Here is a 115,343-nt window from a genome sequence, read left to right as displayed (position 1 = left end):
CAAGTTGATCGCCGGTTTTTGTAAGTTCTGTGTAGAACAGTCCGTCGGGCAGCGTTTTCACCAACTCGTCGAACACTCGGACTATAATAGGTCGCTTACCCTGCAGATCTTGAATCACCTTCATTCGGGCAATCAGCTCATCACGTTGGCGACGCAGGTTTTCGATCTCCTTAATCTGGGAATCCAGGGATGTCGTCGCTTTCTGGATGTAGGAATTACGAGATTCCTGGTAGGAAATCTGGTCGTCCACGTGCCCCTTCCACAGGAAACCCAGGCCAGCAGCGACGATGACCGCGCCCACAATCATGACGACGAACTGCTGCTGCTTCTCCGCCCGCAGTTCCTCGCGCCAGGGTCTGAGGTTAATCTTCGCCATCAGTCAAAACTCCTCATCGCCAGACCACAGGCAATCATCAGCGACGGCGCATCGTTGCTCAGTGCGGACGCATTGACCCGGGAGCCCACTGCCATATCGGCAAACGGGTTAGCCACCAGTGTGGCGGTGCCCGTTTTCTCCTCAACCATCTCGGTCAGCCCCTGAATGGACGCTGTACCGCCAGCGAGGACGACATAGTCAACCGCGTTATACTGGCTGGCACCGAAGAAGAACTGCAGTGCACGGGCCACCTGCTGGACGACCGCCTCCCGGAACGGGGACAGCACTTCCACCTCGTAGTCGTCCGGCAATCCGCCCTGCTTCTTGGCCAGTCCGGCCTCTTCGAGGGACAGGCCGTAGCGGCGCTGGATTTCCTCGGTCAGCTGCTTGCCGCCGAAGATCTGCTCACGCGTGTAGACAGTCTTGCCGTCCGCCAGAACGCTCAGCGTGGTCATGGTGGCGCCTACATCGACAATCGCGACCACCAATTCCTCACCCTGTGAGTCCAGTTGCGGCTCGACCAGCGTATAGGCCCGCTCAAGGGCATACGCCTCGACATCGACCACCTTGGCGGAAAGCCCCGCGATGGAAAGCGCATCTTCCCGGATATCGACGTTTTCCTTGCGGCAGGCTGCCAGCAGGACGTCGACCTGGTCGGGGTTGGTTTCCGAGGGGCCCTGGACCTCGAAGTCGATGGCGACTTCGTCCAGCGGATAGGGAATGTACTGATCGGCTTCCAGCGCGATCTGGTCTTCCATTTCAAATTCGTTGAGGCCGGCATTCATCTGAATCAGCTTGGTAATGACCGCCGACCCAGACACAGCCACCGCGGTTTGCTTTGCACTGGCGCGAGCCTTGCTCACCACCTTGCGCAACGCGTCACCGACGGCCTCTACATCCGTGATATTTTTCTCGACAACAGCGTTGGCAGGCAGCGGTTCTACCGCATAGCTCTCAACCCTGTACCGCTCGCCACTCTGCCTGGAGAGTTCCAGAAGCTTGACCGAGCTTGAACTGATGTCGATACCCAGCACAGCACTGGACTTTTTACCGAACAATCCGAACACGCGCTCACCCTATACCTGGTTTAATGCACCCGGTTACGACTTTTTTATTTAAGAGAATTTGTTTTGCTTTGCGTCTACAATGCGATTTCTTCTTGGAAGAAAGGCAAAGTGAACTTTGAGGATGCCTTATCCTTCTAAAGCAATTTCTCAGATGATAGACCTATATCTAACAGTTGTCAGAAAAAATGTCCCGAATGATCCGCTTTACTCGCATTAGTACATGGCTGTTTTTTTTCGGCCTTTCGATCGGCGCCATGCTGCTTTCAAGTTTCTATCTTTACCTGCGCCCGGGTTTGCCATCTGTCGATCAACTTGTCGACATCCGGCTCCAGACACCGCTTCGGGTCTATTCCAGCGACAAGAGATTAATAGCAGAATTCGGTGAAAAGAGAAGGGCTCCGATCACAATCGAACAGATCCCCAACCTTCAGTTACATGCCTTCCTGGCCGCCGAGGATTCGCGATTCTACGAGCACAATGGGGTCGACATCAAAGGCCTGGTGCGGGCTGCAGTGGAACTGGTCACCACCGGTTCGATCCGCTCCGGGGGCAGTACCATCACAATGCAGGTTGCAAAAAATTACTTTTTGACACGGGAACGTACCTTTATCCGGAAGTTCAACGAGATACTGCTTGCCTTTCAGATAGAGCGTGAACTTCCCAAGAACAAGATCCTGGAACTGTATTTAAACAAGATATATTTGGGCAATCGGGCCTACGGTATCCAGGCCGCGTCCCAGGTTTATTACGGCAAACCGGTGAATGAACTGGAGCTGGCTCAGATGGCCATGCTGGCCGGTCTGCCCAAGGCGCCGTCGGCTTACAACCCACTCGCCGACCCACAGCGCGCCCTGTCCCGCCGCAACTGGATCCTGCAGCGCATGCGCGAACTGGGCTATATCTCGGACACCGCCTACGACCTGGCGTCACGTGCACCGATTACCGCCAGCTTCCACGGCGCCGAGCATGAGCTCAAAGCCGACTACGTGGCCGAGATGGCCCGCTCGGAGATGGTCAGACGCTACGGTGACGACGCCTACACTGACGGCTACAAGGTGTACCTAACGGTCGACAGCGATAAACAAAAAGCGGCCAACGACGCCCTCCAGGCCGGCCTTGAAGCCTACGATCATCGCCATGGTTTCCGCGGTCCGCTGGGCCACCTGGACGACGATACGCTGGAATCCGGCGAGCTCGACAAGGCGCTGGGCAGCTATCCGGCCTATCCCGGGCTGACACCGGTTGTTGTCACCAAGTTGAACGACGAATCGGCCACCGTCTACAGCCAGCCGACCGGTGAAACCCAAATGCCGTTCGACACCATGAAATGGGCGCGCGAGTACCGCAACGAAAACCGGCGCGGATCCGAGCCGACGAAACCGGCGGACGTTCTCAAGGTCGGGGATGTGGTGTACGCCCGCCCGCAATCACCGCCCCCCAGCTCCTCTGCGTCGAATGACGAATTACCCGAAACGGTCGCCAAACCGTCCATGGCTCTCGAACAACTGCCCCAGGTCGAAGGCGCGCTGATCTCGCTGGATGCAAAAACCGGCGGCATTCAGGCCCTGACTGGCGGCTACAGCTTTGAGGAATCCAAGTACAACCGCGCCATTCAGGCAAAACGTCAGCCGGGGTCCAACTTTAAACCGTTCCTTTACCTGTCGGCCCTGGAGAAGGGAAAGACAGCGGCCACGGTCATTAACGACGCCCCGATCGTCCTGGACGATGCCGACCAGGAATCGGTCTGGCGTCCGGAAAACTCGGGCAGCCGCTTTGCCGGGCCGACCCGCCTGCGCAAGGCGCTGTACCAGTCCCGCAACCTGGTCTCTATCCGGCTGCTACGCTCGATCGGCATCGACTACACCCTCGATTACCTTCAACAGCTGAAAATCGACACGTCGGGCATGCCGCACAACCTGACGCTCGCTCTAGGCAGTGGCACCCTGTCCCCGATGGAAGTAGCCCGCGGCTTTGCGGTCATTGCCAATGGCGGCTATGACGTCACGCCCTATCTGATCGACCGCATCGAAGACAGCCGCGGTAATATCCTTTACGCGGCTCCCAGCGTCATTCAGTGCGACGACGACTGCGCCGACCTGGCGGCCCGATCGCCCACACCGGATGCCGGCTTCCCGGCCATCCGCACGGCACCCCGTCTGGCGGACAAGCGCGCGGTTTACATCATGCACTCGATATTGCGCGACGTGATCGAAAAAGGGACCGGCCGCCGCGCCCTCGCCCTGAACCGCAAGGACGTCGCCGGCAAAACCGGGACCACCAATGAGCAGCGGGATGCCTGGTTCTCCGGCTTCAATCACGACCTGGCCACGACGGCCTGGGTGGGCTTCGATACCCCTCGACCGATGGGGCGCGGCGAGTACGGCGCTGTTGCCGCACTGCCGGTATGGCTGGATTACATGAAAGTCGCCCTGAAGGATGCGCCGTCGTCGTATATGCCCCGCCCCAATGGCATCGTGACCGTGAAGATCGATCCGGAAACCGGCGAGCGCGCAGCGCCGGGCAACCCCGACGCCATCTTTGAACTGTTCCGGGAAGAAAACGTGCCGGCCCAGCAGTCAGCCGACACCATTCGCAACCAGGACAACGGCGACGCGGTCATGCCCCAGGAACTGTTCTAGCGTCCCAACGCTTACCTCAACCGGTATTCCGGGCACAAAAAAACCGCCGAAAGGCGGTTTTTTTGTATCCCCAGCGACTTACCGAATGTCGTCGATCGACTTCAACGGGTAGTGTGCCGGGTAGGCATGACGCGCGACGCCGGAATCGACCGCCGCACGGGCAACCGCCGCCGGCACGAACTCGAGCAAACGCACATCCATCGGCTTGGGAATGATGTACTCCTTGCCGAACTCAAAGCTCTCCACACCGTAGGCTTCGCAGATTTCCTTGGGCACCGGTTCTTTCGCCAGGTCACGAATGGCGTGAACCGCGGCCACTTTCATCTCTTCGTTAATGGCCGTTGCACGAACGTCCAGCGCACCACGGAAAATGAACGGGAAGCCCAGGACATTGTTGACCTGGTTCGGGTAGTCGGAGCGGCCGGTCGCCATGATCAGATCGTCGCGGGCGGCCAGCGCCACTTCGGGACTGATCTCGGGATCCGGGTTGGAGCAGGCAAAGACGATGGGGTTCGGCGCCATTTTCTTCAGCTGCTCAGCCGACAGCAGGTCCGGACCGGATACACCCACGAAGACATCCGCGCCGTCGATCGCGTCATCCAGGGTGCGGAACTCGGTTTCCGTCGCGAACATGGCCTTGTACTGGTTCAGGTCGTCACGACCCGCATGGATCACGCCCTTTCGGTCCAGCATGAAGATATTCTCGGACTTCATGCCGCAGCTGATCAGGAGTTTCATACAGGCAATCGCGGCGGCGCCGGCACCCAGACAAACCACCCGGGCCTCCTCCGGTTTCTTGCCTTGCAACTCCAGCGCGTTGAGCATGCCGGCCGCCGTCACGATGGCCGTGCCGTGCTGGTCGTCGTGGAATACCGGCACATTGCACTGTTCTTTCAGCGCACGCTCAACTTCAAAGCATTCGGGCGCCTTGATGTCCTCCAGATTGATACCGCCGAAGGTATCGGCAATCCGGGCCACGGTCTCGATAAACGCCTGGGGACTTTCGGAATTCACTTCAATGTCAAAGACATCAATACCGGCAAAGCGCTTGAACAGAACGCCCTTGCCTTCCATGACCGGCTTGCTCGCCAGAGGGCCCAGGTTGCCCAACCCGAGAATGGCAGTACCATCCGAAATGACAGCAACCAGGTTACCCTTGCCGGTATATTTGTACGCATTCTCGGGGTCTTTCGCGATCTCGCGGACCGGTTCAGCCACGCCCGGGCTGTAGGCCAGGGAAAGATCGCGGGATGTCCGCGTCGGCTTGGTGATTTCAACGCTCAGCTTACCCGGGCGGGGGTTGGCGTGATAATCGAGGGCCGCTGCTTTCAGATCTTGAGACATTGCCACTGTTCCGTTTGTCACGTTAATCGGGTGGAGCGTCATTATATGGGCCGAAGGTGAACGATCCGGTCAACGATCGACACGGACAATGCCCGAATGAACGGCATGGCCCCGGCCCCACTCTCACTTTATAGTTCTCCGCCAGCGCTGGCGCGAGCGCGACATTATGGCGTGACTACCCAGCTCAAACAAGGGCGGCTGCGCAAATACTGACCAGCCGTAACCATGAATTTTTTCATGCCCCACATAAGCAAAAAAGGCGCCATTTGGCGCCTTTTTTGCTCGTCCCACCGCTATCGGCGGAATGGGTCCGCGGATCAGCTGCCTTTCTTGATACGGCCGCCGAAACGCTTCTGGAACCGGTCGATACGACCCGCTGTGTCCATCACCTTCTGCTTACCCGTGTAGAACGGGTGGCACTGGGAACAAACGTCCAGCTGCATGTCACGGGCAATCGTGGAACGGGTCTTGATGACATTACCGCAACTGCAGGTTGCAGTAATTTCTTCGTACTTCGGGTGGATACCTTCTTTCATGGGAAAACCCTCTTTGCATATGCCGCCACCTGATCATCTGCCAGGCACCGCATGGGGTAAAATGGCCATGGCGGTTAAAATGCCGCCAAAATCAGACGGCGAATCATATCAGAATTCCCTTGATTCGCAATAGATGAGCCTGTAGCAGTGTTCCCTTATACTGCGCCTTTCCTTTTTCCAATGACGGAGACCCTGTGACCCAGACGGCACGCATTGCGCTGTCACGCCCCCTGCGACGACTGTTCGACTACAGGATCCCCGACGGCATGGTTGTGCAACCAGGCCAGCGAGTCCGTATTCCGTTCGGCCGCCAGTCGCTGGTTGGCCTTGTCGTGGACACCGGCGTTCAGCCGCCAGAAGGTATCAAGCTCAAACCCATCAGCGCCGTTCTCGAAGACTGGCCAGCCTTGCCCGATGAGACTCGTACCCTGTTGCAGTGGGCCGCCAGTTACTACCAGCATCCGCTCGGCGAGTGTCTTTTTATGGGGCTGCCTCCGGCACTTCGCCGGGGGCGACCCGCGTCGCAACCCGCCGAGCAAGCATGGACCATTGTCCCCGGCGCCAGTACCGCGCCATTGCCGGCCCATGCAAAGCGCCAGCAGGCCCTGCTCGACTGGCTGTCGGATCTCGGCGAGCCGATGGGGCAAAAGGACATCCTGGCGGCCGGTTTCTCCCGCGCCCAACTGAAAGCCCTGGCGGACCGCGAAATGATCCGTGAAGCCAACGCCAAAGAGCAGCTCAGCTCCCGCAAGCCCACGCCTGTCGACACCCTGCCGGAGCTAACCCCCGCCCAGAACGAGGCCTTCGGACAACTCCCCTGCCCGGATGAGGGATTTACCGCCTCGCTACTCTATGGCATCACGGGCAGCGGCAAGACCGAACTCTATCTTCATTATATAGAGCGGTATCTCTCCGACGATCAGCAGGCCCTGGTGCTGGTCCCGGAAATCAACCTCACCCCCCAGACTGTGCGACGCTTCACCCGCTACTTCGGCGACCGCATTGCCGTCTGGCATTCAGCCCTGAACGACGGCGAACGCCTGCACACGTGGCTGCGCATCCGACAGGGCGACCCGGTCATTGTCATCGGCACCCGCTCGGCGGTCACCCTGCCCTTTATGAGACTGGGGGCCCTGATCGTCGACGAGGAGCACGACACGTCCTTCAAACAGGGCGAAGGTTTTCGCTATTCCGGCCGCGATCTCGCTGTATACCGGGCCCACCTGAACCAGTGCCCGGTCATACTGGGATCAGCCACGCCGTCGATCGAATCCTGGCACAACGCCACGTCCGGAAAGTACCGCCTGATTCGACTGGAGGAAAGGGCCGGCGAGGCCCGGCCACCCACCATGCGGCTGCTCGACATCCGCAGCCGACCGCTGGAGGGCGGTCTATCGCCACGCGCCCTGCAGGCGGTCCGCGAACGGATCGAGCGCCAGGAGCAGGTACTGGTCTTCGTCAACCGCCGTGGTTTCGCCCCGGTGATGATGTGTTTTGACTGCGGGCACACCAGCGAATGCCCTCGCTGCGACTCCCGGCTCACCTTCCACCGCCGCGACCGGGCCCTGCGCTGCCACCACTGCGATTACCAAACCGCCGCGCCGCTCACCTGCCCGAGTTGCGACAGCGACGCCTACAAACCCATCGGTCAGGGCACCGAACGCACCGAAGACGTGCTCCAGTCGGCTTTTCCCGACACCCCGGTGATTCGGGTGGACCGGGACAGTACGCGCAATCGCGGCAGCATTGATCGCATCCTCGAACGCGTGAATACCGGTGAGCCTTGTATCCTGGTGGGCACCCAGATGCTGGCAAAGGGTCACGACTTTCCCAACGTCTCACTGGTGGTGGTGGTCAATGCCGACGGCGGCTTGTTCAGCGTGGACTTCCGGGCGCCGGAACAGCTGGTACAGACGCTGCTGCAAGTCAGCGGTCGCGCCGGCCGAGGTGTCATCCCCGGCACCGTCCTGATCCAGACCTGCCACAGTGAGCACCCACTTCTCAACCAGCTCTGCGACGGCCACTATCCCACGCTTGCCGAGCACATACTGGCAGAACGCGAGGCGCTCAGCCTGCCGCCCTTCCGGGCCATGGCCCTGCTTCGGGCAGAAGCCGCCTCCATGGAGGAAAGCCTGTCCCTGCTCGATGCCGCCAAGGCACAGATCCGGGACAATCGCATCGAAACCTGGGGGCCTTTGCCGGCGCTGATTGCCCGACGCGCGGACCGCCACCGGGCACAGCTGATCTTCCTCAGCGATCGTCGCGGGCCCATGCAGGCGACATTGGCGAACCTGTGTTATTTCCTTGAGAATGAAAAGAAGCCGGCCACACTGAAATGGCAGGTGGATATCGATCCCCTGGAAACCGGGTAGCTCGGGACACCCGATAGTGGTCCGCCACATTGAGAAAGGCCGGGCTTTCCGCGATAATACGCGATCCTCGAGAGGGCTCGTTCCGGGGCCTCTGATGAGTGACTGACCCGCCTCCGGCTGACACAGCATGCCGAGGCCGTTACGGGGTTCATCAGAGGCTCTTTCAGCCCATTCAATGCTCCGATCCGACAGAGTCATCTGCCAGCATGAAAGATACGGTAACCCAGCTACTTGAAGCCGCCATTGCGGCGCTCCAGGCCGACGGCGTTTTGCCGGCCGACCAGACGTTCACGCCGAATGTCGACAACACCCGCGACAAGGCCCACGGCGATTTCGCTACAAACATCGCCCTGGCCACCGCCAAGGCTGCTGGGAAACCACCGCGACAACTGGCCGAAGCCTTGATCGACAAGCTGCCGGAGAGCCCGGCCGTCCAGAAAGTCGACATTGCCGGCCCGGGCTTTATCAACTTTTTCATGAGTGACGCCAGCAGCTTCGACATTGTGCGCACGATCATTGAGTCCGGTGAAACCTACGGCCGCAACAACAGCGGCCAGGGCGAATCGGTACAGATCGAGTTCGTCTCAGCCAACCCGACCGGTCCGCTGCATGTCGGTCACGGTCGCGGTGCGGCGATTGGCGATTGCCTGGCGCGACTGCTGGAAGCCAACGGCTATCAGGTTTCCCGCGAGTTCTACTACAACGACGCCGGCGCCCAGATCGACAACCTGGCGCTGTCCGTTCAGGCCCGCGCCCAGGGCAAGACTCCTGAGGACGAGGGCTGGCCCGCTGACGGCTATCGCGGCGACTACATAGTCGATGTGGCCAAGGCCTACCTGGCCGGCGAGACAGTGACGGCCGACGATCGGGAAGTGACCGCCAAGGCGGATGCGAACGACCTGGACGCGATCAAAGCCTTTGCCGTGGCCTACCTGCGCCGCGAGCAGGATCTGGACCTCAAGGCTTTCGGCGTCGAGTTCGACGTCTATTTCCTGGAGTCGTCCCTGTACAGCGATGGCAAGGTGGAAGAAACCGTCCGCATGCTGACGGACAACGGCTACACCTATGAAAAGGAAGGCGCCACCTGGCTGCGCACCACCGAGTTCGGCGACGACAAGGACCGGGTCATGCGCAAGACCGACGGCGGCTACACCTACTTCCTGCCGGACGTCGCCTATCACCTGGACAAGTGGCGCCGTGGCTACACCACCGTGATCAACGAACAGGGGGCTGACCACCACTCTACAGTCACGCGGGTGCGCGCCGGCCTCCAGGCCCTGAAAACCGGCATTCCACAGGGGTGGCCGGATTACGTCCTGCACCAGATGGTGCTGGTGACCCGTTCCGGCGAAGAAGTGAAACTGTCCAAACGCGCCGGCAGCTACGTCACGCTGCGCGATCTGATCGACGAAGTCGGCCGTGATGCCACGCGATTCTTCCTGGCGGCGCGTCGGGTCGATTCCCAGTTGACCTTCGATATTGACCTGGCCCGCTCCCAGACCAATGAAAACCCGGTCTATTACATCCAGTATGCTCATGCCCGGATCTGCAGCGTGCTGCGCAAGCTGGCCGCAGAAGGTATCCAGGCCGACCGCCGGGCGCTGGTGGAGCGCCTGGACGGCCTGGGACTGGAAGAGGAACGGGATCTGGCCAATCGCCTGGCCCAGTATCCGGAACTGATCGCCAATGCGGCCGCCACGCGCGAACCGCACCACGTCACCCATTACCTGCGCGACCTGGCCGGGCAGTTCCACACGTATTACAACGCTCACAAGGTCTTGGTGGACGACGAAACCATCCGCGATGCACGAATCGCCCTTTGCCTGGCGGTCCAGCAGGTGCTGGTCAACGGCCTGTCGCTGATCGGCGTCGGCGCACCGGAAGAGATGTAACCCACAGGACAGCAGTCCAGCGCGAGGCCCATCACCGATGTCCCGTGATTACGCCAAGAAGTCCCGCCCCCAGGGCGCAGCAGCCACCAGCACCAGCCGGCCTGCGCCGCGACGGGCCAAAGGCACCCAAAAGCCGGAACGCAGCAAGAAGGCCAGCCCCCGGAAGCAGTCCGGCGGCCTGTCCCTGCGCTGGATACTGTCTCTCGCCCTGGTGGGCGGGTTCATTGGCTTCATTGCCTACCTGAACTCGCTGCCCGCGCCGGGCAACGGTCCGGCGGGGTCGTCCCGGGGCAGTCAGCCGGCACAGACGGCCAAAACCACCCCCAAGGCGGCACCGGCCCAGAAAGAGAAAAAGGAATCTTTCCAGTTCTACGACATGCTGCCGGAATCGGAAGTGGTACCACCCAAGGTGGAAGCCTACGACCCGGGACCAGCCCCGGCCGAACGCAAGTACCAGTACATGATCCAGACCGGCTCGTTCAAAGGCCGCAGCGATGCCGAGCGCCAACGCGCCCAGGTGGCCTTCCAGGGGCTGCACGCCTCCATCGAGCAGATCAAGCTGGACAGCGGCGTCATCTGGTACCGGGTCAACATCGGCCCGTTCGACTCCCGCAGCAAGATGAACAGCGTCGTCGACAAGCTGGTCAGCATCAATATCGAGCCTTTGGTCCGCAAGGTCCCCAAGGAAGGCTGATTCTCTGAGCCCGGTCGTGGCACGGCCGGGCAAACGTGACCCGGCTACCCACCGCCATCGTATGATTGCTGAATTGTCACGATGGGCCATCCCGTCTATCCCCTTGAAAATCACCCTGTCATAGCCATATCTAAGGAATCTCGAGGGGCCTCTGAATAAGCCCTGATCCTGCCCCCCTGTTCGGGACGTATTCAGAGGCACCTTCCCAACAGGCTCATTAGCACTTGGAGCTCACATGACAACGATTCTTTCTGTACGACGCGGCGACACGGTGGCCATGGGCGGTGACGGTCAGGTTTCCCTGGGCAACACCGTGATGAAAGGCAATGCCAGAAAAGTGCGCCGCCTGTACAACAACCAGGTCCTGGCCGGATTCGCCGGTGGCACGGCCGACGCCTTCACCCTGTTCGAGCGCTTCGAAGCGCAGCTGGAGAAGCATCAGGGCAACCTGACCCGGGCCGCCGTGGAACTGGCCAAGGATTGGCGAACGGACAGGGCCCTGCGACGACTCGAAGCCTTGCTGGCGGTGGCCGATCACACCGCCTCGTTGATCATCACCGGTAACGGGGACGTCATCGAACCCGAAGACAGCCTCATTGCCATTGGCAGCGGCGGGCCTTTTGCCCAGGCCGCCTCACGGGCACTGCTGGAAAACACAGAGCTCAAGGCGGACGAGATCGTCGAGAAGGGTCTCGACATCGCCGCTGACATCTGCATTTACACGAACCATAACCGCACGCTCGAAGTGCTGTCCGGCAAAGAGTGACGGAGCCATCATGTCTGCAATGACCCCTCGTGAAATCGTTCATGAACTCAACAAACACATCGTCGGCCAGGAGGAGGCCAAGCGGGCCGTCGCCGTTGCCCTGCGCAACCGCTGGCGTCGCATGCAGCTGGAACCGGCGCTGCGGGACGAAATCACGCCCAAGAACATCCTGATGATCGGCCCCACCGGTGTGGGCAAGACCGAGATCGCCCGTCGCCTGGCCAAACTGGCGGATGCACCCTTCCTGAAAGTGGAAGCCACCAAGTTTACCGAGGTGGGTTACGTGGGCCGCGATGTCGAGTCCATCGTGCGCGACCTGGCGGATATGGCCGTGAAGATGCTGCGTGAGAAAGAGATCAAGCGTAACGAGCATCGTGCCGAAGACGCCGCCGAGGATCGCATCCTGGACGCCCTGCTCCCACCGGCCCGCAGCTTCGAGGAAGACAGCCAGCGCTCCTCCGGCGACTCGTCCACCCGGCAGCTGTTCCGCAAGAAGCTGCGGGAAGGCGAGCTGGACGACAAGGAAATCGAAGTGGACCTGAGCAGCTCCGGCGCCGGCGTCGAAATCATGGCCCCGCCGGGCATGGAGGAGATGACCAGCCAGCTGCAGAACATGTTCTCCAGTATGTCCCGCGACAAAAAGAAGACCCGCAAGATGAAAGTCGCGGATGCCCTGGTCGCGGTACGCGAGGAAGAAGCCGCCAAGCTGGTCAATGAGGAAGAGATCAAGCAGAAGGCCATCCAGGTGGTGGAGCAGAACGGCATTGTCTTCATCGATGAAATCGACAAGGTGGCCAAGCGCTCCGAAAACGGCTCCGCGGACGTGTCCCGGGAAGGCGTGCAGCGCGACCTGTTGCCGCTGATCGAGGGCAGCACCGTGAGCACCAAGTTCGGCATGGTGCGCACCGATCACATCCTGTTTATCGCATCGGGCGCGTTTCACCTGTCCAAGCCATCGGACCTGATTCCCGAACTGCAGGGGCGCCTGCCGATTCGCGTCGAGCTGCAAGCGCTGACGCCGGAGGACTTCAAGCGAATCCTCACCGAGCCGGATGCGTCCCTGGTGCAGCAGTACGAAGCCCTGATGAACACCGAAGGTCTGCAGCTGAACTTCACCGCCGACGCCATAGAGCGGATCGCCCAGGTGTCCTGGAAGGTGAACGAGACCACCGAAAATATCGGTGCCCGTCGACTGCATACTGTGATGGAGCGCCTGCTGGAGACCATCTCGTTTGATGCGGGCGATTCATCCACCGGCGAATTCCAGGTTACGGCCGCCTACGTTGACGAAAAACTCGGCGATCTGTCCGAAGACGAAGACCTGAGCCGATATATCCTGTAAAACCTGTGGGAGGCGAGTCATTCGCCTCCCACTCCCCCAGTCACCGGTCGATGCCAACCCCATGTCCACCGAAGCCCAACGCCCCAGTGATATCCGCATCCGCAAACAGAGCCGCCTGCTCGTGCTCAGTTATGAGAATGGCGAAGTACTAGAACTGCCCTTCGAACTCCTGCGGGTCTATTCTCCGTCAGCTGAAGTTCGCGGTCATGGAGCCGGTCCCGGCACGTTGCAGACCGGCAAACGGGATGTACTGGTGACCGGTGCCGAAATGGTTGGCAACTACGCGATCAAATTGAGTTTCAGCGACGGCCACGATTCCGGTCTGTTCACCTGGGCCTATCTGCAGGAACTGGGAAGGGAGAAGTCCCGTTATTGGCAGGACTATCTGGACCGGTTGGACAAGGAAGGGGGTTCACGGGACGGTAGCGTCCGATACCACTGAGCCAGGGCCCACGAAAAACTACAGGGCCTTCTGCAGAATATCCGTCACATTGTCGATGCCTGAACTCAGGCGGTCACGCGCTGAGCGGCGACCTTTCGCCACATACAATGGCAGCATTTCCCCGTAAAGACTCGTACTGATGGTGCGCTGGTCGTCTTCCAGGCGATCGCGACGCAACCGGATGCCGTATGGCGCCAGCTTGGACTCCAATTGATCGGCCCGGGCCAGCAGATCACGGCGCGTCATCTGATAGGCATGCTCGCAAACCATCCGCCGCGACTGGAAGCTGAAGACGTTGGAGAAGAAGAGTTTGGCGTCGTCCCGGGTCGGTTCAAACAGCAGGATATCCTTGTCCGGATAATCCCGACCGTACTGGGCAATGCCCGACTGCATCCGCGAATAGACCATGGTGCGGTAGGTCTGGGCCAACACGTTGGGCATGCCCGCCTGGGTCAACGCGCCCGGCGTCATGGAACCGGCCCTTACGGCGGCGCTGGCGTCGATCGGCACTTGGGGATTGACCGCGAGCACCAGATCCGCGCCGTCCTCGAACGCCACCGAAGCGTGCAGCCCCTTGCGCAGGGTGCCATCCACGTAATAACGACCATCGATCTGCACCGGCACGTAGAGCCCCGGAGAGGCCGTACTGGCCTGGATCGCCCGTGAAATCGGAACGTGATCGAAACCGGGCGCCCCGAAACAGACCGCTTCCGTGCTCTCGACATCCGCCGCCACGATATAGAGACTGCGCCGTAATTGGCGGAAATCGTTGGTTCGGCCCAGCATGCTGAAGGTTCGGGCCAGATAATCGTTCAGCCCTTCGTTGTCGAACAACCCCGATGGTGCCGCCTGAGCCAGGATGGTCAACGCTTCCAGGAAGCTCTGGTCGTAGGGATTGTTGACGAAGCGGCCCATAGCGCTGGCCAGGAGCCCTGGCACCGCCATCAGGCGGCGCCCGATCTCGCGGAACGCCGGCCGGTAGAAGACTTCCGGGTGAAACGGATGCACTTCCGCCTCGTTCTTGACGAAGATCCGGCACAGCTGGGCGGTCGTCATCTGATTGGCCAAATTGGCGGCCACAAACGAGCCGGCGTTCACCCCGACATACACATCAAGGTCGTTGAAATCGATGCCGTCCAGCGCCTCGTCCAGCGCCCGCATGGCTCCGATCTCATAGATTCCCCCCAATGGGCCACCACCACCGAGGGCGAGGCCGATGCGGGGTTTGTCCTTAATGTCCGTCTTGTTTACAGCCATGTTTGCTCTTGCCTGACGCAGCGCCATTCAGGCGCCGCGATCGTCAATGTCCGCGCCAATTCCGCGGGGTGCGATGCCATCCAATAGATGCCTTGGACGTTAGCACCCGAATCTAGAATAAACACACTATAACGGCAGACCGCTCGCGATCGGCCGCCGCAAGTCAGCTACTGGCCGAGCGACCCGGGCGCAGATAGCGGCCGAACCCCGCGCTCCGGAGCGCCAGATCCACACAGCTGCGGATGACATGGGGCGAATCCAGATCCAGTACATCGTCCAGCAGCTTGCGGGCCCACATCGAATCGATACTGCGGATCACGGATTTGACCTTTGGCAGGTTGGCCGCATTCATGGACAACGCGTCGTAACCCATGGCCATCAGCAGCACCGCACCGCCGGGGTCTCCCGCCAGTTCGCCACAAATGCTGACGGGCGTACCGACGGCGTGGGCGTCGTCAACAATCTTGACCAACGCATGCAGGACCGCCGGATGGAACGAATGATACAGGGACGCCACCCGCGGGTTGTTGCGATCCACCGCCAGCAGGTACTGGGTCAGGTCGTTGGAACCCACCGACAGGAAATCGACCCGGTTGGACAGCTCGCGAATCTGGTAAACCGCCGCCGGAATCTCGATCATCACCCCCACCTTGGGCATGTGAATGTCGTAGCCTTCCTCACGGACCTCGTGGTAGACCCGATAAATCAGGTGCAGTGACTCCTCGACCTCGGACACGTTACTGATCATCGGCAGCATGATGCGCAGGTTGTTGAGCCCTTCGCTGGCCTTGAGCATCGCCCGCACCTGCACCAGGAAAATTTCCGGATGGTCCAGGGTGACGCGGATCCCCCGCCAGCCCAGGAACGGGTTTTCCTCGCTGATCGGGAAATAGGTCAGCGCCTTGTCGCCGCCGATGTCCAGCGTGCGCATGGTGACGTCGTTGGGGGCGAAGGCTTCCAGCTGCTCGCGGTAATACTCCCGCTGCTCCTGCTCCGACGGGAAGCGCTCGTTGATCATGAACGGCACTTCGGTGCGGTACAGGCCAATGCCTTCCGCGCCGTGGCTCAGTGAGCGCACCACGTCGGTCATCAGACCGGTATTGACCAGCAGCGAGACGCGCACACCATCGGTGGTTACACAGGGCTTGTCACGCAGCTCTTCGAGGCCGCGGAACAGCGCCGCTTCCTCTTCACAGATTTCCTGGTAGAACGAGCGCAGGTCCGCGGACGGCGAGGCGTAGATTTGCCCCTCGAAACCATCCACGATCAATTCCCGGCCGTCCAGCTGATTAACGGGCATATCGATCATGCCCATCACGGTCGGCACTCCCATTGCCCGGGCCAGGATCGCCACATGGGAGTTGCTGGAGCCACGCACCGAAACCAGGCCCACCAGCTGGCCCCGGGGCACTTCGCCCAGCATGGCCGGCGTCAGCTCATCGCTGACCAGCACGGTCTTCTCGGGGTAGTTCAGTGCCTGGTGATCGCCCTCCTGAAGGTGCGACAGCAGTCGGCGCCCCAGGTCCCGGATGTCCACCGCCCGTTCACGCAGGTACAGGTCACCCATCATTTCAAAGTGCCGCACGTACTGCTGCACCACCTGCTTGAGGGCACCCTGGGCCCATTGGCCGTCGGCGATGCGGTTCATGACTTCGGCGGGCAGCGCGTTGTCGTCCAGCATGCGCAGATAGACTTCAAACAGGGCCTGCTCTTCCGGACGCAGTTGCGGCGCCAGCCGTTCCGCGACCAGCTGTATGTCCTCTCGCACCGCGCCAACCGCCTGCAGGAACAGCTCCCGCTCAGCGTCCGGATCGTCAACGGCCTTGTCCGGCACGGCATCCAGATCCGCCGGCGGATACACCACCACGCCCTGACCAATCGCCACGCCGGGGGCACCAGCCACGCCCTTGAAGCTGATGTCATGCGCTTCCTGACCGGTCAGCGACAGGCCGCTGATGGCCCCGGTGGCTTCACTATGGGCGATGACCCCCGCCAACTGGGCAGAAATCGTAACCAGAAAGGCCTCTTCGCCCTCGTCGAAGCAACGCGAACTTTCCCGCTGCTGGACGACAAGCACGCCAAGCACCCGGCGATGGTGAATGATGGGAACCCCGAGAAACGAACGGAAACGCTCCTCACCGGTCTCCGGGAAATAGCGGTAACGGGGATGGGCCGTGGCGTCTTCCAGATTGATGGGCTCCTCCCGGGAACCCACCAGGCCAATCAGGCCCTCGGAATGCGCCATACTGACCCGACCGACGGCCTCCTTATAGAGACCCTCGGTGGCCATGAGGATGTAGCGATTGGAGTCAGGATCCAGCAGGTAGACGGAACAGACTTCGGTTCCCATGGCACGCTGCACACCGGAGACAATGATTTCCAGGGCTTCCTGCAAGTCCCGGGCACCATTGACTTCCTGAACGATACTTCGCAGCGTGCTCAACATAGACCGTTAATCCATCCTGTCCGAGAACGGCGGCGATCCCTGCCACCGTTCCATATTGTGGAATAATCGCGGGGCCAGCTCGCGCAGGGCCCGCCGGTAAACCTCCCGCTTGAACGACACCACCTGTCCCAGCGGATACCAGTAACTGACCCATTGCCAACCGTCGAATTCCGGAGAATCCGTCCTGTCGACGCAGACACTGGCGTCGGGAGATAACAACCTCAGCAGGAACCATTTCTGTTTTTGCCCGATGCAGACCGGGTGCGAATGGTGGCGAACCATTCGCCGGGGCAGACGATACCTCAGCCAGCCGCGGGTACAGCTGATGATTTCCACATCCCGCTGCCCCAGCCCGACTTCTTCGCCCAGCTCGCGATAGAGCGCTTCCTCAGGGGATTCATTGTTGTCGATCCCCCCCTGGGGAAACTGCCATGCGTCCTGTCCGATGCGTCTTGCCCAGAGAACTTCTCCCCGATCATTGGCCAGAATGATTCCGACGTTGGGTCTGAAACCGTCGGAGTCGATCACCGTTATATACCTATCTGAATTTTTCAGCAGCGGCCCTACTATCAGGCTGACCGGTTCGGATGACGTCTCGCGCTATCCGCCGTCGCCGTGTTGATGATAAAGGCCCGCAATTTGCCTAAGTTGCCTTCATTCTTGCAGAAAGCGTACCGGCGGGCAAACTGCGCCTGTTGCCCTACAACATGCTAGAATTCGGCCCCTTTCAGAACGTCTCCGGGCGAACTGGCAGGCTACTCCGAACACTGTGATTTGAGGGGATACTCAGCTTGACGCTTGCGATCTTTGATCTGGACAACACGCTCATCAACGGTGACAGCGACCACGCCTGGGGCGACTTTCTCGTCTCGGAAGGGATTGTCGACGCCGGGGAATACGAGGCCGCCAACAATCGTTTCTACCAGGATTACCTGAACGGCGACCTGGACATCTACCGCTACCTGGCGTTTGCCCTCGAACCCCTGACCCGGCACGAACCGGACGTCCTGCACCAACTGCGCCAACGTTTCGTCGAGGAACGGGTACGCCCGATGCTGCTGGAAAAAGCCTTCGAACTGCTGGAGCAACACCGGCGCCAGGGACACTACCTGCTGATCATCACCGCCACCAACCGCTTCGTCACACAGCCGATCGCCGATCTGCTGGGCGTGGACGACCTGATCGCCACGGAACCGGAATGGAAGGATGGCCGCTATACCGGGCAGGTTGCCGGAGTCCCCAGCTTCCAGGCCGGCAAAGTCACCCGCCTCAGCGCCTGGCTGGAGCAGCACAAGCGCACCGCCGGTGATGCCTGGTTCTACAGCGATTCGCACAACGACGTGCCGTTGCTGGAACAGGTGGCCCATCCGGTCGTTGTCGACCCGGACCCGAAACTGGCAGATCTCGCCCGGGAGCGGGACTGGCCCATTATTACCCTCAGGGATTGAACGGCATGGCAAGGATGGCAAACCGCGGGCTCATTGTTTTGCTCGGTGCCGGCATGCTGATCGCCGGGTGCTCCGACAAGACGCCCGCCGACAAGGACGCTGAACAAAACGAAGCGGCGGCGCCGGCCGCCCGAATCCCCCAGCCGCTGCAGGACGGCGTCGAGCAAACGACCACCGCCGCCTGCAAGGCGGCAGACACCCTGAATAACGCCATTACCGGGTTTCTCGACGCGCCGAGCGACGACAACCTGGAAACCGCCCGGCAAGCCTGGCGCGAGGCCCACAGCGATTACCGCCAGCTGGCCTTTCTTTACGCGCTGGCCGGACAGTCCATGCCCCAGCAGCATAACGACCGGGATCCGATCGACGCCCATCCCCTGCTTCCCGGCTATCTGGACCAGGTGCCCGGCTACCCCCACAGTGGACTCACCTACTCGGAGGTTCCACTGACGCCGGATTACCTGCGCAAGGAGCATCAATCCACTGACTTCTATTACCTGACCCTGGGTTTCCATCCGCTGGAAAGCCTGCTCTGGCCGGCCGGCACGGACGGCATTGACGAGACGATCCAGCGTTACCGGCTGCCGAAAACGACGCCGGAGGAAACGGTCAATGCGCCCGAGCGGCGCCACGACCTGCTACGCCTGATCGCCAATGTGCTGGACCGGGACGTCAAGACCCTGTGCAATGCGCAAAACACGGCGTATCTCGTGACCGGCCTGGCGGCGTTCGACAACCACCCCGGCCGCGCGGCTGCGGCGCTCGACAAGCGCTTGGGTGCCACGATTGGCCAGCCACTTACCGCCTGGAGTCAGTCACCCGACGGCGAAGACCATAACGGCATGCCGGTGGGCCACAGCCCTGAAGCGGCGACGGATTTCCGCGAATTAGCCGCGCTTGTGCGCCACCTGTCTGCGAAGTGGACCGATGTCCTGCTGGACGGGACGGATGCAGTGAGCACGCTCAATCAGCAAATGCAGGCTTTAGCGACGCAACTGGAGGCGATCGATATGACCCAGGTACCGATTCATACCGATGCCCTGGAAGCAGCGCAACAGGCCCTGGCTCAGGTCCGCGAGACGCTGGCCAGGATCAGCCTGAAGGCGCCGGTAGCCTCAGAGGAAGCCGGTGAGTGAGCGGACGAAGCAGCTCTTGATGTAGTCGGTTTCCGGGATGCCCGGAATCACCGGGTGATCCGGGGCCTGATGCCCCTGCTCCAGCAGTTGCACGAAACGATCGATGCGCCGGCCACTGCCGCGGATGATGTCCACCAGACGATCCGTGGACAGGTGCATGGAGCAGGAAGCCGAGACTAACAGACCGTCTCGCTCCAATAGCCGCAACCCGAGTTGGTTGAGCCGCGCATAGGCCTGCTCCCCGGCTTTCTGGTCACGCCGGCGTGGGATCAGGGCCGGCGGGTCCAGCACCACGATGTCGTACTTTTCTTTCTGGTCGCACAGGTCCTTGAGCACGGCGAAGGCATCGCCTTCCAGCGTGTCCACGTTGTCGAGCCCGTTCAGCCGGGCGTTCTCGCCGACGCTCTCCAGGGCCTGCGCGGAGCTGTCGACGCAGGTGACCTGACCCGCACCGGCCGCCGCGGCCTGAATGCCCCAGCCCCCGACATAACTGAACACATCGAGCACCCGCTTGCCCGGCGCATAGGCCTGCAGGCGCCGGCGATTCATGCGGTGATCGTAGAACCAGCCGGTTTTCTGGCCGGTCGCCAGCGGCGCCTTGAACAGCACGCCGTTTTCCTCCACGGCCAGGTGTTCCGGCAAGTCGCCCAGCGCGGCGGACACATAGCTGTCCAGCCCTTCCACCTCACGCATCTTGCCGTCGTTCTTGAAGACGATGGAACGCGGGTGCACCAGCTTCTGGATCGCACGCACCAGGGATTCGCTCAGCGTCTCCATTCCCGCGGTGGATATCTGGACCACCACGACATCGTCAAAACGATCGATCACCAGTCCGGACAACCCATCGGCATCCCCAAACACCCAGCGGTAGAAGGGACGCTCGAAGAGGCGTTCGCGCAGGTGCAGCGCCGTTTCCAGCCGCTCGCTGAGACGCTGCGGCGTCATGCCCTGCTCCGGGTTGCGACTGATCAGTCGCCCGCAGATCAAGGCATGGGGGTTCACGAACAGCGTCCCCAGGGGCTTGCCATTGGCGGCTATCAGAGTCGCCTGATCACCGGGCTGAAACGCGGTCAGCGGCGAACGCTTGGTATCGACCTCATTGCTGTAGATCCAGAGGTGTCCGGCGCGAATACGCCGCTCTGCGCCCTTGCGCAGAAAAAGCTGGGAGAACATAGGCAGACCACAACCAAAGATGGGAAAGTGGCGGAATTATACGGAGGCAGACTGCCCGGGGACAGTCGGGATTTCCCCGGGCAGTCATTCAGAGGAGGTTACTCGGTATCGGCAACCAGGTCGGCGTAGGCGTCGGCCTCCATCAGACCATCCAGCTCACCGCTGTCACTCAGGCGAACCTTGAACAGCCAGCCTTCGCCATAGGGGTCTTCATTGAGCTTTTCCGGCTCCTCTTCGAGGCTCTCGTTCACCTCGATCACCTCGCCGCTGACCGGACTGAAGACGTCGGAGGCGGATTTGACCGATTCGGCCACACCGGCTTCCTCGCCGCCGTTGACGGTGGCGCCCACTTCCGGCAGCTCGACGAAAACCACGTCACCGAGCTGGTCCTGGGCGAAGTCGGTGATCCCGACCGTCGCGGTGCCGTCACCGGCCACACGAACCCACTGATGCGTTTCGATGTACTTCAGGTCCGTAGGGATCTGACTCATGATGGGATGTCCTTGTTTGCATTTTCCCGGGAGTTTACCGCAATTGCGGGCCGGCACTGAATAGCCGTCGCGTCAGACCGCCGCCATGCCAAGGAATGCCAGCGCAGCTGGCAGGACCCGCGGGAAATCCTGGAAACGGTGATCGCCGCCTGGCTGCAACCACGTGGGCGCACCGTCGTAGCGGGCGACCGCTTCGCGGAAATCCAGGGTCTCATCGGCCGTCTGCAGCATCACCATGAAGTGCTCGGGGTTCACCAGTGGTCCCGGGTCCATGGCCTGCAGCTGGTGCATGTGCGCCTCCGTCACTTCGAAGCGCTCGCCGGTGTACAGGTTTTCCTGCACGCCCAGGTAGGGCCGCAGCAAATTGTAGGGCGCCACCGCCGGGTTGATCAGGACCGCCCGCAAACCGTGCCGGGCCGCTACAACAGTGGCGTAGTAGCCGCCGAGTGAGCTTCCCATCAGACCGCAGGGGCGATCGCCGGCTTCCGCCACCGCCTGCTCGACATGGGCAACCGCCTCGTCCGGCGAAAAGCCAAGCTCGGGCACCACCAGTTCCACGGGCAGGCCGCTGTCGGCCAGCCATTCTCTCAGTTCGGTGACTTTCTGGGATTGGGGCGAACTTCTGAATCCATGCAGATAAATCAGGCGGGGTTGTTCGGGCATAACGATCAATAACCGTGGCTGTTGAGGTCCACAGTGTACGCGTAATCCTCCGCGCGACGCACGTGCGAGGCCAGCGAGCCATCCGGGTACAGCGCCAGCCAGCGGTAACCGGGAGCCTTGTCGTCCAGGGAGAAATCCGTCGAACCGGGGGCAAACTGTATGCAGGTCGACGGTGTTGCCATCAGGCGCAGGCCATCACGATCGTCATCCCAGGCCTGGTGGATGTGGCCCCAGAGCAATCCGCGCACCTGTGAATGCCCGGCCAAGACGCGGTAGAGGGCGTCGCGGTTGACCAGCCCGATATCGGCCATCCAGCTGCAATCGATGTCCACCGGATGATGATGGAAGGTCACGAGCGTGGGGGTGTCCGGGTATTCGGCGAGACAATCGCGCAGGAAATCCAGCTCGCCGTCCGCCAGTTGCCCGTGTACCTGCCCGGGGACCGAAGAGTCGAGGCAGATCACCTGCCAACCGCCCGCCAGCACCCGGCGTTCGTCGGCTCCGGTCCCGGCGATGACCTTGCGCATGGCTGCGGCATCGTCGTGGTTTCCAGGAAACCAGATCACCGGACAGGTGAAACCGGACATGAGCCGCTGGAACAGCCGGTAAGCGGCCTCGGAACCGTCCTGTGAGATATCGCCACTGGCCAGCACCAGATCCGGGGCGGCGACTTCGGCCTCCGCCGCCAGCGCCAGCACCGCTTCAAGACTTTCCCGGGTATTCATGCCCAACAATACGCCGTCGGGATCCGCCATGAGGTGGGGATCGGTGATCTGCAGGATCCGCAGCGGAGCGGACGATGGCTTGTCAGACGGAACAGGGGAAGGCATGAACGGGCCGCGACTCCAGGATGAATGATATCCATTAACAACGGTATTGACCGAGATAGTAGCGGATAGTTTGCACAATTTCCTGAAGGACTGTCACATTCGACGTCGCCGCCGTATCAAAGGCCGGAGGCTCAGTCGGTCAGCGGCCAGGCAATACGGTCGGCGGGCACATGGCCAAAACGCAGGCAGAAATCCAGCCAGTCCGCCAGGAAGGCGTTGACCTGGGTTTTCTCGTCCGGGTGGTGCATGAACCGGTTGGGGTAGTCGTTAATCGCTTCGATGCGGTTGTAACGGTAGCAGCTGATCACTTCCGCCATGCCGGCGTCGTGGTAGACGCGGACCGTCAGGTGCGGATCGTTGAGCCAGCGCCCGGCGTTGTGGATCTGTTCCAACAGCAGCGTTTCGGTGAATCGGGACTGCTGCAATTGCTCAATGCGGACCCGGCCGAAGTAGGCGTCACCGTCGCGCAATTCGAACTCCGCCACGTCGGGCTGCGACTCCGCCAACAGGCGCAACCGCCGGATCCGGCCATAGTTCCCCTCGCACAGCGCGCCGAAGCGTCTGAGGTCGGGCACATAGGCTTTCTTGCGCCGCAGGGGCATTTCCGCGTTCTCTGACATCAGGACCACTCTTGCTTCAATCTCTGCCGCTGCATGGCCAGCCACTGCAGGGCGATAATGGCGGCGGCGTTATTGATCCGCCCATCCGCTATCATACGCAAAGCCTCATCCGCCGCCATTACATGCGCGCGAATATCTTCATGCTCTGCCTCAATTCCGTACAGCCCACCGGCGCCGGACGCGTCCACCTGACCACAGAACAGAGACACCATCTCAGTGGTGCCTCCCGGCGACACCAGGTAGTGGCAGATTTTCTCCAGCCGCTTGAACGTCAGCCCGGCTTCTTCCTCCGCTTCCCGGTTGGCCACGTCTTCCGGTGTTTCACCGGGCTCGTCCATGCCGGCCACCAGTTCCAGCAGCCAGGGCGACTGGTTCCGCCCCAGGGCACCGGGGCGGAACTGTTCCAACAATACGACTTCGTCGCGAACGGGATCATAGGGCAACACACAGGTGGCGTCCCCACGCTGAAAAATCTCCCGATCGAAGGCTTCGGTGAAACCACCGGCAAAGCGGGCGTGGCGCAGTCGCAACCGCTCCATGCCGAAGAAGCCCTTGAACAGGGTTTCCCGACTTTCGATTTCGACGTCTTCAGCACCGAACTGGAACGGAGCAACCTTTTGCTCTGACATGATTCACCTGTTTGGGAGAGTGAAGCCGAACAATAGAAGGCCGGCGCCCGGATTGGCAAGTCCCCTGGCAGGCGACAGGCCCTGCCCGACCGGACAGGGCCCAGGGTGGCGCCGTCAGACCTTGTTGTAGATCTTCGCGCCGCCGTCCACGAACTGCCGCGACTTGTCCCGCATGCCCTGTTCGATGGCATCCCGGGTTTCCAGCCCCTGCTCTTTCGCGTAGTCACGCACTTCCTGGGTGATCTTCATGGAACAGAACTTGGGCCCGCACATGGAGCAGAAGTGCGCCACCTTGGCCGAATCCTTGGGCAGGGTTTCATCGTGATAGGCGCGCGCCGTGTCCGGGTCGAAGCCGAGGTTGAACTGGTCTTCCCAGCGGAACTCGAACCGGGCCCGGGACAGGGCATCGTCCCGCACCTGCGCCCCCGGATGCCCCTTGGCCAGATCGGCGGCGTGGGCGGCGATCTTGTAGGTGATGATGCCGGTTTTCACGTCGTCCTTGTTGGGCAGCCCCAGGTGTTCCTTGGGCGTGACGTAGCACAGCATGGCGCAGCCGTACCAGCCGATCATGGCGGCGCCGATGCCGGAGGTGATGTGGTCGTACCCCGGCGCAATGTCGGTCACCAGCGGGCCCAGGGTGTAGAACGGGGCTTCGTCGCAGCAATCGAGCTGCTTATCCATGTTTTCCTTGATCAGGTGCATGGGCACGTGCCCTGGCCCTTCAATCATCACCTGGACGTCGTGCTTCCAGGCAATCTTGGTTAATTCACCCAGAGTCTCCAACTCGCCGAACTGGGACTCGTCGTTGGCATCAGCGATACAGCCGGGCCGCAGGCCATCGCCCAGACTGAAGGAGACGTCGTAGGCCTTCATGATCTCGCAGATCTCTTCGAAATGCGTATACAGGAAACTTTCCTGGTGATGCGCCAGACACCACTTGGCCATGATGGACCCACCGCGGGAAACAATACCGGTGACCCGTTTCGCCGTCAGCGGGACGTGGTGCAACCGCACACCGGCGTGGATGGTGAAGTAGTCAATGCCCTGCTCCGCCTGCTCGATCAGCGTGTCGCGGAAGATCTCCCAGGTCAGGTCTTCGGCCACGCCGTTCACTTTTTCCAGCGCCTGATAAATCGGCACAGTGCCGATCGGGACCGGCGAGTTGCGGATGATCCACTCGCGGGTTTCGTGGATATTCTTGCCGGTGGACAGATCCATCACGGTATCGGCGCCCCAGCGGATGCCCCAGGTGAGCTTCTCCACCTCTTCCTCGATGGACGAACTGACCGCCGAATTCCCGATGTTGCCGTTGATCTTCACCAGGAAGTTGCGGCCGATGATCATCGGCTCCAGTTCCGGATGATTGATGTTGGCGGGAATGATCGCCCGGCCACGAGCGATTTCCTCCCGCACGAATTCCGGGGTGATCTCGGCCGGCATGGCCGCCCCGTGGGACTGCCCCGGATGCTGGCTGTCGAGCCAGCCTTTGGCCCGGGCTTCCTGGAGTTTCATGTTCTCGCGGATGGCGACGAATTCCATCTCCGGCGTGATGATGCCCTGGCGGGCGTAATGCATCTGGCTGACGTTACGACCTGGCTTCGCCCGCAACGGTTTGCGTCGTTCTTCGAACCGCAGCACGTCCAGCGTCGGATCTTTCAGGCGCCGCAAGGTGTACTGGGAGGAATAGCCTGGCAAGGTTTCCGTGTCGTCACGCTCGTCGATCCACGACTGGCGAATCGGCGCCAGACCCTGCCTCAGATCAATAAGGACCTGCGGATCGGTGTAGGGCCCGGAGGTGTCGTAAACCACCAGCGGCTCGTTGGCGTGCCTTCCGCTGTCGGTCACGCTGTCACTCAGACTGATTTCCCGCATCGGCACCCGCAGGTCCGGGCGACTTCCGGTTACGTAGATTTTACGGGAACAGGGCAGCGGCTGAACCGCAGCCTCATCAACGGCGGCGGCATCCTTCAGGAATTCGATGCTCTCGGTAGTCATCATGGCGTCCCTCTTGTCGGGGCCGATCCGGTGGATCGACGGCAAAGTGTCCTGGTTGGACGGGGCGCGTTTGACGAGGAGAGATCCGGGCACAACACCGGCATAAAGCCTGAATTGCACTGGACAGCTTGTCTTAGATTCCTACGCCGGTATTAACCGGATCAGGTTCGCGGGTTTTGCCCTGGGCAATCTCAGCCGGTTTTTCCGGCACCCCGTCAAGACGCATTTGAGTGATCGACCCAAGGGCTCGCAAACCGCACTGTACAGTGCGTACAGGCCCTTAAAGGTGATTTTCGCAAGTGTAGAGATCAGATGGATTTTTGTCCATAATGAGGTCCGCTCCCTCGAGCCTCCCGACTTCTGTCCAGTACGACCGACGCGCAGGTCCGCGGACCACACTCAGGGATGAGGCTCCCTAACCAAGCACAGGCAGGAGAATCCATGAAGAAATCCGTGCTCACCGGTCTGGTCGGACTGCTGGTTGTCCAGCCGGCCATGGCGACCGACCTCATCGATGCTTATGAGAAGGCACTGGCCTATGACTCCGGCATTGCGTCCGCCCGGGCCTCCTACGAAGCCCAGCAGGCGAACGTCGAGGTCACCCGAAGCCAGCTCCTGCCGAAGATCGATGCCTACGGTAACGCCCAGCACATCGATACCGATGGCCCACGAACCGACGACTCCTACAAGTCCTACGGCTACGGCGTGGAACTGACCCAACCGCTGTTCCGTGCCGAGAACTGGTTTAACTACGACGCCAGTCAGTTCCAGAGCGAAAGCGCCCGGGCCGATTACAGCCTGGCCCAGCAGCAGCTGATCCTGGACGTGGCCACCGCCTACTTCAACGTGCTGCGCGCCGAGGACAACCTGACCACAGTGCGCGCCGCCGAAGCCGCCTTCGAGCGTCAGTACGACCAGGCGCAGGAACGTTTCGACGTAGGCCTGATCGCCATCACCGAAGTGTATGAATCCCGCGCCAGCTACGACGCCAGCAAGAGCGAGCGGATTTCCGCCGAAAGCGATCTGGACATCGCGCGCGAACAGCTGAGCCGACTGATCGGCGAGAATGCCGGCGACCTGGAAAACCTGCAGCAGGAATTCCCGCTCTCCCGCCCGCAGCCAACCGACCCGGCCGCCTGGGAAAAAATCGCCCTGCAACAGAACTGGCGCGTGCAGTCAGCCGCCTACACGCTCCAGGCCAACCGGTCGCTGCTGGATGTGGCCAAAGCCGGGCACTATCCGACCCTCGATCTGAGCGCCAAATACGGCAACACCGAGTTGGACGGCGTTGGCCAGGTCTCGCCCAACCAGAGCACCGTCGATGGTACGACAACCGAAGGCGTGTTGGCCCTGCAACTGAACGTTCCGCTGTATGAAGGTAACGGCACCGAAGCCAGTATCCGTCAGCAGCGCGCGCAGTTGGAAGCCTCGGACCAGAATCTCAAGACGGTACGCCGTGATGTCAGCGTAAATGCGCGCAGTTTCTACCGCACGGTCAACTCCAACATCGAGACGGTCAATTCCCAGGAGCAAAGCATTGTGTCCCGCCGCAGTGCACTGGATGCGACCCGCGCCGGTTACGAGGTGGGCACACGCAACATCGTGGAAGTGCTGGATGCCGAGCGGAACTACTACGAGTCTCTGCGTGATTACGCCAACGCCCGCTACGACTACGTGGTGAACACGCTGAACCTGAAACTGGTGGCCGGCACCCTGAGCCCGCAGGATCTGGTGGATCTCAACCGCTGGCTGAGCAGTTCGGCGCCGGGCATCGGTGCCATCGCCAACGACACCAAGACCGTCGACCCGACCAAATCGCCCTAAACTGTGACTCGCTGGCGCTCTATGTCCGGGCGCCAGCATCCCCTACCCCAGCTTTTCGACAATCCCGTCCACCACGCGCTTCAACGCCCCGCGATTGGCATCGACCACGGCCAGCGCGTTGGTTCCCAGCTGTTGGCGATAATCTGAATCCGCGAAACCGCGGCCGAGCGCATCCGCCAGCTCACTTGAATCCTGAACACGGACCAGCCCCGCCCCGCTCTCCAGCCGCTCATAGATGTCATCGAAATTGAACACATGAGGCCCGGTCACAACCGGCATGCCCCAGGCCGCCGGCTCCAGCGGATTGTGCCCGCCCCGCTCGATCAGCGAGCCACCGACGAAAGCCACATCCGCCGCGCCATAGAGCATCATGAGCTCCCCCATGGTATCGGCCAGATACACCTGGCAATCCGACGCATCGCCGCCCTCGGAGCGGCGCACCAAGCCCAGATTCCGCTGACGGACCAGAGCCGCTACGTCGTCGAATCGCTCCGGGTGTCGGGGCACCAACACCAGCAGGGCGTCACGGGTGCCAGCCAGCACCTGCTGGTGCGCGTCCAGAATCTGCTCATCCTCACCTTCATGGGTGCTGGCAGCGATCCAGACCGGTCGCTCCCCGCCCAGCTGTGACCGCAGAGTCGCGGCCGCCTGCCGCAAGGCATCGGTGACCTCCACATCGAATTTGACGCTTCCGGTAATGGAGACCGAATCCGCTCTTGCGCCGGTTTCGACGAAACGCTGGGCGTCGCCGTCTGCCTGGGCGGCAATCCAGTCGATCTGCCGCAGGAGCTGTCGGCTGGCCCCAGGCAAGCGCTGGTAACTGCGGGCGGAGCGCTCGGAAAGCCGCGCATTGATCAGATAGACCGGCGTGCCGGCGGCGGCGGTCTGGTAGATCATGTTCGGCCAGAGTTCCGTTTCCATAATGACCAGGGCCTGTGGCCGGGCCCGCCGCAGGAAACGACGTACCGAGCCCGGCGTATCGTAGGGCGAATAGGCGTAGCGCACACGATCCCCGAAAAGAGCGTTGGCACGCGCCCGGCCGGTGGCTGTCATGGCGGTCATCAGAATGCGGGCGTCAGGCCGGCGCGCCAGCAGGGAGCGCACCAGTGGCGCTGCGGCAATCGTCTCCCCGACCGATACCGCATGCACCCAAATCACCGGTTTGTCGCTGCGCGGGATCAGGCCGATCCGGTCCTGCCAGTGTGCAACGGCTTCAGGCGTCGTCCGCCCTTGCCACCACAGTCGTATGAGCACGAATGGCAGGATCAGGCGAAAAAGGGTGGAATAGACGAAACGCAGCATCAGCACTCCAGTGCAGGATCAGAAGTTGTCGGGATTCTACCGAAATGTGGGTCCGGTTGCGTCCTGCGTCTTTATTGCGACGGCCGCACAGGTCACATTCACAGCCGATAAATTGAACCCGGACAATGACCTGGCCTTATCAACGCATCAATAGCTGATAAACTTGCTTCCCAACAGGGACGATTCCACCCCGAGATCTGGACGAACCGTGAGTCAATCGAAGTCAAAGAAACGCAAACGCGTCCGCGATACCAATTTCGCCCACTACCGACACCCTCGCTGGTGGCCGACCTGGATTACCATCGGGTTGATCTGGCTGCTGGCCAAGCTGCCGCTGCGCGTGCAGTGGGGCGCGGGGCGCCTGATTGGCGAACTGGCCTACCGCACGTTGTCGAGCCGTCGCCATATCTGCCGGGTCAATATTGACCTCTGCTTCCCGGCGTTGGGCGATGCCGAGCGGGAGGCGTTGGTCCGGAAAACCTTTCACTCCAACGGCATTGGCATCATGGAAATCAGCCTGGCCTGGTTCCGGGATCCGGAATCCCTGCGCCACCTGACCCAGGTCCACGGCCTTGATTACGTGAACGGTGCGCTGGAGAAAGGCAAAGGCATCCTGTTGCTCGGCGGTCACTACAGCACCCTGGATCTGGGTGGCAGCCTGGTGTCCCTGTTTATCGATGCCGACGTGATGCAGCGTGACCACAACAACCCGCTGATGAACGCCGTGATGACCCGCTCGCGGGAGAAACGGTATGGCGTCGCGCTGAACAGCAAGGATCTGCGGGGCCTGTTCAAGCGCCTGCGGGCCAATCGCATCGTCTGGTACGCGGCCGACCAGGATTACGGCCGCAAAGGCATCGTATTCGCGCCGTTTTTCGGTGTGGAAGCCGCCAGCATCACGGCCACGGCCCGCATTGCCGAGCGCAGCGAGTGCGTCGTGATTCCCTTCAGCCACTTCCGGCGCGACAACGAGATCGGTTACGACATCTACTTCCATCCGCCACTGGAGGATTTTCCGTCCGGCGACGACGAAGTGGACGCCACCCGGGTGAACGCGACCATCGAACGCGAGGTGCGCAAACATCCGGATCAGTATCTGTGGATGCACCGGCGCTTCAAAACGCGCCCGTCCCGGGACGATCCGGGTTTCTACCGCAGGAAGCGGCCATGACCGACGGCGTCGAGCCCCCGGTGGTCTGGCTGATCCACGACGACAAACCCGGTCACCGCAACCAGCTCCGGGGCCTGGCTAATCGTCTCAAGGCCTGCGCCGATGCGCGCTGTCACTGGCTCGACGCCGGCGCCTTGACGGTGCCGCTTTGGCGCGCCTTGCTGGGCGTTGGACCGACCTTAGACCTTCCGGACAACCTGCGCCGACCGGCCCTGATCGTCGCGGCCGGTACCGGCACTCACCGATTGCTGTTGGCGCTGCGCCGCACCCCGGGGGCATTGACCGCACTGCTCATGCGCCCGTCTTTCCCCCAGCGCTGGATCGACTGCCGGATTATCCCGCAACACGATCACCCCACTCCACTTCCCGATACCCTGATCACCACCGGCGTCCTGAACACCCTGACACCCATGGCGAAGTTGACCGAGCGAAAGCACAGCGTTGTTCTGATCGGCGGCCCATCCAGACATTATCGCTGGGACGACGAAACGATCCTGCGACAGCTCGATCAGTTGCTTCGGGAATATCCCGACTGGCACTGGACGGTCACGTCCAGCCGGCGCACACCGGCCGAGCTGATCAGCGCCCTGCAGAAGCGCGAAAGTCCTCACGTCCGTTTTCGCGATCATCGGGACACCCACGATCACTGGCTGGCGCACACGCTGGCTGCCAGCCGCGCCGCCTGGATCACGCCCGACAGCGCCTCGATGGTGTACGAAAGCCTCACCGCCGGCATCCCCACGGGCCTGTTCAGTCTGCCCCCGGTTTCGGGAAGCCGGGTGGCGGATGGGGTGGAAGCGCTGCTGGAAAGACGCCGGCTGTATACCCTGTCGGAGGCCTCATCGGTGATGGCCGCGACTGCACCTGTTTCTCCGCCCCTGTGGGAAGCCGACCGGGCCGCCCAGTGGCTGCTGGAACGCTGCCGGGGTGTCTCGTTATGAAGATCCTGCAGGTCCTTCCGGCACTGAAGAGCGGCGGCGTCGAACGGGGCACGGTGGAATTTGCCGCCGAACTGGTGAAACGCGGGCACACCTCAACGGTGCTTTCCGCCGGTGGCCCTATGGTCGCGCCGCTTGAAGCCGCGGGCTCCCGACATATCACCCGGCCGATTCACCGCAAGTCCCTGACCACACTGGGGCAGGTACGGCCGGTCCGCCGACTCCTGCAATCGTTAAAACCCGATGTAATCCACGTCCGGTCGCGCATGCCCGCCTGGGTGATCTACCTGGCCTGGAAGGGGCTCCCCGCCGAAGAACGCCCGGTGCTGGTCAGCACCTTTCACGGCATGTATTCGGTCAATCCCTACAGCGCCATCATGGCCAAGGCCGAACACCTGATCGCCGTGTCGGACTGCGTGCGCCGCTATGTTCTCGAGAACTACAGGGTGCCCGACGACCGGATCACGGTGATCCAGCGCGGCGTCGACACCCGTCAGTTCTGCGAGTCACCGCTGGATCCGGCATGGCGCACTCAATTGCTGGCGAACTACCCGCAACTGCGCGACCGCCGCATCCTGTTGATGCCGGGACGCCTGTCGCGCTGGAAAGGCCAACGGACGTTTCTCGAGGTGATCGCCCAATTGGTCCGGGAGGATGACAAGGTGCATGGCGTTATCGTCGGCGGGCTCGAAGGCGGCAAACAGCGCTACCAGGACGAACTGGATAAACGGATCGACGAGCTGGGGTTGCAAGACCGCATCACGTTTCTCGGCCAGCGCAGCGACATGCACGAGCTCTACCTGTTCGCGGATCTGGTGTGCCATCTGTCCACCAAGCCCGAACCCTTTGGACGAACTCTGACCGAGGCGTTGGCGTCGGGCACGCCGGTGGTTGCTTTCGAGCGTGGCGGTGCGGCGGAAACCCTGCGCGCCTGTTTCCCGGCCGGCCTGGTGGCCCCCGATGACACCCGCGCGTTTGTGCAAACCGCCCAAACCTTGTTGAGGCAGCCCCGACCGGCCATCGAGATTCCCGAGCGGTTTCACCTCGCCGCCCAAACCGAGGCCACCCTCTCAGTCTACCGCGAGCTATTGGCGCGCCAAGGCAGGACCGTCACGTGAATGGGCCGCTGCGGATTGCGCTGATCCTGGCCACGCCGGGTACCACCTGGGGCGGCATGGAAACACACACTCTGGACTTGGCCCACAGCCTGGCCCAGCGGGGCCACGAAGTCCATGTGCTGGCCGATGCCCGCTACCACGACCGCTTCATCCCGTTCGCCCATTTTCACCCAATACCCGTTCACTTCAGCCGCCGGCATCCCTGGCTGGGGCTGCGACTGCGACGGATTCTGGCGCGCCTGCAGCCGGACATCTGCCACGCCCAGGGCAACAAGGCGATCCAGCTGCTGGCTGGCGTCAAACGGCGTCAGGGGAACCGCGAGGCCTGTTACGTCGGCACAGTCCATGGCACCAAGTCCGCCCACCGCGGGCTGGAACGTCTTGACGGCGTCATCGCCGTCAGCGACGAACTGGCCGCCGACCTGGTGCACCCGCGGGTTCGGGTCATCTTCAACGGCATTGATCCGCAACCGCCGCAGGAAGAGACAGGACTTCCCATTCCGGACGCCTCGCCTCTGGTTGTGGCCGCCGGGCGCCTGGAACCCGTCAAGGGCTTCAACCGGCTGATCGAGGCCTGGTCCACCGCTCACAGCGGAAGTGCCCAACTGGTGATACTGGGTGAAGGTCGCGAGCGGCCCCGCCTGGAAGCGTTGATCCGCGATTCCGGCCAAACCGGCACCATTCACCTGCCGGGCTATGAATCCAACGTCGCCGGCTGGCTCGCCCGGGCCGACGCCTGCGTCATCAGTTCTGAGCGAGAGGGCTTCCCCTACATCATGGTCGAGGCCCTGTTGAATCGTTGCCCGGTGTTGGCCACGCCAGTCAGCGGGGTGGCGCATTTCCTACCCAGTAGCTGCATCGCCGCATCAACGGCAACGGGAGATCTTGCCTCGCTGCTCCAGAAGAACCTGGCGAATGCTTCGACGCTGCAACGACGCCAGCATGCCAGCTTCGAACTGGCCCGACAGACGCTCACGCTGGAGGCCATGACAGATAAGACACTCGCCGTCTATGCGGAACTCACGCCGCAACACGTCGACGGATAACATCGAGCACCGCATCCGCCAGAATGCGATGGCCTTCATCGGTCAAATGGGTGCCATCGTTCATCAGCGTGCGCTCTCGACCGGCCCATAATGCGGCGTAGGCATCGGCATAGACGGCATTGTCCAGCCGCTCCGCCAGCTCGGCGAGCGCCCGGTTATAGCGCTGGATGCGGGGATTGCGGGGCTCATCCAGGTTGGGAGCCGTGCCAACGAGCACGAACTGAGTGGCCGGCGCCGACGTGATCACCGCACGCAGATGACTGAGATATTCCTCCAAAGGCACCTGTTCAACCGCGCCCCACCGGTCCTGCAGGTGCCAGCGGCGAGCTCGCTTCTTGAGTGTCTTTACCCATTTGCGCGCCAATTTGCGCAGCGGGTTATCCGGGTAATAGAGCACGTAGGGCGCTCCCCGGAAGGTCAGCCAGGAATCCACCAGGCCGTACTGGATAAACGCAAACCCGTGATCCGACGGCGGAAACGCTCGCGCATAGCGGCGCAGTTCCCGGGTGGTACTCATGGTGTGGCCACAGTTAACCAGCGGCAGCCCCAAGATATGGGCCACCCGATCAGGCCAGAGCTGACCGGTGAAACCGGCAATCCCCTCCGTGTTGCAGTCGCCGTACGCAATACAGCCTTTCTCCACCATAAGGTCTCGCTCCCGCTCTCTTCTGCGGCCGCTGGAACGTGCTAAATTACGCTCAAAGCAACCATCCAGCCCGGCTCGCATCATGATTGACCTGACCCATCAGCCGCCATTCGCAGCGGGATATAACCGGACCTGCTACATTCACCCGGATGATCACAGGCTGTGCCTCAAGGTGTTGCGACCGGAAAATATTGAGGCCCGGTTTGCGCGACAACCCTGGTACAAGAAACTGCTGGGCCGGGATCGCATCAATGATAATCGACAGGAAATCATCGCGCATCGCCAGATCAAAGGGCTACCCAATCCGGAACAGGCCTGGCTTCACCTGCCCCGATTCCATGGCAGCGTCGACACCACACTCGGACCGGCCAATGTCAGCGAACTGATCACCGAGGCCGACGGCCGCCCCGGCATCACCCTGGAGCGCTATCTGGAAACCAACGGTCGGACACCGGACATTGAACGGGCCATCGCCCGATTCACCGACTGGCTGCGACAGATCGGCCTGTTGACCCGTAACCTGCTGCCCCACAACCTTGTCGTGGCCCGTCGCGACCAACAGCTCACGCTTTATCTGGTCGATGGACTGGGCGCGCCCGCCGTCCCGACGCAACTGGCGGCAATCCCGGCTTATCGGTGGCGTTACATTGATCGCAAACTGGCACGGTTCCAACAGCGCATCGACTGGGAAGTGCATGGCCGGCCAGGGAGCTGGGCCCGGGCTGAAAAACTGTAGCAAACCCGAATTATCCGCGGAGTGGCACTGTCGCACCGGATGATGTAGTTTCCTGCCCTGACTCTATCGACCTGGAAATCAACGGGACCATGGCCCTGTCTAGAATCTCGCTGCTGACTGGCCTGCTGAAACTGGCCGGCAAACTCTCACTGCGCTCGGCCCAGAATGTGGGGGCCATCCTGGGCCTGCTCGGCTGGAAGCTACCGACGGAATCGCGGCGGGTTACCCAGGTTAACCTGGATATCTGTTTTCCCGACATGCCCGACGCCGATCGCAAGGCCCTGGGCCGGGAAAGCATGAAGCAGACGGGCCGGACCATGCTGGAAATCCCGCTCATGTGGGAATGGCCGGTCGAACGCTGCCTGGACCTGATTCGCGAGATCAAAGGCGAGGAACTGCTGGAGCAATATCGGGCCGATGGCCGCGGTTTGATTCTGCTGGCCCCCCACCTGGGTAACTGGGAACTCGCCGGTCTGTATTTTTCATCGCGCTACAAGATGGCCGCTCTGTACAGCCCACCCCACCTGCCGGAATTCGAGGATTACATGATTCAGGTCCGTGGCCGCCTGGGCTCGGAACTGGTCCGGGGCGACCGTCGCGGCCTTGCCCGGCTCATCGGACTGCTGCGGGAAGGCGGCGTCGCCGGCATCCTGCCGGATCAGAGCCCACGGGGCAAAGGCAATGCCTATGCGCCCTTTTTCGGCATGGAAGTGCGGACCATGACGCTGGTGGCGAAACTGCTCCAGAAATCCGGCGCAGCGGTGCTGATCACCTATGCCGAGCGGCTGCCGGATGCCGAGGGCTTCCGCATCGTGATCCGGGAGTGCGAGCCCGGGCTGGATGACGCCAATCCGGTCGTGGCCACAGGCGCCCTTAATGCCTCGGTCGAGCAGTGTGTCCGTGAGATTCCGGCGCAGTACCAGTGGGAATACAAGCGCATGCGTCATCGGCCGCCGGGGCAGCCCAATCCCTACAAGGTCCGATAACCGGCGAGCGCCGGAATTCACTACACTAAACGGATGCGCGGACCTATCCACAACCCAGAAGGATCCTCTTTGTGACCAGTCTTTCCGCCGAGCGTTTACGGCCACTGCTGTTGGGCCTGCTGTCCATAGGCCTGGCGGGCACCCTGATCCATCCGGCCATTCTTTACCTGGCCGCCATTGGCATGGCCTTGGGCGGGATCGCCGCCCGCCGCCGGGCCGGCGACTGGGAGATTCCCCGGGAGTTGCGCCTGGTGCATTTTGCCTTCTGGGGCTTTGTCCTCCTGGCGGCCATCGCCACCGGTGCCGCGGTTTCGGATAAATCCCTGGCGGGCTCAGCCTGGCCGGCTCTGCTTCTGTTGCTGTTCTGGCCACTGACAACCGGCATGGCTGCCATTCGCCTGGCGGCACGGGACCTGTTCACCGCCGTCGCCGCAGCGAGCCTTCTGATGCTCATTTTCAGCGCAACCACACACCCGGCCCGGGAAACCGCCCAAGTCACTCTCCTCCTCACGATACTGAGCGGCTGGGGCGCCTGGATGTTGTTCCGCGAGAACGGGACGATGCGCGCATTGTTCTGTGTAGCGGCCGTTATCGCTGGGCTGGTGGCCAGCGGTCTGATCCTGAACCAATCCCACGGTATCCAGGATAAAGCCTGGGCACTGGCGGCTCTCGGCGACATGGGCGCACTTCAGATCCTTGGCTGGATTCTGCTGCTTTCCATTCCGGTGTCCGTCAGCATTCCGTTCGCGACGTCCAGGCATCCAGCGGCCCGTGCAATGGCCGTGGCCGCCCTGATCACCGCTGTATTCCTCGTTATCATCGTCGTTGGCGGTCTGGCCGGCCCCGCGTCCCTGGCGATCTATCTGCTGCTGATGGCCCCAGTCATGGCGTGCCTGTTCGTGGAACTCGATCGGGGCGATCACCGGCCGCGGGCTGTGAGGATCTCGGCCACCATCATCACCAAGAACGAAGCCGACAACATCGAAGACTGCCTGCGCTCGGTGCGCGCCGTAGCGGACGAGATTATCGTGCTGGACAGCGGCAGCAGCGACGACACCGTGGCCAAGGCGCGAGCCCTGGCCGACGTTGTCGAAGTGACCGACTGGCCGGGCTTCGGCATCCAGAAACAGCGGGCGCTGGAGAAAGCGACGGGCGACTGGGTCCTGTCCATTGATGCGGACGAACGCATTACCCCGGCCCTGGCCCGTGAGATCAACGACCGGCTCTCGGCACCGGATGCGGATGCCTACAAACTCCCCTGGGCGGTGACGCTCTATGGCACGAGACTGGACTTTGGGCGAAGCGGTCGGGCGCCGTTGCGGCTGTTCCGGCGGGAAGGCGTTCGCTTCTCCGATGCCCTGGTGCACGAACGCATTCTGATTCCCGAGGGGCGCACGACCAAAACGTTGCGCGGACGCTTAACCCACTTCACACACCGTGATTTCGGCCACGCGCTGGAGAAGAGCGCCAAATACGCCTGGCTGGGCTCCCGCGAGAAATTCCGCCGCGGTAAACGTGCACGAACGCTGAGCTATGCAACCTTCCGCGGCATTCTGACATTCATCCAGGTGTATCTCATTCGGCTGGGATTCCTCGACGGGCCGGTCGGTTATCTGGTCGCCGTCAACTATGCCCAGGGCTCCTTCAACAAATACGCCGGATTGTGGACCCTATCCCGTACCGAGCATCGGGGAGAAGCGGCGGACTAGCCGCCACGTTGATCGAGCGCGATCTGCTGTTTGGCCTCGCGGGCCAGTCGCCGACGCAGTTTGAGTTTGCGGAACAGATTGCGCGGCTTGTGTTTAAGCCGCGGCGGCTGCGCGAGGAATTGATCGACGGCATCCAGTACCCGTTCACTGGACTGCCCATCTCGGAATTCGTGCAGTTGATCGGAAAAGGCACGCATGTTTTCCATCAGGGCCGGCGGTTTGGTCAGCGCCGTTCGCAGCGCCTGCTCCACCTTCTCCACCGAATCCACATCGATCAGGTAAGGCCCTGGCATATTCGTGCGCAACGTGACCACGGGGATATCGAGGAACATGAACTCGAACAGGATGGATGAGGTATCACAGAGCATCACATCCGCCTGCCCCATGTACGGAATAAAATCCTGGTCGCTTTCGATAAAGGTCAGATTGTCGTCCGCCATACTCCGATACTGCTCAACGATGTCCTCTGGCATCTTGGGGTGAAGGGTCACGATAAAATGCCACTCTCCGGAATCTTTCATACGTCGGATGGTGTCCACCAGGTCCGGTGCTGACGTGACATCCCGGGTAAACGTCGAAGCATAGAAAACGGTGGGCCGATCATCCGACCTGGGCACCGAAGACCGGGACTTCAGGATCGCGTCCAGTTTTGGCCAGCCGGTCTTGGCCACGGCAAAGTGCGGGTCCTCCTCGGCCAGTGCTCGATAGCGGTCGGTATCAGACTGCGCCATAGTGCAGTAAAGATCGAACCAGCCACGGATCCGGAAGTGGGTATCTTTGCCCCGCTTGTTGATAGGCAGACCGTGGAAGACCTTCACTTTAAGCCCCGGGAAATAATACGGCAGCCAATCACCAGGGCAGAACACGGCGACAGGGTCGAACTCCCGGACCTCCGCAGTCGTCCGCAATCGAACTTCATCGTCTTGCAGCGGACGGGCCGAACAACCAAGAACAAACCAGGCCACCTCATCTCCCCGTTTGCGGATAGCGTCCTGCAAGGGGCGAAGGATCGCGAAAGAGTATGGCTGGCTCACGTAGAAGAGGTAGCGTCTGGGCATTTGATACTCGTCAATTCGGGTTCAGCGTGAGCGGCGTTTGCCATCGACCAGGGACTGATACATGGCGACGGTTTCTCGAACGGTCTGCGACGTATGGAAGTGCTCGCTGATCCGCTGGCGCCCGGCCGCGCCCATGGCCCGCCGCTCTTCCGGCGACAATCGGTAGAGTTTGAGAATCGCCTCTGCCAACGCCTTCTCGTCGCAAGGAGGGACAACCAGCCCCGTCACGCCATCGTCGACCAATTCGGGCATACCTCCTACCCGGGTAACGACCGCCGGTACAGCGTAGGCCATGGCCTCAATGACCGCTCGAGGCAATCCTTCCTGCGACTTGGAAGGCAACGCGATCACGTCGCTGGCCGCCGCAAGCTGAGGCGCATCGGTACGGTAACCGGCAAAGTGTACGCGTTCCGGATGCGGCAAGGCGGCCACTTCCTTGCGGATGGTTTCGTTGCGATCCACATCGCCGACCAACAGGTAGTGAACCTCAACGTCCTCCGGCAAATAGAGGGCCGTCCGCACCAGGTCATCGAACCCTTTACGCGGCACACCCCGGCCCGTACAACACACCACAAAGGCTCTTTCAGGCACACCCAACGGCCGCAAATCCGCCGGCTCCGCCTGATACCAGGAGAGGTCGTGCCCCTTGTAGATTCGCTGCAGTCGGTCCGCCGTCAGGCGCGACCAGGGGAAGCCAAGCCCCTCAAGATGATCGCGAATGGCGTCGGCGACGCAGACGATCTTGTCGACCCGCGGGTGCAGGAAGGTAATCCAGGACTCGGGATGCATAGCCCCCACATTGCCGATAACGCCGCGATAGGCCACAACCCGGACATCCATCCCCTTAGACGCTCTCAACCCGCAGGCCAGCGCGCGCGGATTGTAGGCATGGATCACGTCATACGGCTTGCTTTCGAGCTGACGCCGGATGGCCGCCGTGCCTTTCTTGTCAAACCGCCCCTGGAGCGCTAGGGGAGCGACGACCAGATCCTGTTCCACAAGCCGCTGATAGTTTCGACCTTTGGGATTGCACATGACGTCAACATCAACGCCCGCCGCCTTCAGGCCGATGAACAATTCAGATTCCGGGCGATCGCAGGAGTCCGTCAGGCAGAGGACACGAAGCGGGGCATCGGAGGTTCCAGTCAAACCGGGTTTCCTTGTGAAAGTTGTATCAGTCAGAAGTGGCACTAGTTTAGCCGCTGGTCCGGCCAAAGACGACCGGCGAAGGGCGTCTGCCCGAAGACGCCCTCGCGCAAAAACGCCCCTTTCCCTGCCATGCCGCGCATAAGTTCATTAGCTGCAGCATGCGCCTCTAATGATCAATAGCTGCTGAAGCCATCCGCCATGTCAGACAGACAGTCTACAAGTAGAGTAACGTCCTCTGGACAGTGCAAGGCTCAAACGTTCGCTCAACCCTCGGCTCATCAAGCCGCTGGGTCAGCGATGCACTTCAGGCGTTGTCGAAAAACTTTTCTACAGATTGAATGATGTGCGCAACGTGCCGGGATTCAAGCCCATACCAAAGGGGCAAGCGAATCAAGCGTTCACTTTCCTGTGTCGTATAATGGTCTTCACCCCGAAAAGTGCTGAACTGACGACCCGCCTCAGCACTGTGCAAAGGCACGTAATGGAAAACCGCCATGACGCCGTCTGCCTTTAAATGTGCCAACAATGCGTCACGCTCATCCGCAGAGGACAGTTTGAGATAGAACATATGAGCGTTGTGCTCGCAACCTGACGGAATTGTCGGGAGCGTCAGGTGCCCGGTATCCGCCAGAAAACGCAATCCCTCCCAATAAGCCTGCCAACTCTGCAGCCGATTCTCGTGAATCTCGCGCGCGCACTCCAGCTGCCCCCAAAGATAGGCCGCCTGTATCTCGCTGGGCAAATAGCTGCTGCCCAAATCGACCCAACTGTATTTGTCGACCACGCCCCTGAAAAACTGACTGCGATTGGTGCCTTTCTCCCGGATAATCTCCGATCGGGCGATGTACTGCGTATCGTTGATCAGTAAGAGACCACCCTCGCCACCGCTCGTGTAGTTTTTGGTTTCGTGAAAGCTATAGGCTCCAATATGGCCAATGGTCCCGAGCGGTCGCCCTTTGTATGTCGCCATCATGCCTTGAGCGGCATCTTCAATGACCGCCAGTTGGTACTGACTGGCCACCGCCATTATTGTATCCATTTCGCAGGCAACACCGGCATAATGTACGACTACAATGGCTCGGGTTCGAGGCGTAATGGCGGCTTCCACCTGCCGCTCGTCGATGTTCATGGTGTCGGGCCGGATATCGACAAACACAATCCGGGCGCCCCTCAGAACAAAGGCGTTTGCCGTGCTGACAAATGTATAGCTGGGCATGATGATCTCGTCTCCCGGCTGGACATCGATCAGCAGTGCCGCCATTTCCAGAGCATGGGTACAGGAAGGCGTTAACAGCGTTTTCGGACACCCCAGGGAGGACTCGAACCAGGACTGGCAGCGCCGGCTGAAGGGCCCGTCGCCGGAAATTTTCTCGCTACCCATAGCCTCAAGCACGTATTTCTCTTCGAGACCGGTATGGGGGGGCTTGTTAAAGGGGATCATTGCGGACCTCGTCCCTGAATTGGGCTTCCAGTGCCAGCAAGTCCTGCTTTCTCTCTCTGATCCGCCTGGCCGGGCTGCCCACGTATATGCCCCAAGCATCGGTCGATTTGTTAACCAGCGTCATTGCGCCGATCGAACAGCCCTCTTCAATCGTGACACCCGGGAACACAACCGCATTTGTACCAACGATCACATGCCGCCCGAGAAAAACCGGGGCCATGTACTCGTTTTTGAACTTCTTGGGGATTAGTGAGTTCACCATAGTCGCGCCGCTGTAGTCATCGCTTTGCGCAAAGATTTTTACGCCGTAGGCCAATGTGCTGTAGTCCGACAATGTAATGCCGGGAGCACCACCGGCCAACAGGCACATGGGTGTTACGTGGCAATAGGCTCCAATGATGATCCGGCCGGACACGATGCAATAATCATCAATCCGAGAAAAATCACCGATCTCCATCTCGGCCGTGTCATAGAGACTGGCTTTATCACTGATTTTCACGTTGCGCCCGAGCCGCTTGAAATTCATTTGGCGCAATTGCTCATCGGTGTAATAGGCCATAGTCAGCTCTCAAAAATGGCGTGCAACTGGTTTACCAGTGTTTCTTCCGAAAACGCAGATTTGATTGCCTTTCGGTTGTACGAAGCATCTTCAGCGTCCAAACGCCCAAGGTTGAGTGAATTCACATCGAATATCCGGATCCCCAGCGATTGAAAGACCGACCAGGGTGTCACGTCATCCCGGATGTACACCTTCTTCCCCAATCCCAATAAGTTAATGGTGTTACCCATGGCCTGCTGGCGTCGATGATTAAAGATGGCAATGTCAATATCAGACAGAAACTCCAGGTATTTGTCATAAGGCAGGAAATCCAGGATCGGCCTGAATTTGTCCCCAAAGAGTTTCTCACCGTAATCCACTACTGCTTTGGCATGTTCGGAGCTTCCGTAGGATAACGGCACGTAGATCGAAATCTCTTCATTTTTGTAAGGTGCGAGTTTATCCAGTATCTCAAAGTGATTGTTTCCTGGATCGGCCGAATTACCTACCTGTATATTGATTCGCCGATCCTCTCTTGGGGACATCTCAACATCCCTGAAGACGTTACTCGGATACATCAGGCAGGGATGAAACTGACCGGTCGCGCCATACCATTGACGCGCGAGCTCGACGTCCCCCGGGATGTGTGTCACGAGGTGCCCCATGCGACGGATAACACGACATCGAACGGACTCTTTGAACGTCCATTTCCCTTTTGCGGCGATGGATTGATAGCGGTACAGGTCATCGCCCCACATCACCCAGTAACATTTCTTCAGCAGCCATGGCATCAGCCACAGTAGCCGCGTAACGGAACGGTTAAATAGACCATGCAGGATAATCTTGTCGGCTTGATGCATCGCGACTATTAGGCGAAAACGAGAACCCAGCTTTGCCAGTGGATTCCTTTCAACCTTGTCAATGCCGTTTCGACTGGCAACCGGATAACGAACATGATCACCGAACAGGACAAAGCGATGATCACTCAAGCCAAATTCTGATTCCACCAACTGGATGAATGGAGGGATAAATTTCTCCATTCGGCAGATATGGAGAACTTTCTTACGCACCCGTCTCTCCCGATCTAATCAAGGACTGCTCCCGAACAAGATCCTCGATGTATCGGCCATAACCACTTTTTTCATAGTAAGCGGCGGCTTTCAGCATCTGTTGATCCGTCAGCCATTCGTTGCGCCAGGCAATTTCTTCCAGGCAAGCCACTTTGTAGCCTTGTCGCTTTTCAATCGTTTCTACAAACTGGGCGGCTTCGAGCAGGCTTTCATGAGTTCCGGTGTCCAACCATGCAAAGCCTCGCCCCAGCATCTCAACGTGAAGTTCGCCCAGCGAGAGATAATCCTGATTGATCGACGTAATCTCCAGCTCGCCTCGAGCCGAGGGCCTTGTCTGTTTGGCAAAATCGATGACCCGATTATCGTAGAAATAGAGTCCGGTGACAGCCCAGTGAGATTTGGGATTCTGAGGCTTCTCCTCAATAGACAGGGCCTTCATGTCGGCATCAAATTCAACGACCCCAAACCGATGCGGATCCTTGACTGGATAGCCGAATACTACCGCACCTCCGTCCGATTCCACACGCTTGACCGTTTCTTTGAGTTTTGGAGTAAATCCCTGCCCGTAATAGATGTTGTCGCCCAAGACCAGACAGACGGGATCGTTGCCGATAAACGATTCGCCAATGGTGAAGGCTTCAGCCAACCCCGCAGGCTGAGATTGTACGGCGTACTCCAGCCTGATACCGAATTGGCTACCGTCTCCAAGCAACCGACGAAAAGCCGCTTGATCTTCGGGGGTCGTGATGACTAAGACGTCACGGATGCCTGCCAGCATCAAGACCGACAACGGATAGTAAATCATCGGCTTGTCGTAGATCGGAAGCAGTTGTTTGGACATACCCAATGTGATCGGAAATAACCGGCTGCCCGTGCCCCCGGCCAGTATGATGCCTTTCATTCGTTATCCTTGAATTCTTCTAATCTTCGTCCCAATCATTGCCGCCCCCTCACTGCAATACCGACGTATGAGTCATGTCAGCCAATGCCAAGACGCTCGCGTCGATAGCTGCCATCCTGAACCCGCCGGCACCACTCAAGATGGTTCAAATACCACTCAACGGTTTTACGCAGACCGGTTTCAAAAGTTTCATCCGGCAACCAGCCCAACTCGTTCTTTATCTTGGTCGCGTCGATGGCATAGCGCAGGTCGTGCCCCGGTCGGTCAGGAACGTGGACAATCAGGTCCCGATAATGACAGATGTCTTTCGGTTTTTCCGGCGACAACTCCATTAAGAGATCACATATTCCACGAACGACTTCCATGTTCGTCTTCTCGTTAAATCCGCCAATGTTATATGTCTCTCCGAGACGCCCCTTGCGAATGACTCGATACAGCGCGCGCGCATGATCTTCCACGTACAACCAGTCGCGTATCTGATTGCCTTCTCCATAGACCGGAAGTGATCGACCTTCCAGCGCATTCAGGATCATTAACGGAATCAGCTTCTCGGGGAAGTGATAGGGGCCGTAGTTATTGGAGCAATTGGTAACAAGCACCGGAAAACCATAGGTTCGATACCAGGCACGAACCAGGTGATCGGAACTCGCTTTGCTCGCCGAATAGGGTGAACTGGGCGAATAACAGGTGTTCTCAGTGAACAGATCCGCTGACTGCCCGAGATCGCCAAAAACCTCATCCGTGCTGACGTGATGAAAACGAAACTGATTCTTCTCGATGGCCTCAAGGCCCTGCCAGTAGGACCTGGACACCTCGAGCAGTGTGTAAGTCCCCACAACGTTCGTTTGAATAAACGCCAATGGGCCGTCGATAGACCGATCGACATGACTTTCTGCAGCGAGATGCATGACCGCATCCGGCCGATGCGTTACGAAGATCTCTTCCAGAGCAGCCCGGTCGCAAATATCGGCTTGCTCGAAGGCGTATCGCGGATGGTGACTCACACTGGCCAACGACTCCAGATTGCCGGCATAAGTCAATTTATCGAGATTGACCACACTGTCATCAGTGTGGGTCAGAATGTATCGAATAACCGCGGATCCGATAAAACCGGCCCCACCTGTCACGAGAATTTTCATCAGGATATTACCTTTGATTCCATAGACACGGAACTACGGCAGCATGGACATGCTGAAAAAGTGATAAGGCAAAACGAAAGGCCTGCTGGATGTATACATAGAGGATGTCGTAACGCTTGCTCTGAAGCTGGCCGCTGTCTCTGCCGTATTGTCTTCGGCTACATGGTCGTGGAGAGCCATCGAACGGTCGTCAATCCCAGACCTGCGATCATTGCCCACTAGGGGTATTCATGACATCAAAATCGAGGTCGATCACTTCCCGGCTAATAATAACCTCCGTCATTGCTGAGTCGCCGGAACCCGGGCATAGCCAACTTCCAGCGCCTTCCAGCGCGCCCTCAGATCGAACGAATCGACGTCGAGCTTAGCCAGTGAGCGATACAGGCGTTCCAGATTCCGCTTCCGCCAAGACGCCGTTGGCTCGCGATTGGATTCGATTCGGCCCTTGTCAAAATCGATCACATAGAAAGCTTGATGCTGGAGTAGAATGTTGAAGCAGTTCAGGTCGGGATGATTGACTCCGGCATCATGGAATTGACGCAGCAATTGACCGAGTCGACGCCAGCCATCCTCGCTGAGATCACCGGCGCAATCCCCAAGCGGAGTGACATCTTCAATGCGCCCAATGAGAATGGCCGCCTCATAGAAAAGACCGTTAACTCGCCTGTAGTGGGCCGCCACGGGCTCTGGAACCGGTAAATCCAGATCCCGCAGCTGACTCAGCAATCGAAATTCGGCAAAGGAACGCGTCTGCTCCTCCCCCGTGTAGAGATAGGCCGCACGGGACACTTTGGCAACGTAACCGCCACGGAGGTAGTGGCGCAGCACCATTCCGCCTCTGGGCCCGTCGATAAACCAGGCACTTCCTCGCCCGCCACTGCTGACGGATACCGCCCGGGTGCCCCAGAAAGCGGGCAGAAACCAGTCTGGCGTCACCTCAGCGTAATCCGGATTGACCAGCAGCGCTGCACCGTGCCCCGGAACATACTTTTCTTTCTGCATGATCATGACGGTGCTGACCGCTTCTCCCTGTGACATGACTCGAACCCGCAGCCCGGCGGACAGCAAAGACGCCCGGTTCCAAGTGCGCTAGAATACGCCGAGTTTAACAACGAACACCATCGCGGCTCCAGATAGCCCGTGTTGTCAGCACTAACGGATGTTTCCTTGATCAAGTCAATCTGCATCATGCGCCTGTCGGCCATCGGCGATGTCACGCATGTCATACCTGTGGTGCTCAGCCTTCAGGCACAACTCCCGGACGTTAAGATCACCTGGATTATTGGCAAGGTCGAAGCCAGGCTGGTTGGCGATCTGCCCGGCGTCGAGTTTATCGTTTTCGATAAAAAAAGCGGCTTGCAGGGCTACCGCGATTTGCGAGAGCAACTCCGTGGGCGCCGGTTCGATGCCCTGCTTCACATGCAGGTGGCTTTCCGGGCCAACCTGGCCGCCACCGTGATACCGGCCAGAATCAAGGTCGGCTACGACCGGGCTCGCAGCAAGGATCTCCATAGCCTGTTTATCAATCGTCGGATCCCGGCAGCCCCCAAACAACACGTTCGCGATTGCCTGGCCAGCTTTCTGGTGCCCCTGGGGCTGGAAGCTGCCCCACCGCGCTGGACGATCCCCCTGAGCGAGTCGGATCATGCGTTCGCCAGTGAGCACTTGGCAAACGATCGGCCCAATGTTGTGATCAGTCCCTGCGCCAGCCACACGTTACGCAATTGGAGTGCTGATCGCTATGCAGCCGTGGCCGACCATATCGTCGCACAGCACGGTGCTCGCCTGATTCTGGTCGGCAGTCCGGCCCCCTATGAGCGAGAATATTGCGAACGCATCGCTTCGACCATGACCCAACCGGCGCTCAACCTGTGCGGCCAGGACACGCTCAAACAGCTGACGGCCCTGCTTGGCGGGGCAGACCTGCTGATCGCGCCGGACACGGGCCCCGCGCACATCGCCAGCGCCATGGGCACCGATGTGTTGGGCCTGTTTGCGGCCAGCAATCCGAATCGCTCGGGCCCCTACAACTCACTGCAGTGGTGTGTCGATCGTTATCCGGAGGCACTGGAAAAATTCACCGGAAAAACCGTGGATACAGCCCGCTGGGGCATGAAAGCGGAATTTGAAGGCGCGATGGAACTGATCACCGCCGACGAGGTCTGCCAAAAGTTTGATGAGTGGATCGCTAACAGGGCCACGGTATGAATCAGGTTTCTCCGGGTATCGCCAACCGTTTCTGGACCACAATCGCCGGCACGTCTTTGAACGGATTGAGGAAAACTTACCTCACGGTGCTGGCCGCCTATGTCTTTTGCTTCCTGCCCTGGTTTTCCACTTACCGGACGGCGGAAACCCTGCTGGTCGTGTTGCTGGTCGGCATATTGGCTCTGGGTCGCAACAGCAGCCCATTGAAACGTGTCATTTTGACCGACCCCATTTTTCGGATCTGCTTGGTCCTGCTCGCGTACCTGGTGCTCGTGCAACTCTGGTATCACGTATCGCTGCCGGAATACGTAGACCCCAGTTCCAAGGTCACCCGACATTACCTCAAACCGCTCATGGTTTTACTGGTCGCGGCGGGAGTCAGTATGCTTCGACCCGCAAGGGCGTGGCCTGTCCTGCTCCTGGCTTTGGCGGGACTCTACGTTTATCTGGGACTCGAATTCAGAGCGGCTGAATGGATCCGGGCACTCAAGGGCTACAGGGTCGACTTTGGCATACACAACGCCGAACACACGGGCATGTTCTTCGGCACTTACCTGCTGTGTCTGCTTTGCCTGTCTCCACGGCTCATTCGTTGGAGCTGTCACCGTGGCTGGCTGGTATCCATGGCCGTCTTTCCACTCCTGCTTGCCGCCCTCCTGTTGGCCATTGAAGGGACCCTGGCTTCACAGACCCGTGCCGTGTGGCTGGGATTGCTCCAGGCCGCTCTCGTTGCGGTCATCCTGTTGATCGGCCGCTTATTGACGAGTCGAGAGTCCCAAGGAGAAAAGCGCAAACTCAGCCTGCTACTGGCTTTGGTTGCTGGCGCGTTTGTAGTGACCATCAGCCTCACCCTGAACTCCTCCCAGACGGTGGAAAAGCGCTTCTCAACGACCGATATCCAGATCGACAAAATCCTGGAGGCGCCCAGTGAAAACGTCGATCCGAAGACAAGCAGTGGGGTGCGGCTCTATTCCTGGCGCGTGGCGATGGGCTGGGTTGGCGAACGTCCGTTGCTGGGATGGGGCGCGGGCTCAACAAAAGAAATGATTCAGCACTCGGATTACTTTGGTGCGTCGTTTAAGCAGAATTTTGGCCATCTCCACAATACCTTCATGGAAACCCTGGTCGCTCAGGGCCTCCTCGGCACGGCAATCCTGGTCGCCCTGATCGTCTGGATCGGCATCGCCACCGTTCGAGCCTTCCGCGGAGGCGACATGCCCTGGGATGTGTTTGTCTTTGCCTGGTGTTTCCTGGCCTTCTGGATTGTGATCAACATGTTTGAATCCTATATACTCTACCCGACTGGCCAGTATCTGAACGCCGTGATTGTCGGGTTCGTCTACTCATTCCATTTCCGCCGTCGACTTGAAGATGCCCAACCCCATGTCTGACGCCATTGCAGTGGCCGCCTGTTGCGACGAGAACTACATTGCCTATGCGGCCGTGATGATGCGCTCGGCCGTCAGGGCAACCCCGGAAGCGCCTATTCATTTCCACCTCATCAACTGCGGCATTTCCGGCGCCAGCCTGGAACGATTGAGCGGCATGCTGGAGGCACTGGGCAGCACGTTAACCACTTACAGCCCGGATGACCGACTCTATGAGGGGCTACCGACGCATCGTTACGGTTCGGCAGTCTACCAGCGCATTAATCTACCCGAATACATTCCAGCCAATGTTGGGCGCATCATCTACATCGATGCAGACACCATCGTTCTGCAAAGCCTGATTGCGCTCTGGAATCTGGATCTTGAGGGGAATTCCACCGCCGCTGTTGAGAACCTGTCGCCCAAAGCCTGCAAGGACATCGAAGTCGATCGCACCGAGTATTTCAACTCAGGCCTGCTCGTCATGGACCTGGCCGCCTGGAGAGAACGCCAGCTGCACCGGCAGGTTACCGAGTACGCCCGCGAACATGCCAGCTCCCTTCAGTTCGTGGATCAGTGCAGCCTGAACGCGGTATTGCAGAATGACTGGGTCCGACTGCCGCTGAAGTGGAATGTTCAGTCCGATGTTTACAAGGTAGTCCGGAAATACCATGAGGGCTGCACCTACAGTCGGGGCGATATGAATGACGCCATGCTGCATCCAGCCATCGTTCACTTCACGGGCGAAAAGAAACCCTGGAAGCGTTACTGCTTCCACCCCTTCAAGACTTACTACCGCAAAGTCCTCAATGAGACGCCGTGGGCCGGCCAGCCTCTTGTCGGTGACGATACAGCCACCCGGCGCCGCTATTTCTTTGCGCTCCGCAGTCACTGGAAATTCCTGAAACGCCGCAGTCAGCTCTCGGCGCACTACCAGGGGAAATGATTCGAACATGAGTAACCAGCAACCCCGATCTCTACCGGCCGATGCCGTTGCCGTCGTTGCAAGCTCCGACCAGAACTACGCCATGCACTTGACGGTAATGTTCACCTCACTGATTCGTAACTGCTCGGATCCAGAACGGGTCTATCTCTACTGCATTGACGGTGGTATTGCGCATAGCACCAAGACAGTGATGGAAGAAGAAGTGAAAAAGGCCGGTGGTAAAGGCATCGACTTTGTCACTTTCGACAAATCCCGGTTCGAACATCTACCGACCATCAAACACATCACCGCGTCGGCCTACTACCGCATCGCCATCCCCGAGATATTCGATGAATCGGTGAAGAAGGTGGTTTACCTGGACTGCGACGTCATTGTCCTCGGCGACATACTGGAACTGGCCGCGACGGATATATCCGACTACCACGTCGCCGCGGTGGAGAACCTGTCTAGCCACACCTACAAGCAGCTGGGCATTCCGCAGGACGAGTACTTCAACTCCGGCGTACTGCTGTTGAATCTAGAACTGTGGCGCCGGGACGACATCTCCAATGAGGTGATTCGCTTCAAGCAGGAAAACCCGCACCGGATCAGTACCAACGATCAGTGTGCACTCAACGGCATCCTGCACACCCGCTGGAAACACCTGCCGCTGCGCTGGAATCACCAGACCGGCCTGTATCGTCACAGTGAGCAAATCGCGCGGTTCGACCCGAAGGAAATCCGCGAGGCCAATCTGAACCCCGGCATCATCCATTACATTGGCTGGGACAAACCCTGGCGCAAGGTGCGCTTCCATCCGCTGGCCGGTGAGTATGACCGCTATGCGGATCAACTGGCCGAATCGCCCCGCCCGAAACCGACGCTGGCTGACTATTTCCAGGCCTACGCCTCCATCTCTCGCCTGAAGAAGCTCTGGCGCTGCGAGAAAAACAAACGCTGGTACCGGGCTAACGGTTTTAGCCTGTACGAATAAGCCGAAATCAGGGCAGAAAAAAAACGCCGGCTAACAGGCCGGCGTTTTTGATGGTGCAGGGAAAGCCCTTGGCCGATTATTTCTGGCCGGCGGTGTAGTCCTTATAGGACTTCTCTTCGACGAAACGGGAACCCAGCGCGAGGTTCACCTCTTTCTTGATCGCAGCACGCTTGTCATTGGTGACATAGACCGCGCGAGCCAGTTCGATGAAACGTGACCCGAAGTCCTGAGCGGCTTCCTGGTCGCGGATATCGTCCTCGATTTCCCAGAGCGCTTCGTTGACGGCCTTGAGCTGCTGACGCAATTCGCCAATCGCGGACTGATCCGGAACGGCTTCGTTCCAGGTCTTGCTCAGCTCATCGAGTTCCAGGCGCACGTTGCGCACCTTATCGGCGTCCTCGATACGCTCGGATTTGATTTCAAGGATCGTGATCTTGTCGAGCACCTCGCCAAAGGAGACGGGTACGGTGATGACATCGGCCATAGTGTTCTTCCGCAGACTCGTGGGTTAGCGTTACGGGTTCATGACCGGCAGCGCCGGCCATCACGGATCAATCGTTAACGAGGGTCAGCCAGCTGGCATTCTCGGGACGCTTGCCCTTGACCGCATCGAAGTACATGGTTTGCAGCTTCTCGGTCAACGGGCCACGCTTGCCGGCGCCAATCACCCGACCATCCAGCTCACGGATCGGCAGGACTTCGGCGGCTGTCCCGGTGAAGAAGGCTTCATCGGCGATATAGACCTCGTCCCGGGTAATACGGCGCTCGCGCACCGGTACGTTCAGCTCCTTGCAGAAATCCAGGATCGTCTGACGGGTGATCCCCTCCAGGCAAGAGGTCAGCTCCGGAGTATGCAGGACGCCATCGCGCAGGATGAAGACGTTCTCGCCGGACCCTTCCGCAACGTAGCCTTCGTTATCGAGCAGCAGCGCCTCTTCACAGCCACTGGCAATCGCTTCGTTCAGCGCCAGCATGGAGTTCATGTAGTTGCCGTTCGCCTTGGCCTTACACATGGTGATGTTCACATGGTGGCGGGTGTAGGACGACGTGCGCACCTTGATCCCCAGCTCGCGGGCTTCCGGCGCCATATAGGACGGCCAGTGCCAGGCAGCGACCATCAAATGCACCTTGAGATTATCGGCGCGCAGACCCATGCCTTCAGAACCCAGAAAGGCCATCGGGCGGATGTAGGCTTCGTCGAGATTGTTCTCGCGCACAGCGCGGCGCTGGGCTTCATTCACCTGTTCTTTGGTGAACGGCATTTTCATGTTGAGGATGTGGGCAGAGCGGAACAGACGGTCCGTGTGCTCCTGCAAACGGAAAATCGCCGGGCCCTTCTCGGTGTTGTAGGCGCGCACACCTTCGAAACAGCCCATGCCGTAGTGCAGCGTATGGGTGAGGACGTGCACCTTGGTTTCGCGCCAGGGCACCATTTCTCCGTCCAGCCAGATGAGGCCGTCACGATCCGCCATCGACATCATTTTGCTCCTGATAAAGCTGTGGAGAGCCCGCCAGCGGGCCCGGAAAAGCCGCTATTCTAGCAGGAAACCCGCGACCGACGCAGTAGGGGCTTACCGCTCTGGCGCGCCCGATGCGCCTATCACCCGTTGCCAGACCGACCAGATATAAGCCCGCTCTTCCGGAAAGGCGTCCGCCTCAACGCGACTGTTCAAGTTCTGCAGCGCCCGGCGGTGTATCGTCGAGCGCAATGCAATGTAGGCCTCACGCAATTGTTCCGCATCTTCTTCTGGCAGGACGCCCGCCTTGCCCAGCGCCTCCATCTGCCGGATGTTGTCCGACCATTGGGTCAGTTCCGGATGCTCGCTGGAGTACGCCAGCATCAGGTACTGCACCATGAATTCCATATCGACGATGCCGCCCTGGTCGTGCTTGATGTGGAAAGCTTCTGGCGTTTCGCCCTCCTTGGTCGGTGTGCCCAGGCTCGCACGCATCTTCTCCCGCATGTTCAGCACTTCCTGACGCAACGCATCACGATCGCGGTGCTGACACAGGATGTCATGGCGGAGCGTTTCGAACGCTTCCAACGCCTCGCGACTGCCGGCCACCCCCCGGGCGCGGGCCAGCGCCTGATGCTCCCAGGTCCAGGCGTCCTCGCGCTGGTACTTTTCGAAGGCGGACAGACTGCTGACCAACAGTCCGGAGTTGCCGGACGGTCGCAGGCGCATATCCACGTCGTACAACTGCCCCGACGGCGTCTGGGTGCTCAGGATATGGACGATGCGTTGGCCCAGCCGCGTGTAGAAGACGGCGTTGTCGATGGGTTTGTCGCCGTTGGTGGAACGGTTGGGATCGGCAGTATGAATAAAGACCAGATCCAGGTCCGAGGTATAGCCCAGCTCGATGCCGCCCAACTTGCCGTAGCCGACAATCGCGAAATCGCTGTCGCAGGCGGAACCGTCGCCGTGGTGCGGATAGCCATGCCGGCTCACCAGGTTGGAGAAGGCCACCTCCACCACGTGATCCAGCACTACTTCAGCGATCCAGGTGAGGTAATCGCTGACTTTCATCAGGGGCAGCGTGCCGCGCAGCTCCGACGCGGCAACGCGCAGGACGTGCGCCTTCTTGAAGTGGCGCAGGACCTCCATCTGTTCCTCCAGATCTTCCAGCGGAATACGCAACAACTGCTGGCGCAGGTCGTCCTGCAACTGTTCGCGACTGGGCGGATGATAGAGGCTTTCGGTATTGAGGAGCTCATCCAGCAGCAGCGGGGTTTCCGCAAGCTGTCTTGCGATCCAGGGGCTTTCACTGCACAGCCGCACCAGCTCGCGCAAAGCGCCGGGGTTTTCCAGTAACAGCAGCAGATAAGCCGTCCGGCGCAGGACAGACTCGACCAGTTGGAGCACCCGGGACAGGGTCTCCGACGGCTTTTCCACCTGACTCAGCGCTTCCAGCAATACCGGGACAAAGCGGTTCAGGCGACGCCGGCCTTCGGTCTGCATCATCTGAGCGGTGCGGCTGCTGCGCAGGGTCACCAGCTGTTCAAGGCTCTGCTCCGGAGCCTCAAAACCCGCTTTCGACATTCGCTTGACCGCCGCTTCGGGTTCCAGCTCCGCCAGCCAGATTTCCTGCCAACGGGCGCTGGCCTCCTCTTCTTCCGTCTCATCGTCGTCGGAAGCGATGATGTCGGCAAAATGCCGGGCCACGCGCTGGCGATGGCCATTGAGTTCCGCGAGGCAGTCGTCCCAGCCGTCGAAGCCCATGATCATGGCCACCCGGGCCTGGGCCGCCGGGGTCTCCGGTAGCTCCTGGGTCTGCTGGTCGGCGATGCCTTGCAAGGCGTGTTCAAGGTTGCGCAGGAAGACGTAGGCGTCGGCCAGCTCATCGGCAACGGCCTGCGGTAACAACTCGAGATTCACCAGTTCCGGCAGGATCAGCAGCAGCTCCCGTTGCTGGAGCTCGCGATCGCGCCCGCCCCGGATCAGCTGGAAGGCCTGCACCACGAATTCAATCTCGCGAATCCCGCCATTGCCCAGCTTGATGTTGTTCTCCATGCCCTTGCGACGCACTTCCCGACTGATCATGGACTTCATGCTGCGCAGGGATTCAAAGGCACTGAAATCGATGTACTTGCGGTAGACGAACGGGCGTAGCGTGGCCATCAACACGTCCCCCGCCTTCTTATCGCCAGCGACCACGCGGGCCTTGACCATGGCGTAGCGCTCCCAATCCCGCCCCTGATCCTGATAGTAGGATTCCAGGGCGCCGAAACTGAGTGCCAGCGCCCCACTCTGGCCATATGGACGCAGGCGCATATCCACCCGGAAAACAAAGCCGTCGGCGGTCAACTGATCGAGTGCCTGGATCAGACGCTGCCCCAGTCGGATAAAGAACTGCTGGTTGTCCATGGCGCGCGCGCCGCCCCGGGTCTCGCCGTTGGACGGGAAGCCGAAAATCAGGTCAATGTCGGACGAGACGTTCAGCTCATGGCCACCGAGCTTGCCCATGCCCAGGACCACCAACCGCTGCGGAGCGTCCTCGCCCGTGGCGGGATCGATGCCCCACGGGGTTCCCATCTGGGCGCAGGCATCCTGATAGAGCCAGTCCAGCGCACCATCAATCGCCACATCGGCCATGGCACTGGCCGCGCCCATGGTTTCGTTCAGATCCGCAAGGCGCAGGAAATCACGAAAGATGATGCGGAACATGACCTCACGACGAAACAGGCGCAAGGAGCGGTGCAGCGACGATTCGTCGGCGACGTCTTCCAGATAGGCCTGCCAGCGAAGCGTGAGAAAGGCGTGATCCAGCGGACGTGACAGGGGTTCACGCTTCAGGCACTCGAACAGCCACTCGGGGTGGCGCTCAACCACCTCCCTAAGGAAGAAGCTGCCCAACAGCGCGCGCTGCCAGTGGGCCTGCGTGACTGTCTTGTCCCGGGGCAATGGGGACCGTTCATCCAGCAGACGCGTCACCGCGTCGGCGTCCTCACGGAGCAGATCGGGAATGGCGGGTCCAGCATGGGGGGCTGCGGTCATAACCTAAAAATCACCTTATAGCTCAGCAACTTCCTTGGGCTTGCCAGGTAATCCGTCTAGACTGGAACTCGACGACAACCTGACTCTAAACCCGGAACACCACAGATGCTCAACAAAGACAGACGCGCCGTCACCGCCGAGCACCACTTCACGCATCTTCCCATGTCAGGGGTAATCCGCCAACGCCTCAAGCGGTTGATGCTGATCCTGGTCGGTCTGGTCGCTTTCCATGTGGTCGCGATGATGGTGTTCGAGAAGTTGTCGTTCCTCGACGCCTTCTGGCTGACGTTCACCACCCTCGCCACCGTCGGCTACGGCGACCTGTCACCCGCAACCGCCATGGGGCGGCTGATTACGGTGGCGGTGATGTATATTCTCGCCATTACCGTACTCACCCTGATCGTCAGCGACTATATTGAATACCGGTTCTACCGGCGCGAGCGCATCATCACCGGCCGCTGGAGATACAACATGAAAAACCACATCGTCATCATCAACACGCCCATGCACGGCGGTAGCGCCTACTTCCTGCGCCTGTCGAGCCAGATTCGGGCCGTTCCGGGCTACGAAACCATCCCCATCCAGATCGTCACCCAGCAGTATCCGGAAGGACTGCCGACGGAGCTGCGCGACGCCGGACTGGTGCATTACCACGGCTCCGGCAATGACCCGCAGGCCCTGCGGGCCGTCAACGTGATCGACGCCCGCTACATCATCGTGCTGGCACCGGACGAAGCGGATCCGGATTCCGACAGCATAACGTTCAGTATCGCCTCCCGGCTCAGTGATCTGCAGCTGGGGCATCGGGTCACACTGGAATGCGTGCGGGATGAGGACCGGCCCCGCTATCGGGACCTGGGCATCCGCACGGTTATCCGGCCGGTCCGCACCTACCCGGAAATCATGGTGCGGGCGGTGATCTCACCCGGCTCGGAGAAAGTGCTGGAAGATCTGTTCAATTACCAGCAGGACCATCCGCACCGCTATGAGCTACCGCTCGACGACTTGAACTGGGCGGATATTGTGAGCGCCCTGATCCGACATGGCATCGGGACGGCCCTGGCCTACATCGACGAGAACGACGACGTGGTCTGCCATCCGGATCCCAACCAGGAAGTGGAAGGCAAAGCGCTCATTGTTCTGGTCAAATCCAGCGAAACGCCGCCGGTGGAAGAGCTGATTGATGCGCTGGATCGCTATCGCGCTTTCCTGGAACGCTGGCACAACCTGCACGCGGCCAGCGACGGCGATACCGCAAAATCGGAGTAGCGGCGACTCAGGCCTCTAGTGCACTAGCAACCCCAGCTGCAGGCGCAGCATCCGGGCATCAAACAGCCAATCCACCGACGTGAAATCCTGACTTGAGGCCCAGTGCCATTCGTCCTCAAGACCGGCATCGACGGCTCGGTCTTCGAGGGCCGCCAATGTCTCCCGACAGGCCGTTTCCGCCATCCCCGTCAGCCAGTGAACCGAGACGGCGCGCAACCAGGCAGTCACTGGAGGATCCCCGGCTGCCAGGCTCTCCGGTCGGCCAAGTCCGGCCAGGTCGTAGCCCTGTTCCGCTTTGCTGACCAGATTCAGGAAGGCCGGCACGCGCCCCACCAATTGGGAAGCCAGCGATAAGAGGGCTGAACCCGGACCGGATTTCAGCTCCAGCTCCAGCTCCGCCAGCTCTCGCCGACGATCACCGGCCAGAACCGCCCCGTGATCCAGCGCACACTCGATCATGGCGCCTTCGTGGCTCAGCAATCGGGCTTCCCGGTTGAAGTTTGTTTCGAAGATCATCGCCAGCTCGGCAAGATTGACGTTTTCGGCAATCGGCGTATCCGCCAGCAATCCCAGATTCAGATCCGCACCAGGCAGCGGCCACTCCCACTCCTGCCGCTTGTGAGCGCCATCCACAAACTCGCCCTGCGTCTTGAGCGTCTGAATGTAGTGGGTATCCGCCTGCCGCACCCGCAGGGCCGCCCGCTCGTGATTGAGGGCCTGGTACGGTGTATCGAAATAGCGATTGACCAGACGCTTCTGCGTTGTTTCCTCAGACGCCCTCTCATCCAGCCAGGCTCGCGCCGCGTCAGTGCCGCCTTTACCCAGCGTCAGTTTGATTTCCAGTTCTTCAGCCATTTTTCACCCGGGTTGTCTTCGAGAGCATCAGGATAAGTTGCCAATCCTTCAGGCACAAAAAAACCGGCCCTGAAAAGGGCCGGTTTCTTGGGTTACTGCTTCGAGTCAGCTAAGCGCTGAATCAGAAGTAGTAGGTAGTACCAACGGCCAAGTCAGTCTGCTGATCTTCTTGGCCATTAGTGTATCCAGCGTAGTTGTCGCCGCCTTGGCCCAGGTAACCTTCAACATAAACGTACATGTGGTCAGACAGGTTGTGCAGCGCCTGAACAGTGTATACGTCGATGTCGTCAGCACCGTCTACGTCCGGAGCAGTGCGCTCCCAGGATACGGCAAAAGTGTTGGAGCCCATGGTGTATCCAGCGAACAGGCCGTAAACGTCACTTACGTCTTTGCGAGTCTGGTACTGACCAGTCAGGCGAAGGTCGTCCATGCTGTAGCTTACACGCATGCCGTACGTGTTCTCGTTGTTAGCTCCGTTCGGAGTAACTACAGTGCGAGCGATCACGTTGGTCGGGTCGGTGGAATCAACGGTGTAAGTAGTAGAGCTGCTACCACCAGAAGAGTAGGAAGTGTTTCCGTCGTTGGAGTCCATAGCTACAGCGACTTCAAGCCCACCCATCTCATACATTGCAGCCAGCTGGTAAGGGTAGTTGTTGCCACCCGGGTTTTGGGAGTCGCTGTTGCCATTGATCTGGACGGCCGCGCCGAAAGTCAGCCCACCGAAAGATGGGGTGCGGTATTGGATCAGGTCGCCTTCACCAGTGTCGTAGGAGCCGCCCTGGCTCTGGGATGCAACTTCGTAGTAGTTGGCGATTTCGTCAATGGCAGATTCGTAAGTGGAGTCGTCAGAGCCCACCCAGATCTGGCCAAAGCTGTCCCCTTTCACACCGACGTAGGCTTCATCAAAGCCGCTCAGGCCATTGTTGTTGGCCTTATTGTCCGCGTCGAACTCAAGCTCAGCTTTGAAGAAACCTTCAACGCCAGGCATCAACTCATGACTATGCTTAACGCCCAGAGTTGAACCATTGTCAAACAGCTCGGAGCTGTTACCGCCCGCGTTGCTGTTGATGTAAGCCAGCTGGATGTTGCCGTATACGGTCGGCAGGTTGGCTTCTTGCGCCAGCGCCGCGCCGGAAAAAGTAGCCGCCGCTACAGCTGATGCGATCAGAGTCTTTTTCATGTTGCGTCTTCCTTCTTGAGTTAACTCAGGTTTTAGCCGCGGGTTTTTACCCGTTTTTAGTGTTGGGCCTTTTGACGGGCCCATTATGTGAATCAAACATGTCATTATTGTTACGCCTCGGAGAAAATCCTGAGCGACAACAGGGACATGCGTGATACGTTTCCTTTTGGGCGCCCTGAATCGTCTCAGCTCCTGCCGGTCTCGACCCAGCTACACCTTCAAGGTCAGTCACTTACAGTCACTTCTTAAAGCGCTGCATGATGACATGGTTTTAATACAGACAATCTTATTTTGCAAATTTTTTTGGCGATTTTTTAAGCGTTTAGCTCCGCCGATTTCCGAATCCAACCAACAATTTTCAGGCCAACTCGAAAAAAATTAAACTTTTTATGCAGTTATGCTACTCGGCGCCTTGTCGTTCTGTTTCAGGCTGCGCCAAGATGAAGCAACCGTCGATTGACTGCACTGTAATCGAACCTGACACCGAAGCATCGGAAAGTAGCACAACTATTCAGTCAATCAAGTGATACTTTTGGCCACCATCGGGCGGCATTGAATCATGGCCACCATGACGGTTTTGTGACAACTCTTCCCGCCTATTGCCTGGATCACCTTGGCCTCACGCCTCCAGCAAGAATGTCACGGGCCCATCATTGACCAGCGACACCGCCATATCGGCGCCGAAGGTTCCCGTTGCCAGCCGAGCCTCTCCGACAAATTCCCTCGCACTTGAGACGAAAGCACGAAACAGTGCATCGCCCTGCTCCGGCTGTGCCGCAGACGAAAAACTGGGGCGCAGGCCTTTACGAGTATCCGCGGCGAGGGTGAACTGGGGAACAACGAGAAGGCTGCCTCCGCGATCCTGGAGGCTGAGATTCATACGACCGGCGTCGTCGGAAAAGATGCGATAGTTGAGGACACGCTGGCAGAGATGCCGGGCGGTTTCGTCAGTGTCTTCATGCTCAACACCGAGAAACAGGAGGATGCCGTCGTCGATGCGACCGACCGTCTGGCCGTCGACGTCCACGTTGGCGTGAGTCACCCGCTGGATGAGGGCTTTCAAATCAACTCCTTGTCCCTTTTCCGGTTCGAACTGCTGAGGCATGGTCATGGTTGAAATGTGACCAACACATGACAGTACTGCAACGAACTGATCGGGATTCTAATTATCCCCATTCAGCACGGCAAGCAGCGGTTACATAAATAGACAAATGCAGATGAGTTCCGAACGGCTCCAGACGCCTCCCATGCGCCCCCTAAACCGGACGCTGATGTGAGTGCGCGTAGTGCTCGGCGATTTTCTCGCAGGCCCGCATCAGGGCGTCGACGATGGCCGGTTCTGACGCCGAATGGCCCGCATCGCGGATAATCGAGAACTCCGCTTCAGGCCATACCTCGCGCAGGGCGTGAGCGTTGTCGAGCGGACACACCATGTCGTATCGTCCGTGGACGATGTGGCCCGGAATGCCCTGCAGGCGACCGGCGTCCCGAACGATCTGGTCCGGCTCCAGAAACGCATTGTTCATGAAATAATGGCACTCGATCCGGGCCAGGGCGATCGCCACGTGGGGGTGACCAAAATGCTCCACCACCCGGGGATTGGGGTGCAGCGTGGCACAACGCCCTTCCCAGACGGACCAGGCTTTCGCCGCCTGCATCTGCTCCAGTTCGTTGGTGCTGGTCAGGCGCCGGTAATAAGCGCCAACCATGTCGCCACGCTCCTCTTTGGGCACTACCGCGAGATAGTCTTCCCAGTAATCCGGGAATATCCGGCCGGCGCCGTCCTGATAGAACCAGCGGATATCCTGCGGCCGACAGAGGAAGATGCCGCGCAATACCAGCCCGAGCACCTGATCCGGATGCGTCTCGGCATAGACCAGACTCAGGGTCGAGCCCCAGCTGCCACCAAACAATACCCACTGCTTGATGCCGAGGAATTGGCGGATACGCTCCATATCCTCGACCAGGGCCTGGGTGTCGTTGCCGTTCAACTCCGCCAGGGGCGTCGAGCGCCCAGCGCCGCGCTGATCGAACAGGATGATCCGGAACCGCTCGGCATCGAAAAAGCGCCGATAATAGTCCTCACAACCGCCACCCGGGCCTCCATGGACCACGACGACCGGAATACCATCCGGGTTGCCGCTTTCTTCTATATAGAGTTCGTGAGGCGGGTCGACCTTGAGTCGGTGCTCGGCGTAGGGCTTTATTTCGGGATAGAGCGTCAGCATGGTGACATCCGGAAGTCGGTGGATCGGGCAGACTTCTGAATGTAGGAGATTGGGCAGGGAATTACCACCCTCGCCGAATGGCCGGCGAGGGTGGTTCGTGCGGACTTACTTCTTGTGGGCCCGACGGCGCTCGTTTTCCTTGAGCAGCTTCTTGCGGATGCGGACCGATTCCGGCGTGACTTCCACCAGCTCATCGTCATCGATGAATTCCAGCGCCTGCTCCAGTGACATCCGGATCGGCGGGGTCAGCATCACGTTCTCGTCCGAGCCGGACGCCCGGATGTTGGTCAGCTGCTTCGCCTTGGTCGGGTTGACCACCAGGTCGTTGTCGCGGTTGTGGATACCGATGATCATGCCCTCGTAGACCTCGGTGCCCGGATCCACGAACAGGCGACCGCGCTCCTGCAGGGTCATTAGGGCGTAGCCCAGCACCTTTCCGTCGACCATCGACACCAGCACGCCGTTGTTGCGGTGCTCGATGTCGCCGCCTTTAACCGGTCCGTAGTGCTCAAAGACGTTGGTGATGATCCCGGTACCGGACGTCAGGGTCAGGAACTGGTTGCGGAAACCGATCAGGCCGCGTGCCGGCATGATGAACTCCAGGCGGGTACGGCCACGACCGTCCGGCACCATATTCTTGAGCTCGGCACGACGCAGGCCCATGACTTCCATAATGGAGCCCTGGTGCTGGTCCTCGACGTCGATGACCACAAACTCGTACGGCTCCTGCAGCTCGCCGTCCACTTCGCGCTGAACGACTTCCGGACGGGACACGCCCAGCTCGTAGCCTTCGCGGCGCATGTTCTCGATCAGGACCGACAGGTGCAATTCGCCCCGGCCGGAGACCTTGAACTTCTCAGCGGTTTCGCCCGGCTCGACGCGCAGCGCCACGTTGTGCAGCAGCTCTTTATCCAGGCGCTCCTTGATGTTGCGGCTGGTGACGAACTTGCCTTCTTTACCGGCGAACGGGGAATCGTTGACCTGGAAGGTCATGCTCACGGTCGGTTCGTCGACCGTCAGCGCCGGCAGACGCTCCACATTTTGCGGATCGCACAGGGTATCGGAAATAAACAGCTCGCTGATGCCGCTGATACAGACGATGTCGCCGGCACTCGCCTCTTCGACCGGCACCCGCTGCAGACCGTGGAAGCCTTTGACCTCAAGCACCTTGGCGTTGCGCTTCTTGTCGTGACGATCGATGACGGTGACCTGCTGCCCGGGGCGCAGCTTGCCGCGGGTGATTCGACCGATCCCGATAACGCCGACATAGCTGTCATAGTCCAGCTGCGAGACCTGCATCTGGAACGGGCTGCTGACATCGACATCCGGTGCCGGCACGTGCTCGGCGATTGCTTCGAACAGCGGGGTCATGTCGTCCGCCAGCTGATCCGCTTCCGGACCGGCGATGCCGTTCAGCGCCGACGCGTAGACAATCGGGAAATCCAGCTGCTCGTCGGTGGCACCGAGGCGATCGAACAAATCAAATACTTCGTTGATGACCCAGTCCGGACGCGCACCCGGGCGGTCCACCTTATTGACCACAACGATCGGCTTGAGGCCTTGATCGAAAGCTTTCTGGGTCACGAAACGGGTCTGGGGCATCGGCCCATCGACAGCGTCGACCAGCAGCAGCACGGAGTCCACCATCGACATGACGCGCTCGACCTCACCCCCGAAATCGGCGTGGCCCGGAGTATCGACGATGTTGATCTGGTACTCGTTCCAGCGGATCGCGGTGTTCTTGGCCAGAATCGTGATACCACGCTCACGTTCCTGGTCGTTGGAGTCCATAATACGCTCGGCACCGCTTTCTTTGCGGTCCAGGGTGCCGGACTGCTCGAGCAGCTTGTCAACCAGCGTGGTCTTGCCATGGTCAACGTGGGCGATAATGGCGATATTTCGGCGTTTTTCGATCACAAGATAATCCTGAGGCATGCAACTGACCTGAGACGATTGAAGGGACAACGCAGTCCGGCATGCCATCTCAAATCTGAAAAATGTTAGTCGGGGGCCAGACTATGGTTTCCGGACACAGCAGGCTCACCCTGGGAAATGGAAGCCCGCGACGGATGACGACGGGCTTCGGGCGCGCGCAGTATATCGAAAACAGCAAGGCACAACTACGGTTAAAGAGTGAACAACCGTAGTTTTGCAAAAACACTCGGATAATAGCGCGCACTGTTTTGGGTCATTTTTCGAAATAACGCACTTTAATAGAGCATATCGTGCACCACACGTGTGACATTGCACACAAGCGCACCGTCCCTCCCGCCCCTTAAATGCCCACTCTGCACCACCATCGAACGATTCTCTGATCTTGGCAAGCGCTTTGCTTATCTGATTGCAGCCGAATTTGCAGGCACGCGCGCAGCTGTTTTGATAAGCTGCCATGCGCCTGTCGAATGAATCGGACGCTGGACGAATATCGTTCAGCCGAGCCGGCTCCATAAAAGACATAAACTGACGGAGTATGCGTAATGTCCAAGACGCTTGACCTGATCAAAGAGCACGAAGTGAAATGGATCGACCTGCGGTTTACCGACAGTCGCGGTAAAGAGCAGCACGTGACCCTGCCTTCTTCTGAAGTGGATGAAGATTTTTTCTCAGACGGCAAGATGTTTGATGGCTCTTCCATCGCCGGCTGGAAAGGCATCAACGAATCCGACATGATCCTCATGCCGGACGACGCGACTGGCGTGATCGACCCGTTCACCGAAGAAACCACGCTGAACATCACCTGCGACATCGTTGAGCCTTCAACCATGCAGGGCTATGAGCGGGATCCGCGCTCCGTTGCCCGTCGTGCCGAGGAATACCTGAAGTCCACCGGCATCGCCGACGGCGCCCTGTTCGGCCCGGAGCCGGAATTCTTCGTCTTCGATTCTGTTAAGTGGAACACCGACATGCAGGGTTCCATGTACGAAATCTACTCTGAAGAGGCCGCCTGGGTTTCCGGCGAGGATTTCGAGCGCAACAACATCGGTCACCGTCCGGGCGTGAAAGGCGGCTACTTCCCGGTTCCGCCGGTCGACAGCCTGCACGACCTGCGTGGCGCCATGTGTGCCGCCATGGAATCCATGGGCCTGGAAATCGAAGTTCACCACCACGAAGTGGGTACGGCCGGCCAGTGTGAAATCGGCGTTGGCGCCAACACACTGACCCGCAAGGCGGACGAAGTCCAGATTCTGAAGTACTGTGTCCACAACGTGGCCCACGCTTACGGCAAGACCGCGACCTTCATGCCGAAGCCGGTGGTTGGCGATAACGGTTCCGGCATGCACGTTCACATGTCCCTGAACAAGGACGGCAAGAACGTCTTCGCGGGTGACGGCTATGCCGGCCTGAGCGAAACCGCCCTGTACTACATCGGCGGTATCATCAAGCACGCCAAGACCATCAACGCTTTCACCAACGCCTCCACCAACAGCTACAAGCGTCTGGTACCGGGCTTCGAAGCACCGGTTATGCTGGCCTACTCCGCCCGTAACCGCTCCGCTTCCATTCGTATCCCGTACGTGAACAGCCCGAAAGCGCGTCGTATCGAAGTGCGCTTCCCGGATCCGTCTGCCAACCCGTACCTGGCCTTCGCCGCCATGCTGATGGCCGGCCTTGACGGTATTCAGAACAAGATCCACCCGGGCGATGCCATGGACAAGGATCTGTACGATCTGCCGAAGGAAGAAGCACTGAACATCCCGACCGTGTGCGAAACCTTCCAGGAAGCACTGGACGTTCTCGAGAACGACCACGAGTTCCTGACTCGCGGCGGCGTCTTCACTGAAGACATGATCGCCGGCTACATCGATCTGAAGCGTGCCGAAGTCGAGCGTCTGAACATGACGACTCACCCGGTCGAGTTCGATCTGTACTACTCTGTCTAAGAGCCACCGCTCTGACAGCAAAGCCCCGCTCCGGCGGGGCTTTTTTCGTTTCAGGAAGACACAAAATTCGGCTTAACAGCCGTGCCGCCGCCCGCTACATTAGAATCCCGTAAGGAACACCGTGAGGCGGTTGCATTGCAGCGCCCCACCTGCCAATAATCGGGAATAAAAGAGAAAACAGGGAGCCCCCGTGAAGAAACTTGTGGTTGTATTTGGCCTCCTGGCCCTGGCGGCAACCGGCGCCCAGGCCCAGGTCTATAAGAGCGTGGATGAGCACGGCAACGTGACCTACACCGACGAGGCCTCATCAGGCGGAGAGCCCGTGGACGTCAAGCCGGTGACTACGGTGACCCTGCCCAAGGCCGAACAGGTCAAGGCGTTTGAAGAGCGCCAGAAAAAGGAAGAAGGCAGCAAACAGAAGGCGTCGGCCCGCTACAGCCGCGTTGCGTTTAATTCCCCGGAAAACGACAGCGCCTTCCACAGCGGCAGTGGCGACATGACGTTTGCCGTCTCCAGCCAACCGGCCCTGCGCCCCGGCGATCTGTTTGAAGTATCACTCGATGGCCAGCCGATTGGGCAGAACGCTTCAGGCCAGTTCCCCATCAGCAACGTGTTTCGCGGCACCCACAATGCGTCGGTCCGGATCGTCGACAAGGACGGCAGCATCGTCCAGGAAGGCCAGACCATTACGTTCACTATCCACCGGCCCTCGGTCCAGAATTAATCCCTCCCTAGCGCCCTCCGAGCCACGAGGCTCGGAGCACTGCACCAAAATAGTGCGAAAGCACCAAAAAGCACCTACGCTTCGTTCAAAAGCAGGGCGATACGCTGACAGCATCCTGGCCAACCGGCTAACGGCCTCACGGCTGCCGTCACGGTAGGCATCGTCCGCCGCCTCTGCGTCGTTGCAGGAATTGCCCGGCATAACAAGTGCCTGAAGCCCCTGTTGCCGGCGTTTTCAGCGCCGGGACCCGGCCCGGGTGCAAGGCCGTGTCGCTCAAACACCACCGGCGGGGCACCGAAATACGGCACAGAATCTATCTTCAATGGCGACGGGCTAACCAAAAAGGCGCAGCTCGCTGTCCGCACGTTCGCATCTGGTTCGCTTTTTGCAGACAAGGTATCGGAACAAGAGGGACATCATGTCTAGAGATATCGTCTACCGGCAGATCCTGGATCACCTGACCACCGCCACATTGGTGCTGGATATGGATCTGACCATTCTGTACATCAATGCCGCTGCCGAGTACCTGCTGGAAGCCAGCGGCTCGCGCATTGTCGGCACGCGCCTGGGCGACTTGTTTATCGGCTCCGCCGAGGCCTTCGAGACGCTGAATGATGCGTCCCGAACCGGGCAGCCCTTCACCAAGCGGGAAGCCGAATTCACCCTGCTGTCGGGCTCCCGGTTTACGGTGGACTATTCCGTGTCCCAAATTGGTGCCGATACCGAAACGCTCCTGCTGGAACTGCAGCCGCGCGACCGCTTGCTGCGTATCACGCGGGAGGAAGACATGCTCTCCCAGCAGGAAACCACCCGAATCCTGGTGCGCGGCATGGCCCACGAGATCAAGAACCCATTGGGCGGTATCCGTGGCGCGGCGCAATTGCTCGACCGGGAACTGGCCGACGAGAGTCAGAAGGAATACACCCGGGTTATCATCGACGAGGCAGATCGACTGCGCGGGCTTGTGGACCGCATGCTCGGCCCCAACAAGGCGCCCCAGTTCAGCTCAACCAACATCCATGAAGTGCTGGAACGGGTGAGAACGCTGCTGGAAGCCGAGAGTAAGGGCCGCGTCAAACTGGAGCGCGACTACGACCCCAGCCTGCCGGAGTTCCCCGGCGACAAGGAACAGCTGATCCAGGCCTTCCTCAACGTGGCCCGTAACGCCATGGAAGCGGCAGCCGACCACACCAATGACGAAACGCCCTGCATCACATTCCGCACCCGGGCGCTGCGCCAGTTCACCATCGGCCATCGCCGTTACCGGCTGGTGTGCCGCGTCGACATCATTGATAACGGGCCGGGCATTCCACAGGACCTGTTGCAGAACGTCTTCTACCCCATGATCAGCGGCCGGGCCAACGGAACAGGCCTCGGTCTTTCGATTACGCAAAGCATCATCGGTCAACATCAGGGCCTCGTGGAATGCGAGAGTTCGCCCGGCTGGACCGATTTCATCATTTTCCTGCCTCTGGAGCTGAAAGCATGAGCCAATCGGCCAACGTCTGGATAATTGACGATGATCGGAGTATTCGCTGGGTCCTGGAACGGGCCCTGACGCAGGCCAACATGCAACCGCGTGTGTTCGAGAGCGGCGAGGGCATCATGATGCGACTCGACCGGGAGCAGCCCGATGCCATCATCAGCGACATCCGCATGCCGGGTATCGATGGCATCGCACTGCTTTCGCAGATCGTTCAGGATCACCCGGACATCCCCGTCATCATCATGACGGCCCACTCCGATCTGGAAAGCGCCGTCGCCAGTTACCAGACGGGGGCATTCGAATACCTGCCCAAGCCCTTCGATGTGGATGACGCGGTGGAACTGGTCAAGCGGGCGGTCGATCACAGCCGTGAACGTCGAGCCAGTACCGAACCCCAGGCCGACGCCGGCACCCGGCATACCGAAATCATCGGTGAAGCGCCGGCCATGCAGGAAGTGTTTCGCGCCATTGGCCGCCTGTCCCACTCCAACATCACCGTTCTGATCAACGGGGAAAGCGGCACGGGTAAAGAGCTGGTCGCTCAGGCACTGCACAACCACAGCCCGCGGGCCAACCACCCGTTCATCGCCCTGAACATGGCGGCCATCCCCAAGGACCTGATCGAATCGGAACTGTTCGGCCACGAGAAAGGCGCGTTTACCGGTGCCGGTGCAGCGCGTCAGGGGCGCTTTGAACAATCCAACGGCGGCACCCTGTTCCTGGACGAGATCGGTGATATGCCGGCCGATACCCAGACCCGCCTGTTGCGCGTCCTCGCCGACGGCGAGTTCTATCGGGTCGGTGGCACCACCCCCATCAAGGTGGACGTTCGCATCATCGCCGCGACGCACCAGAATCTGGAAAAGCTGGTCCAGGCCGGCACCTTCCGGGAAGATCTGTTCCACCGCCTGAACGTGATCCGGGTGCACCTGCCCAAACTGGCGGAACGGCGTGAAGACATCCCGCGCCTGATGCGCCACTTCCTGAAACGGGCGGCCCAGGAGCTGTCCGTCGAGCCCAAGCTGCTGCGCCCGGAAGCCGAGGAATACCTGACCACCCTGCCCTGGCCCGGCAACGTCCGCCAGCTGGAAAACACCTGTCGCTGGCTAACCGTGATGGCCAGCGGCCGGGAAATCCACGTCAGCGACCTGCCGCCGGAATTGCTGGACCAGGCCGATACACCACCGACCGGCCAGACCTGGCAGGAAGGTCTACGTGCCTGGGCCGAACAGGAGCTCAAACGGGGCAAACAGGGCATCCTGGATGTGGCCGTGCCGGAATTCGAACAGGTGATGATCGAAACCGCACTCAAACATACGGGTGGGCGCCGCCGGGATGCCGCGATCCTGCTGGGCTGGGGCCGGAACACCCTGACCCGCAAGATCAAGGAACTGGGCATGGCGGATTCGCAGGGCGATGACGACGAGGACTAACGCGCCCCGAAATGCAAGAAGGCCCGCCAATGGCGGGCCTTCTCAGTTCTGACGGGACGTCCCCTAGAACGGGATATCGTCGTCGAAGTCGTCCACAGGTTCCGGCATGCTACCGCCCTGATTCTGCGGCGGCTGGCTGTATCCACCGGACGCCTGTCCGCCTTGGTTGCCATAGTTCTGCGGCGGCTGTTGTTGCGGTTGCTGCTGCGGCCGAGACGGCGCCCCCATGCCCTGGTTATCGCCGCCACCGCGGCTGTCCAGCATCTGCATCTGGCCGTTGATGTCCACCACCACTTCCGTGGTGTAGCGGTCCTGGCCATCCTGCCCCTGCCACTTGCGGGTCTGCAGCTTGCCTTCGATATAGACCTTGGACCCTTTGCGCAGGTACTGACCGGCCACTTCAGCGATCTTGCCGAACATGACCACACGGTGCCATTCGGTCTTGGGCACCATCTGACCGGTCTGGCGGTCCTTGTAGCTCTCGTCGGTTGCCAGGTTCAGGTTGGTCACCGCGTTTCCGTTGGGGGTGTAACGGGTTTCCGGATCGTTGCCCAGATTACCGATCAGGATGACCTTGTTTACGCCTCTTGCCATGCTCGACTCCCAATAATCTCTGTCGTGGCCAGCCCTCCATGGCTGGCCGTCTGAATTCAGTGTTTGCGTCAGGGCCTGACGAAGGTGAACTGCCCCAGATCGGCGGCATCGAACTGCTCTTTATCCACCTTGAGGTAGGCCGCGCCGGCATCGGCCAGGATCACCACATCCTCGACGCCGGCAATGCCTCTCAGCGCATGGTCCACCGCGGAAACGCCACGCCCCTCAATGTCGACCAACTGTACCACGAAACTTGAGGTATGGCTCGGCCTCTTCATGGTGATGGCCAGCCCCAGCCAGATCACCAGGACCGACACCATCAGCCCGAACACACCGTTCACGCCGAAGTGCTGCAACAACGTGCCGCCCAGCGCCCCACCGACAAAGGCGCCCAGGAATTGGGAGGTGGAATACGCCCCCATGGCTGTGCCCTTGGCCGCTGCCGGTGATTCCTTGCTGATCAGTGATGGCAGGCTCGCCTCCAGCAGGTTGAACGCCATGAAGAAGAAGAACAGGCAGATCCACATGACCGACAACGTGTGCGGCAATTCAGCCAGTGCCATGCACGAAACGGTCAGCGTGGCCACAGCGCCGCAGAGCACCTGTTTCATCATGCGTTTCTTCTCGCCGATGATGATAAACGGCACCATCGCAAAGAACGCGACCGCCATGACAGACAGGTAGACCCACCAGTGATGGGTCGGCGCCAGTCCGACCTGGTCCCGCAGCAGGACGGGAATCACGAGAAACGCGGACGTCAGCACCAGGTGCAGGGCCGCAATGCCGAAATCAAGCCGCAATAGACGACCGTCCGTCAGGACCTGCTTGAGCTTTTCGCGGGCCGGCTGGGTGTCCAGGTGCTGGGACTGGGATGCCGGTGACGGCACCACCCAATACACCAGGCCGATGCCCACCAGCGCCAGCACGCCGGTGACGTAGAAAATTCCCGACAGCCCCGCCACCGAACCCAGCAGCGGCCCGATAAACAGGGACGCAGAAAAGGCAATGCCGATGGACATGCCCACCAGGGCCATCGCCTTGGTGCGGTTCTCTTCACGGGTCAGGTCGCTGAGCAGTGCCATCAGGACACTGGCAATCGCCCCGCCGCCTTGCAACGCGCGCCCGGCAATCACACCGTAGACACTCTCGGAAGAGCCGGCGATGAAGCTGCCGGCCGCAAACAGGAGCAGGCCGAAAAAGATCAGCCGCTTGCGCCCCAGGCGATCGGACAGCATCCCGAAGGGAATCTGCAGCAGAGCCTGGCTCAGGCCGTAGGCACCGATGGCCAGGCCCAGCAATGCCGGCGTGGCGCCGTCGAGCTTTTCGCCCAACAGCATGAATACCGGCAAGACCATGAACAGCCCCAGCATCCGCATCGCATACACGGAAGCCAGGGCAGCAATGGATCGTTTCTCAAGTGAATTCATGGAACAACGGTCACTCTGAACGGTAAAAATGGAAATTGATGCATAATTGTACCAAACGCCCTTCCCGTGAAGGAGGCAACAGGCCACTCAGATCAATTACGAGATTGGCGCTGGCCACAACAGTCGATTACGTTAGATGACGGTCTCTGACAAAATTCCCCGACATTTGCACGCGGAAAACGTTCAGTCCGCCGGCAACTCCGCGTAACATAGCCAGCAATCGAGGCTCGTCGCCGCAGTCATGACGGGCCTACCGGCGACATCGCTCGTGCAGCACAATAAAGGGCGACGCCGGATCGTTACTCGACACTCAACTTCATAGGGACAGCTGTGGATTTCGCGACCCTCTTTGGCCTCGTCGGCGCCATGCTCGTTATTGGCTCTGCCATCGTCCTCGGCGCGTCGAGCGAAGTGTTTCTCAACATGCCGTCGGTACTGATCGTGATCGTCGGCAGTCTGTGCGTCGTCATGGCCAAATTCAGCTTCGGGCAGTTTCTGGGCGCCTTCAAGGCGGCCAGCCGCGCTTTCTCCTTCAAATTGCCGGACACCGAAGACCTCATCAACGAAGTCGTCGATATCGCCAATGTCGCCCGCAAACAGGGTGTCCTGGCGCTTGAGGAAAAAGAGGTCAGTTCCACATTTCTGCGCCAGGGCACTCAGTACCTGCTGGAAAGCCAGCCGGCCGAAACCATCGAAAAACTGATGCAGAAAGAACGCCTGCTGACTCTCGACCGCAACCGGATGGGCGCCAAAGTGTTCCGGGCCATGGCCGACGTCGGCCCGGCCATGGGCATGATCGGTACCATTGTGGGCCTGGTGCAGATGCTTTCCAATATGGAGGATCCGAAATCCATCGGCCCCGCCATGGCCGTCGCCCTGCTGACCACGCTCTACGGGGCCGTTCTGGCCACCATGGTTGCCAGTCCGATCGCGGACAAGCTCGAGCTTCGCATGACCGAAGAGGCCCGCATGCAAGCGCTGATCACCGACGCCGTGATCGCTATTCAGGAGGGTCGCAATCCGCGGGTCATCGAGCAGATGCTGTCCAGCTACCTGCCGCCGGCCAAACGCGAGCAAAGCGGCGAAGCGGAAACCGCGTCCTAGGAGTTGACGAGCGATGGACGAGTTGCCCGAAGAGGAACAGCCTGGCGTACCGGCCTGGGTCGTAACGTTTGCCGACCTGATGTCGCTGCTCATGTGCTTTTTTGTGCTGTTGCTGTCGTTCTCTGAAATCGACGCCAACAAGTTCAAACAGATCGCCGACGAGCTGTCCAAGGCGTTTGGCGTTCAGCGCGACGTGCCTGCCATGGAAATCCCCAAGGGTACGACACCGGTCTTCGATCACTTTTCCGCGGGCAAACCCGAGCCCACCGTGCTCAATGAAGTTCGCCAGCAAACCACAACGGACCAGCCCGAGCTGGAAACCAACACCACCCAGTCGGAGGTTGAGGCAAAAATCGCCGAAGCCCGCGAACAGGCCGTAGACAACCAGTTCCAGCAACTTGAGAAAGTCCTGCGCGACGAGCTGCAGGAAGGTCGCCTGGATCTGAAAAAGGAAAATGAGCGCATCGTCATCCGGATTGAGGAAAAGGGTTCCTTTCCCTCCGGCTCGGCCCAGCTCACCTACTCCTTTGAAGACATGTTGTATCGCATGGCCGACGTTCTGAAAGGCACACCGGGCGAACTGACCATCGAAGGTCATACCGACGATGTGCCGATCCACAGCACGCGCTACGACTCCAACTGGAACCTCTCGGCCGATCGCGCCGCGGCCGTGGCCAACGTGCTGATCAAAGGCGGCGGTATCGAGGCCAACCGGGTCACTGTCCAGGGCTTTGCAGACACCCGACCCCGGGTCCCCAACTCCAGCCCGATGAACCGCGCCCTCAACCGGCGCGTAGAGATTATCATCGACCTGTCGGAATCCCACGCCGAAACGCAGGTGCGCCTTCAGGATCTGGCCGAGCCTTCGCAAGACCGGGGAACCCCGGCAGAGACGACACCGGAAGACAACCTGAACTGGTAGATCCGGCATCCTCAGGCCCCCACCGACACGTCGCATTCAAACACGTCGTCGCACCCGGTTTGACGCGGTATACTGGTGAATTTCCGGGCGACAAGCCGTACCCATTTCCTGTCCGAGGAGTGTCATGGATTCCATCCAGATCAGAGGCGCACGCACCCACAACCTGAAAAATTTCGATCTCGATATCCCCCGGGACAAGCTGATCGTGATCACCGGGCTGTCGGGCTCCGGCAAATCCTCACTGGCGTTCGACACGCTCTATGCCGAAGGCCAGCGCCGTTACGTGGAGTCCCTGTCGACCTACGCCCGTCAATTTCTGTCGATGATGGAAAAGCCGGACGTCGACCATATCGAAGGCCTGTCACCAGCCATCTCGATCGAGCAGAAGTCGACCTCCCACAACCCGCGCTCCACCGTCGGTACCATCACCGAGATCTACGACTACCTGCGTCTGCTGTTCGCGCGAGCCGGCGAGCCTCGCTGCCCCGATCATGGCCAGCCACTGGAAGCGCAAACCGTCAGCCAGATGGTGGACCAGGTCCTCGCTATGGAGGAAGGCAGCCGACTGATGATCCTGGCGCCGGTGATCCGGGACCGCAAAGGTGAGCACCTGCAGGTATTCGACAACGTCCGCGCCCAGGGCTTTATCCGGGCCCGGGTGGATGGACGCGTCTACGACATTGACGACCTCCCCGATCTCGACAAAAAGCGCAAGCACACCATCGAAGTCGTGGTGGACCGCTTCAAGGTGAAGCCCGGTCTGGAGCAACGCCTGGCAGAAAGCTTTGAAACGGCCCTGGAGCTGGCCAGTGGTATTGCCCTGGTTGCGCCCATGGACAGCGAGGGTGAGGATCAAACGTTCTCTGCCCTCTATGCCTGCACCCAATGCGGCTACTCTCTCAGCGAACTGGAGCCGCGACTGTTCTCCTTCAACAATCCAGCCGGCGCCTGCCCAACCTGCGATGGCCTGGGCGTCAAACAGTTTTTCGATCCGGACAAGATCGTCCAGCACCCGGAGGCCACCCTCGCCGAAGGCGCCATCCGCGGCTGGGACCGCCGGGCCGTCTACTACTTCCAGCTGTTGAACAGCGTGGCCGAGCACTACGGCGTGGATATGGACACGGCGTTCGTCGACCTGCCGGAGGACTTCCGCAATGTCGTGCTGCATGGCTCCGGCAAGGAAGAGATCACCTTCAAGTACGTCAACTCCCGGGGCCACATCATGGAAAAGGCCCACCCGTTCGAAGGGGTGTTGCCCAACCTGGAGCGTCGATACCGGGAGACGGAATCCCAGAGCATGCGCGAAGAGCTGGCCAAACACCTGAGCCAGCAACCGTGCAAGGACTGTGGCGGATCACGCCTGCGCCGTAGCGCCCGTCATGTGTTCATCGACGAGCACAACCTGCCGGACATTACCTATCTGCCGGTGGGCCAGGCGTACAACTATTTCGAAAACCTGGCGCTACCGGGACGCCGCGGCGAGATTGCCGAAAAAATCATGAAAGAGATTCGCCAGCGCCTGCAGTTCCTGGTGAATGTCGGCCTGGAATACCTCACCCTGGAACGCAGCGCCGACACCCTGTCCGGTGGGGAGGCCCAACGCATCCGGCTGGCCAGCCAGATTGGTGCCGGCCTGGTGGGCGTCATGTACATTCTCGATGAGCCCTCGATTGGCCTGCATCAGCGGGACAACGACCGTCTGCTGGCCACCCTGACCCACCTGCGGGATCTCGGTAATACGGTTATCGTGGTCGAACACGACGAAGACGCCATCCGGGCCGCCGATCACGTGATCGATATCGGCCCCGGTGCCGGGGTGCATGGTGGCGAGATCATCGCCGAAGGCACGCCGGACGACATTATCGCGAGTCAGGCGTCGCTGACTGGGCAGTACCTGAGCGGAACGCGTGAGATTGCCGTACCGCAAACTCGGGAAAAGGGATCCGGCCAGTCGTTGCGCCTTCTGGGTGCCACCGGCAATAACCTCAAGTCCGCTAACCTGACCCTTCCTCTGGGCGTGATGACCTGCATCACCGGGGTTTCAGGCTCGGGCAAGTCGACCCTGATCAACGGCACGCTCTACCCGGTCGCGGCCAGCCGGCTCAACAAGGCCACCACGCTGTCCCACGGCCCCTACGAGAAACTGGAAGGGCTCGACCAGCTGGACAAGGTTATCGACATCGACCAGAGCCCGATCGGCCGCACGCCACGATCCAACCCGGCCACGTACACCGGCCTGTTCACGCCCATCCGGGAACTCTTCGCCGGCACCCAGGAAGCCCGCTCCCGGGGCTACAAACCGGGCCGTTTCTCCTTCAACGTGAAAGGAGGACGCTGCGAGGCGTGCCAGGGCGATGGGGTGATCAAAGTGGAGATGCACTTCCTGCCGGACATCTACGTGCCCTGCGATATCTGTAAGGGTAAGCGTTACAACCGGGAGACACTGGAGGTCCAGTACAAGGGCAAGAACATTCACGAAGTCCTGGAGATGACCGTCGAGGAAGCGCGGGACTTTTTCGATGCGGTCCCGTTCCTGGCGCGCAAGCTGCAAACCCTGATCGACGTAGGTCTCGCCTACGTTCGCCTGGGCCAGTCTGCCGTCACCCTGTCCGGCGGTGAAGCCCAGCGGGTCAAGCTCGCGCGGGAACTGTCCAAGCGCGATACCGGCAAAACGCTGTATATCCTGGACGAGCCTACTACCGGCCTCCACTTCTATGACATCCAGCAGCTGCTGAACGTCCTGCAGCGCCTGCGGGGCCACGGCAACACCATCGTGGTCATCGAACACAACCTGGATGTCATCAAGACGGCGGACTGGATCGTCGATCTGGGTCCCGAAGGCGGCATTGGGGGTGGTGAGATCATTGCCGAAGGCACGCCGGAGGAGGTCGCAGACAATCCGCGCTCCCACACCGGCCGCTACCTCAAACCCATGCTGAAGAAGCCAAGCCCCCAGGGAACGACCAAACGCGAACCGGCTGAAACCGACTGAGGAAATCCAACCGGAGTGGAGCCTCGACAGAGGCTTTTCTCCGGGCATAAAAAAACCGGAGCCTTGGCTCCGGTTTTTTTTTGGGCAAAACAATCGACCTTAGTCGTCGTCGCCCATCTCTTCTGCTTCGACGTCCAGCGGACGACCAACCAGCTCAACGAAAGCCATAGGCGCGTTATCGCCCGCACGGAAACCGCACTTCAGAATGCGCAGGTATCCACCCGGGCGCTCGCTGTAACGCGGACCCAGTTCATTGAACAGTTTGGCAACAGCTGCATCGTCACGCAGGCGTGAGAACGCCAGACGACGGTTTGCAACTGAATCGTTTTTTGACAGTGTGATCAACGGCTCTGCCACGCGGCGAAGTTCTTTCGCCTTGGGCAGAGTGGTTTTGATCAACTCATGCTCAACCAGCGACGCGGTCATGTTACGGAACATGGCCTTGCGATGCGCGCTGGTCCTGCTGAACTTACGACCACTCTTACGATGACGCATTGCTCTGATTCCTTACCTTAAACTACCAATACGGCGATCAACCGCCCAGGACCCGGTCATCGCCACGAAGGCTAGCCGGCGGCCAGTTGTCCAGTCGCATACCCAGGGACAGGCCGCGAGAGGCCAGTACGTCCTTGATTTCGGTGAGCGACTTTTTACCCAGGTTAGGCGTCTTCAGCAGCTCCACTTCGGTGCGCTGAATAAGATCGCCGATGTAGTAAATGTTTTCAGCTTTCAGGCAGTTCGCTGAACGCACAGTCAACTCCAGATCATCGACCGGACGCAGGAGGATCGGATCAACTTCTTCCTCTTCCTCAACACGCTCAGGCTCTTTCTCATGATCGAAGTCGACGAAGACAGCCAACTGTTGCTGGAGAATGGTCGCGGCACGACGGATCGCCTCTTCAGGGTCGATCGTACCGTTGGTCTCCAGATCAATAACCAGCTTGTCCAGGTCAGTGCGCTGCTCGACACGCGCGTTCTCTACGGCGTAGGAAACGCGACGCACGGGGCTGTAAGTAGCGTCCAGCTGAAGGCGCCCGATCGCACGGGTCTCGTCATCTTCAAGACCGCGCTGATCAGCGGCTTCATAACCACGACCACGTGCCACTTTCAGGCGCATGTTCAGTTCACCCTTTTCACTCAGGTGACAGATCACGTGCTCCGGGTTGGCAATCTCGATATCGTGATCCAGCTGAATATCAGCTGCGGTTACAACACCAGGGCCCTTCTTGCTGACTGACAGCTCAGCTTCGTCGCGGCTACCCATCTTGACGGCAACGCCTTTGAGATTCAGCAGAATCTCGATAACGTCTTCCTGGACACCCTCAATTGCGCTGTACTCATGCAGCACACCGTCGATCTGCGCCTCAGTGATGGCGCAGCCCGGCATGGACGACAAGAGGATGCGGCGCAGTGCACTGCCCAGGGTGTGGCCGAAACCGCGCTCAAGCGGCTCCAGCGTGACCTTGGCGTGCGTCTTGCCCAATTCTTTTACGTCGATGGTACGAGGTGTCAATAACTCATGTACTGAACGCTGCATAGACGCCCCTATCTGCTCTCGTTGCTAACTCAGGCCTTACTTGGAGTAAAGCTCGACGATGAGGTTCTCGTTGATGTCGGCCGGCAGTTCAGTCCGCTCAGGCACTGAACTGTAAACGCCTGACATCTTGTTGGCGTCGACCTCTACCCAGCTCACAGGGGCGCGATTGCCCGCGAGATCCAGAGCGCCTTTAACACGCAGCTGGTTTTTAGCTTTCTCGCGAACGCTGACCACGTCACCCGGCTTGACCTGATAGGACGGAATGTTCACGACGCTATCATTCACCAGAATGGCCTTGTGCGACACAAGCTGACGGGCTTCAGCACGGGTCGAACCAAAACCCATGCGGTATACGACATTGTCCAGACGACCTTCCAGAAGCTGAAGCAGGTTCTCACCTGTTGCACCCTTGATGCGGGCGGCTTCCTTGTAGTAGTTCCGGAACTGTTTTTCCAGGACGCCGTAGATACGACGAACCTTTTGCTTTTCGCGGAGCTGCACGCCGTACTCGGACAGACGACCGCGGCGCGCACCGTGCATACCCGGAGGCGTTTCGATGTTGCACTTGGAATCCAGTGCGCGGACGCCGCTCTTCAGGAAAAGATCTGTCCCTTCACGACGAGACAGCTTACATTTTGGACCTATGTAACGTGCCATACTTCACTGTCTCCTGTCTTACACGCGGCGCTTTTTGGGCGGACGGCAGCCGTTATGCGGAATCGGCGTGACATCAGTGATGTTGGTAATCTTGTACCCGCAAGCATTCAGCGCGCGTACAGCGGATTCACGTCCGGGCCCAGGACCCTTAACCTCTACATCCAGGTTTTTAAGGCCGTATTCAGCAGCCGCATTACCGGCTCTTTCAGCTGCTACCTGCGCAGCAAAAGGTGTGCTCTTGCGTGAACCACGGAAACCAGAACCACCGGAGGTGGCCCAGGACAAAACATTGCCCTGACGGTCAGAGATGGTCACGATAGTGTTGTTGAAGGACGCGTGGATGTGCGCGACGCCATCAACAACCGTCTTTTTCACCTTTTTACGGGTACGTGTACCTGGCTTTGCCATGTTTGCCTACCTATTACTTACGAATCGGTTTGCGAGGACCTTTGCGGGTGCGAGCGTTGGTCTTCGTGCGCTGGCCACGGACCGGAAGGCCGTGACGATGACGCAGACCACGGAAGCAGCCCAGATCCTTCAAACGCTTGATGTTCATCTGAACTTCACGACGCAGATCACCTTCGACGCTCAGTTTGCCCACTTCGGTACGAAGTGATTCAACTTCATCGTCGCTCAGGTCTTTGACCTTGGCGTCCGGCTTGACGCCGGCTGCATCGCAAAGCTTCTGAGCTGTTGTCTTACCGACTCCAAAGATGTAAGTCAGTGAGATAACAGCATGTTTGTTGTCGGGTATATTGACACCGGCTATACGTGCCATCCAAATTACTCCGCGTTCAAAGCTTTGCTGTGTGAATTTTCCGCCACAAAAAGGGCGCGAAATGATAGCGCTTGATCAGAGAAAGATCAAGCACCACCATTTCGCCCCCTCGCGATTCAGATTGATATCGGGTTCGATATCAGCCTTGACGCTGCTTGTGACGAGGCTCCGTGCAAATGACTCGGACCGAGCCATTGCGACGAATGACTTTGCAGTTACGGCAAATTTTCTTTACCGAAGCGCGTACTTTCATTGTCGACTCCAGTGTTACCGGGGGGCCTGACCGAAATCAGCCCCGACCATAGCCCTTGAGATTGGACTTTTTCATCAGCGACTCATACTGATGGGACATCAGATGAGACTGAACCTGTGCCATGAAATCCATCACGACCACAACCACGATCAGCAGCGACGTTCCCCCCAGGTAGAACGGAACGTTACCGGCCACCATCAGGAACTGCGGGAACAGGGACACTGCCGTAATGTACAGCGCACCGAACAGGGTCAAACGGGTCAACACACCATCGATGTACTTCGCCGTCTGCTCACCCGGACGAATACCCGGGATGAAAGCGCCGGAGCGCTTCAGGTTGTCCGCTACTTCACGCGGGTTATACATCAACGCCGTGTAGAAGAAGCAGAAGAACATGACCGCTGCTGCGAACAGGATGATATAGAGCGGCTGACTCGGCGCCAGGGCCTGAGAAATGCTGCTCAACCACTCCATGCCTTCACCCTGACCAAACCACTGCCCCAGAGAGGCCGGGAACAGCAGAATGGAGGACGCGAAGATCGGCGGAATAACACCCGCCATGTTGACCTTCAGCGGCAAATGGCTGGATTGCTGGGCAAACACCCGGCGTCCCTGTTGGCGCTTGGCATAGTTGATCGTCAACCGGCGCTGGCCGCGCTCCATGAACACCACGAAGCCAATGACCGCAACCGCGAGGATCGCAATACCCAGAACCACCAGCAGACTCATTTCACCACTGCGCGCCTGTTCCAGGGTCTGGCCGATCGCCCCGGGGAGACCCGCGACGATACCGGAGAAGATCAGCAGGGAAATACCGTTGCCGATACCCCGCTCAGTGATCTGCTCACCCAGCCACATCATGAAAACGGCACCACACACGAACGACACAACCGCCACGAAGTGGAAGCTGAAGCTGTCATTGAACGTGACTCCCTGAGAAGCCAGTCCGACAGAAATACCAAGGCCCTGAACCAGGGCCAGAAGTACCGTGCCGTAGCGCGTGTACTGACTGATCTTGCGGCGTCCGGCTTCACCCTCTTTCTTCAACTGCTCGAGTTGAGGGCTCACAGCCGTCATCAGCTGCATGATGATCGAGGCTGAGATGTAAGGCATGATGCCCAGCGCGAAGATACTCATCCGCTCAAGGGCACCGCCGGAGAACATGTTGAACAGACCCAGGATCGTGCCCTGGTTCTGTTCGAACAGTGCTGCCAAGCGATCAGGATTAATACCCGGTACCGGAATGTGGGCACCGATGCGGTACACCAGTAGCGCCAGGAATACGAACCAGAGCCGCGAACGCAGCTCCGCCAGTCCCTTCCCGGCTCCCGCCGGCATTGATGCTGTCTTGGCCATTATGTCCCCGACTCGCCTTATTCTTCGATTTTACCGCCTGCAGCCGTGATGGCTTCACGCGCGCCTTTGGTGACCTTGAGACCCTTGACGGTGACCGGACGGGTCAGCTCGCCAGAGAGGATCACCTTCGCTACACGGATTTCCTCACGGATAATGTCCGCCTTTTTCAGCGCATCCAGGTCTGCGACATCGCCTTCAACCTTGGCCAGCTCATTCAGGCGGATCTCCGCCTCATAACGCTGCTGACGCGAGGTGAAACCGAACTTCGGCAGACGACGGGCCAACGGCTGCTGACCACCCTCGAAACCAGGCGCTACGCTGCCGCCGGAGCGGGACTTCAGACCCTTGTGACCGCGGCCGCCGGTTTTACCGAGGCCGCTACCGATACCGCGACCGACACGCTTGCCGTCCGGGCGAGAACCGGCTTCAGGACTAAGCTCGTTCAAACGCATCTTAGTTCTCCTCAACCCGTACCAGGTAATTAATACGGTTCACCATGCCGCGCGTGGACGCAGTGTCCTCAACCTCGACAGTGTGACCGATCTTACGCAGACCCAGGCCCTTGACGCACTCTTTGTGCTTGGGCTGACAGCCGATCGGGCTGCGGGTCAGAGTGACTTTCATTGTCTTGTTCGCCATGACTTCAACCCAGAATATCTTCCACGGTCTTGCCGCGCTTGGCTGCAACGTCTTCAGGCGACTTCATGGCCTGGAGACCCTTGATAGTGGAACGGACCACGTTGACCGGATTGGTCGAGCCGTAACACTTGGACAGGACGTTCTGAACACCTGCCACTTCCAGTACCGCACGCATCGCACCACCGGCGATGATACCGGTACCTTCTGAAGCCGGCTGCATGTACACCTTGGAACCACCGTGGGCCGCTTGGACCGGGTACTGCAGGGTGTTGCCCTTCAGCGGTACATCAACCATGTTCTTACGTGCTGCTTCCATAGCTTTCTGGATAGCGACCGGCACTTCACGCGCCTTGCCACGACCGAAGCCAACACGACCTTTACCATCACCCACCACAGTCAGCGCAGTGAAGGCGAAAATACGACCGCCCTTCACAACCTTCGCGACGCGGTTGACCTGAACCAGCTTTTCCTGGAGCTCAGGCGCTTTCTGTTCGTTCACGCTCATCTTCTCCACCTCTTAGAATTGCAGGCCAGCTTCACGTGCCGCATCGGCCAAAGCCTGGATGCGACCATGATAGCGATAGCCGGAACGGTCGAATGCAACCTGCTCAATACCGGCTGCCTTGGCACGCTCTGCAATGAGCTTGCCGACTTGCTTGGCAGCGTCAACGTTGCCGGTCGCACCCTGGCGCAATTCTTTGTCCAGTGTGGAGGCAGATGCCAGAACCTTACTACCATCAGCAGTCGTGACCTGGGCATACATGTGCCGCGGCGTACGATGTACGCAGAGACGGTTGGCGCCCAGTTCACGGATCTTCATACGCACTTTACGTGCGCGACGCAATCTTTCGTTATTCGCGCTCATAGTCCCGCCTTATTTCTTCTTGGCCTCTTTACGTCTGACCAGCTCATCCGCATAACGCACACCCTTACCTTTATAAGGCTCGGGCGGACGGTAGGCGCGGATTTCCGCTGCGACCTGACCAACCTGTTGCTTATCGATACCCCGAATCACGACTTCCGTATTCGACGGTGTTTCAGCCGTGATACCTTCGGGCAGCTCGTACTCAACCGGGTGAGAGAAACCCAGAGTCAGATTGAGCTTTTTCCCTTGTGCCTGGGCACGATAACCCACGCCCACCAGCTGCAGCTTGCGCTCAAAGCCGGTGCTGACGCCAGTCACCATGTTGTTAACCAGTGCACGGGTAGTACCGGCAAGGGCACGAGACTGTTTTGCGCCATCACGCGCAGCGAAACGCAGGACGTTTTCTTCCTGCTTCACTTCTACCGCGTCATGAATGGTGAATTGAAGCGCTCCCTTGGAGCCCTTCACGTTGATATCCTGTCCGCTCAGCTTAACCTCAACACCGGAAGGCAGCACGACAGGATTATTGGCAACCCTGGACATGTGTAACTCCTAAAATACGGTGCAGATGACTTCGCCACCAACGCCGGCTTGACGCGCGGCGCGATCGGTCATAACGCCCTTGGACGTTGACACGATGGCGATTCCCAGACCACCGGCTACCTTCGGCAGTTCCCCAGCGCCTTTGTACTGGCGCAGACTCGGACGGCTGACTCGCTTGATAGACTCGATAACCGGCTTGCCCTCGAAATAACGGAGGGTCACAGTCAGTTCCGGCTTGGCGTCAGCTGTAACGGAGAAGTCCTCGACATAGCCTTCGTCCTTCAGGACCTGGGCTACGGAGACCTTCATTTTTGATGACGGCATCGTCACATCAGCTTTGGATGCCATCTGAGCATTGCGGATGCGAGTAATCATATCCGCAAGCGTGTCTTGCATACTCATTGGTATGAGGCTCCTGATCTTTTCAGTTGTGCAGCGGCTTGCCGCACCGCTTACCAACAGGCACCGAAGTGCCTACCTTTACCAGCTCGACTTGGTCAGGCCCGGTACGTCACCACGCATGCCGGCTTCACGCAACTTGATGCGAGAAAGCTGGAATTTGCGCAGAACGCCGTGCGGACGACCAGTGACCTGGCAACGGTTACGAAGACGTGCCGGGCTGGCATTACGCGGGAGCTTCTGCAGTTTGATCTGCGCATCCCAACGTTCTTCGTCGCTGGTATTCGGGTTCTTGATAATCGCCTTGAGCTCAGCGCGCTTGACTGCGTATTTCTCGACAGTCTTCTGGCGCTTCAGCTCGCGATTCTTCATCGATACCTTAGCCATTACGCTCGTTCCTTATTTCTTGAACGGAAAGCCGAAAGCTTTCAGCAGTTCACGGCCTTCTTCGTCGCTACCCGCACTGGTGGTGATGGTGATATCCAGCCCGCGAATCTTGTCGACCTTGTCGTACTCGATTTCCGGGAAGATGATCTGCTCACGCACACCCATGCTGTAGTTGCCGCGACCGTCAAAAGACTTCGGATTCAGGCCACGGAAGTCACGCACACGGGGAATCGCGATGTGAACCAGGCGATCGAAGAAGTCCCACATACGCTCACCGCGCAGCGTGACTTTACAACCGATCGGCCAACCTTCACGAATCTTGAAGCCCGCGACGGATTTACGCGCCTTGGTGACTACCGGCTTCTGACCAGACAGCTGCTCGAGATCTGCAAGCGCATTCTCGATCAGCTTCTTGTCGCCAACCGCTTCACCGACACCCATGTTCAGGGTGATTTTCTCAATACGCGGCACCTGCATCGGGTTCTTGTATTCGAACGCCTGTTGCAGCGCGGGTACCACGTCCTGTTTGTACATCTCTTTCATGTTAAGCATCGTAACCACCACCGCTTACTGGTTATCGACAGCTTCTTTCGTGGACTTGAAAATCCGCATTTTGCTGCCGTCTTCCTTGCTCTGGAAGCCGACGCGATCGGCTTTGCCGGTCTGCGGATTAAAAATAGCCACGTTGGAAGCCTGGATAGGTGCTTCTTTCTCGACGATGCCACCCGGCGTGCCGAGCATCGGGTTGGGCTTGGTGTGCTTCTTGATCATGTTGATCCCGGAAACAATCACCTTTCCGTCGGCCTGGACCTTCAGGACCTTGCCGCGCTTACCCTTATCTTTTCCCGTGGTGACGATGACTTCGTCATCTCGTTTGATCTTCTTCATAACCGGCCTCTAGTCCTTACAGTACTTCGGGTGCCAGTGAAATAATCTTCATGAACTTTTCGCTACGCAGCTCACGGGTCACCGGCCCAAAGATCCGGGTGCCGATCGGCGCGTCCTGGTTGTTCAGAAGTACAGCCGCGTTACCGTCGAAGCGAATCAACGAACCGTCCGGGCGACGAACGCCCTTGGCGGTACGCACCACGACAGCCTTGAGGACCTGGCCTTTGCGCACTTTCCCGCGGGGGATGGCTTCCTTAACGGTCACCTTGATGATATCTCCCACGCTGGCGTAACGCCGGTGTGAACCGCCCAGGACCTTGATGCACATCACCTGACGGGCACCACTGTTGTCCGCGACCTCAAGCATTGTTTGAGTCTGAATCATGGTTGTTCTCCAGCAGAAACCACTTTGCCGTTACGACAAGACTCACCGTCCGGGCGAGTTACACCTTCGAAGCGCGTTCGACGACATCAACCAGAGCCCAGCTCTTGGTCTTGGAGATCGGACGAGTTTCCTCGATCCGAACGGTGTCGCCGATGTTGCACTGGTTACTTTCGTCGTGAGCGTGAATCTTGGTTGAGCGCTTGATGTACTTACCGTACAGCGGGTGTTTCACCTGGCGCTCCACCAGAACCACGATGGACTTGTCCATCTTGTTGCTCACGACCTTGCCGCTCAGGGTTCTGGCAGTATTAGTAGCTTCAGTCATGTCACTGTCCTGCCTTTTCATTCAATACTGTTTTCACGCGAGCAACGTCGCGCTTAACCTTGCTGAGGAGGTGAGACTGATTCAGCTGACCTGTCGCTTTGCGCATGCGCAGGTTGAACTGCTCCTTAAGGAGGTCGATCAGCTCTTTGTTCAGCTCCTCGACTGATTTTTCGCGCAGCTCTGTTGCTTTCATCACATCACCGTCCTCGTAACGAAGGTTGTCGAAACAGGCAGTTTGGCGGCAGCGAGAGTGAACGCTTCACGCGCCACTTCTTCAGCAACACCTTCCATTTCATACAGCATTTTGCCCGGCTGGATTTCAGCAACCCAGTACTCGACAGAACCCTTACCTTTACCCATCCGTACTTCCAGCGGCTTACCGGTGATCGGCTTGTCCGGGAAAACCCGGATCCAGATCTTACCGCCCCGCTTGATACGACGGGTCATTGTCCGACGTGCCGCTTCGATCTGGCGCGCAGTTATACGGCCACGGCTAGTCGCTTTCAATCCGTACTCACCGAAGCTCACCTTGTTACCGCGCTGAGCGAGACCGGTGTTACGGCCTTTCATTACCTTGCGAAATTTCGTACGTTTTGGCTGCAGCATACGAGTGCCCCTTTACTTAGAACCTTTCTTGCGAGAGGCATCCTTCTCAGCACGGACTTGTTCCATGCCGCCAAGAATCTCGCCCTTGAAGATCCATACCTTGACGCCGATGATGCCGTAGGTGGTCTGCGCTTCGTAGGTTGCGTAGTCGATGTCTGCACGCAGTGTGTGCAGAGGCACCCGACCTTCGCGATACCATTCGGAACGCGCGATTTCCGCGCCACCCAGACGGCCGCCGACCTGGATCTTGATACCTTTTGCGCCCTGGCGCATGGCATTCTGAACCGCGCGCTTCATGGCGCGACGGAACATCACACGACGCTCCAGCTGGCCAGCCACGTTCTGGGCAACCAGTTTGGCATCCAGATCCGGCTTACGGACCTCTTCGATGTTGATGTGCACAGGCACACCCATCATGCCGCTGACTTCGCGACGCAGACGGTCAACATCTTCACCCTTCTTACCGATAACAATACCGGGACGGGCAGTATGGATCGTGATACGGGCGTTCTGAGCAGGGCGCTCGATCACAATCTTGCTTACAGACGCCTTCACCAGACGCTTTTGCAGGAATTCACGCACCTGAATGTCGTTCAGGAGGTTTTTCGCGTATTCCCCTTTTTCGGCATACCAGACTGAGTTGTGCTCTTTAATCACACCCAGCCGAATACCGGTTGGATTTACTTTATGACCCATCTGAGCATCTCCTACTTGTCGGCGACCTTGACGGTGATATGACAGGTGCGCTTGAAAATACGATCAGCGCGCCCCTTAGCTCGAGCCTTGATTCGCTTGAGCGTCGGGCCTTCGTCCACCATGATGGTGGCTACCCGCAACTCGTCAACGTCCAGACCTTCGTTATGCTCAGCGTTGGCAATGGCAGATTCCAAGGCTTTCTTGATCACTACCGCCGCCTTTTTCGGGCTGAAAGTCAGAATATTCAGGGCTTCCTCTACTGCCTTGCCGCGGACCTGATCTGCGACAAGACGCGCTTTCTGAGCAGAGAGGCGAGCGCCTTTGTACTTAGCCGCTACTTCCATTTCTCTATACCCTCAATCAGCGTTTAGCTTTCTTGTCGGCAGCATGACCGCGGTAAGTACGCGTAGCAGCGAACTCACCCAGCTTGTGACCCACCATGTCTTCAGAGACATGGACCGGCACGTGTTGCTTGCCGTTATGGATTGCAATGGTCAGGCCTACCATCTCCGGGAAAACCGTCGACCGGCGCGACCAGGTCTTGATCGGTCGCTTGTCGTTGGATTCCAGAGCTGCCTCAACCTTCTTCAACAGATGCAGGTCAATAAAAGGACCTTTCTTCAAAGAACGTGGCACAGCAAATACCTCTATGTAGTCGTTTACTTGGCTGAACGACGACGTACTATCATTCGGTCAGTACGCTTGTTCTTACGAGTCTTATGCCCTTTGGTCGGAACACCCCACGGAGTAACCGGGTGACGCCCGCCAGAGGTACGCCCTTCACCACCACCATGCGGGTGGTCAACTGGGTTCATAGCAACACCACGTACTGTTGGGCGTTTGCCGCGCCAACGTGATGCACCCGCTTTACCAAGCTGCTTGAGGGTGTGCTCGCTGTTGGACACTTCGCCCAACGTTGCACGACACTCAACAAGCACCTTACGCATTTCACCTGAACGAAGACGCAGCGTTGCATACGCGCCTTCACGAGCAACCAGCTGTACGGATGCGCCCGCACTGCGAGCCAGCTGAGCACCCTTTCCAGGCTTGAGTTCGACGCAGTGGATGACGGAACCGACCGGAATATTCCGGAGCGGCAGCGTGCTACCCACCTTGATTGGCGCGTCGATGCCAGAGCGCACTTCCTGCCCTACTACGACACCCTTGGGAGCGATAATGTAGCGACGCTCGCCATCGGCGTACTTGAGCAGCGCAATGTGCGCAGATCGGTTCGGATCGTATTCCAGACGTTCTACAACGGCCGGGATACCATCTTTGGTCCGCTTAAAGTCGATCAGACGGTAATGACGCTTGTGGCCACCACCGACATGACGCGTGGTGATCCGACCGAAATGGTTACGACCACCGGTGCGGCTCAGAGATTCAACCAACGGCTCGAAAGGCTTGCCTTTGTGCAGGTCAGGGTTGTAAGTCTTTACAACGTGACGGCGGCCGGGCGATGTTGGCTTGGTTTTGACGATCGGCATTTTACGACCCCTTTACCTTATTCCACATCCACAAAGTCGATTTCCTGACCTTCCGCAAGACGAACGTAAGCTTTGCGAAGATCATCGCGCTTACCGAAGCCACGTACCGTGCGCTTCAACTTACCCTTGCGGTTCAGGATCTGAACACCTTCGACTTTGACGTTGAACAGTTGCTCAACAGCGCGTTTAACCTCCGGCTTGGTAGCGTCAGCCGCGACTCGAAATACAACCTGGTTGTTTTCGGCGACCAAGGAGGCCTTCTCGGAAACATGCGGTCCCAGCAGGACCTTATAAATACGTTCCTGATTCATCCCAGCATCTCCTCAATCTTCTTCAGAGCCGGCACGGTAACCACAACGTTCTCGTGAGCAACCAGGCTCACCGGATCCAGACCGGCAACGTCACGCACATCAACGTGCGGAATATTGCGCGAAGCCAGGTGCAGGTTCTGCTCGACGGTATCTGCCAGAATCAGCGCATTGGACACACCCAGATCCTTGAGCTTTGCGCTGAAAGCCTTGGTCTTGGGCGAGTCAACAACCACGTCGTCAACCACGACCAGACGCTCCTGACGCACCAGCTCAGAGAAAATAGAGCGCAGTGCCGCACGGTACATCTTGCGGTTCACTTTCTGGGAGTGATCTTGCGGCTTGGCAGCAAACGTCACACCACCGCTACGCCAGATCGGGCTACGAATCGTACCCGCACGGGCGCGACCGGTACCCTTCTGGCGCCATGGCTTCTTACCACCGCCACTCACTTCAGAGCGGGTCTTCTGGGCACGAGTGCCCTGGCGACCGCCGGCCATATAAGCCGTCACGACCTGATGGACCAGCGACTCGTTGAAATCTTTCGCGAATGCGGCGTCAGATACGGAAACGCCTTCGCTGCTACCAGTAATTTTCAGTTCCATCGCATCGCTCCTCAGGCTTTAACTGCAGGCTTGATGACAACGTCGCCGCCAGTAGCGCCGGGAACGGCACCTTTGACGAGCAGCAGGTTGCGCTCAGCATCGACGCGGACCACTTCCAGGTTCTGAACGGTGACCCGCTCATTGCCCATCTGGCCAGCCATCTTCTTGCCTTTGAAAACTTTACCCGGAGTCTGGTTCTGACCAATTGAACCAGGCGCCCGATGCGACAGGGAGTTACCGTGAGTGGCGTCCTGCATGGAGAAATTCCAGCGCTTGACGGTACCGGCAAAGCCCTTACCCTTGGAGGTCGCCGTTGCATCAACGAACTGACCCGCTTCAAAGGTAGTAGCTACGATTTCGCCGCCGGCCTGAAGGTCTTCACCTTCGCCATCTGCCAGACGAAATTCCCATACGCCACGACCAGCTTCTACGCCCGCCTTGGCGAAATGTCCGGACTCACTCTTGGTTACACGGGAAGCGCGACGCTTACCAACAGTCACCTGGACTGCACGGTAGCCATCTGACTCGAGTGTCTTGAGTTGGGTGATACGGTTGGCTTCAACCTCAATCACCGTTACGGGCACTGCGCGCCCGTCATCCGTAAAAATACGGGTCATACCGGCCTTACGACCGACAACACCAATTGCCATGTTTCACCTCTTAAAGTGTACGGGGCTCTCACCCTCTATGGCCTTACGACAGTTACACAAACCAACGCGTTGCGCGTTAGCCGAGGCTGATCTGAACGTCTACACCGGCAGCCAGATCAAGCTTCATCAATGCATCTACTGTCTTTTCCGTCGGCTCAACAATGTCGAGCAGACGCTTATGCGTACGAATTTCATACTGATCGCGCGCGTCTTTGTTGACGTGCGGAGAGATCAATACCGTGTACTTTTCCTTGCGCGTCGGCAGAGGAATCGGACCACGCACCTGAGCGCCGGTCCGCTTCGCGGTATCGACGATCTCCTGCGTGGACTGGTCGATCAGGCGATAATCAAACGCCTTCAACCGAATTCTGATCTTTTGGCTTTGCATGTTGCACCAAACTCCACTCGTAGCAGCTACTGTTAGCCGACCTTAAAAAAAGGAGCCGCATTGTATGCAGAACGCACAACCCTGTCAAGCAGGCGTGCGACATCATCTCCCTCTACAGTCGGATAATTACCTATCTTCATAGAAAAAGGGGCTGCACAAAGCAGCCCCTTTTCCCGAAGACCGATCGATTACTCGATGATCTTGGCTACAACACCCGCGCCAACGGTACGGCCACCTTCGCGAATCGCGAAGCGCAGACCTTCTTCCATGGCGATCGGGGCAATCAGAGTGGCAACCAGCTTGACGTTGTCACCCGGCATAACCATCTCGACACCTTCCGGCAGCTCACACGCACCCGTTACGTCGGTGGTACGGAAGTAGAACTGCGGACGGTAGCCCTTGAAGAACGGCGTATGACGACCACCTTCTTCTTTGCTCAGCACGTAAACTTCGGACTCGAACTTGGTGTGCGGGGTAATGGAACCCGGCACCGCCAGGACCTGACCACGCTCAACGTCGTCACGCTTGGTACCACGCAGCAGAACACCCACGTTCTCACCCGCGCGACCTTCGTCCAGCAGCTTACGGAACATCTCAACACCGGTACAGGTGGTCTTGGTGGTGTCGCGGATACCCACGATTTCCACTTCGTCACCCACCTTGATGATGCCACGCTCAACACGACCGGTCACAACGGTACCACGACCGGAGATGGAGAAGACGTCCTCGATCGGCATCAGGAACGGCTGATCGATCGCACGCTCCGGCTCAGGGATGTACTCGGCCAGGGCTTCAACCAGCTTCTTGACAGCGGTTGTACCCATTTCGTTGTCATCCTTGCCTTCCAGCGCCATCAGCGCAGAACCGGTGATGATCGGCGTGTCGTCGCCCGGGAAGTCGTACTGGCTCAGCAGGTCACGCACTTCCATCTCAACCAGTTCCAGCAGCTCTTCGTCATCGACCATGTCCGCTTTGTTCAGGAACACAACGATGAACGGAACGCCGACCTGACGGGACAGCAGGATGTGCTCACGCGTCTGCGGCATCGGGCCGTCAGCTGCGGAGCAAACCAGGATCGCGCCGTCCATCTGTGCCGCACCCGTGATCATGTTCTTCACGTAGTCGGCGTGGCCCGGGCAGTCAACGTGCGCGTAGTGACGCGTCGGGGAATCGTACTCAACGTGAGACGTCGCGATGGTGATACCACGCGCCTTCTCTTCCGGTGCGTTATCGATCTGGTCGAAAGCACTTGCAGTACCCGTACCCCAAACCTCGTGACACACACGAGTCAGGGCGGCTGTCAGCGTGGTTTTACCATGGTCAACGTGGCCAATCGTGCCCACGTTCACGTGCGGTTTATTACGCTCAAATTTTTCTTTAGACACGGTTACACCTCTTCCTGTTTCTTAGATCCGGGTATCAACCCTTTTTAATGATCGCTTCGGCAATGTTCGAAGGAGCTTCTGAGTAACCAGCGAACTCCATCGCGTAGGACGCACGACCTTGCGTTGCAGAACGCAGATCGGTGGCGTAACCGAACATCTCCGACAACGGAACCTCGGCACGGATGATTTTGCCCGCAGGGCTATCTTCCATACCCTGAACGAGACCACGACGACGGTTCAGGTCACCTACTACGTCACCCATGTAGTCTTCCGGGGTAACGACTTCGACCTTCATCATCGGCTCGAGGAGCGCCGGACTCGCCTGCTCGGCGGCTTTCTTCAGCGCCATGGAGCCAGCGATCTTGAACGCCATCTCGTTCGAGTCAACATCGTGATAGGAACCATCGTGCAGCGTCGCCTTGATACCCAGCAGCGGGTAGCCCGCCAGGATACCGTTCTGCATCTGCTCTTCGATGCCCTGGGAAACCGCCGGGATGTATTCCTTGGGAACCACACCACCCACGATTTCATTCACGAAGATGAAGTTTTCAGCATCTTCGTCATCCAGCGGAATCGGCTCGAACTTCACGTGAACGTGACCGTACTGACCACGACCACCGGACTGACGAACGAACTTGCCTTCGACATCAACCGCTTTACGGATGCACTCACGATAAGCCACCTGAGGCTTACCGATGTTCGCTTCCACCTTGAACTCGCGACGCATACGGTCAACGATGATATCCAGGTGAAGCTCACCCATACCGGAGATGATGGTCTGGCCGGACTCTTCATCGGTGCGGACACGGAAAGACGGATCTTCCTGCGCCAGCTTGCCGAGAGCCACGCCCATTTTCTCCTGGTCAGCCTTGGATTTCGGCTCAACCGCAACGGAGATAACCGGCTCCGGGAATTCCATGCGCTCAAGAACGATCTTGGCGCTTTCGTCACACAGAGTATCACCGGTGGTGACGCTCTTCAGACCGATAGCCGCTGCGATGTCACCCGCCAGAACCTCTTTGATTTCCTGACGCTCTTTGGAGTGCATCTGGACCATACGGCCGACACGCTCTTTCTTGAGCTTGACCGAGTTGTAGACGGACTGACCGGACTCCAGCTTACCGGAGTACACGCGGAAGAAGGTCAGCGTGCCCACGAACGGGTCGGTGGCGATCTTGAACGCCAGAGCCGCGAACGGAGCATTGTCATCAACCGGACGGGTTTCTTCAGTGCCTTCATCATCGACTTCGCCACGGATCGCCTTGACTTCGTCAGGCGCCGGCAGGAATTCGATAACGGAGTCCAGAACCGCCTGGACACCCTTGTTCTTGAAGGCAGAGCCACAAGTTGCGACAACGATTTCGTTAGCGATGGTACGCAGACGCAGGCCTTTCTTGATGTCCTCGATCGACAGCTCGCCTTCCTCGAGGTACTTCTCCATCAGCTCTTCGTTGGCTTCGGCAGCGGCCTCAACCATCTGCTCGCGGTACATCGCCACTTCGTCCGCCATATCTTCCGGCACGTCGCGCTGGTCGTAGGTCGCGCCAGCGTCATCTTCGTTCCAGTAGATGGCCTTGTTACGGATCAGGTCGATAACACCTGCAAAGTCTTCCTCAGCGCCGATCGGCAGCTGAATCGGCACCGGCGTGGCGCCCAGACGGCTCTTGATCTGATCAACGACGCGCAGGAAGTTAGCACCGGCACGGTCCATCTTGTTCACGAAGACCATGCGCGGCACTTCGTATTTGTTGGCCTGGCGCCATACCGTTTCGGACTGGGGCTCAACACCGGAAGAACCACAGAAAACAACAACGGCACCATCCAGAACCCGCAGGGAACGCTCTACCTCGATGGTAAAGTCAACGTGTCCCGGGGTATCGATGATGTTGATACGGTGCTCATCGTACTGCTGGTCCATGCCACTCCAGAAACAGGTGGTGGCAGCAGAGGTGATGGTAATACCACGCTCCTGCTCCTGCTCCATCCAGTCCATGGTCGCCGCACCGTCGTGTACCTCACCAATCTTGTGAGAGATACCCGTATAGAACAGAACGCGCTCGGTGGTCGTGGTTTTGCCCGCATCAACGTGCGCACAAATCCCGATATTGCGATAGCGCTTAATTGGGGTCTTGCGTGCCACAGTAAAAACCTCGGCTTATCAGAAACGGAAGTGAGAGAAAGCCTTGTTGGCTTCGGCCATGCGATGAACGTCTTCGCGCTTCTTGACTGCCGCACCCTTGCTGTCGGCAGCATCCAGAATTTCGCCGGCCAGACGCTGGGCCATGGACTTTTCACCACGCTTGCGTGAGAACTCAACCAACCAGCGCATAGCCAGTGCGTTCTGACGAGAAGGACGCACTTCAACCGGCACCTGGTAGGTCGCACCACCAACACGACGGGACTTAACCTCAACCATCGGCTGGATGTTCTCCAGAGCCTTTTCGAACATCTCGATCGGCTCTTCTTTGGACTTGTCAGCCACGATATCGAGCGCGCCGTAAACAATGCGCTCGGCTACGGCTTTCTTGCCGCTTTCCATAACGTGGTTGATGAATTTGGCCAGACGCTGGCTGCCAAATTTAGGATCCGGGATGATTTCCCGTTTTGCTGCAACTCTTCTTCTAGGCATCGATAAGCCCTCTGTAAAAAAGGTCTTCAGGAACCCCTGAGATAGTCATTCGACTACTCAGCCTTACTCTTATCGTCGTTTGGCAACGATAAAAGACCCGCTTAGGGAAATTAGGACTTGGGTCGTTTAGTACCGTACTTGGAACGGCCCTGCTTACGGTTCTGAACACCCTGGGTATCCAAAGTACCGCGAACAGTGTGATAGCGAACACCCGGCAAGTCTTTTACTCGACCGCCGCGGATCAGCACAACACTGTGCTCCTGCAGGTTGTGGCCTTCACCACCAATGTAGGAAGACACCTCGTAACCGTTGGTCAGACGAACACGGCACACTTTACGCAGTGCTGAGTTCGGCTTCTTCGGCGTGGTGGTGTATACACGAGTACATACACCCCGACGTTGCGGACAGCTCTGAAGCGCCGGGACGTCGCTTTTCGCCATCTTGCGTTTACGAGGCTTACGTACCAACTGATTAATCGTTGCCATGTAAGCAAACTCCAAAATACTGGATCATTGATATCGCCCCGAGGGGCAAAATTAAGGGACGCAAGTTTAAGCCTGCGTCCCTGGTCAGTCAAGAAGACTGCTTCCTTTTTGACCAACCGCCGGTCCGTAGTTTCCGGGACTAGCGGTTAAGCTCCGCACTCAGCGCTTCGACCACGTCTTCAGCCGTTACACCCTGGCTGTCGACGGTGTCGCGCTTGCGACGGCGTTCATTGTGGTAAGCCAGACCGGTACCTGCCGGAATCAGGCGGCCCACAACAACGTTCTCTTTCAGGCCACGCAGGTAATCCCGCTTGCCGGTGACGGCGCCTTCGGTCAATACGCGCGTCGTTTCCTGGAACGATGCGGCAGAGATGAAGGAGTCGGTCGCCAGCGAGGCCTTGGTGATACCCAGCAGCAAACGCTCGAACTTGGCCGGTTCTTTGTCTTCGGCGTCCATCTTCTCGTTTGCTTCCACCACCAGGTGATACTCGACGTTATCACCGGAGATGAAGCCGGTATCGCCCGGATCCGTGATCTCGACCTTACGCAGCATCTGGCGAACAATCACCTCGATGTGTTTGTCGTTGATCACAACACCCTGCAGACGGTAAACGTCCTGGATCTCGTTGGTGATGTACTTGGCCAGTTCCACCACACCCAGCAGGCGAAGGATATCGTGCGGGTTGGACGGACCATCCGCGATGACCTCACCCTTCTCAACGGTTTCACCTTCAAACACGTTGAGCTGGCGATACTTCGGAATCAGCACTTCATACGGATCACCGTCTTTCGGCGTGATCACCAGACGCTTCTTGCCTTTGGTTTCTTTACCGAAGGACACGGTGCCGGAAATTTCCGCCAGGATAGACGGCTCTTTCGGACGACGCGCCTCAAACAGGTCGGCAACCCGCGGCAGACCACCGGTGATGTCCCGGGTCTTCGAGCTTTCCTGCGGGATACGGGCGACCACGTCACCGATTTCGACCTTGCCACCGTTGCTCAACGTCACCAGAGCATTGGCCGGCAGGAAATACTGCGCCGGACTGCCGCCGGGCAACTCGATTTCCTCGCCCTTGTCGTCAACGACCTGGACCATCGGACGGATATCTTTACCCGCGGCAGGACGCTCTTTCGGGTCGATCACCTGAACGGTGGACAGACCGGTCATTTCATCCGTCTGCGTGCGAACGGTGATGCCCTGGTCCATACCCACGAACTTGGCGGTACCATTGCCTTCCGCGATGATCGGGTGCGTATGCGGATCCCACTTGGCCACAACGGCGCCGGCTTCGACCACATCACCCTGCTTCACGGACAACATCGCACCGTAAGGCAGCTTGTACCACTCACGCTCACGACCCTGCTCGTCGGCAATCGCCAGAGCGGAGGAGCGGGACACAACCACCAGCGTACCGTCGGCTTTCTCGATGGACTTCAGGTTGTGCAGGCGGACCGTGCCACCGTGCTTGACCTGGATGTTGTCCACCGCAGACGCCCGACTGGCCGCACCACCGATGTGGAACGTCCGCATGGTGAGCTGGGTACCCGGCTCACCGATGGACTGGGCCGCGATAACACCGACGGCCTCACCCACGTTGACCTGATGACCACGGGCCAGATCGCGGCCGTAACACATCGAGCACACGCCGTGCTTGGTGTCACAGGTGATGGCTGAACGCACCCAGATTTCATCGACACCGGCCTTCTCGACCATCTCGATGGTTTTCTCGTCCAGCAGCGTACCTTCCGGAACCACCGCGTTTTCCTTGTCGGTCGGCGTGAACACGTCACGCGCCGTCACACGCCCCAGGACACGATCGCCCAGCGGTACAACCACGTCGCCACCTTCGATGTGCGGCGTCATCAGCAGACCTTCATCGGTACCGCAATCGTTCTCGGTCACGACCAGGTCCTGAGACACGTCGACCAGACGACGGGTCAGGTAACCGGAGTTCGCGGTCTTCAGAGCCGTATCCGCCAGACCCTTACGAGCACCGTGGGTCGAGATGAAGTACTGCAGTACGTTCAGACCTTCACGGAAGTTCGCGGTGATCGGCGTCTCGATGATGGAGCCATCCGGCTTGGCCATCAGGCCCCGCATACCGGCCAACTGGCGGATCTGGGCGGCGGAACCCCGCGCACCGGAGTCTGCCATCATATAGACCGAGTTAAAGGATTCCTGATACTCCGGCTCACCGTCTTCGCCCATGACCTGCTTGCCTTCGGCGTCGAACACCTCCTCTTTGGAGAGGCGCTCCATCATCGCCTTGGACACCTTGTCGTTGGCACGGGACCAGATATCGATGACCTTGTTGTACTTCTCGCCCTGCGTCAGCAGACCGGAGGCGTACTGGGATTCAATCTCCAGAACCTCGTCTTCGGCCGCACTGATCATCTCGTACTTTTCGGGCGGAATTTCAAAGTCGTTTACACCAATCGAGGTGCCGGACACCGTCGCGTAATGGAAACCGGTGTACATCAGCTGATCGGCGAAGATGACAGACTCCTTCAGACCCACGGTGCGGTAGCACACGTTGATCAGGTTGGAGATCGCCTTCTTGACCATCGGCTTGTTGACGATTTCAAACGGCATGCCGTCCGGCACGATGTCAAACAGCAGCGCACGACCGACCGTGGTATCAACGATGTTGTAGCTCTCGTTCAGCTCACCACTCTCTTCGTCGCGGACCACTTCCTTGACCCGAACCTTGATCTTGGCTTGCAGGTCGACCTTGCCGGCACCGTAAGCACGATGTACTTCTTTGGTATCGGCAAACGTGCGGCCTTCGCCCAGAGCGGTCTTACGCTCCCGGGTCATGTAATAAAGACCCAGTACAACGTCCTGCGACGGCACGATGATCGGCTCGCCGTTGGCCGGCGACAGCACGTTGTTGGTGGACATCATCAGCGCACGGGCTTCGAGCTGGGCTTCCAGGGTCAGCGGTACGTGGACCGCCATCTGGTCACCGTCGAAGTCGGCGTTGTAGGCCGCACACACCAGCGGGTGCAGCTGGATGGCCTTACCTTCGATCAGGACCGGCTCGAACGCCTGGATACCCAGACGGTGCAGGGTCGGTGCCCGGTTCAGCAGGATCGGATGCTCGCGAATCACCTCGTCCAGGATGTCCCAGACGACCGCTTCTTCGCGCTCGACCATCTTCTTGGCGGCCTTGATGGTGGTCGCCAGTCCACGGTGCTCGAGCTTCGCAAAGATAAACGGCTTGAACAGTTCCAGGCCCATCTTTTTCGGCAGACCGCACTGATGCAGACGCAGGTACGGACCAACCACGATGACGGAACGACCGGAGTAGTCGACCCGCTTACCCAGCAGGTTCTGACGGAAACGGCCCTGCTTACCCTTGATCATGTCAGCCAGGGACTTCAGCGGGCGCTTGTTGGTGCCGGTAATGGCACGGCCGCGACGGCCGTTGTCCAGCAGCGCATCCACCGCTTCTTGCAGCATCCGCTTCTCGTTACGCACGATGATGTCCGGTGCGTTGAGCTCCAGCAGGCGCTTGAGACGGTTGTTCCGGTTGATGACGCGACGATACAGATCGTTCAGATCGGAGGTTGCGAAACGGCCACCATCCAGCGGCACCAGCGGACGCAGGTCCGGCGGCAGGACCGGCAGAACGGTCATGATCATGTCGCCCGGACGGTTGCCGGAATACAGGAACGCTTCGAGCAGCTTCAGGCGCTTGCTCAGCTTCTTGATCTTGGTTTCGGAATTGGTCTGCGGAATTTCTTCTCGCAGCTGATCCACTTCCGCCTGCAGGTCGATGTCTTCCAACAGGGCCTTAACCGCTTCGGCACCCATGCGGGCGTCGAATTCGTCGCCGAACTCTTCCAGGGCTTCGTAGTACTGCTCGTCGTTCAGCAGTTGACCGCGCTCCAGCGTGGTCATGCCCGGATCGATCACGATAAAGGACTCAAAATACAGTACGCGCTCGATGTCGCGCAGCGTCATATCCATCATCAGGCCGATGCGGGACGGCAGCGACTTGAGGAACCAGATATGGGCGACCGGGCTGGCCAGCTCGATGTGGCCCATGCGCTCACGGCGCACGTTGGCCAGTGCGACTTCAACACCGCACTTCTCACAGATAACGCCGCGGTGCTTCAGGCGCTTGTATTTACCGCACAGACACTCGTAATCCTTGATCGGACCGAAGATCTTGGCGCAGAAAAGACCGTCACGCTCAGGCTTGAACGTACGGTAGTTGATGGTCTCCGGCTTCTTGACCTCGCCGAAGGACCACGAGCGAATCATGTCAGGCGACGCCAGACCAATGCGGATGGCGTCAAATTCCTGCTTCTGGTTCTGGCTCTTGAGAAGATTCAGCAAATCTTTCATCAGTAACAGCTCCGGATGGCGTTAATCTCGGGCGGGCACGTCACCGTGCCCGCTCACGCTGCCAAAAAACAATTCGGCTCAGTCGGATTCCAGCTCGATGTCGATACCCAGCGAGCGGATTTCCTTGACAAGAACGTTGAAGGATTCGGGCATACCCGGTTCCATACGATGGTCGCCATCGACAATGTTCTTGTACATCTTCGTCCGACCGTTCACGTCGTCAGACTTGACGGTGAGCATTTCCTGCAGCGTGTAAGCTGCGCCGTAGGCCTCAAGGGCCCAGACTTCCATCTCACCGAAGCGCTGACCACCGAACTGCGCCTTACCGCCCAGCGGCTGCTGGGTTACAAGGCTGTACGAACCGGTGGAACGGGCGTGCATCTTGTCGTCGATCAGGTGGTTGAGCTTCAGCATGTACATGTAGCCCACGGTCACCGGACGATCAAACTCATCACCTGTACGGCCGTCGTAAAGCGTGACCTGGCCGCTGGTGTCCATATCGGCCAGCTCCAGCATGCGCTTCACTTCAGCTTCCTTGGCACCGTCGAAGACGGCAGTCGCCATCGGAACCCCTTCGCGCAGGTTACGCGCCAACTCCATGATCTCGTCGTCAGACAGAGAATCGAGCGGGACCGCAAAGGTCTTGTCGCTGTGGTTGTAGATCGCGTCCAGCAGTTCGCGAATCTCAGCCACTTTCTTCTGCTGCTCGATCATGGCGTTGATCTTGTGGCCCAGCCCTTTGGCGGCCGCACCCAGGTGCGTCTCCAGGACCTGACCGACGTTCATCCGCGACGGAACACCCAGCGGGTTCAGAACCACATCGACCGGATTGCCCTGCTCGTCATACGGCATGTCTTCCACCGGCATAACGGCGGAGATAACACCTTTGTTACCGTGACGGCCGGCCATCTTGTCACCCGGCTGAATCCGGCGCTTGATCGCCAGGTACACCTTGACGATCTTCAGAACGCCCGGCGCCAGATCATCGCCCTGCTGCAGCTTGCGCTTCTTGTCTTCAAAACGCTCTTCGTGCACCTTGCGACGATCTTCCAGACCCTGCTCGGATTTCTCGAGCAGCTCGTTCAGAGCCTCGTCCTTCATGCGCAGCTTGAACCAGTCGTCCTTCGGCAGCTCGGCCAGGAATGCCTGATCCAGCTTGGCACCCTTCTTCAGACCCGGACCGCTGATTACTTCCTGATTCTTGAGTGCATTGGTCAGACGCTCGTAGGTCGCGCCCTCAACAATGCGGTACTCGTCTTTCAGATCCTTGCGGAACTGGTCCAGCTGATCTTTCTCGATGGACAGGGCACGCTGGTCTTTCTCGATACCGTCGCGTGTGAAGACCTGCACGTCAATGACCGTCCCGCGTGTGCCGGTCGGCACGCGTGAGGACGTGTCTTTCACGTCAGACGCCTTCTCACCGAAGATGGCACGCAGCAGCTTTTCCTCTGGTGTCAGCTGGGTTTCGCCTTTCGGCGTCACCTTGCCCACAAGGATATCGCCGGCACCCACCTCAGCACCGATGTAGACGATACCGGACTCGTCCAGCTTGGACAGAGCGCTCTCGCCGACGTTCGGGATATCCGCAGTGATTTCCTCGCTGCCCAGCTTCGTGTCACGGGCCACACAGGTCAGTTCCTGGATGTGGATCGTGGTGAAGCGATCGTCCTGAACAACTTTCTCGGACACCAGGATGGAGTCCTCGAAGTTGTAGCCGTTCCAGGGCATGAACGCGATACGCATGTTCTGACCCAGAGCCAGCTCACCCAGATCGACGGACGGACCGTCGGCCAGGACATCGCCGCGGGCAATCATTTCGCCCTGCTTGACGATGGAGCGCTGGTTGATACACGTGTTCTGGTTGGAGCGCGTGTATTTGGTCAGGTTGTAGATGTCCACACCGGCATCACCGGCTTCGGTCTCGTCGTCGTTGACCCGGATAACGATACGGGCCGCATCGACGCTTTCGACCAGGCCACCGCGACGCGCGGTTACGCAGACACCGGAATCCTGCGCCACGATACGCTCGATACCGGTACCCACCAGCGGTTTGTCCGCACGCAGGGTCGGCACCGCCTGACGCTGCATGTTCGCCCCCATCAGGGCCCGGTTCGCGTCATCGTGCTCCAGGAACGGGATCAGCGATGCCGCCACGGACACAACCTGGCGCGGAGACACGTCCATAAAGCGGACATTTTCCGGCGGCGTCACAGTGAATTCGTTCTGGTGGCGCACGGTCACCAGCTCGTCGACCAGCTTGCCGTTCTCATCGGTTGCCGCACTGGCCTGAGCGATAACGTAGTTGCTCTCCTCGATCGCGGACAGATACTGGATCTCGTCCGTGACCACGCCATCGACCACCTTCCGGTACGGAGACTCCAGGAAACCGTAGGAGTTGGTGCGGGCGTAGGTGGCCAGCGAGTTGATCAGACCGATGTTCGGGCCTTCCGGCGTTTCGATCGGGCAGACACGACCGTAGTGGGTCGGGTGCACGTCCCGCACTTCGAAGCCGGCACGTTCACGGGTCAGACCACCAGGCCCCAGAGCCGAAACACGACGCTTGTGCGTGACTTCGGACAGCGGGTTGTTCTGGTCCATGAACTGGGACAGCTGACTGGAACCGAAGAACTCTTTAACGGCAGCCGCGACCGGCTTGGCGTTAATCAGATCCTGCGGCATCAGGCCTTCGCTTTCAGCCAGGCTCAGACGCTCGCGTACCGCGCGCTCGACCCGGACCAGCCCCACACGGAACTGGTTCTCGGCCATCTCACCGACGGAACGGATACGACGGTTCCCCAGGTTATCGATGTCATCGACATTGCCCTGGCCGTTACGAATGGCAATCAGGGTCTTCAGAACGTCGATGATGTCGTCGTTCGTCAGGGTTCCCGGACCCGTGGATTCTTCGCGACCCAGACGACGGTTCAGCTTCATGCGGCCGACCGCAGACAGGTCATAACGCTCTTCCGAGAAGAAGAGGTTGTTGAACAGGTTTTCAGCCGACTCCTTGGTGGGCGGCTCACCCGGGCGCATCATGCGATAGATCTCAACCAGCGCTTCCAGCGGGTTGCGGGTCGGATCGTTGCGCAGGGTGTCGGACATGAACGGACCGCAGTCCAGATCATTGGTGTAGAGCGTCTCAAGCTCCTTGATGCCGGCCTTGAGCAGCTTCTCTACGGATTCTTCGGTCAGCTCGGAGTTACACTCCAGAATCAGCTCACCGGTGGATTCATCAACCATGTCACGGGCGGTGACGCGGCCGTAAAGGTATTCAGTCGGAACTTCAAGCTCGCTGATACCCGCCTTTTCCAGCTGACGGATATGGCGTGCGGTGACACGACGGCCTTCCTCGACGATGACCGTGCCGTCCGGATCCTTGATGTCGAACGTCGCGATATCACCACGCAGGCGGCTCGGTACCAGCTCCAACATGCAGAACTCTTCACCCAGACGGAACTTGCTGGTGTCGAAGAACATTTCCAGCATCTGCTCGGAGGTGAAATTCAGGGCACGCAACAGAATCGTGGCCGGCAGCTTACGACGACGGTCGATACGGACAAAGACGCTGTCTTTGGGATCGAACTCGAAGTCCAGCCAGGAACCACGGTAAGGAATCACCCGGGCTGAATACAACAGCTTACCGGAGGAATGGGTCTTGCCCTTGTCGTGATCGAAGAAGACACCCGGTGAACGGTGCAACTGGGATACGATTACCCGCTCGGTACCGTTAACAACAAAGGTACCGTTCTCCGTCATCAGGGGCATTTCGCCCATGTAGACTTCCTGTTCCTTGATGTCCTTGATCGCCTTATTGGACGACTCTTTGTCGTAAATAATAAGACGAACCTTCACCCGCAGCGGTGCAGCATAGGTCACGCCCCGCAGCTGACATTCCTTGACATCAAATACCGGCTCGCCAATGCGGTAGCTCACGTATTCGAGCGCCGCGTTGCCCGAGTAACTGACAATCGGGAATACGGATTTGAAGGCGGCGTGCAAACCAGTTTCCTGGCGCGCATCCGAAGCCGCTTCCATTTGAAGGAAGTCCCTGTAAGAATCGAGCTGAATAGACAGCAAATAGGGGACATCCATCACGGAAGGCAATTTACTAAAATCTTTGCGGATCCGCTTTTTCTCAGTGTAGGAGTAAGTCATCTGCATTCCCCAGCTTTAGACCTGATACCTGGTATCAAGAAGCAACCATTTACCTGCTTCGGGGCCGAATTGCTCGGCTAACTGCGCCGTCTTGAACAAGACTCGGGCTGTAGGTTATAGCATATACAACAGAAAAAGGCCGGTGGCTCTTGCCACCAGCCATTTTCATGCCTAAGGCACGTATGCGGTCAACAGCCAGCCCTTACTTGAGCTCAACTGAAGCGCCTGCTTCCTCAAGCTTCTTCTTGGCTTCTTCAGCGTCGTCCTTGGAAGCAGCTTCCTTAACGGTGGACGGAGCACTGTCGACCATTTCTTTCGCTTCTTTCAGGCCCAGGCCTGTCAGTTCACGAACGGCCTTGATGACGTTAACTTTCTTCTCACCGGCACCGGTCAGAACAACGTCAAATTCAGTCTGCTCTTCAGCAGCGGCAGCTTCGCCACCAGCAGCAGCCGGCGCAGCGGCAACAGCAGCAGCGGCAGAAACGCCGAACTTCTCTTCCATCGCTTCAACCAGCGCAACAACATCCATTACGCTCATTTCAGCGATTGCATTCAAAATGTCTTCGTTAGACAGAGCCATGACTTTCTCCCAATGTTAAAAAAATCGTATTCAACAGAATCAAGCAGCGTCTTGCTTCTGGTCGCGAACTGCCGCAACAGCACGGGTAACCTTCGACGGGAATTCGTTGAGGGTCCGTGCCAGTTTGGTGATCGGTGCCTGAGTAACGGCGGCCAGCATGGACAGCGCTTCGTGACGCGTCGGCAGCTTGGCCAGGCGATCGATCTGGTCTGCGCCCATCAGCTCACCGCCGACGGCCAAACCTTTAATCTCGAACACCTCTTTCTCTTTGGCAAAATCCTTCAGCAGCCGCGCGGCCGCACCCGGATCTTCCATGGAGAATGCCAGAATGGTCGGACCAACCAGAGCTTCCCGGATGCACTCGAACTCGGTACCTTCAATCGCACGCTTCGCCAGGTTGTTACGAACAACCTTCAGGCGAACCTGCTCGGCACGAGCCTTGGCACGCAGGGCCGTCATATCACCAGAGGTGATACCACGGTAGTCAGCCAGGACCACAGACAGAGCACCACCGGCAGTCTCGTTGACTTCAGCGACGATCGCCTTCTTGTCTTCGAGTCGAATTGCCACTGGTTTTCTCCTTGATTTCGCTGGCAAATGCCAGCAAACCCATCTCAGCCCCTAGAGACACCGAACGTTGAAGAAAGACCTTCTCAATCCGGTGCCATTCAGGGCGCCATACGGTGTTTGGGTTCAGAGAACGTCTTCACACCGTCTGCGCAGGCGTTGCTTTAACCCTTTCCACCTCGCGGCGGTCGGGGGCCTGCGGTCTTTGACAGCCTTGGCTTCCGCCTAGACTACAAAGTGTCTACCGATCAGATATTCAGAGCGCTCTGATCGATAGTCAGGCCCGGCCCCATGGTGGAGGACAGTGTGACCTTCTTCAGGTACACGCCCTTCGCCGATGAAGGCTTGGCCTTTTTCAGATCTGCCAACAGCGCCTCAAGGTTTTCCTTGATGGATGCAGCAGAGAACTCAACATTACCCAGCGGAGCGTGGATAATGCCGTTCTTGTCAGTACGGTAGCGCACCTGACCGGCCTTGGCGTTTTTGACCGCAGTCTCAACGTCAGGCGTTACGGTGCCTACTTTCGGGTTCGGCATCAGGCCGCGCGGCCCCAGGATCTGACCCAGCTGACCAACGACGCGCATGGCGTCCGGCGTTGCGATGACAACGTCGAAATCCATGTTGCCTTTTTTGACTTCTTCCGCCAGATCGTCCATGCCCACGATGTCGGCACCCGCCGCGGTTGCCTTCTCGGCATTGGCGCCCTGGGTGAACACAGCGACACGAACCGACTTGCCGGTGCCGTGCGGCAGAACCGTCGAGCTACGAACCACCTGGTCGGATTTACGTGCATCAACGCCCAGGTTGATGGACACGTCGATCGATTCCTTGAACTTGACGGAACCGCCCAGCTCAACCAGCAGGGATACAGCGTCATCCACAGAATAAGCGCGCGTGGACTCGACCTTTTCACGAATCAGCTTTTGACGTTTGCTCAGCTTCGCCATATCACAGGCCCTCCACGTTCAGACCCATGCTACGCGCAGTACCCGCAATGGTGCGGACCGCAGCGTCCATGTCGGCAGCCGTCAGATCCGGCTCCTTGGTCTTTGCAATTTCCTCGAGCTGCTCACGGGTCACGGTACCGACTTTGTCGGTGTTCGGACGAGCGGAGCCACTCTTCAGACCAGCAGCCTTCTTCAGCAGAACAGAAGCCGGCGGAGTCTTGGTGATAAAGGTAAAGCTGCGATCACTGTATACAGTGATAACAACCGGCGTCGGCAGGCCCGGCTCGATACCTTGGGTCTGTGCGTTGAACGCCTTACAGAACTCCATGATATTGACACCGTGCTGACCCAGCGCGGGGCCGACGGGGGGACTCGGGTTGGCCTGACCGGCAGCAACCTGAAGCTTGATATACGCTTCAATCTTCTTTGCCATGATTTACTCCTAATGGGTCCAAACGCCTTTCGGCTCCCCTTTCTCAGACACAAAAAGCCCGCGTCACTGTTGTGCGCGAGCTTTCCGCTAAATTCTGCGAGTTAGTCTTTTTCGACCTGACCAAACTCCAATTCGACCGGCGTCGAGCGACCAAAAATAAGGACGGCGACTTTAACACGACTCTTGTCGTAGTCAACCTCTTCAACAACACCATTGAAGTCGGCAAACGGCCCTTCAATGACGCGCACAATCTCGCCCGGCTCAAACAGCGTCTTCGGCTTGGGCTTATCGACGCCACTCTCGACGCGCCGCAAGATCGCCTCGGCCTCTTTTTCGGTAATTGGCGCGGGCTTATCCTTGGTACCACCGATAAAGCCGAGAACGCGAGGCGTATTTTTCACCATATGCCACGTCTCATCATCCATTTCCATCTGGACAAGTACGTAGCCCGGGTAAAACTTACGCTCACTCTTGCGTTTCTTGCCATCCCGCATTTCGACCACTTCCTCGGTCGGAACCAGGATCTCACCAAATTTCTCTTCCAGGCCATTCAGGGCAACACGCTCAAGGAGAGTGCGCATTACGTGCTTCTCAAAGCCTGAGTAAGCGTGCACGACGTACCAGCGCTTAGCCATTGCCTCTCTCCTGTTACCCAATTACCCCGGAGACCAGCCAACTGATCAACGAGTCCATAATCCACAAAAGGAGCGCGACCACCAGAACAAACGCCACCACGATAAACGTGGTCTGCACCAGCTCGGGGCGTGTCGGCCATACGACCTTACGGATCTCGACGCGCGCTTCTTTCAGAAGCATCGCAAAGCGACGACCACGCTCAGTCTGCAGCGCAACGAAGGCAGCAACCAGCGCCAAGGCCACAAGCCCCAGAACGCGATACAGGAGCGACTCCGCTCCAAAATACAGGTTGCCAACAACACCGGCGGCAATTAAGACAAAAACAACCAGCCACTTCAGTACATCGAAGCGGCTAGTTGCTTGCTGTGCTTTAGACTCCATAGGAATCAGCTTTTGTATCCCAAGGATTGAAAATGGCAGGCCAGGAGGGAATCGAACCCCCAACCTGCGGTTTTGGAGACCGCTGCTCTGCCAATTGAGCTACTGGCCTGCACCGAAACTTGCCTGGTGCTTATTCAATAATCTTGGCTACAACACCCGCGCCAACGGTACGGCCACCTTCGCGAATCGCGAAGCGCAGACCTTCTTCCATGGCGATCGGGGCAATCAGAGTGGCAACCAGCTTGACGTTGTCACCCGGCATAACCATCTCGACACCTTCCGGCAGCTCACACGCACCCGTTACGTCGGTGGTACGGAAGTAGAACTGCGGACGGTAGCCCTTGAAGAACGGCGTATGACGACCACCTTCTTCTTTGCTCAGCACGTAAACTTCGGACTCGAACTTGGTGTGCGGGGTAATGGAACCCGGCACCGCCAGGACCTGACCACGCTCAACGTCGTCACGCTTGGTACCACGCAGCAGAACACCCACGTTCTCACCCGCGCGACCTTCGTCCAGCAGCTTACGGAACATCTCAACACCGGTACAGGTGGTCTTGGTGGTGTCGCGGATACCCACGATTTCCACTTCGTCACCCACCTTGATGATGCCACGCTCAACACGACCGGTCACAACGGTACCACGACCGGAGATGGAGAAGACGTCCTCGATCGGCATCAGGAACGGCTGATCGATCGCACGCTCCGGCTCAGGGATGTACTCGTCCAGGGCTTCAACCAGCTTCTTGACAGCGGTTGTACCCATTTCGTTGTCATCCTTGCCTTCCAGCGCCATCAGCGCAGAACCGGTGATGATCGGCGTGTCGTCGCCCGGGAAGTCGTACTGGCTCAGCAGGTCACGCACTTCCATCTCAACCAGTTCCAGCAGCTCTTCGTCATCGACCATGTCCGCTTTGTTCAGGAACACAACGATGAACGGAACGCCGACCTGACGGGACAGCAGGATGTGCTCACGCGTCTGCGGCATCGGGCCGTCAGCTGCGGAGCAAACCAGGATCGCGCCGTCCATCTGTGCCGCACCCGTGATCATGTTCTTCACGTAGTCGGCGTGGCCCGGGCAGTCAACGTGCGCGTAGTGACGCGTCGGGGAATCGTACTCAACGTGAGACGTCGCGATGGTGATACCACGCGCCTTCTCTTCCGGTGCGTTATCGATCTGGTCGAAAGCACTTGCAGTACCCGTACCCCAAACCTCGTGACACACACGAGTCAGGGCGGCTGTCAGCGTGGTTTTACCATGGTCAACGTGGCCAATCGTGCCCACGTTCACGTGCGGTTTATTACGCTCAAATTTTTCTTTAGACATTCGACCAATCTCCCTAATCAACTCTTCGCTAGCAACGTTGACCGGACAAATAATGGAGCTCATGACCGGAATTGAACCGGTGACCTCATCCTTACCAAGGATGTGCTCTACCGACTGAGCTACATGAGCACACAACTTAACTTGCCAAATCTGGAGCGGGCAGCGGGAATCGAACCCGCGTCATCAGCTTGGAAGGCTGAGGTAATAGCCACTATACGATGCCCGCGAGCAATTAAGTGGTGGAGGGGGCAGGATTCGAACCTGCGAAGCTTTCGCGTCAGATTTACAGTCTGATCCCTTTGGCCACTCGGGAACCCCTCCAGATCTGTGCTTGCCCGCACAGATTGAAAACTTAAAAGTGGAGCTGGCGGACGGAATCGAACCCCCGACCTGCTGATTACAAGTCAGCTGCTCTACCAACTGAGCTACGCCAGCCCACATTCGCCTCATCAGCGAGGCCGGTATACTACGGATTTTTATCGGGTGATGCAACACCTTCACAGGCAGCTTTTTCAACCGACGGCAAATCACCGGGCACCCGCTTCGCGTCGTTCAAAAACCGATCGAAATCAGCCTTTGAGGCGACCGCAAAAACGAGGGCGTAGCTTATCTGATTCCGGTCGGTGTTGACCAGTACGGTTTCAATATTTCTTGATTGGAAACGAGCATTTAGGTCCTCGGCAAGCTTTTGCGACTCAAACAGGCCGAGGGAGATGGCGTTGCGGTAGGCCCCTTCCGTCACCAGGAAGCTGTCGACACCTGCACGCTGCAATTCTTCAAGCCGCTTCAGGGCGCCTTCGCGTGAGGGGAAAGGCGGAATCAGGACCCAGTGATAAGGAGGACGCTCGTCTTCGACTTTCTCGATAGCGACCGTTTGCAACGTGACGCCGATGGATCGCAGGAGATGCTCAGCCGCCGCCCGCGACTGGAATCCCGTCATCCGGCCACAGATCCGCTTCTGGGAACCGCGCGGCGGCGCCTGTTCATTATACTCGTTGGCCAGGGGGCGTTCCGGGGACGACGAAGAGGCAGGCTCAGACTCGCGGGGTTTCGGGGCAGCATTTAACTTGAGGTCTGCCACCCGCGGAAGTCGCCCCTCGCCACCCGCCGGCGCCTGCTTGCCCGGCGGCGACCAATTGATGGCCGCAATACCCAGCATTATATTGAGCACGACCAACAACGTTACCGCCCACTTCATACGGAGGCCTCGGAATCGGCCACGATCTCGAGCCCATCCAGCACGAGGGACGGCCGCCACTGGCCCTTCAGCCCCAACCGGATCAAATCCTCACCGTCGCCTCCCGTGACGAAGGTGTCTTCGTAGCGATAGGGGCCCCGCATAGCCTCAATCCGGTCGATGACTGACGACCAGAGCCAGCTTAAGCCGTTGCGAACGCAGGCATCCGTACTCTGCCCCGGGGCGGTGTCGAGGGAGAGAGACTGGCCGAAAAACACCCTTGCGGTTTTGTCTTCGAGGGATTCCCGCATTAGCCGGTGACCCGGGAGAATATAGCCCCCGAGGTGATACCCATGGGCATCGAGCAGATCAAGCGTCAGCGCACTACCCGCGTCGACGACCAGCAAGGGCTTGCGCGAGTGCGCCCAGGCACCGATCAACGCATGCCAGCGATCAGCACCCATGGTCTGCGGGCGCTCATAGGCACATCGCACCCCGCACTGCTCCGCATGAGTCCAATAGAAATCCGGAGCCACACCAAATCGCGCCAGCAACTCTTGTTGAAGCGTCTGGCGGGCACTTTCCGAGATGACGGTCGATACCGAAACCCGCTCGACCGCGCCGGGACCGATCCCCGTGAAGAGATCCCGATCCCCGAGCGTGCCGACGCCCTCGACAGCAGCGCTGCCGGACTGCGTGGCTCGCCATTTGAGTCGAGTGTTACCGGCATCGATCAACAGATGAGTCATACCTGGCGCCGTATACTGATTTCGCCGGCGCGCAGTGTCTTCTCGCCGTCGCCGGTATCCAGTCGATAGGCGCCGGTGTGATCGATACCTGCGCCGATACCTTCATCGCCATCCGGCTCTGTCCGCAGCGCCTGCCCATAAAGCGCATCCAGCGACTGCCACTGATCCCGTAACGCATCAAAGCCGTTCCGTTCGAATACATCAAGCACGGAAAGGGTTTCGTTAATCACCTCGGCAATCACCTCGTTGCGAACCCAGGCCACCCGGGGTTCAGCACGATCCAGGGAAATCCAGGGCTGATCCACCACCCGCTCGCTGTCGCTCATATGGACGTTGATCCCAATACCGATAATGACCCGGGCAGCGCCTTCCAGCTCACCCTGGAGCTCAATCAGGATACCGGCCAGTTTGCGGGCATCGACCAGGACGTCATTCGGCCACTTCAGGCGAGCCCGGCCCAGCCCTAACTTGTCCAGCGCTCGCACGACCGCAACCCCGACCACCAGACTCAAGCCTTCCAGCGCGGCAAAGCCACCCTGCAGCCGCAACGCCAGGCTCAAATAGACATTCTCTCCCGGCGGACTCGACCAGGCCCGGCCGCGGCGCCCCCGCCCCTGCTCCTGGCGGTCGGCCACACAGGCACGAACCGTTTTATCAGGCCGCTCCCGCCCCTGCATCAGGTAAGCATTGGTGGAATCGATCGTATCAAACACGTCGAGATGAAGGGCGTCCCGGACGGTTGTCGCCAAACGGCTGGCAATCACGTCACCGTCCAGCAGGTCGATGGAGTCGGTCAATCGGTATCCCTTGCCACGCAGCCGCTCAACGGAGACACCGTCGTCCATCAGTCGATTGAGCTGCTTCCAGACGGCCGTCCGACTGACTCCCAGGGTCTGGGCCAGATCCTCGCCTGAATGCCACTCCCCGTCAGAGAGGATCGACAACAGTGCTTTCTCTTTTCTCATGGGAGTACAACTCGCGTGCCGGGAGACTGGGTATGGCCCGGATTAAACAACAGCTGGGCGGAAAAGACAAAACGGGCGACCGAACGTCACCCGCCAGTTTACTGGATGGGCGTTGCGGTGAGGTTGGCCTTGATGTCCATATTCTGCAGTTTGACACCGTAAATGGCGGTTGCCGCACCGCCGGTGGGATGTACAAGGTCGATATTGTTGACGGAGAGCTCCTTGAAGCGGGAATGGGCCTGTACCGCAAAACCGAGCGGTCGATCTGCCTTTTCCGTCTCCGTTGGCGAAGCAACATAGCGATAGCCAGCTGCCGTTGAATCATCCATGATTTTCTCGTCACCCCGATTGCCGACCACGCCATTCGCATCGGCACCATCGCCCTTTTTAACCACCTTGGTGCGATAGATATCCACGGACAGGTCCGTTTGAATGCCAAAGGTGTTATCTTCAACACCGTCACCATCCAGGTCTTCGCCGTCGCTGGTGTAGATATCATTGAGCACCAGTTGGGTCCCGGTTCCATTTTCAGGACCATCGGCACCCTGATGACGGTGGGTCTCCCAGATAAACGCGTTGCGCTTGGTGTCGCTCACGGCGCGGGCGAAAACCTGCTTCAGGCCGACGGTGACGCCTTCATCACCGCGCATCTCCCACATCCCTCCCGACGCCGCGCAGCTGCTGGCATCGGCTCCGGAGCCACCCACACAGACATTACCAGCACCGCCCGGGCTGATGGTCATGCTGCTGCCTTTCTCGTAATTCTGGACCACAAAGCGCCCAAAGCTGCCACCGTCGGTCTTATCCCCAACCCGCAGATTGCCGATGTCCATGGTGCCCCAGGCTTCGCCCTTGATGATGGCCAAACCGTCATCAGTGACATCCACTGTCATGTCACGCACATGGCTGTCGTAGTTCAGTTCGGTGGCCCACAATCCCTTCTGAGACACTTCGCCGCTGCCTTCGTCATAGGGGGCCGCGACCAGCGCGGCACGACCGTTGGTGATCTGGATGTCCGAGTTAATGGTCAGCCCTTCACCCGAAGCCCCGCCGGCGCCCAGCGTGATCTGGCCATCAATCTCGAAATCGTAGGACGGGAACACGCCCAGGGCGAGCAGCAGTTCAGTCCCCCCCTGCAGCGGCGCATCGTCGTCGCCAACCCGCAGGCCGTTGATCCGATAACCGCCCTTGACGCCTTCAAAACCAATCCGCAGACCATCGTAGAACTGGGTTCCGTTCCGCACCTCGTTGCGGGTTACGTCGACGGTGAGGTCACCCTGCCCCCAGGACTGGAGCCCACTGAAAACCACGCGGTTGCCATCTTCGGTGTACGCCACGTTGGCGTTGGCCAGACTCCATTGCGCCGCCAGTCTCAGCCCCTGGTTGCCGGCATCGGCATTGCCTCCACCCTGCAGATACACCGCGTTGGTGTAAGCCTGGCCGTTAATAGTCTGGTCTGCGAACAGGTAATCCAGGTTGATCTGCCCCAGGTTCTTACCGTTACCACCCAACTGAACCTGCTGGATATCCAGATTGCCGCTGATGCTGTCGACGGTCAGCGCGAGGGATTGCCGTCCCTGCCAATCCGGGGCGACATCGAGGCGCAAGTTATTAATGGTGCTGGCGCCGGTCATGCCCAACAGTGCGATCGAATTGCCATCGTCACTGTAGATAAAGTTGGCACTGTTGATAGTCGTGCTGCCGTCAATCCGGATCCCTTCATCACCAAATCGGCCGCCGGCCGTTATACGGGTCTCGCTGGACAGATCAAAGTCGCCACTGAGGGAACCATAGCTGGGCAGGAGCTCACCACTGGTGACGTCGCGGCTGACACCATGATTGAGAGGATTATTACTGTAGCGGATGGCATCGACGCGGTATGAACCGGTCACCGAGGGTGAAGCAAGCACCAGCGTTGATCCATCGACATCCAGCGTCATGCCCGGCGCGCTCACGTCCATGCTGATGCCGTCGAGAAACACTTCATTGCCGTTGGTCCGATAACCCAGGCGACCGTTGGTCATCTGGTAGTTCACATCATAGGTATAGCCTGCGCTACTGAGGGCACCGCCCGGTGATAACCTCAGATTGCCATCAAGATCATGATCAAAGAAGACGCCTCCCATACTGGCGGAAGGGTTGTCGTCCAGATGGACATCCGTGAATTCGATGCGACGGTCCTGGACCAGAAAGTCCAGGTTCAGGCTGGCGTCGGCAAGGATATCGATCTTGTAGATCTGATGCGCCCGGGCATTGGGGTCGGAGGCCGCACCGATACGGAAACCGTCCAGGTGGATACCGCTACCGTCATCGAAATAGGAAATGCTGTTTGCGGTGGCTGCCAGATCCAGCTCCATGGTGATCCCTGACTGCCCACTGATTCCGGCCATGTCGGAATCATCCAGGCTTTGCAGATCAGCCTGGACCAAGGGGCTCAACGGCACCAGCAGGGCGAGTAGCGGCCCTTTGGCCAAGAAGCTGGAGGACGATGTCATAACGGCCCTCATCACGGATTACCAGTGGGGAAGACGAGCAGGTTTCCTTCCAGGACCACGTCCCCCTGCATCTCAACTGAAAAGATGTCGGTCTGCTGAAAGCCCGGGTCTGTTGGGCGCGCCGTACTGCTGGTCGCCAGCTTGAAGGTCACGGAATCATAGCGAACGATATTGGGCAGACCGATTTCCAACACATCCCGATTGAACAGCGCGCCATCACCGCCAAAGCCGGAGTCGATCTTGCGCACCCGCAGCGTCAGGCCTTCGAATGAAAACTTGCCACGGATGTCATCCAGGACCATCCAGCCGCCGCCCTCTTTCAACTGATAGGCCAGTCGAGCGCCGCAACGCTTACTCGCGTCTGAGCAGCTTCCAAAATAGGTATTCTGGATCGGGCCACCGTCTTCATTAATGCTGATGTCGCCAGACAGGTAGATCCCGCCCTGCCCGGAGATATCGGACAACGTGCTGTCATCGAGCCGATTCAGGTCCGCACGCGCCGGAGAAACCAGACTGATCAGCACTCCCATCAGGGCCAAGGAGGCCATACGCGACTGACGGTTCATTCGATACTTACTCATTGGGCCAGGTCCTTGGTCTCAATCTTGAGGTGCTGGATCAGCATCCCCTCGATGCGGCCAGACCCGAAGTCACGGTCCCCCACCGACAGGTTGCCGATGGTGAGGTTGCTCCGGTAATCCGGGTTCGTATAGTAGTCCTCGTAGAAATCCCAGGTCGCGGCATCACTGCTGTCCCGCAGACCGTCGTCGCCAATGGTGCCAGCACCGGGCTGCTGGATAGCCGCCACTTCCAGCACGAAATTGCCGGTGCCATCCACGTCGAAATACACGGGCTGAAGGGAATTGCCCAACGCCAGCTCCAGGGCGAAGTTCTGCATCACGATGCGGGAGCCACACACCGCCGTCTCCTGATCGCAGGCGTTGATCGACAGTTCCGGTGTGTAGAAGTTGAGCTTGAACTGCCCCACCATTTGCTTGCGCTCGTTGTCACCCCACAGGCGGATGTAGCTGCCGTCGATGACCGCACTTTGCGCGTGAATATTGATATTGGCGGTGTCCTGGTCGCCCACGGTGAGGTTGAGCTGAAGGCCAATGTCCGGGCGCTCGCCCTGCGGCAGGTCCGCGCTCGCCGGGCGGCTGGCACAAGTCCCTGACCCGGCCGTTGCCGATGCGCTCATGCAGTCATAACCCTGGGAGGCGTCCACCATATGCGGCGCGGCGAATTGTAGAACGGCCTTGTCCTGCACGCCGATATCGTTGCCGTCGACCACATCGATGGAATAAGGATTGACCAGACGTCCCAGATTGACCGGCGTCAGGGTCTCGCCGTAGTTGCTGCCAGCGCCGGAGATATAAAGCTTGTTGACGACGATCTCCACATCCTCGCCCTGGGAATTCTTGATACCGCCGATACGGAAAATTTGCCCATTCTCTACATCCGTGCCGTGGGCAAACTTGAAGTCCTCCAGCACGAGACCAATCCCCGCGCCATTCACTTCCGAAAGTTCGCCTTCGGACAGACTCTTCATTTCCGCATGCCCCCACCCCGGCAGGGTGGCGGCCATCAGAAAGTTGAGCGATATCGTCAGCCAGTTACGGTTCAAGCGATGCTCTCCATGGAGGATTGGATCAGAACAACCCGACGCCCCGGTCGATGTATTCCCGGCGCTGCCCCTCGATACCGTGCAGGGCCTCATCAAGGTTTACAGTGACGGCGCCATTTGGAATATTGAAGAAGGCTCCTGCCGTTGCCTTGATAAAATCTTCCGGTGTCGGATCTGACTTGGCGACATCGGCGAGGTATTCGAGATCCTTGGTCTGGAACGAAATGAAAGCCCCATCAGACGGACCGGTAATCGTGCGCTTGCCGTTAACCTCATTGATCTCACCCACAGGCATGCTGTTATAGATTCCCAGATCGAAGCAGGCCTGGATACCGAGCACATCACACTGCTGGGCAACGACCACAACGTCACATCCTCCGAACAGCGAACAGTTCTCGGTATAGAGTTCCGAACTCAAAGTCGGCGAAATGATATCGATCATACCCGCCACCAGGTAGTTCACATCCTCGAGCACAAACTTTTCGCCATTCGGCACCCCGATGTACTCTCCGCGAATAGGATCCAACTCCCCGTAGTTATCACGGTCCGGGTCGCCCTGAACCAGCTTCGCTTTCGTTTTCAGGGGACTATTACCCGCGAGCACCGGCGTAAGGTATTTGACCATCTGATCGAACAGGTTACCGCTCGAATCGGCGTTTTTCAGGCCTTCGCCGTGATCCACAATATCGACGTCGATATTCCCGGTCAGTTGCTGGATGACGCCGGACAGAATGCCCTCGGACTTACCGAACCCAAACCGGAAACCGACAATTTCCTCAGCGGATTCGTCATACGCAAATTCGAGATAAGGATTGGAAATCTTGAAGGGAACAATCTCCCCATCCTGATAGGCACTGCCGTCGGCCTTTAGTTGCCTGGCTGCGTCCGGGTTACGATCGTAATAGGAAGAATCGTAGATGTAGCCCAAAGAGAAATTATTGATCAGGACGTCTGACGATCCTTCTACTTCTCCTGCTCGTTCGTATCGCCCCAGCTCGAACGTATCGGCATTGGTCTGGATTTCGATATCCATACCAAGATTGACTCGCGTATAGGACGTGTCGTTGTCGACTGACGGGTTTTGTTGCCGGTCAACAGAGATAAAGGCCTGACCGGTGACCTCGGACATGGCTTCATCGCTAATCGGCTTCAACTCCGCATGTACCGTAACCGCACTCATTAAAAGGAGCGGCACGGCCCAGATCTGCTTGTACATACTGACATCTCATCCCTCGGCGTCTTGTTATTGTCAGGCGCCGGAAAAATCGTGTGATAAGCATGAGTGTCTCTGAATCGTCTTATTATTTTTTGACTAGTTCTTGAGCAATGGTAGTGGGAATTAGAAGGAGCCACTGTGCGCGGCGTCATAGAATGGAAATTTCAGGGGATTGTCTGACAATGGTTTTCGGGAGCGGGATGAGGGATGACTGGCGGATGTTGAGTGCTTTCGAGATTCGTTGTTAGCTGGGGCGGTTTTTGGTTCGGCAGGTGCGAGATCCTGGCGGGGCCTGGTAAGGGGGCCGGTAGTGGCCGCCCTCAGGCCGGCGCCGCAGGTCACTTTTGTATGGCCAATAAAAAACCCCAACACGTTACCGTGCTGGGGTTTCGGATTTAGGAGCCTGACGATGACCTACTCTCGCATGGGCAGATGCCACACTACCATCGGCGCTGGTTCGTTTCACGGCTG

General features: G+C 59.0%; 111 protein-coding genes, 5 tRNA genes and 1 riboswitch (1 of these 117 running past the window's edge). Of the genes, 29 read left to right on the top strand and 87 right to left on the bottom strand.

What is annotated here, in order from left to right:
- Together JL474_RS20955 and JL474_RS20950 are read right to left on the bottom strand one after the other, a co-directional pair.
- Nucleotides 1-376 carry the 5' portion of a PilN domain-containing protein gene (locus JL474_RS20955; RefSeq protein WP_203143900.1) on the bottom strand. 194 nt of this gene lie to the left of the window's left edge, so the window shows 376 of its 570 coding nt (coding positions 1-376); the start codon lies at nt 374-376; its stop codon lies beyond the left edge, outside the window.
- Complete coding sequence (locus tag JL474_RS20950; RefSeq protein ID WP_203143898.1) at nt 376-1,443, bottom strand: pilus assembly protein PilM; 1,068 nt, start codon at nt 1,441-1,443, stop codon at nt 376-378. The genes JL474_RS20955 and JL474_RS20950 overlap by 1 nt, the downstream gene beginning before the upstream one ends.
- Nucleotides 1,444-1,628: 185 nt before the next feature.
- Between JL474_RS20950 and JL474_RS20945 the strand changes: the two genes are divergently transcribed.
- Nucleotides 1,629-4,082 (top strand): penicillin-binding protein 1A, encoded by a 2,454-nt coding sequence (locus JL474_RS20945; RefSeq protein ID WP_203143896.1) that lies wholly within the window; start codon nt 1,629-1,631, stop codon nt 4,080-4,082.
- Nucleotides 4,083-4,160: 78 nt separating this feature from the next.
- Here the strand turns inward: JL474_RS20945 and JL474_RS20940 are convergent, their stop codons facing one another.
- Complete coding sequence (locus JL474_RS20940) at nt 4,161-5,426, bottom strand: malic enzyme-like NAD(P)-binding protein (RefSeq protein ID WP_203143894.1); 1,266 nt, start codon at nt 5,424-5,426, stop codon at nt 4,161-4,163.
- Nucleotides 5,427-5,743: 317 nt separating this feature from the next.
- Nucleotides 5,744-5,962, bottom strand: a complete 219-nt coding sequence (rpmE, locus tag JL474_RS20935) for a 50S ribosomal protein L31 (RefSeq protein WP_123634171.1) — start codon at nt 5,960-5,962, stop codon at nt 5,744-5,746.
- Between the two features lie 194 nt (nt 5,963-6,156).
- Here rpmE and JL474_RS20930 point away from each other — a divergent pair, with 194 nt between their 5' ends.
- From JL474_RS20930 to JL474_RS20905, 6 genes are all read left to right on the top strand, one after another.
- Nucleotides 6,157-8,334, top strand: a complete 2,178-nt coding sequence (locus JL474_RS20930; RefSeq protein WP_203143892.1) for a primosomal protein N' — start codon at nt 6,157-6,159, stop codon at nt 8,332-8,334.
- 206 nt (nt 8,335-8,540) lie between these two features.
- Entirely contained in the window at nt 8,541-10,226 is a 1,686-nt protein-coding gene (gene argS / locus JL474_RS20925) for an arginine--tRNA ligase (protein WP_203143890.1), read from the top strand.
- A 37-nt stretch (nt 10,227-10,263) separates the two neighbouring features.
- The gene (locus JL474_RS20920) at nt 10,264-10,920 is read left to right on the top strand and encodes an SPOR domain-containing protein (protein WP_203143888.1); all 657 of its coding nucleotides are present in this window, start codon (nt 10,264-10,266) and stop codon (nt 10,918-10,920) included.
- A gap of 235 nt (nt 10,921-11,155) precedes the next feature.
- Nucleotides 11,156-11,686: an ATP-dependent protease subunit HslV gene (hslV, locus tag JL474_RS20915; RefSeq protein ID WP_123634167.1), complete on the top strand. Its 531-nt coding sequence runs from the start codon at nt 11,156-11,158 to the stop codon at nt 11,684-11,686.
- Between the two features lie 10 nt (nt 11,687-11,696).
- Nucleotides 11,697-13,028: an ATP-dependent protease ATPase subunit HslU gene (hslU, locus tag JL474_RS20910; protein ID WP_203143886.1), complete on the top strand. Its 1,332-nt coding sequence runs from the start codon at nt 11,697-11,699 to the stop codon at nt 13,026-13,028.
- A 61-nt stretch (nt 13,029-13,089) separates the two neighbouring features.
- Nucleotides 13,090-13,470 (top strand): gamma-butyrobetaine hydroxylase-like domain-containing protein, encoded by a 381-nt coding sequence (locus JL474_RS20905; protein ID WP_123634165.1) that lies wholly within the window; start codon nt 13,090-13,092, stop codon nt 13,468-13,470.
- 18 nt (nt 13,471-13,488) lie between these two features.
- Here the strand turns inward: JL474_RS20905 and JL474_RS20900 are convergent, their stop codons facing one another.
- From JL474_RS20900 to JL474_RS20890, 3 genes are all read right to left on the bottom strand, one after another.
- Nucleotides 13,489-14,727: a patatin-like phospholipase family protein gene (locus tag JL474_RS20900; RefSeq protein WP_123634164.1), complete on the bottom strand. Its 1,239-nt coding sequence runs from the start codon at nt 14,725-14,727 to the stop codon at nt 13,489-13,491.
- Nucleotides 14,728-14,890: 163 nt separating this feature from the next.
- The gene (gene ptsP / locus JL474_RS20895) at nt 14,891-17,173 is read right to left on the bottom strand and encodes a phosphoenolpyruvate--protein phosphotransferase (RefSeq protein ID WP_203143884.1); all 2,283 of its coding nucleotides are present in this window, start codon (nt 17,171-17,173) and stop codon (nt 14,891-14,893) included.
- Between the two features lie 6 nt (nt 17,174-17,179).
- Entirely contained in the window at nt 17,180-17,701 is a 522-nt protein-coding gene (locus JL474_RS20890; protein ID WP_123634162.1) for an RNA pyrophosphohydrolase, read from the bottom strand.
- A gap of 263 nt (nt 17,702-17,964) precedes the next feature.
- On the opposite strand from JL474_RS20890, the gene JL474_RS20885 reads away from it, so the two are divergent.
- Entirely contained in the window at nt 17,965-18,621 is a 657-nt protein-coding gene (locus JL474_RS20885) for a histidinol-phosphatase (RefSeq protein WP_203143882.1), read from the top strand.
- 5 nt (nt 18,622-18,626) lie between these two features.
- A complete protein-coding gene (locus JL474_RS20880; RefSeq protein WP_203143880.1) occupies nt 18,627-19,757 on the top strand; it encodes an imelysin family protein in 1,131 nt (376 codons plus the stop codon).
- On the opposite strand, the gene JL474_RS20875 is transcribed toward JL474_RS20880, so the two are convergent.
- The 7 genes from JL474_RS20875 to thiC form a co-directional block, all read right to left on the bottom strand.
- Nucleotides 19,737-20,930 carry a class I SAM-dependent rRNA methyltransferase gene (locus JL474_RS20875; RefSeq protein ID WP_203143878.1) on the bottom strand — a complete coding sequence of 398 codons (1,194 nt, stop codon included), beginning with the start codon at nt 20,928-20,930 and terminating at the stop codon, nt 19,737-19,739. The two genes, JL474_RS20880 and JL474_RS20875, sit on opposite strands and share 21 nt — an antisense overlap.
- A gap of 98 nt (nt 20,931-21,028) precedes the next feature.
- Complete coding sequence (gcvH, locus tag JL474_RS20870; RefSeq protein ID WP_123634158.1) at nt 21,029-21,421, bottom strand: glycine cleavage system protein GcvH; 393 nt, start codon at nt 21,419-21,421, stop codon at nt 21,029-21,031.
- 72 nt (nt 21,422-21,493) lie between these two features.
- Nucleotides 21,494-22,084, bottom strand: a complete 591-nt coding sequence (locus JL474_RS20865) for a YqiA/YcfP family alpha/beta fold hydrolase (RefSeq protein WP_203143876.1) — start codon at nt 22,082-22,084, stop codon at nt 21,494-21,496.
- 5 nt (nt 22,085-22,089) lie between these two features.
- Nucleotides 22,090-22,914, bottom strand: a complete 825-nt coding sequence (gene cpdA / locus JL474_RS20860; protein WP_203143874.1) for a 3',5'-cyclic-AMP phosphodiesterase — start codon at nt 22,912-22,914, stop codon at nt 22,090-22,092.
- 131 nt (nt 22,915-23,045) lie between these two features.
- The gene (locus JL474_RS20855; RefSeq protein ID WP_190294846.1) at nt 23,046-23,534 is read right to left on the bottom strand and encodes a DUF1249 domain-containing protein; all 489 of its coding nucleotides are present in this window, start codon (nt 23,532-23,534) and stop codon (nt 23,046-23,048) included.
- Entirely contained in the window at nt 23,534-24,163 is a 630-nt protein-coding gene (gene nudF / locus JL474_RS20850) for an ADP-ribose diphosphatase (RefSeq protein WP_203143872.1), read from the bottom strand. The genes JL474_RS20855 and nudF overlap by 1 nt, the downstream gene beginning before the upstream one ends.
- A gap of 114 nt (nt 24,164-24,277) precedes the next feature.
- Entirely contained in the window at nt 24,278-26,158 is a 1,881-nt protein-coding gene (thiC, locus tag JL474_RS20845; protein WP_203143992.1) for a phosphomethylpyrimidine synthase ThiC, read from the bottom strand.
- Nucleotides 26,159-26,278: 120 nt separating this feature from the next.
- Nucleotides 26,279-26,383, bottom strand: a riboswitch (TPP riboswitch).
- Between the two features lie 216 nt (nt 26,384-26,599).
- On the opposite strand from thiC, the gene JL474_RS20840 reads away from it, so the two are divergent.
- Nucleotides 26,600-27,982, top strand: a complete 1,383-nt coding sequence (locus JL474_RS20840; protein ID WP_203143869.1) for a TolC family outer membrane protein — start codon at nt 26,600-26,602, stop codon at nt 27,980-27,982.
- Between the two features lie 42 nt (nt 27,983-28,024).
- Here JL474_RS20840 and waaA read toward each other — a convergent pair whose 3' ends face one another.
- A complete protein-coding gene (gene waaA / locus JL474_RS20835; RefSeq protein ID WP_203143867.1) occupies nt 28,025-29,284 on the bottom strand; it encodes a lipid IV(A) 3-deoxy-D-manno-octulosonic acid transferase in 1,260 nt (419 codons plus the stop codon).
- Nucleotides 29,285-29,492: 208 nt separating this feature from the next.
- On the opposite strand from waaA, the gene lpxL reads away from it, so the two are divergent.
- Genes lpxL through JL474_RS20815 form a run of 4 tightly spaced genes read left to right on the top strand, consistent with a single transcriptional unit; the run spans nt 29,493 to nt 33,557 of the window.
- A complete protein-coding gene (gene lpxL / locus JL474_RS20830; RefSeq protein ID WP_203143864.1) occupies nt 29,493-30,455 on the top strand; it encodes an LpxL/LpxP family Kdo(2)-lipid IV(A) lauroyl/palmitoleoyl acyltransferase in 963 nt (320 codons plus the stop codon).
- The gene (locus JL474_RS20825; protein WP_203143862.1) at nt 30,452-31,396 is read left to right on the top strand and encodes a mitochondrial fission ELM1 family protein; all 945 of its coding nucleotides are present in this window, start codon (nt 30,452-30,454) and stop codon (nt 31,394-31,396) included. Before lpxL ends, JL474_RS20825 begins: the two co-directional genes overlap by 4 nt.
- Nucleotides 31,393-32,511, top strand: coding sequence for a glycosyltransferase family 4 protein (locus JL474_RS20820; protein WP_203143860.1), 1,119 nt, complete (start codon nt 31,393-31,395; stop codon nt 32,509-32,511). The genes JL474_RS20825 and JL474_RS20820 overlap by 4 nt, the downstream gene beginning before the upstream one ends.
- Entirely contained in the window at nt 32,508-33,557 is a 1,050-nt protein-coding gene (locus tag JL474_RS20815) for a glycosyltransferase family 4 protein (RefSeq protein ID WP_203143858.1), read from the top strand. The genes JL474_RS20820 and JL474_RS20815 overlap by 4 nt, the downstream gene beginning before the upstream one ends.
- On the opposite strand, the gene JL474_RS20810 is transcribed toward JL474_RS20815, so the two are convergent.
- Nucleotides 33,532-34,203: an SGNH/GDSL hydrolase family protein gene (locus JL474_RS20810; RefSeq protein ID WP_203143856.1), complete on the bottom strand. Its 672-nt coding sequence runs from the start codon at nt 34,201-34,203 to the stop codon at nt 33,532-33,534. The genes JL474_RS20815 and JL474_RS20810 overlap by 26 nt on opposite strands.
- An 82-nt stretch (nt 34,204-34,285) precedes the next feature.
- On the opposite strand from JL474_RS20810, the gene JL474_RS20805 reads away from it, so the two are divergent.
- The 3 genes from JL474_RS20805 (at nt 34,286) to JL474_RS20795 (ending at nt 37,634) form a co-directional block, all read left to right on the top strand.
- The gene (locus JL474_RS20805; protein WP_203143854.1) at nt 34,286-34,939 is read left to right on the top strand and encodes a YrbL family protein; all 654 of its coding nucleotides are present in this window, start codon (nt 34,286-34,288) and stop codon (nt 34,937-34,939) included.
- An 89-nt stretch (nt 34,940-35,028) separates the two neighbouring features.
- Nucleotides 35,029-35,925: a lysophospholipid acyltransferase family protein gene (locus tag JL474_RS20800; RefSeq protein WP_203143852.1), complete on the top strand. Its 897-nt coding sequence runs from the start codon at nt 35,029-35,031 to the stop codon at nt 35,923-35,925.
- Nucleotides 35,926-35,996: 71 nt separating this feature from the next.
- Complete coding sequence (locus JL474_RS20795) at nt 35,997-37,634, top strand: glycosyltransferase family 2 protein (protein ID WP_328797853.1); 1,638 nt, start codon at nt 35,997-35,999, stop codon at nt 37,632-37,634.
- On the opposite strand, the gene JL474_RS20790 is transcribed toward JL474_RS20795, so the two are convergent.
- The 8 genes from JL474_RS20790 to JL474_RS20755 all read right to left on the bottom strand — a co-directional run bounded on the left by JL474_RS20790 (nt 37,631) and on the right by JL474_RS20755 (nt 45,968).
- The gene (locus JL474_RS20790) at nt 37,631-38,692 is read right to left on the bottom strand and encodes a UDP-N-acetylglucosamine 2-epimerase (protein WP_203143850.1); all 1,062 of its coding nucleotides are present in this window, start codon (nt 38,690-38,692) and stop codon (nt 37,631-37,633) included. The genes JL474_RS20795 and JL474_RS20790 overlap by 4 nt on opposite strands.
- Nucleotides 38,693-38,713: 21 nt before the next feature.
- Nucleotides 38,714-39,841: a glycosyltransferase family 4 protein gene (locus JL474_RS20785; RefSeq protein WP_203143848.1), complete on the bottom strand. Its 1,128-nt coding sequence runs from the start codon at nt 39,839-39,841 to the stop codon at nt 38,714-38,716.
- 304 nt (nt 39,842-40,145) lie between these two features.
- Nucleotides 40,146-41,282 carry a dTDP-4-amino-4,6-dideoxygalactose transaminase gene (rffA, locus tag JL474_RS20780; protein WP_203143846.1) on the bottom strand — a complete coding sequence of 379 codons (1,137 nt, stop codon included), beginning with the start codon at nt 41,280-41,282 and terminating at the stop codon, nt 40,146-40,148.
- Entirely contained in the window at nt 41,269-41,841 is a 573-nt protein-coding gene (locus tag JL474_RS20775) for an acyltransferase (protein ID WP_203143844.1), read from the bottom strand. Before JL474_RS20775 ends, rffA begins: the two co-directional genes overlap by 14 nt.
- A gap of 2 nt (nt 41,842-41,843) precedes the next feature.
- Nucleotides 41,844-42,890, bottom strand: a complete 1,047-nt coding sequence (locus JL474_RS20770; RefSeq protein WP_203143842.1) for a TDP-N-acetylfucosamine:lipid II N-acetylfucosaminyltransferase — start codon at nt 42,888-42,890, stop codon at nt 41,844-41,846.
- Entirely contained in the window at nt 42,883-43,791 is a 909-nt protein-coding gene (gene rfbA, locus JL474_RS20765; RefSeq protein ID WP_203143840.1) for a glucose-1-phosphate thymidylyltransferase RfbA, read from the bottom strand. The genes JL474_RS20770 and rfbA overlap by 8 nt, the downstream gene beginning before the upstream one ends.
- A 77-nt stretch (nt 43,792-43,868) precedes the next feature.
- Complete coding sequence (gene rfbB, locus JL474_RS20760; protein ID WP_203143838.1) at nt 43,869-44,930, bottom strand: dTDP-glucose 4,6-dehydratase; 1,062 nt, start codon at nt 44,928-44,930, stop codon at nt 43,869-43,871.
- Between the two features lie 279 nt (nt 44,931-45,209).
- On the bottom strand, nt 45,210-45,968 hold the full coding sequence (locus JL474_RS20755) for a 3-deoxy-D-manno-octulosonic acid kinase (protein ID WP_203143836.1): 759 nt from the start codon (nt 45,966-45,968) through the stop codon (nt 45,210-45,212).
- A 132-nt stretch (nt 45,969-46,100) separates the two neighbouring features.
- On the opposite strand from JL474_RS20755, the gene JL474_RS20750 reads away from it, so the two are divergent.
- From JL474_RS20750 to JL474_RS20735, 4 genes are read left to right on the top strand one after another with little or no spacing between them, the layout of a single operon-like run.
- On the top strand, nt 46,101-47,138 hold the full coding sequence (locus tag JL474_RS20750; RefSeq protein ID WP_203143988.1) for a glycosyltransferase family 9 protein: 1,038 nt from the start codon (nt 46,101-46,103) through the stop codon (nt 47,136-47,138).
- Nucleotides 47,135-48,529 (top strand): O-antigen ligase family protein, encoded by a 1,395-nt coding sequence (locus JL474_RS20745; protein WP_203143834.1) that lies wholly within the window; start codon nt 47,135-47,137, stop codon nt 48,527-48,529. Before JL474_RS20750 ends, JL474_RS20745 begins: the two co-directional genes overlap by 4 nt.
- The gene (locus JL474_RS20740; protein WP_203143832.1) at nt 48,522-49,451 is read left to right on the top strand and encodes a glycosyltransferase family 8 protein; all 930 of its coding nucleotides are present in this window, start codon (nt 48,522-48,524) and stop codon (nt 49,449-49,451) included. Before JL474_RS20745 ends, JL474_RS20740 begins: the two co-directional genes overlap by 8 nt.
- A gap of 7 nt (nt 49,452-49,458) precedes the next feature.
- Nucleotides 49,459-50,424, top strand: coding sequence for a glycosyltransferase family 8 protein (locus tag JL474_RS20735; RefSeq protein ID WP_203143830.1), 966 nt, complete (start codon nt 49,459-49,461; stop codon nt 50,422-50,424).
- Between the two features lie 76 nt (nt 50,425-50,500).
- Here JL474_RS20735 and JL474_RS20730 read toward each other — a convergent pair whose 3' ends face one another.
- From JL474_RS20730 to glnE, 3 genes are all read right to left on the bottom strand, one after another.
- A complete protein-coding gene (locus JL474_RS20730; RefSeq protein ID WP_203143828.1) occupies nt 50,501-50,908 on the bottom strand; it encodes a DUF6165 family protein in 408 nt (135 codons plus the stop codon).
- A 67-nt stretch (nt 50,909-50,975) separates the two neighbouring features.
- On the bottom strand, nt 50,976-51,902 hold the full coding sequence (locus JL474_RS20725) for a branched-chain amino acid transaminase (RefSeq protein WP_123634226.1): 927 nt from the start codon (nt 51,900-51,902) through the stop codon (nt 50,976-50,978).
- 93 nt (nt 51,903-51,995) lie between these two features.
- Entirely contained in the window at nt 51,996-54,920 is a 2,925-nt protein-coding gene (gene glnE, locus JL474_RS20720) for a bifunctional [glutamate--ammonia ligase]-adenylyl-L-tyrosine phosphorylase/[glutamate--ammonia-ligase] adenylyltransferase (RefSeq protein ID WP_203143826.1), read from the bottom strand.
- Nucleotides 54,921-55,025: 105 nt separating this feature from the next.
- Between glnE and JL474_RS20715 the strand changes: the two genes are divergently transcribed.
- Complete coding sequence (locus tag JL474_RS20715) at nt 55,026-56,189, top strand: potassium channel protein (protein WP_203143824.1); 1,164 nt, start codon at nt 55,026-55,028, stop codon at nt 56,187-56,189.
- Between the two features lie 15 nt (nt 56,190-56,204).
- On the opposite strand, the gene JL474_RS20710 is transcribed toward JL474_RS20715, so the two are convergent.
- The 5 genes from JL474_RS20710 to typA all read right to left on the bottom strand — a co-directional run bounded on the left by JL474_RS20710 (nt 56,205) and on the right by typA (nt 62,369).
- Complete coding sequence (locus JL474_RS20710; RefSeq protein ID WP_203143822.1) at nt 56,205-57,044, bottom strand: CYTH domain-containing protein; 840 nt, start codon at nt 57,042-57,044, stop codon at nt 56,205-56,207.
- Between the two features lie 121 nt (nt 57,045-57,165).
- The gene (locus JL474_RS20705) at nt 57,166-58,224 is read right to left on the bottom strand and encodes a porin (protein ID WP_203143820.1); all 1,059 of its coding nucleotides are present in this window, start codon (nt 58,222-58,224) and stop codon (nt 57,166-57,168) included.
- Between the two features lie 619 nt (nt 58,225-58,843).
- Nucleotides 58,844-59,287 carry a D-aminoacyl-tRNA deacylase gene (dtd, locus tag JL474_RS20700; RefSeq protein ID WP_203143986.1) on the bottom strand — a complete coding sequence of 148 codons (444 nt, stop codon included), beginning with the start codon at nt 59,285-59,287 and terminating at the stop codon, nt 58,844-58,846.
- A 193-nt stretch (nt 59,288-59,480) separates the two neighbouring features.
- On the bottom strand, nt 59,481-60,452 hold the full coding sequence (pip, locus tag JL474_RS20695; RefSeq protein WP_203143818.1) for a prolyl aminopeptidase: 972 nt from the start codon (nt 60,450-60,452) through the stop codon (nt 59,481-59,483).
- Between the two features lie 105 nt (nt 60,453-60,557).
- On the bottom strand, nt 60,558-62,369 hold the full coding sequence (typA, locus tag JL474_RS20690) for a translational GTPase TypA (RefSeq protein ID WP_123634225.1): 1,812 nt from the start codon (nt 62,367-62,369) through the stop codon (nt 60,558-60,560).
- A gap of 560 nt (nt 62,370-62,929) precedes the next feature.
- Here typA and glnA point away from each other — a divergent pair.
- The 4 genes from glnA (at nt 62,930) to glnG (ending at nt 67,976) form a co-directional block, all read left to right on the top strand.
- Nucleotides 62,930-64,333, top strand: coding sequence for a glutamate--ammonia ligase (glnA, locus tag JL474_RS20685; RefSeq protein WP_203143814.1), 1,404 nt, complete (start codon nt 62,930-62,932; stop codon nt 64,331-64,333).
- Between the two features lie 190 nt (nt 64,334-64,523).
- Complete coding sequence (locus JL474_RS20680; RefSeq protein WP_203143812.1) at nt 64,524-65,057, top strand: DUF4124 domain-containing protein; 534 nt, start codon at nt 64,524-64,526, stop codon at nt 65,055-65,057.
- A gap of 418 nt (nt 65,058-65,475) precedes the next feature.
- Entirely contained in the window at nt 65,476-66,546 is a 1,071-nt protein-coding gene (glnL, locus tag JL474_RS20675; RefSeq protein WP_203143810.1) for a nitrogen regulation protein NR(II), read from the top strand.
- Nucleotides 66,543-67,976, top strand: coding sequence for a nitrogen regulation protein NR(I) (glnG, locus tag JL474_RS20670; RefSeq protein ID WP_123634126.1), 1,434 nt, complete (start codon nt 66,543-66,545; stop codon nt 67,974-67,976). The genes glnL and glnG overlap by 4 nt, the downstream gene beginning before the upstream one ends.
- Before the next feature lie 63 nt (nt 67,977-68,039).
- Here glnG and ssb read toward each other — a convergent pair whose 3' ends face one another.
- Both ssb and JL474_RS20660 read right to left on the bottom strand, forming a co-directional pair.
- Nucleotides 68,040-68,570 (bottom strand): single-stranded DNA-binding protein, encoded by a 531-nt coding sequence (gene ssb, locus JL474_RS20665; RefSeq protein WP_123634125.1) that lies wholly within the window; start codon nt 68,568-68,570, stop codon nt 68,040-68,042.
- A 68-nt stretch (nt 68,571-68,638) separates the two neighbouring features.
- Nucleotides 68,639-70,084, bottom strand: a complete 1,446-nt coding sequence (locus JL474_RS20660) for an MFS transporter (protein ID WP_203143808.1) — start codon at nt 70,082-70,084, stop codon at nt 68,639-68,641.
- Between the two features lie 243 nt (nt 70,085-70,327).
- Between JL474_RS20660 and pomA the strand changes: the two genes are divergently transcribed.
- The 3 genes from pomA (at nt 70,328) to uvrA (ending at nt 75,015) form a co-directional block, all read left to right on the top strand.
- Entirely contained in the window at nt 70,328-71,101 is a 774-nt protein-coding gene (pomA, locus tag JL474_RS20655; protein ID WP_123634123.1) for a flagellar motor protein PomA, read from the top strand.
- Between the two features lie 13 nt (nt 71,102-71,114).
- Nucleotides 71,115-72,023 (top strand): flagellar motor protein MotB, encoded by a 909-nt coding sequence (locus JL474_RS20650; protein WP_203143806.1) that lies wholly within the window; start codon nt 71,115-71,117, stop codon nt 72,021-72,023.
- Between the two features lie 124 nt (nt 72,024-72,147).
- A complete protein-coding gene (gene uvrA / locus JL474_RS20645) occupies nt 72,148-75,015 on the top strand; it encodes an excinuclease ABC subunit UvrA (protein WP_123634121.1) in 2,868 nt (955 codons plus the stop codon).
- Between the two features lie 99 nt (nt 75,016-75,114).
- Here the strand turns inward: uvrA and rplQ are convergent, their stop codons facing one another.
- The 53 genes from rplQ to JL474_RS20380 form a co-directional block, all read right to left on the bottom strand.
- Nucleotides 75,115-75,510 carry a 50S ribosomal protein L17 gene (gene rplQ, locus JL474_RS20640; RefSeq protein ID WP_123634120.1) on the bottom strand — a complete coding sequence of 132 codons (396 nt, stop codon included), beginning with the start codon at nt 75,508-75,510 and terminating at the stop codon, nt 75,115-75,117.
- A 37-nt stretch (nt 75,511-75,547) separates the two neighbouring features.
- The gene (locus tag JL474_RS20635) at nt 75,548-76,552 is read right to left on the bottom strand and encodes a DNA-directed RNA polymerase subunit alpha (RefSeq protein WP_203143804.1); all 1,005 of its coding nucleotides are present in this window, start codon (nt 76,550-76,552) and stop codon (nt 75,548-75,550) included.
- A 36-nt stretch (nt 76,553-76,588) separates the two neighbouring features.
- Nucleotides 76,589-77,209: a 30S ribosomal protein S4 gene (gene rpsD / locus JL474_RS20630; RefSeq protein WP_123634118.1), complete on the bottom strand. Its 621-nt coding sequence runs from the start codon at nt 77,207-77,209 to the stop codon at nt 76,589-76,591.
- 18 nt (nt 77,210-77,227) lie between these two features.
- Nucleotides 77,228-77,617 (bottom strand): 30S ribosomal protein S11, encoded by a 390-nt coding sequence (gene rpsK / locus JL474_RS20625; protein ID WP_007153992.1) that lies wholly within the window; start codon nt 77,615-77,617, stop codon nt 77,228-77,230.
- 13 nt (nt 77,618-77,630) lie between these two features.
- Entirely contained in the window at nt 77,631-77,987 is a 357-nt protein-coding gene (rpsM, locus tag JL474_RS20620) for a 30S ribosomal protein S13 (protein ID WP_123634117.1), read from the bottom strand.
- Nucleotides 77,988-78,126: 139 nt separating this feature from the next.
- Complete coding sequence (rpmJ, locus tag JL474_RS20615) at nt 78,127-78,240, bottom strand: 50S ribosomal protein L36 (RefSeq protein WP_004580765.1); 114 nt, start codon at nt 78,238-78,240, stop codon at nt 78,127-78,129.
- Between the two features lie 36 nt (nt 78,241-78,276).
- Nucleotides 78,277-79,596 carry a preprotein translocase subunit SecY gene (gene secY / locus JL474_RS20610; protein ID WP_123634116.1) on the bottom strand — a complete coding sequence of 440 codons (1,320 nt, stop codon included), beginning with the start codon at nt 79,594-79,596 and terminating at the stop codon, nt 78,277-78,279.
- Nucleotides 79,597-79,613: 17 nt separating this feature from the next.
- On the bottom strand, nt 79,614-80,048 hold the full coding sequence (rplO, locus tag JL474_RS20605; RefSeq protein WP_123634115.1) for a 50S ribosomal protein L15: 435 nt from the start codon (nt 80,046-80,048) through the stop codon (nt 79,614-79,616).
- Between the two features lies 1 nt (nt 80,049).
- A complete protein-coding gene (rpmD, locus tag JL474_RS20600; protein WP_123634114.1) occupies nt 80,050-80,235 on the bottom strand; it encodes a 50S ribosomal protein L30 in 186 nt (61 codons plus the stop codon).
- 4 nt (nt 80,236-80,239) lie between these two features.
- Nucleotides 80,240-80,740 carry a 30S ribosomal protein S5 gene (gene rpsE, locus JL474_RS20595; protein ID WP_123634113.1) on the bottom strand — a complete coding sequence of 167 codons (501 nt, stop codon included), beginning with the start codon at nt 80,738-80,740 and terminating at the stop codon, nt 80,240-80,242.
- Nucleotides 80,741-80,752: 12 nt separating this feature from the next.
- Nucleotides 80,753-81,100 (bottom strand): 50S ribosomal protein L18, encoded by a 348-nt coding sequence (gene rplR, locus JL474_RS20590; protein ID WP_123634112.1) that lies wholly within the window; start codon nt 81,098-81,100, stop codon nt 80,753-80,755.
- 9 nt (nt 81,101-81,109) lie between these two features.
- On the bottom strand, nt 81,110-81,643 hold the full coding sequence (gene rplF / locus JL474_RS20585) for a 50S ribosomal protein L6 (protein WP_123634111.1): 534 nt from the start codon (nt 81,641-81,643) through the stop codon (nt 81,110-81,112).
- 9 nt (nt 81,644-81,652) lie between these two features.
- Nucleotides 81,653-82,045 carry a 30S ribosomal protein S8 gene (rpsH, locus tag JL474_RS20580; protein WP_123634110.1) on the bottom strand — a complete coding sequence of 131 codons (393 nt, stop codon included), beginning with the start codon at nt 82,043-82,045 and terminating at the stop codon, nt 81,653-81,655.
- A 78-nt stretch (nt 82,046-82,123) separates the two neighbouring features.
- The gene (gene rpsN / locus JL474_RS20575) at nt 82,124-82,429 is read right to left on the bottom strand and encodes a 30S ribosomal protein S14 (protein WP_123634109.1); all 306 of its coding nucleotides are present in this window, start codon (nt 82,427-82,429) and stop codon (nt 82,124-82,126) included.
- A 12-nt stretch (nt 82,430-82,441) separates the two neighbouring features.
- Nucleotides 82,442-82,972 (bottom strand): 50S ribosomal protein L5, encoded by a 531-nt coding sequence (rplE, locus tag JL474_RS20570; RefSeq protein WP_263316980.1) that lies wholly within the window; start codon nt 82,970-82,972, stop codon nt 82,442-82,444.
- 24 nt (nt 82,973-82,996) lie between these two features.
- On the bottom strand, nt 82,997-83,317 hold the full coding sequence (rplX, locus tag JL474_RS20565; protein ID WP_203143802.1) for a 50S ribosomal protein L24: 321 nt from the start codon (nt 83,315-83,317) through the stop codon (nt 82,997-82,999).
- Between the two features lie 16 nt (nt 83,318-83,333).
- Complete coding sequence (gene rplN / locus JL474_RS20560; protein ID WP_123634106.1) at nt 83,334-83,702, bottom strand: 50S ribosomal protein L14; 369 nt, start codon at nt 83,700-83,702, stop codon at nt 83,334-83,336.
- A gap of 58 nt (nt 83,703-83,760) precedes the next feature.
- Nucleotides 83,761-84,027 (bottom strand): 30S ribosomal protein S17, encoded by a 267-nt coding sequence (gene rpsQ / locus JL474_RS20555; protein ID WP_123634105.1) that lies wholly within the window; start codon nt 84,025-84,027, stop codon nt 83,761-83,763.
- A 1-nt stretch (nt 84,028) separates the two neighbouring features.
- Nucleotides 84,029-84,220, bottom strand: a complete 192-nt coding sequence (rpmC, locus tag JL474_RS20550) for a 50S ribosomal protein L29 (RefSeq protein ID WP_123634224.1) — start codon at nt 84,218-84,220, stop codon at nt 84,029-84,031.
- Complete coding sequence (gene rplP / locus JL474_RS20545) at nt 84,220-84,633, bottom strand: 50S ribosomal protein L16 (protein ID WP_092025516.1); 414 nt, start codon at nt 84,631-84,633, stop codon at nt 84,220-84,222. The genes rpmC and rplP overlap by 1 nt, the downstream gene beginning before the upstream one ends.
- A gap of 12 nt (nt 84,634-84,645) precedes the next feature.
- Nucleotides 84,646-85,329, bottom strand: a complete 684-nt coding sequence (gene rpsC, locus JL474_RS20540) for a 30S ribosomal protein S3 (RefSeq protein ID WP_123634104.1) — start codon at nt 85,327-85,329, stop codon at nt 84,646-84,648.
- 11 nt (nt 85,330-85,340) lie between these two features.
- Entirely contained in the window at nt 85,341-85,673 is a 333-nt protein-coding gene (rplV, locus tag JL474_RS20535) for a 50S ribosomal protein L22 (RefSeq protein ID WP_123634103.1), read from the bottom strand.
- 16 nt (nt 85,674-85,689) lie between these two features.
- Entirely contained in the window at nt 85,690-85,965 is a 276-nt protein-coding gene (gene rpsS, locus JL474_RS20530; RefSeq protein WP_123634102.1) for a 30S ribosomal protein S19, read from the bottom strand.
- A 23-nt stretch (nt 85,966-85,988) separates the two neighbouring features.
- A complete protein-coding gene (gene rplB, locus JL474_RS20525; RefSeq protein WP_123634101.1) occupies nt 85,989-86,816 on the bottom strand; it encodes a 50S ribosomal protein L2 in 828 nt (275 codons plus the stop codon).
- Nucleotides 86,817-86,833: 17 nt separating this feature from the next.
- Nucleotides 86,834-87,127: a 50S ribosomal protein L23 gene (rplW, locus tag JL474_RS20520; protein ID WP_111498311.1), complete on the bottom strand. Its 294-nt coding sequence runs from the start codon at nt 87,125-87,127 to the stop codon at nt 86,834-86,836.
- A complete protein-coding gene (gene rplD, locus JL474_RS20515) occupies nt 87,124-87,729 on the bottom strand; it encodes a 50S ribosomal protein L4 (RefSeq protein WP_123634100.1) in 606 nt (201 codons plus the stop codon). The genes rplW and rplD overlap by 4 nt, the downstream gene beginning before the upstream one ends.
- Nucleotides 87,730-87,740: 11 nt before the next feature.
- Nucleotides 87,741-88,379 carry a 50S ribosomal protein L3 gene (rplC, locus tag JL474_RS20510; RefSeq protein WP_123634099.1) on the bottom strand — a complete coding sequence of 213 codons (639 nt, stop codon included), beginning with the start codon at nt 88,377-88,379 and terminating at the stop codon, nt 87,741-87,743.
- Nucleotides 88,380-88,455: 76 nt separating this feature from the next.
- Nucleotides 88,456-88,767: a 30S ribosomal protein S10 gene (gene rpsJ, locus JL474_RS20505; protein ID WP_004580743.1), complete on the bottom strand. Its 312-nt coding sequence runs from the start codon at nt 88,765-88,767 to the stop codon at nt 88,456-88,458.
- Nucleotides 88,768-88,955: 188 nt separating this feature from the next.
- Nucleotides 88,956-90,152: an elongation factor Tu gene (gene tuf, locus JL474_RS20500; RefSeq protein ID WP_203143800.1), complete on the bottom strand. Its 1,197-nt coding sequence runs from the start codon at nt 90,150-90,152 to the stop codon at nt 88,956-88,958.
- A 34-nt stretch (nt 90,153-90,186) separates the two neighbouring features.
- The gene (gene fusA / locus JL474_RS20495; RefSeq protein WP_123634098.1) at nt 90,187-92,292 is read right to left on the bottom strand and encodes an elongation factor G; all 2,106 of its coding nucleotides are present in this window, start codon (nt 92,290-92,292) and stop codon (nt 90,187-90,189) included.
- An 18-nt stretch (nt 92,293-92,310) separates the two neighbouring features.
- Nucleotides 92,311-92,781: a 30S ribosomal protein S7 gene (rpsG, locus tag JL474_RS20490; RefSeq protein WP_111498316.1), complete on the bottom strand. Its 471-nt coding sequence runs from the start codon at nt 92,779-92,781 to the stop codon at nt 92,311-92,313.
- Nucleotides 92,782-92,891: 110 nt separating this feature from the next.
- Nucleotides 92,892-93,266, bottom strand: a complete 375-nt coding sequence (gene rpsL / locus JL474_RS20485) for a 30S ribosomal protein S12 (protein ID WP_123634097.1) — start codon at nt 93,264-93,266, stop codon at nt 92,892-92,894.
- A gap of 139 nt (nt 93,267-93,405) precedes the next feature.
- Nucleotides 93,406-97,620, bottom strand: a complete 4,215-nt coding sequence (rpoC, locus tag JL474_RS20480; protein WP_123634096.1) for a DNA-directed RNA polymerase subunit beta' — start codon at nt 97,618-97,620, stop codon at nt 93,406-93,408.
- A gap of 78 nt (nt 97,621-97,698) precedes the next feature.
- Entirely contained in the window at nt 97,699-101,775 is a 4,077-nt protein-coding gene (rpoB, locus tag JL474_RS20475; protein ID WP_203143798.1) for a DNA-directed RNA polymerase subunit beta, read from the bottom strand.
- 202 nt (nt 101,776-101,977) lie between these two features.
- Entirely contained in the window at nt 101,978-102,355 is a 378-nt protein-coding gene (rplL, locus tag JL474_RS20470) for a 50S ribosomal protein L7/L12 (RefSeq protein WP_123634094.1), read from the bottom strand.
- Between the two features lie 39 nt (nt 102,356-102,394).
- Entirely contained in the window at nt 102,395-102,925 is a 531-nt protein-coding gene (rplJ, locus tag JL474_RS20465; protein ID WP_123634093.1) for a 50S ribosomal protein L10, read from the bottom strand.
- A 245-nt stretch (nt 102,926-103,170) separates the two neighbouring features.
- Nucleotides 103,171-103,869 (bottom strand): 50S ribosomal protein L1, encoded by a 699-nt coding sequence (rplA, locus tag JL474_RS20460; protein ID WP_123634092.1) that lies wholly within the window; start codon nt 103,867-103,869, stop codon nt 103,171-103,173.
- 1 nt (nt 103,870) lies between these two features.
- Nucleotides 103,871-104,302 carry a 50S ribosomal protein L11 gene (gene rplK, locus JL474_RS20455; protein WP_123634091.1) on the bottom strand — a complete coding sequence of 144 codons (432 nt, stop codon included), beginning with the start codon at nt 104,300-104,302 and terminating at the stop codon, nt 103,871-103,873.
- Nucleotides 104,303-104,403: 101 nt separating this feature from the next.
- Entirely contained in the window at nt 104,404-104,937 is a 534-nt protein-coding gene (nusG, locus tag JL474_RS20450; protein WP_123634090.1) for a transcription termination/antitermination protein NusG, read from the bottom strand.
- A 13-nt stretch (nt 104,938-104,950) separates the two neighbouring features.
- Nucleotides 104,951-105,319 (bottom strand): preprotein translocase subunit SecE, encoded by a 369-nt coding sequence (gene secE / locus JL474_RS20445; protein ID WP_203143797.1) that lies wholly within the window; start codon nt 105,317-105,319, stop codon nt 104,951-104,953.
- Between the two features lie 33 nt (nt 105,320-105,352).
- A tRNA-Trp gene (locus tag JL474_RS20440) sits at nt 105,353-105,428 on the bottom strand.
- A 21-nt stretch (nt 105,429-105,449) separates the two neighbouring features.
- Nucleotides 105,450-106,646 (bottom strand): elongation factor Tu, encoded by a 1,197-nt coding sequence (tuf, locus tag JL474_RS20435; RefSeq protein ID WP_123634088.1) that lies wholly within the window; start codon nt 106,644-106,646, stop codon nt 105,450-105,452.
- 53 nt (nt 106,647-106,699) lie between these two features.
- Nucleotides 106,700-106,775, bottom strand: a tRNA-Thr gene (locus JL474_RS20430).
- A gap of 22 nt (nt 106,776-106,797) precedes the next feature.
- A tRNA-Gly gene (locus JL474_RS20425) sits at nt 106,798-106,872 on the bottom strand.
- Between the two features lie 11 nt (nt 106,873-106,883).
- Nucleotides 106,884-106,967, bottom strand: a tRNA-Tyr gene (locus JL474_RS20420).
- A 38-nt stretch (nt 106,968-107,005) separates the two neighbouring features.
- A tRNA-Thr gene (locus JL474_RS20415) sits at nt 107,006-107,081 on the bottom strand.
- Nucleotides 107,082-107,112: 31 nt separating this feature from the next.
- On the bottom strand, nt 107,113-107,844 hold the full coding sequence (locus JL474_RS20410; RefSeq protein WP_203143795.1) for an SPOR domain-containing protein: 732 nt from the start codon (nt 107,842-107,844) through the stop codon (nt 107,113-107,115).
- A complete protein-coding gene (locus JL474_RS20405; protein WP_203143793.1) occupies nt 107,841-108,572 on the bottom strand; it encodes a type III pantothenate kinase in 732 nt (243 codons plus the stop codon). Before JL474_RS20405 ends, JL474_RS20410 begins: the two co-directional genes overlap by 4 nt.
- Nucleotides 108,569-109,537, bottom strand: a complete 969-nt coding sequence (locus tag JL474_RS20400; RefSeq protein ID WP_203143791.1) for a biotin--[acetyl-CoA-carboxylase] ligase — start codon at nt 109,535-109,537, stop codon at nt 108,569-108,571. The genes JL474_RS20405 and JL474_RS20400 overlap by 4 nt, the downstream gene beginning before the upstream one ends.
- Before the next feature lie 98 nt (nt 109,538-109,635).
- On the bottom strand, nt 109,636-112,032 hold the full coding sequence (locus tag JL474_RS20395; protein ID WP_203143789.1) for a DUF6160 family protein: 2,397 nt from the start codon (nt 112,030-112,032) through the stop codon (nt 109,636-109,638).
- 11 nt (nt 112,033-112,043) lie between these two features.
- Nucleotides 112,044-112,613, bottom strand: a complete 570-nt coding sequence (locus JL474_RS20390) for a hypothetical protein (RefSeq protein WP_236012417.1) — start codon at nt 112,611-112,613, stop codon at nt 112,044-112,046.
- Nucleotides 112,610-113,656, bottom strand: a complete 1,047-nt coding sequence (locus JL474_RS20385) for a hypothetical protein (protein ID WP_236012416.1) — start codon at nt 113,654-113,656, stop codon at nt 112,610-112,612. Before JL474_RS20385 ends, JL474_RS20390 begins: the two co-directional genes overlap by 4 nt.
- 25 nt (nt 113,657-113,681) lie before the next feature.
- Complete coding sequence (locus tag JL474_RS20380) at nt 113,682-114,872, bottom strand: DUF6160 family protein (protein WP_203143787.1); 1,191 nt, start codon at nt 114,870-114,872, stop codon at nt 113,682-113,684.
- Between the last annotated feature and the right edge of the window lie 471 nt (nt 114,873-115,343).

The organism is Marinobacter mangrovi (genome assembly GCF_016798325.1).
Classification (GTDB): Bacteria; Pseudomonadota; Gammaproteobacteria; order Pseudomonadales; family Oleiphilaceae; genus Marinobacter_A; species Marinobacter_A mangrovi.
This window is presented reverse-complemented; position numbering and strand designations above follow the sequence as displayed.

Excerpts from the sequence above, each read along its gene's own strand:
- JL474_RS20855 (WP_190294846.1), bottom strand. The coding sequence starts at position 23,534 with ATGTCAGAGAACGCGGAAATGCCCCTGCGGCGCAAGAAAGCCTATGTG.
- JL474_RS20775 (WP_203143844.1), bottom strand. The coding sequence starts at position 41,841 with ATGGCCTATTACACCGATGAGCAATTGCGCCAAATGAATTTCAAGCGG.
- JL474_RS20805 (WP_203143854.1), top strand. The coding sequence starts at position 34,286 with ATGATTGACCTGACCCATCAGCCGCCATTCGCAGCGGGATATAACCGG.
- rpmE (WP_123634171.1), bottom strand. The coding sequence starts at position 5,962 with ATGAAAGAAGGTATCCACCCGAAGTACGAAGAAATTACTGCAACCTGC.
- rpsE (WP_123634113.1), bottom strand. The coding sequence starts at position 80,740 with ATGAGCGTGAACGAACAGAAAGCGCCTGAGCTCCAGGAAAAGCTGGTT.
- JL474_RS20945 (WP_203143896.1), top strand. The coding sequence starts at position 1,629 with ATGTCCCGAATGATCCGCTTTACTCGCATTAGTACATGGCTGTTTTTT.
- JL474_RS20710 (WP_203143822.1), bottom strand. The coding sequence starts at position 57,044 with ATGGCTGAAGAACTGGAAATCAAACTGACGCTGGGTAAAGGCGGCACT.
- JL474_RS20800 (WP_203143852.1), top strand. The coding sequence starts at position 35,029 with ATGGCCCTGTCTAGAATCTCGCTGCTGACTGGCCTGCTGAAACTGGCC.
- JL474_RS20730 (WP_203143828.1), bottom strand. The coding sequence starts at position 50,908 with ATGGCCGATGTCATCACCGTACCCGTCTCCTTTGGCGAGGTGCTCGAC.
- JL474_RS20705 (WP_203143820.1), bottom strand. The coding sequence starts at position 58,224 with ATGAAAAAGACTCTGATCGCATCAGCTGTAGCGGCGGCTACTTTTTCC.
- hslV (WP_123634167.1), top strand. The coding sequence starts at position 11,156 with ATGACAACGATTCTTTCTGTACGACGCGGCGACACGGTGGCCATGGGC.
- ssb (WP_123634125.1), bottom strand. The coding sequence starts at position 68,570 with ATGGCAAGAGGCGTAAACAAGGTCATCCTGATCGGTAATCTGGGCAAC.
- rplB (WP_123634101.1), bottom strand. The coding sequence starts at position 86,816 with ATGCCGATCGTCAAAACCAAGCCAACATCGCCCGGCCGCCGTCACGTT.
- thiC (WP_203143992.1), bottom strand. The coding sequence starts at position 26,158 with ATGACTACCGAGAGCATCGAATTCCTGAAGGATGCCGCCGCCGTTGAT.
- waaA (WP_203143867.1), bottom strand. The coding sequence starts at position 29,284 with ATGCTGCGTTTCGTCTATTCCACCCTTTTTCGCCTGATCCTGCCATTC.
- rplC (WP_123634099.1), bottom strand. The coding sequence starts at position 88,379 with ATGGCAATTGGTGTTGTCGGTCGTAAGGCCGGTATGACCCGTATTTTT.
- glnE (WP_203143826.1), bottom strand. The coding sequence starts at position 54,920 with ATGACCGCAGCCCCCCATGCTGGACCCGCCATTCCCGATCTGCTCCGT.
- rplN (WP_123634106.1), bottom strand. The coding sequence starts at position 83,702 with ATGATTCAGACTCAAACAATGCTTGAGGTCGCGGACAACAGTGGTGCC.
- JL474_RS20410 (WP_203143795.1), bottom strand. The coding sequence starts at position 107,844 with ATGAAGTGGGCGGTAACGTTGTTGGTCGTGCTCAATATAATGCTGGGT.
- rpsH (WP_123634110.1), bottom strand. The coding sequence starts at position 82,045 with ATGAGTATGCAAGACACGCTTGCGGATATGATTACTCGCATCCGCAAT.
- JL474_RS20650 (WP_203143806.1), top strand. The coding sequence starts at position 71,115 with ATGGACGAGTTGCCCGAAGAGGAACAGCCTGGCGTACCGGCCTGGGTC.
- rplD (WP_123634100.1), bottom strand. The coding sequence starts at position 87,729 with ATGGAACTGAAAATTACTGGTAGCAGCGAAGGCGTTTCCGTATCTGAC.
- JL474_RS20740 (WP_203143832.1), top strand. The coding sequence starts at position 48,522 with ATGTCTGACGCCATTGCAGTGGCCGCCTGTTGCGACGAGAACTACATT.
- rpoB (WP_203143798.1), bottom strand. The coding sequence starts at position 101,775 with ATGACTTACTCCTACACTGAGAAAAAGCGGATCCGCAAAGATTTTAGT.
- JL474_RS20790 (WP_203143850.1), bottom strand. The coding sequence starts at position 38,692 with ATGCCCAGACGCTACCTCTTCTACGTGAGCCAGCCATACTCTTTCGCG.
- rpmJ (WP_004580765.1), bottom strand. The coding sequence starts at position 78,240 with ATGAAAGTACGCGCTTCGGTAAAGAAAATTTGCCGTAACTGCAAAGTC.
- rpsC (WP_123634104.1), bottom strand. The coding sequence starts at position 85,329 with ATGGGTCATAAAGTAAATCCAACCGGTATTCGGCTGGGTGTGATTAAA.
- JL474_RS20865 (WP_203143876.1), bottom strand. The coding sequence starts at position 22,084 with ATGCCCGAACAACCCCGCCTGATTTATCTGCATGGATTCAGAAGTTCG.
- rfbB (WP_203143838.1), bottom strand. The coding sequence starts at position 44,930 with ATGAAAATTCTCGTGACAGGTGGGGCCGGTTTTATCGGATCCGCGGTT.
- glnG (WP_123634126.1), top strand. The coding sequence starts at position 66,543 with ATGAGCCAATCGGCCAACGTCTGGATAATTGACGATGATCGGAGTATT.
- JL474_RS20735 (WP_203143830.1), top strand. The coding sequence starts at position 49,459 with ATGAGTAACCAGCAACCCCGATCTCTACCGGCCGATGCCGTTGCCGTC.
- cpdA (WP_203143874.1), bottom strand. The coding sequence starts at position 22,914 with ATGCCTTCCCCTGTTCCGTCTGACAAGCCATCGTCCGCTCCGCTGCGG.
- rplR (WP_123634112.1), bottom strand. The coding sequence starts at position 81,100 with ATGAGCGCGAATAACGAAAGATTGCGTCGCGCACGTAAAGTGCGTATG.
- JL474_RS20745 (WP_203143834.1), top strand. The coding sequence starts at position 47,135 with ATGAATCAGGTTTCTCCGGGTATCGCCAACCGTTTCTGGACCACAATC.
- JL474_RS20880 (WP_203143880.1), top strand. The coding sequence starts at position 18,627 with ATGGCAAGGATGGCAAACCGCGGGCTCATTGTTTTGCTCGGTGCCGGC.
- rpsN (WP_123634109.1), bottom strand. The coding sequence starts at position 82,429 with ATGGCTAAGGTATCGATGAAGAATCGCGAGCTGAAGCGCCAGAAGACT.
- rpsG (WP_111498316.1), bottom strand. The coding sequence starts at position 92,781 with ATGCCTAGAAGAAGAGTTGCAGCAAAACGGGAAATCATCCCGGATCCT.
- uvrA (WP_123634121.1), top strand. The coding sequence starts at position 72,148 with ATGGATTCCATCCAGATCAGAGGCGCACGCACCCACAACCTGAAAAAT.
- rpmD (WP_123634114.1), bottom strand. The coding sequence starts at position 80,235 with ATGGCGAACAAGACAATGAAAGTCACTCTGACCCGCAGCCCGATCGGC.
- rplX (WP_203143802.1), bottom strand. The coding sequence starts at position 83,317 with ATGAAGAAGATCAAACGAGATGACGAAGTCATCGTCACCACGGGAAAA.
- JL474_RS20810 (WP_203143856.1), bottom strand. The coding sequence starts at position 34,203 with ATGGTGGAGAAAGGCTGTATTGCGTACGGCGACTGCAACACGGAGGGG.
- argS (WP_203143890.1), top strand. The coding sequence starts at position 8,541 with ATGAAAGATACGGTAACCCAGCTACTTGAAGCCGCCATTGCGGCGCTC.
- JL474_RS20940 (WP_203143894.1), bottom strand. The coding sequence starts at position 5,426 with ATGTCTCAAGATCTGAAAGCAGCGGCCCTCGATTATCACGCCAACCCC.
- tuf (WP_123634088.1), bottom strand. The coding sequence starts at position 106,646 with ATGTCTAAAGAAAAATTTGAGCGTAATAAACCGCACGTGAACGTGGGC.
- rplO (WP_123634115.1), bottom strand. The coding sequence starts at position 80,048 with ATGCGTTTGAACGAGCTTAGTCCTGAAGCCGGTTCTCGCCCGGACGGC.
- JL474_RS20715 (WP_203143824.1), top strand. The coding sequence starts at position 55,026 with ATGCTCAACAAAGACAGACGCGCCGTCACCGCCGAGCACCACTTCACG.
- rplP (WP_092025516.1), bottom strand. The coding sequence starts at position 84,633 with ATGCTGCAGCCAAAACGTACGAAATTTCGCAAGGTAATGAAAGGCCGT.
- rpmC (WP_123634224.1), bottom strand. The coding sequence starts at position 84,220 with ATGAAAGCAACAGAGCTGCGCGAAAAATCAGTCGAGGAGCTGAACAAA.
- JL474_RS20825 (WP_203143862.1), top strand. The coding sequence starts at position 30,452 with ATGACCGACGGCGTCGAGCCCCCGGTGGTCTGGCTGATCCACGACGAC.
- JL474_RS20875 (WP_203143878.1), bottom strand. The coding sequence starts at position 20,930 with ATGTTCTCCCAGCTTTTTCTGCGCAAGGGCGCAGAGCGGCGTATTCGC.
- JL474_RS20405 (WP_203143793.1), bottom strand. The coding sequence starts at position 108,572 with ATGACTCATCTGTTGATCGATGCCGGTAACACTCGACTCAAATGGCGA.
- rplQ (WP_123634120.1), bottom strand. The coding sequence starts at position 75,510 with ATGCGTCATCGTAAGAGTGGTCGTAAGTTCAGCAGGACCAGCGCGCAT.
- rplE (WP_263316980.1), bottom strand. The coding sequence starts at position 82,972 with ATGAAAGAGATGTACAAACAGGACGTGGTACCCGCGCTGCAACAGGCG.
- rfbA (WP_203143840.1), bottom strand. The coding sequence starts at position 43,791 with ATGAAAGGCATCATACTGGCCGGGGGCACGGGCAGCCGGTTATTTCCG.
- secE (WP_203143797.1), bottom strand. The coding sequence starts at position 105,319 with ATGGAGTCTAAAGCACAGCAAGCAACTAGCCGCTTCGATGTACTGAAG.
- secY (WP_123634116.1), bottom strand. The coding sequence starts at position 79,596 with ATGGCCAAGACAGCATCAATGCCGGCGGGAGCCGGGAAGGGACTGGCG.
- rpsL (WP_123634097.1), bottom strand. The coding sequence starts at position 93,266 with ATGGCAACGATTAATCAGTTGGTACGTAAGCCTCGTAAACGCAAGATG.
- rpsD (WP_123634118.1), bottom strand. The coding sequence starts at position 77,209 with ATGGCACGTTACATAGGTCCAAAATGTAAGCTGTCTCGTCGTGAAGGG.
- rplL (WP_123634094.1), bottom strand. The coding sequence starts at position 102,355 with ATGGCTCTGTCTAACGAAGACATTTTGAATGCAATCGCTGAAATGAGC.
- nudF (WP_203143872.1), bottom strand. The coding sequence starts at position 24,163 with ATGTCAGAGCAAAAGGTTGCTCCGTTCCAGTTCGGTGCTGAAGACGTC.
- rpsK (WP_007153992.1), bottom strand. The coding sequence starts at position 77,617 with ATGGCAAAGCCAGGTACACGTACCCGTAAAAAGGTGAAAAAGACGGTT.
- rplW (WP_111498311.1), bottom strand. The coding sequence starts at position 87,127 with ATGAATCAGGAACGTATTTATAAGGTCCTGCTGGGACCGCATGTTTCC.
- rplK (WP_123634091.1), bottom strand. The coding sequence starts at position 104,302 with ATGGCAAAGAAGATTGAAGCGTATATCAAGCTTCAGGTTGCTGCCGGT.
- JL474_RS20400 (WP_203143791.1), bottom strand. The coding sequence starts at position 109,537 with ATGAGAAAAGAGAAAGCACTGTTGTCGATCCTCTCTGACGGGGAGTGG.
- rffA (WP_203143846.1), bottom strand. The coding sequence starts at position 41,282 with ATGATCCCCTTTAACAAGCCCCCCCATACCGGTCTCGAAGAGAAATAC.
- rplV (WP_123634103.1), bottom strand. The coding sequence starts at position 85,673 with ATGGAAGTAGCGGCTAAGTACAAAGGCGCTCGCCTCTCTGCTCAGAAA.
- JL474_RS20390 (WP_236012417.1), bottom strand. The coding sequence starts at position 112,613 with ATGAGTAAGTATCGAATGAACCGTCAGTCGCGTATGGCCTCCTTGGCC.
- glnL (WP_203143810.1), top strand. The coding sequence starts at position 65,476 with ATGTCTAGAGATATCGTCTACCGGCAGATCCTGGATCACCTGACCACC.
- JL474_RS20725 (WP_123634226.1), bottom strand. The coding sequence starts at position 51,902 with ATGTCGATGGCGGATCGTGACGGCCTCATCTGGCTGGACGGAGAAATG.
- rpsM (WP_123634117.1), bottom strand. The coding sequence starts at position 77,987 with ATGGCACGTATAGCCGGTGTCAATATACCCGACAACAAACATGCTGTT.
- rplA (WP_123634092.1), bottom strand. The coding sequence starts at position 103,869 with ATGGCGAAGCTGAGCAAACGTCAAAAGCTGATTCGTGAAAAGGTCGAG.
- ptsP (WP_203143884.1), bottom strand. The coding sequence starts at position 17,173 with ATGTTGAGCACGCTGCGAAGTATCGTTCAGGAAGTCAATGGTGCCCGG.
- glnA (WP_203143814.1), top strand. The coding sequence starts at position 62,930 with ATGTCCAAGACGCTTGACCTGATCAAAGAGCACGAAGTGAAATGGATC.
- gcvH (WP_123634158.1), bottom strand. The coding sequence starts at position 21,421 with ATGAGTCAGATCCCTACGGACCTGAAGTACATCGAAACGCATCAGTGG.
- JL474_RS20920 (WP_203143888.1), top strand. The coding sequence starts at position 10,264 with ATGTCCCGTGATTACGCCAAGAAGTCCCGCCCCCAGGGCGCAGCAGCC.
- hslU (WP_203143886.1), top strand. The coding sequence starts at position 11,697 with ATGTCTGCAATGACCCCTCGTGAAATCGTTCATGAACTCAACAAACAC.
- rpsQ (WP_123634105.1), bottom strand. The coding sequence starts at position 84,027 with ATGACTGAAGCTACTAATACTGCCAGAACCCTGAGCGGCAAGGTCGTG.
- JL474_RS20820 (WP_203143860.1), top strand. The coding sequence starts at position 31,393 with ATGAAGATCCTGCAGGTCCTTCCGGCACTGAAGAGCGGCGGCGTCGAA.
- JL474_RS20840 (WP_203143869.1), top strand. The coding sequence starts at position 26,600 with ATGAAGAAATCCGTGCTCACCGGTCTGGTCGGACTGCTGGTTGTCCAG.
- JL474_RS20395 (WP_203143789.1), bottom strand. The coding sequence starts at position 112,032 with ATGACATCGTCCTCCAGCTTCTTGGCCAAAGGGCCGCTACTCGCCCTG.
- JL474_RS20635 (WP_203143804.1), bottom strand. The coding sequence starts at position 76,552 with ATGCAGCGTTCAGTACATGAGTTATTGACACCTCGTACCATCGACGTA.
- JL474_RS20905 (WP_123634165.1), top strand. The coding sequence starts at position 13,090 with ATGTCCACCGAAGCCCAACGCCCCAGTGATATCCGCATCCGCAAACAG.
- nusG (WP_123634090.1), bottom strand. The coding sequence starts at position 104,937 with ATGGCTAAGCGCTGGTACGTCGTGCACGCTTACTCAGGCTTTGAGAAG.
- rpsJ (WP_004580743.1), bottom strand. The coding sequence starts at position 88,767 with ATGCAAAGCCAAAAGATCAGAATTCGGTTGAAGGCGTTTGATTATCGC.
- pip (WP_203143818.1), bottom strand. The coding sequence starts at position 60,452 with ATGCTGACGCTCTATCCCGAAATAAAGCCCTACGCCGAGCACCGACTC.
- JL474_RS20380 (WP_203143787.1), bottom strand. The coding sequence starts at position 114,872 with ATGTACAAGCAGATCTGGGCCGTGCCGCTCCTTTTAATGAGTGCGGTT.
- rplF (WP_123634111.1), bottom strand. The coding sequence starts at position 81,643 with ATGTCCAGGGTTGCCAATAATCCTGTCGTGCTGCCTTCCGGTGTTGAG.
- JL474_RS20900 (WP_123634164.1), bottom strand. The coding sequence starts at position 14,727 with ATGGCTGTAAACAAGACGGACATTAAGGACAAACCCCGCATCGGCCTC.
- JL474_RS20755 (WP_203143836.1), bottom strand. The coding sequence starts at position 45,968 with ATGTCACAGGGAGAAGCGGTCAGCACCGTCATGATCATGCAGAAAGAA.
- rpoC (WP_123634096.1), bottom strand. The coding sequence starts at position 97,620 with ATGAAAGATTTGCTGAATCTTCTCAAGAGCCAGAACCAGAAGCAGGAA.